Below are 82,180 nucleotides of genomic sequence, written 5' to 3'. Positions count from 1 at the left end.
GCTCGCGCGTCTGCGGCATCGGGCCGTCCGCCGCGTTCACCACAAGGATCGCGCCGTCCATCTGCGCCGCGCCCGTGATCATGTTCTTCACGTAGTCGGCGTGGCCGGGGCAGTCCACGTGCGCGTAGTGCCGCGCGTCGGTCTCGTATTCAACATGCGCCGTCGAGATCGTGATCCCGCGCGCCTTCTCCTCGGGCGCGCCGTCGATCTGGTCATACGCCCGGAAATCCCCGAAATACTTCGTGATCGCCGCCGTCAGCGTCGTCTTGCCGTGGTCAACATGGCCGATCGTGCCGATGTTCACGTGCGGTTTGTTACGCTCAAACTTTTCCTTAGCCATGATCCAGGCGCCTCATTGATTAGGGGGCCCGGCCGGGCCCGATTCAACATCGCGCGCTCTTTATTGGCTGGTGGGGCAGAAATCAAGCGTCAGTTGGCGCTTTCGCGGGGCCCCGCCGAAGCGGTTTCTCCGAACCATTCCGAGCGGTTCTCCAGCAGCCATCGCTCCATCTGAAGGGCCGCATTGCGCGCCAAAGCGCGCATCTGTTCCTCGCGCGTCCGGGTCAGTCCGCTACCGATCACCGTATCGCCGTCCAGCTCTTCGAAGACGGTCAGCCGTTTGGGCTTGGCGTGCAGCTTGGCGGCCTGGGCGTCGTCCCAGATATTGGCTGACAGCACGAGCACCGATTTCGGCGCCAGCACCACCGGCACTCCGGGCACCGCCAGCGCGTAGCCATCCACGTTCAGTCCGAAATGATAGAGCTTGTCGCCCTGGTAGCGGTCGAAGCGGCGGGCGATCTCTTCCTTGAGGACCGCCTCCCATTCGGCGGCACTGGCCTCGCGGCTGGGCGGGATCTGCTGGGCGTTCCCGGCCACGACGATGTTATGGCCCAGCCGGAAATCGCCCAGCTCGACCATCGGCGGCAGATCGTCCGAGGGTGCGGCGCAGCCGGCAAGGGCTGCCAGAGCAACCATCGCCGCGGCCTGCCGGGTGCGCATCGGACGGTCGCCGTGCCTCGGGAAGGTTCGAAAATTCCTGGCAAGGGTCTTCCAAGAAGTCCGCGCGCGCATGTCCTGCCCCCTGTGCTACCCGGTAAACCGGTTGTCCCGCGGAAAGCCGCGCGGCGCCATGCGGCCCGCGCCCGCGCGTTTGCCCAGCCATTCGGCAAGGTCGGTCTCGGTGCGCGTGCGCCCCGCCGGGTCGCGCCAGATCAACCCCTCGGCCAGGGTGAAGGTGGTGGCGTCCGACAGCCCGCCATCCTTGTATTTCTGCAGGCGTACGCCCTTGCCGCGGGTCATCTCGGGCAATTCCTCCAGCGCAAAGACCAGCACCTTGCGGTTTTCGCCCACGCAGGCCACGTGATCGCCCGCCACCGGCCGGCACACCCGCGCCACCACATCGCCCTTCACGTTCAACACCTGCTTGCCCGCCCGCGTCTGGGCCAGCACCTCGTCGGCGGCCACGACAAAGCCATCCCCGGCCGAGGATGCCAGCAACAGCCGCATCCCGGGCCGGTGGATGAAGAGCGCCACGATCTCTCGGTCATTGGGCAGATCGACCATCAGGCGCACCGGCTCTCCCATCCCGCGCCCGCCGGGCAACTGGGCGACGGGCAGGGTGTAAAACCGCCCGTTCGCGCCGAACAGCACCAGCTTGTCCGTGGTCTCGGCATGGATCAGGAACCGGCCCTCGTCGCCATCCTTGAACTTCAGCGCCGTATCCGGGGCGACATGGCCCTTCATCGCCCGGACCCAGCCCATTTTCGAACAGACCACGGTGACCGGTTCGCGCTCGATCATGGCCTCGAGCGGCACCTCCTCGGCCTCCGCGGCCTCGGCGAACCGGGTACGGCGCGCGCCGCCGGGGGCCTTCTTGCCGAACTTTGCGCGCACCTCGCGCAACTCGTCCCCGATCCTGTCCCACTGAACGGTCTCGTTCTCCAGCAAATCCTCCAGCGTCGCGCGCTCTTCCATCAGCTTGTCGCGCTCGGCGCTCAGCTCCATCTCTTCGAGGCGCCGCAACGAGCGCAGCCGCATGTTGAGAATCGCCTCGGCCTGCACGTCGGTCAGCTCGCCTTCGCCCGACGCGGGCAGGGGCGAGACGTAATCCCTTTCCGATGCCGCGCGCACATGGTCCTTGCCCCAATCCTCGGCCATCAGCGCGGCCTTGGGGTCGTCGTCATAGCGGATGATGTCGATCACCCGGTCGAGGTTGAGAAATGCGACCAGGAGCCCTTCCAGCACCTCCAGCCGGTGGTCGATCTTGGCCATCCGGTGCTGGCTGCGCCGCACCAGCACAGCGCGCCGGTGGTCGAGAAACGCGCGCAGCACCTCTTTCAGCGAACAGACCTTGGGCGTGCGCCCGTCGATCAGCACGTTCATGTTGAGGCTGAACCGGACCTCCAGATCGGACTGGCGGAACAGCGTGTTCATCAAAACGTCCGCATCCACGTTTTTCGAACGCGGCTCGAGGACCAGGCGGATATCCTCGGCGCTTTCGTCGCGCACATCGGCCAGGATCGGCAGCTTCTTGCCCTGGATCAGGTCTGCGATCTTCTCGATCAGTTTGGATTTTTGCACCTGGTAGGGGATCTCGGTGACGACGATCTGCCACTGGCCGCGGCCCAGGTCCTCGACCTGCCACGCGGCGCGCAGGCGCAACGACCCACGACCGGTGCGATAGGCCTGGGCGATGTTCTCGGCCGGCTCTACGACCACGCCGCCGGTGGGAAAGTCCGGGCCGGGGATGTAGTTCAAAAGCGTGTCGTCGCGCGCGTCGGGCGTCTTGATCAGGTGCAGGCAGGCGCCCACCAGCTCGTCTATGTTGTGGGGCGGGATGTTGGTGGCCATGCCCACCGCGATGCCGCTCGACCCGTTGGCCAGAAGGTTCGGAAACGCGGCCGGCAGCACCACCGGCTCTTCCAGCGTGCCGTCGTAATTGGGGCGGAAATCGACGGCGTTCTCGGCCAGCCCCTCCATCAGCGCCTCGGCGGCGGCGGTCAGGCGGGCCTCGGTGTAGCGGCTGGCGGCGGGGTTGTCGCCGTCGATATTGCCGAAATTGCCCTGCCCGTCGACCAGCGGGTAGCGCACGTTGAAATCCTGCGCGAGCCGCGCCATCGCATCGTAGATCGCGGCGTCGCCATGGGGGTGGTAATTGCCCATCACGTCGCCCGAGATCTTGGCCGATTTGCGAAAGCCCCCCGCCGATGCAAGCCGCAGCTCGCGCATGGCATAGAGGATGCGCCGATGCACGGGTTTCAGCCCGTCGCGCGCATCCGGCAGCGCCCGATCCATGATCGTCGACAGCGCGTAGGTCAGATACCGCTCGCCGATGGCGCGGCGCAGGGGCTCGGCCAAAAGTGGGTGCATCTTGGGGTCGTCGGTGGCATCGGTCATGGATATTGTGTATAGCGCCGACAAATCACGGTCCAGAGTCGATTGGGCGGCAGGCAGTCATGGCGCAGAAATCCATCCTGATCACCGGGTGCTCCTCGGGCATCGGCCACGACGCGGCCCATGGTCTGGCCGCCCGCGGCTGGCGCGTCTTCGCCACCTGCCGGCAAGAGGCCGATTGCGAAAGGCTGCGCGCGGCGGGGCTGGAAAGCTTTGCGCTCGACTACGCCGACGAGGCCAGCATCGGCGCCGCGGTCGACGAGGCGCTGTCGCGCACCGGCGGGACGCTGGACGCGCTTTACAACAACGGCGCCTTCGGCTGCCCCGGCGCGGTCGAGGATCTGCCCCGCGGCGCGCTGCGCGAGATCTTCGAGACCAACTTCTTCGGCGTCCACGATCTGACCAACAGGGTAATCCCCGTCATGCGCGCCCAGGGGCACGGGCGCATCGTCAACTGCTCGTCGGTGCTGGGGCTGGTGCCGATGAAATGGCGCGCGGCCTATGTCTCCACGAAATATGCGCTGGAGGGGCTGACCGACACGCTGCGCCTGGAAATGCGCGACACGCCGATCAAGGTGATCCTGATCGAGCCCGGCCCCGTCACCTCGAAGATCAGGGTCAATTCCATCCCGCATTTCGAGAAATGGATCGACTGGCAGGCCTCGCCCCGCGCCCAGCAATACCGCGACAGCCTGCTCAAGCGGCTCTACGAAAGCCGCGGCCCCGACGCGTTCGAGCTGCCGCCATCGGCGGTGACGAAAAAACTGGCCCACGCGCTGGACTCTCCCCGCCCCCGCGCCCGCTATTACGTCACCACGCCCACCTACGTCATGGGCGCGCTGAGGCGGCTCTTGCCGACCTCGGCTCTCGACTGGGTGATCGCAAAGGGCTGATTTCAGGTTCGCAAAGCGCGCCATTCCCGCTATGTCGGCGGGAACGGGAAAGGAAAGGCCATGCTGAACGATCCGCTTTTCATCGTTGTCGCGCTGGCCGCCCTCGCGGTGCTCGCCATCCTGATGATCGGCATCCTGAGCTTCGCCAAGGGCGGCGATTTCAACAAGAAGCACGCCAACCGCATCATGCGATACCGCATCGCGGCCCAGGCGCTGGCTGTGGCGCTGATTCTGCTCTTCGTGGCGCTGCGACGGATGGGAGGCTGAGAATGGTCGTCCTAAACAAGATCTACACCAAGACCGGCGACCACGGCGAAACCGCGCTGGGCGACGGCAGCCGCGTGGCCAAGCACGGCATGCGCGTCACCTCTTACGGCACGGTTGACGAGTTGAACGCGACCGTGGGCGTCGCCCGGCAGCACGCCGATGGCGAGACCGACGCGCGCCTGTCGGCGATCCAGAACGATCTTTTTGACCTCGGCGCCGATCTGTGCCGGCCGGATCTGCACAAGGACGAAGCGGCCGAATATCCGCCGCTGCGCGTGATCGATGCGCAGGTGCTCAGGCTGGAACGCGAGATCGACGCAATGAACGAGGCGCTCGAACCGCTGCGCAGCTTTATCCTGCCCGGCGGCTCGGCGCTGGCCGCGCATCTGCACGTGTGCCGCACGGTCGCGCGCCGGGCCGAGCGCGAGACGGTGGAACTGGCCACCATGGAATCGGTCAACCCCGCGGTGGTGAAATACCTCAACCGCCTGTCCGACTGGTTTTTCGTCGCCGCCCGCATCGCCAACGATGGCGGCAAGGCCGACGTCTTGTGGGTTCCGGGCGCGAACCGCTGAGCTTGAGGTCAGTCGGCGAGCGCATCGCATGAGGCGCAGGGACGCGCCCGCGGCCAGGCTCCATGCCCCGAACCGCCGCGCAACAATCAAAAAGTATCGAGTGGCGGTGTCGAAACATAGTGTCCGGTCGATTTTTGTCTGTTGTCCGGTTTCGAGACTCGCTAACACGTGCCGGAACGACCGACCCGCCCCGCCCGACCGGGGCCGAGACCAAGGAGACACACGCCGATGAAGGTACTTGTGCCTGTAAAGCGCGTGATCGACTACAACGTGAAGGTCCGCGTCAAGGCGGACGGCACGGGCGTCGATCTCGCCAACGTCAAGATGTCGATGAACCCTTTCGACGAGATCGCCGTGGAAGAGGCGATCCGGCTCAAGGAGGCCGGCAAGGCCGAGGAAATCGTCGCCGTGTCGATCGGCGTCAAGCAGGCGCAGGAAACCCTGCGCACGGCGCTGGCGATGGGGGCGGACCGCGCGATCCTGGTCGTCGCCGCCGAGGACGTGCATGACGACATCGAACCGCTGGCGGTGGCAAAGATCCTAAAGGCCGTCATCGAAGAAGAGCAGCCCGGCCTCGTGCTGGCCGGCAAGCAGGCGATCGACAACGACATGAACGCGACCGGCCAGATGCTGTCGGCGCTGCTGGGCTGGTCGCAGGCCACCTTCGCCTCGGGGCTCGAGATCGATGGCGACAGCGCCCAGGTCACGCGCGAGGTCGATGGCGGGCTTCAGACCATCAAGGTGAAGATGCCCGCCATCATCACTGTCGATCTGCGCCTCAACGAGCCGCGCTATGCCTCGCTCCCGAACATCATGAAGGCGAAGAAAAAGCCGATGGACGAAAAGACGCCGGCCGATTACGGCGTCGACGTCACACCGCGGCTCGAGGTGCTGAAGACCGCCGAGCCGCGCGAGCGTCAGGCGGGCGTCAAGGTCGGCTCGGTCGACGAGTTGATCGCGAAACTCAAAGACGAAGCGGGGGTGCTGTAACATGGCCGTTCTTCTTCTTGCCGAAGTCTCGGGCGGCGAATTGCAGCTCGACTCGACCGCCAAGGCCGTGACCGCCCTCAAGGATCTGGGCGAGATCACCGCGCTCTGCGTCGGCAGTTCCGCGAAAGAGGCGGGCGACGCCGCCGCCAAGATCGACGGCGTGGCACGCGTTCTGGTCGCCGAAGACCCGATCTACGGCCATCGCCTGGCCGAGCCCACCGCGGCGCTGATCGCCGGCCTCGCGGGCGATTACGAACACATCGCGGCGCCGGCCACGACCGACGCCAAGAACATCATGCCCCGCGTCGCCGCCCTGCTGGACGTGATGGTCCTGTCCGACATCGTCGGCGCCGTATCGGCCGACACGTTCGAGCGGCCGATCTACGCCGGCAACGCGATCCAGACGGTCAAGACCTCGGACGCCAAGAAGGTGCTGACCGTGCGCACCTCGACCTTCGACGCCGCCGGCGAAGGCGGCCCGGCCCCGGTCGAGGCGATCGCCACCGCCGAGAACCCGGGCCTCTCGGAATGGGTCGCCGACACCGCCGCCGAAAGCGATCGGCCGGAACTGACCTCGGCCGAGGTGATCGTCTCGGGCGGTCGCGGCGTCGGTTCCGAAGACGACTTCGCCCTGATCGAGAAACTGGCCGACAAGCTGGGCGCCGCCGTCGGCGCCTCGCGCGCGGCGGTTGATTCGGGCTACGCCCCCAACGACTGGCAGGTGGGCCAGACCGGCAAGGTGGTCGCGCCCGAACTTTACATCGCCGTCGGCATCTCCGGCGCGATCCAGCACCTGGCGGGGATGAAGGACAGCAAGGTCATCGTCGCCATCAACAAGGACGAAGAGGCGCCGATCTTCCAGGTCGCCGATTACGGCCTCGTGGCCGATCTCTTCGACGCCGTGCCGGAGCTGATCGAAAAGCTCTGAGCGCGATCCACGGACAGCGCGGGCGGCCCGGGCGGAACCGACCGGGCCGTTTCGCGCCCCGCCTCACCCCATCAGCCGGCGGACCGCCGGCGCCAGCGCCAGCGCCGTCTCGGCATGAATCGCGGGCCCCGGCAGCGCCTCGGCCGCCGCCTCCGACATCCGCGGATAGACCATCCCGCAGGTGCCCTCGCCCCGCGCCGCCGCGCTGGGCCGGACGACGACGATATCGGCGAAATGCGGCCGCAGGCTGTCGAGCATCCCGTCATCGACCAAGAGCGGCGCGCCGCACAACTCGCGCCCCTGCCCCGCGTCTTCCGGCGCGCGCTCGCCCAACCATAACAGAACCGTCGGCGCGGCCATCCGTTCGCCCAGCCGGCGCATCCGTGCCGTCCACGCGGTCTTGAGCTCGGCCAGAACGATCCCGAACCGGTCGGGGCAATGGCGCCTGAGCACCGTCAGCAGATGCCCGGTGAAATGAAACTCGGTGAAATCCACCTCGGGGTAGATCGCCGCGAGCAAGGGCGAGGCACGCACGAACCTGTCATTGCGGCGCGGATGCACCGAGTAGAACCGGTTCGACATGTTCTGCGCCCCGAGCACCTGCAAGACCCGCACCGCGGCCTCGTCGGCCAACGCCAGCACGGCGGAATCCTCGATGAAGGAATCGAGCCCGGCATTGACGCTGCCCAGATTGACGACATCCGCCCCGATCTCCTGTTCCAAAAGGGCCGGAAACGGCAGCGCGACGAACTTGCCAAATGTCTCCGTCCCGCCCAGCGCCGCGACGAAGCGCTCAGCGGGCGCGCGCGCCGGCCCGCGGAACTCCAGTTTGGACTGCCCGTACCGGCACGGCGCATAGTCGAGCTTTCCCAGAATCGGGACATCATAGGTCATGGTCCACCCCGTTTTCGCATGTCGAGTCACCCGCGCTCAGCCTCGCGCCCAAGGCGTTGCCAGAGGGTGAAGGGTTGGATTTGAACGGATTGGGCCACGCCCGGCCTTCGGGGTTGCACCTGCAGCAAAGCCGGGCGTATGGTCGGCCCGTCAGGCGCGGGCCGCAGGGATTTCACCAATGGATATCAAAACGGTCGGCATCGTCGGCGCGGGCCAGATGGGCAACGGTATCGCCCATGTGTTCGCGCTTGCGGGCTACGATGTGACGCTCAACGACATCGCCGAGGAAAACCTCTCCAAGGCGCTGACCATCATCGAAAAGAACCTCGACCGACAGCTTAGCCGCGAAAAGATCACGGCCGAGCAGAAGGATGCGGCGCTCGCGCGCATCTCCACCACCACGCGCCTGGCCGATCTCGGCGCCTCGGATCTGATCATCGAGGCCGCGACCGAGCGCGAGACCGTCAAGAACGCGATCTTCGAGGACCTCCAGCCGCATCTGAAACCCGAGACGATCCTGACCTCGAACACCTCGTCGATCTCGATCACCCGCCTCGCCAGCCGCACCGACCGCCCGGAAAAATTCATGGGCTTCCACTTCATGAACCCGGTCCCGGTGATGCAACTGGTGGAACTCATCCGCGGCATCGCCACCGACGAGCCCACCTACAAGGCCCTGCTCGCGGTCGTCGAAACCATCGGCAAGACCGCCGCCTCGGCCGAGGATTTCCCGGCCTTCATCGTCAACCGCATCCTGATGCCGATGATCAACGAGGCAGTCTACACGCTTTATGAAGGCGTCGGAAACGTCCGCTCCATCGACGAGTCGATGAAGCTCGGCGCCAACCACCCGATGGGCCCGCTGGAACTGGCCGATTTCATCGGCCTCGATACCTGCCTGGCCATCATGAACGTGCTGCACGAAGGGCTGGCCGACACCAAGTACCGGCCCTGCCCGCTTCTGACGAAATACGTCGAGGCCGGCTGGCTCGGACGCAAGACAGACCGCGGCTTTTATGATTACCGCGGCGACACGCCGGTCCCCACGCGCTGACCCCCGGCCGCGCGCTGGGCGGCATCGTGTCTGAACTGGGTATTTTTTCCAAGAAGAAGACCATGCTCGCTTCTTCTTGGCACAAATACCCGATACCGCCCGAAGGGCCAAAAGCCGTGCGCCGCAGGCGCTCTATTTGACAGCCGGTCAGGCCAGCGCCAGCGTGCGCTCCTTGAGCCACGCGACGAAGCCGCGCGGGTTGTCCGCCCAGCGTTCGATCTCGGCGCGACCGATGGGGTGGCCGACGATCGGCGCCTGGGGCCGGTTCAGGGAATGCGCCACCTCGTAAAGCAACAGCCCCTGGCGCAGGGTGGCCGAGACGCGGTTGGCCATCTGGTACCAGCGCGAGTTCTGACCGGTAAACCGGACCGGCACCACCTGCGCGCCCGAGCGCTGGATCATCTTGGCGGTGAACGGGTTCCACGCAGCCTCGATGGCCGGGCCGAACATCGTCTCCGAGGCCGCTACCACGCCAGAGGGGAACAACACGATCGTCCCGCCCCCATCGAGGTGCAGCATCGCCTGGCGGCGCATCTCGAGATTTTGCTGCAGCGCGTCCTGCTCGTGCAGAAAGGGCACGGGGATCATGAACTCGTCGATCTCGGCCACGCCGGTCAGCAGCGACCGGGCCAGGATCTTGTAATCGGTGCGCACCCGGCCCACCAGCTCTGCCAGGACCATGCCGTCGACCAGCCCGTGCGGATGGTTGGCGACGACCACCAGCGGCCCTTCGGCGGGGATCCGCGCGATCTGCTCGGGCGGTGTGACCAGGGCGATGCCCATCACGTCGAGGGCCTGGCGCCAGAAGGCCTGGCCGTGGGGCGCGCCCATCCGTTCGAACTGGCGGATCAGGCGCAGCAGCGTCACCTTTCCGGTGGTCCATTCCATCGTGCGGATGATGTTGGCCTTGACCGGGTTGGTAAACGTCCCCGCATAGGACAGGCGGCGGCGGTCGTAGGGGTTTTCGGCCAGCGCGCTGCCGTCGCCCTGGCCGTGCAGATGCGACTGGCGATGGAACAGGATCGGCCTGGGCTGGCTACTTTCCACCAAAGCTGCAAGGCCTCCTTGCCGCGGCTGTCACATCCCTTCTCCGAAGAGGTCGGCGATCAGCTTCTCCAGCGCCTGGGCCAGCGCCTCGGCGTCGGGCCCCTCTATCTGGACCTCAATAAAGCTTCCTTTTGAGGCTGCCAACATCAAAAGCCCCATGATCGAGTCGCCCGACGCGCTCATCCCGTCCTTCGAAACCTCGGCGCGCGCGTCGAAGCCCTCGACCGTTTCGACGAATTTCGCCGAGGCCCGCGCATGCAGGCCCTTTTCGTTGACGATCTCGAAGGTTCTGACGACGGCGCCGCTCATCTTTGTCCTTTCATGCCGCGCCGCCGTCGAAGCAGTCGATATATTTACGGCCCGCGCTGAGCGCGTTCGCCGCGGCCTGTTTGAGAGGAAGGCGGCGCGATTTGGCGAGCTTGATCAGCATCGGCAGGTTGGCGCCGTAAAGGATCACACGGTCCTCGGGCACGCAGGCCAGGATCGACAGGTTCGAGGGCGATCCGCCGAACATGTCGGTCACCACCACCACGCCGTCGCCCGCATCCACCGCATCGGCCGCGCCGCAGATCTCGGCCTGTTTCGCCGCCCGGTCGTCGTCGGGTTCGATCGACACGGCGCGCATGCCCGCCTGTTTGCCGACCACATGTTCGACCGCGGCTAGATATTCCCGGGCAAGCCCGCCATGGGCGACGATGACGATACCGATCACGCGCCCTTCCTCGTAAACCTCACTGGCGCTGCCCGCGCCCGGCGCTCCAATTCTCTGTGCCTTATAGACACCTGCCATCCGGCCTCTGCAAGGGCCTTCCGCAGCCGCTCGGCCACCGCGACCGACCGATGCTGGCCGCCGGTACAGCCCAGCCCGATCGACAGGTGGGTGCGGCCTTCGTCGATATAGGCGGGCAAGAGGAACTGGGTGAGGTCCTGGATACGCTCGAAGAACGGGGCAAAGCGCGGGTCGGCGGCGATATAGTCGGCCACCTCGGGACTTTGGCCGTTGAGCGGGCGGAGCGCCTCGTCCCAGTAAGGGTTCCGCAGAAAGCGGCAGTCGAACACCATGTCCAGACCGTGCGGCATGCCGCGCTTGTACGAGAACGAGTGCAGCGACACGGCAAGCCGCCCCTCGCGGTGCCCGCCGAAGAGCTGGGCGATTTCCGCGCGCAGGTCGTGCAGCGTCAGATCCGAGGTGTCGATCATCAGGTCTGCGAGGTCGCGGATGCGCCCCAGCACGTCCTGTTCGCGCGCCACGCCCTCGGCGGGGCTTTCGGCCGGCGCCATCGGGTGGCGGCGGCGGGTTTCGGAATACCGCCTGAGCAAAACATCGTCGCGGCAGTCGAGATAGAGCAGCTCGGCCTGAACGTCGGGCTCGGCCTTGAGCTGGCGGATCAGGTCGGCCAGGGCGTTGGCGCTGAAATCGCGGTTGCGGGTGTCAACGCCCAGCGCGAGCGGCGGCTCGGAGGCGGGCCCCTCCAGCAGGCGCGGGATCAGCGAGAGCGGCAGGTTGTCGATCACCTCGAAGCGCAGATCCTCAAGCGCGTTGAGCGCGGTCGACCGTCCCGCACCGGACGGCCCGGTCACCAGGACGAGCCGGTGCAGGGGCGGCGGGGGCGTAGGGGCGAAATCTGGCGGCATCACTCGGCGCGTCCGGCGGTCAGGTATTGCACGATGGCTGCTGGGAAATATGGCTGGGCAACGCGCCGAAGCAAGGGCACGCTCCGGCCGCAGAGCGTGAGGCTTCGTCGCGGCGGCAGGCGCTCGGTCTCGTCGCGGGACAGGTCGATCGCCAGCGCCACCGGCGCCGGAGGGGCCGCATCGGCGTTGAGCAACCCCACGAAGCGGGCCTCGATCAGCCCGGCAAGGCGCGGCGGGGCCGAGGCGATCACCCCTGGTCCGTCCGGGCGCAGCAGGGTGCGGTCATCGGCGACGAGCCCTGCTCCCAGCGCCATCAGCTCAAGCGCAAGCGCAGATTTGCCGCTGCCCGAGGCCCCCATGATCAGGACCGCGCGGCCGCCCAGGGATACGGCGCTGGCATGGATGACGGTTTCGGGGCCTGTCTCGGACTGCGCGGTCGGGCCGGCCACGCGCCCCGCCCCTCAGACCGGCAGGCCGACCACGAAACGCGCGCCAAGCGGCTCGGAGGTCACGTCGGCATCGGTGGGGCGGATGTTTTCGGCCCAGATCACGCCGCCATGCGCCTCGACGATCTGCTTGGAGATTGCGAGCCCGAGGCCGGAATGGTCGCCGAACTGGCCGGCGGGGCGTTCCGAGTAAAACCGGTTGAAGATCTTGGTCAGCGCCTGTTCGGGAATGCCGGGGCCGGTATCCTCGACCACGACCAGAACGCGGTTTTCCCGGGTGCGCGCCCAGACCCGCACCGCGTCGCCCGGCTCGCAGAACGAAATGGCGTTGGTGATGAGGTTGACGAACACCTGCGCCAGCCGCGCCTCGAGCCCTTGCAGCAGGATCGGCTCGGCCGGCAGGTCCGAGATGAACTCGACCCCCTTGCCGCGGGCATCCTCGCCCAGGTGTTCGGACAGGTTGCTCAGCAGATTGGAGAGGTTGAACTCTTCCTCCTCCTCGCGCACCAACTCGCTGTCCAGCCGCGAGGCGTTGGAGATATCGCTGACCAGCCGGTCGAGGCGGCGCACATCGTGGTCGATCACGTCCAGCAGCTTTTCGCGCTGGTCGTCGCGTTTGGCCACCCGCAGCGTGCCGGTGGCCGAGCGCAGGCTGGCCAGCGGGTTCTTGATCTCGTGCGCCACGTCGGCGGCGAACTGTTCGTTGGCGTCGATCCGGTCGTAAAGCGCGGCCACCATGCCGCGCAGCGCGCCGGACAGCCGGCCGATCTCGTCGGGCCGGGCGGTCAGGTCGGGGATGCGCACCCGCGCCGGGCTGACCTTGCGGCGGTTCTTGTCGCGGCCGATCTCGGCCGCCGCGGCGAGGTCGGACAGCGGGTTGGCGATGGTCGAGGCCAGCACCAGGCTGAGCCCGATCGACACCAGGATCGCGATCACGAAGAGTTGCAGCACCTGTTCGCGCTCGGTGCGCACCAGCCAGTCGATCTCGCCCGCCGCGCTGGTGATCGTGACCACCCCGGCCACGCGGTCGCCGTCGCGCACCGGGGTCGCCACGGTAAAGAGCGTGTTTCCAAGGGCGTCGAAACCGGTTTCCACCTGGGTACCGTCGCTGACCGTATCAGGCACAAGCGCGCGGCCCAGATCGACGGGCGCCGTGGCCTCGTTGGGCGTTTCGGGCGGCGAGACGATGCTCGACAGCCCGTCCCAGACGAAATTCAGAAGGCTGGTGATCAGGGTCGACTGGCCCTCAACCGCGCCGTTGTCTTCGGGCGCGGTTGGCGGGCGCGGCATGTCCTCGGTGCTGGCCACCACGTTCTGCGCGGCATCGAAAAGGAAGATTTCCACGCCCTCGGCCCGGTCGATGCCGGCCAGCGTGCGCATCGGGTCCACCCCGCCCGAGCCGTCAAGGTTCAGCGGCAGACCCGAGGTCAGTTGTGCCTCGAAGATGTCGGCCACCAGTTCGGCCTGCGACACGAAGCTCGACTCGCGCTGGCTGACCAGCCGGTCGCGCGAAGGATTGAGGTAGAGCACGCCCGCGACCAGGATCAGCAGGCCGAGAACGTTGAAGGTGATGATCTTGCGGGCCAGCGGCGAACGGTTGAGCGAGATGTAGCTGCGCATCTTGCGCCGTTCGCGCATCTCGCTGTCGACGCTGGCCTGGGGCCCCGTCCAATCCTCTCCTAAGACGACACTAGCGTCCCTGGGTTCCTTGGTGTCGCGCACGCGAACCCCCGTCGACCGAAGTTACGAAATCACTCTTCGTTATATCTGTATCCTATCCCATATAACGTCTCGATCGCGGCAAAATCGGGGTCACTCTGGCGCATCTTTTTGCGCAGGCGCTTGATGTGGCTGTCGATGGTCCGGTCGTCCACGTAGACCTGATCGTCATAGGCGACGTCCATCAACTGGTCGCGGCTCTTGACGAAGCCGGGACGCTGGGCCAGCGCCTGCAACAGCAGGAACTCGGTGACGGTCAGGGACACGTCCTTGCCCTTCCAGTTCACCGCGTGGCGCAGCGGGTCCATCGTCAGGTTTCCCCGCACCATGACCTTGCTTTCTTCCGGGTTCGGCCCGTCGTCGGAGGCGATCGCCTCCTGCCGGCGCAGAAGGGCGCGGATCCGCTCCACCAGCAGCCGCTGCGAAAAGGGTTTCTTCACATAATCGTCAGCGCCCATGCGCAGGCCCAGCACCTCGTCGATCTCGTCGTCCTTCGAGGTGAGAAAGATCACCGGCATGTTCGTCTTCTGCCGCACCCTCTGCAACAGGTCCATGCCGTCCATCCGGGGCATCTTGATGTCGAGAACGGCCATGTCCGGCAGGCGCTTGTTGAAGGCTTCCAGAGCCGACTGGCCGTCATTGTAGGTTTCCACCTCGAAACCCTCGGCTTCGAGGGTCATGGAAACCGAGGTCAGGATGTTTCTGTCGTCGTCAACGAGCGCAATCCTAGACATGCGGAATTCCTTGTACTGCTCTTGGTTTTTTGGCAATCTTTGTCCCATTTCGCGCGTTCCGGATCAACACTTATTCACGAATCGCCCATTGCGACCGGTCACGGGGCAGCACAAAATAGCGAATACATTGCCAAATTGCATCACATGCCGGCGTCAGGTTCTTTCGTATGGACGGCCGTTTCGGCAATTTGGTTGCGCTAACGGGCTGAATTCGCCTGTTCTTTCGTCAAACCGTCATGATATAGGGTCGCCACCCTTGGCGCGCGGGACCTCTTGGCATCCCACTTCGGCCACCCGGCGCGGCTACGACACTTGAAAAACGCATCAGGACAGGACGCAAGGAGCTTTCGGATGGAGATCGGACGGGTAAACCCGGCACAGCGCCTGGAGGATCAGGGCATCACCGGGCTGAACAAGGTCTATTACAACCTGATGGAGCCCGCCCTGATCGAAGAGGCGCTGAAGCGTGGCGAAGGGCGCCTGGGCAATGGCGGCGCCTTCCTTGTGGCCACCGGCGTGCATACCGGCCGCTCGCCCAAGGACAAGCACGTCGTGCGCACCCCCGATGTCGAAGACACCATATGGTGGGAAAACAACCGCCCGATGGATCCCGAAGCGTTCGACCGCCTGCATGCCGACATGCTGGCGCATCTCGAGGGCCGCGAGGTCTTCGTCGAAGACCTGTTCGCGGGCGCCGACCCGGCCAACCGTCTGGACGTGCGCGTCGTCACCGAGATGGCCTGGCACGGGCTCTTCTCGCGGCACATGCTGCGCCGTCCGAACCGCGAGGAACTCGACAGTTTCGCGCCCGAATTCACCGTCATCAACTGCCCCTCGTTCAAGGCCGACCCCGAGCGTCACGGCTGCCGCTCGAAAACGGTGGTGGCGATGAACTTCGCCAAGAAGCTGATCCTGATCGGCGACACCGAATATGCTGGCGAGATCAAGAAATCCGTCTTTACGCTGATGAATTACATTCTGCCGGGCAAGGGCATCATGGCGATGCACTGCTCGGCCAACCACGCGTCCGGCAACCCGGTCGACACTGCTGTCTTCTTCGGCCTGTCGGGCACGGGCAAGACCACGCTCTCGGCCGACCCCGCGCGCACCCTGATCGGCGATGACGAGCATGGCTGGTCGGACCGCGGCACCTTCAACTTCGAGGGCGGGTGCTACGCCAAGACGATCAACCTCAGCGCCGAGGCCGAGCCGGAGATCTACGCGACCACGGGCAAGTTCGGCACGGTGATCGAGAACATGGTTTATGACGAAGAGACCAAGGAACTCGATTTCGAGGATGACAGCCTGACGGCGAACATGCGCTGCGCCTACCCGCTGCACTACATCTCGAACGCCTCCGACACTGCACTGGGCGGGCATCCCAAGAACATCATCATGCTCACCTGCGACGCCTTCGGCGTGCTGCCGCCCATCGCGCGGCTGACACCGGCGCAGGCGATGTATCACTTCCTTTCGGGCTTCACCTCCAAGGTCGCTGGCACCGAAAAGGGCGTGACCGAGCCCGAGCCCACCTTTTCGACCTGCTTCGGCGCACCGTTCATGCCGCGCCGCCCCGAAGTCTACGGCAACCTGCTGCGCGAGAAGATCGCCAAGCACGGAGCGACCTGCTGGCTGGTCAATACCGGCTGGACCGGCGGCGCCTATGGCACGGGGTCGCGGATGCCGATCCGCGACACGCGGCTTTTGCTGACCGCCGCGCTCGACGGGTCGCTGAACGACGCCGAGTTCCGCAAGGATCCGAATTTCGGCTTCGAGGTGCCGGTGCGTGTGGACGGCGTGGCCGATGTGCTGCTCGACCCGCGCAAAACCTGGAGCGCGAACGACGAATACGACGCCCAGGCGCAAAAGCTTGTGGGGATGTTCGCCGAAAACTTCGCGCAATACGTGCCCTTCATCGACGATGACGTGAAGGCCGCGGCACTGGGCTGACACCCAGCCACCTTTCGCTACCCTGGCAAGGCCCGGCCCGCGCGCCGGGCCTTTTCCGTGCGCCTACCCGAACAGCCCGCGCCGCACGAGGTTGGCCGCGGCCAGCGCCAGCACTGCCAGCGTCGCCTTGCGGAACCTCTCGGGGTTCAGCCGGTCCTGCACCGCGACGCCCAGGGCCATGCCCAGCGCCGCCGGCACCACCAGCACCGCCGACAGCACCAGCCGATCGCCCGCCAGCACGCCAGAGCCCAGGTGCGCCGCCAGCAAGATCACCGAGCCCACGAGGAACACCACGCCTAGCACGCGCACCATCTCGGCCTTGGGTGTTGCAACGCTCAGCAGATAGGCGATGACCGGCGGGCCCCAGACCCCGGAGATACCCCCGAAAAACCCGCCCAGCAGCCCCATCGCCACCTCGGCCCGGCCACGGTGATGAAGCGGCACGATCAGCTGCCGGCCGAGGAGCTGCGACAGGGTAAAGGCCAGGATCGGCAGCCCAAGCAGCAAAAGCATCGCCCGCCCCGGCAGTACCGTCACAAGAGGCGCGCTGAGGATGATCGCCACCACCATCGCGCCGATCAGCCGGCCATAGCGGCGCAGCATCTTTACCGCCGCGGCCACACCGTGTCTGAACGCCTGCGCCACGTTGGTCGACACCGTCGCCAGGATCAGCCCTGCCAGCGCCGTTTCCGCGGGCAGAAAGCTGGACAGCCCCGAGATCATGATCATCGGCATGGCAAAGCCCACCGCGCCCTTCACGAAACCGGCAAACAACGCCACGCCGAACGCGGCGGCGAAAACGATCGGGTCCAGTCCGGCAATCTGCATTGGGTGCCCCTGTGTTGCATGCCCGCCGGCGCTATATCGCGCTTGCGGTCCCGCTGCATTGCAAAAATTCAGAGCGACATTTTGCTTCAAAATGCCAATAGCAATTGAATTTTTGTTGCGCTGCACCTGCGAACGCCCTATGTCACCCCAAGCCCGAGACAAGGAGACGATTCATGCCCCATGACGGCCAGGACATGCCCGGCGCCGACAGCGCCCTCCTCCCCGATCTGCTGACGCTGACCAAGGCCGCGCTCGGCCCGGTCGAGACCGTACTCGGCGCCGCCCGCGACGCGATCAAGGCCAAGGTGACCGAGGGCGACCGGGTTTCGGGCCGGCTGATCGAGGCGCACCAGACCGCCACCCACGGGCTTGCGTGGCTGGCCACCTACGCCCAGGCGCTGCAACAGATGCAGGGCTGGGCCGAGCGGCTGAGCGCCGAGGGAAAGTTCGGCGAGATCGAGCAGTTGATCCACCAGATCGCCTTCGGCGAATACCTCTGGCAGATCTACGGCGGCATCCCGATGAGCCAGGGCGAGATCGTGCGCCTGCAGGATATCGGCCTTTCCCAGGATGACCAGCGCGCCCTCATGGCCCGCGAGGTGATGACCCTGACCCAGGGCGGCAACACGCCCGCGGCCCGCGCCCGCCTGGTCGAGCTGATGCAGCAGCAGGCCGCCAACGTCACCGTCGGCGCCACCGGCCTCGACGACGAGCTGGAGATGATCCGCGAGCAGTTCCGCCGCTTTGCCGTCGACCGGGTCGTGCCCAACGCCCACGACTGGCACCTCAAGGACGAGCTGATCCCGATGGAGATCATCGAGGAGATGGCCGAACTGGGCGTCTTCGGCCTGACCATCCCCGAAGAGTACGGCGGGTTCGGCCTGTCCAAGGCCTCGATGTGCGTGGTCTCCGAAGAGCTTTCGCGCGGTTATATCGGCGTGGGCAGCCTCGGCACGCGGTCCGAAATCGCGGCAGAGCTGATCCTGTGCGGCGGCACCGAGGAACAGAAGAGCCACTGGCTGCCCAAGATCGCCGCGGCCGAGATCCTGCCGACCGCCGTCTTCACCGAGCCCAACACCGGCTCCGACCTCGGGTCCTTGCGCACCCGCGCGGTCAAGACGGGCGACGACTACGAGGTAACCGGCAACAAGACCTGGATCACCCACGCCGCGCGCACCCATGTGATGACGCTGCTGGCGCGCACCGACCCCGAGACCACCGACTACAAGGGCCTGTCGATGTTCCTGGCCGAAAAGACGCCGGGCACCGACGAAGATCCGTTCCCGACGCCGGGCATGACCGGCGGCGAGATCGAGGTGCTGGGCTACCGCGGCATGAAGGAATACGAGCTCGGCTTCGACAGGTTCACGGTCAAGGGCGACAACCTGCTCGGCGGGATCGAGGGCCAGGGCTTCAAGCAGCTCATGCAGACCTTCGAAAGCGCGCGCATCCAGACCGCCGCCCGCGCCATCGGCGTGGCCCAGTCGGCGCTCGACGTGGCGATGCAATACGCGCAGGACCGCAAGCAGTTCGGCAAGGCGCTGATCGCCTTCCCCCGCGTCGCCGACAAGCTGGCGATGATGGCGGTTGAAATCATGCTGGCCCGGCAACTGACCTATTTCGCGGCCTGGGAAAAAGACCACGACCAGCGCTGCGACCTCGAGGCCGGCATGGCGAAACTGCTGGGCGCCCGCGTCGCCTGGGCCGCGGCCGACAACGGGTTGCAGATCCACGGCGGCAACGGCTTCGCGCTGGAATACAGCATCAGCCGCATCCTCTGCGACGCGCGCATCCTGAACATCTTCGAGGGCGCGGCCGAGATCCAGGCCCAGGTGATCGCAAGGCGGCTCCTCGGCTGACCATTGGCAAGCGGCGTCCGGTGGACGCCGCCCTCGGCCGCACGCCGAGATTCAGGGTCGGGTGATTGCGCGGCGGCGGCCGGGCTGACCCCGCGCCGCCGCGCTCAGCCCGGCCAGTTGGTCAGCCGGATATCCACCTCGGCCCAGTCCAGCCCCCCGTCCGGGGCCTGGCGCATCGGCTGCGACAGGATCTTCAGCTCTGATATCCCCAGCGCCGGCAGGTCATGGCCCATGGAATGGGCCAGGGGCACCCGCAGCCCCGGCCGCGGGTTTTGCCCCGGCCCAATGTCCGACCGCCCCATCTTCAGGTGATGGGCGATGTCCCATTCCTGCACGGCGCCCTCGTGCCGCGTGACAACCCAGCAATGCATGTCCTCGCAGGTGCCGCGTTTCTCGGCCGGAAAGAAATACCCGGTGACATAGCCCGCCTCATAGCCCGCCGCCCGGAGCGCAGCCACGAGATAGGTGTTGATATCGACGCAAGACCCCTCGGTCAGCCCGCAGAGCGCCGGGATCTCGTCATGCCCGTCATAGAACCGCTCTTCCGGGTGGCCATAGCTGAACTGATCCGCGACATGGGTCACGATGGCCGCCAGCCCCGCGGCGCCGCCCCCGGCGGCCGCCTTGATCCCCTCGGCCGCCGCCCCCAGCGCCTCGGCCGCGGTGGTGAAACGGTTCGGCCGATGGGTGAACAACGCCTCTGGGTAGCCCGGCCCGCCCTCGGCAAAGCGCGTGCGAAAGGTCACCGGCCCTGCGGCCCCCTCGGCCACCGCAACCCATTGCCCGGTCGCCGCCTCCGCCGCCAGGGTGGCCTCCGCCCCGACCAGCGCAAAATCCACCGGGCTGTGATGGGGCGTGACCATCCCCATCGGCGCGAAGACGCGCCCCGCGCCGCCCGAAACCGTGACCTCGAGTGTGACCGTCATCGCCGCTCTCCCTTTCGTCGCCCGGCCAGTCTAGCGGCTCCAAGGCACAGAACCGCGACACTCACAGGCTTTGCGCCAGAACCTGCACCAGCCGCCCGCGCGCCGCAGGCACGGGCCGGTCGCCCAGCGCCGGCGCCAGCCAGCTTTCCAGGAAATATCCCGTGGTCTGCAGCCCCTCGACGATCTCCTCGGCCCTGACCGGCCCCTGCCCCAGCAGGCAGGGCGGCAACGGCAGCAGCCGGTCGACCCAGTCGCCGGCCCCCTCCACGCTGACCGCCCGGCCGGTGCGTGGCGAGACATAGGCCAGGTCGTCGCGGCTGCCGGTCACCGCGCAGGCCGACAAATCCAGCCCGAACCCCATCTCCTCCAACAGCGCCATTTCCCACCGCAGATAGGCCAGCGGCCAGGCGTCGGAAAAGGCCAGCAGGTCCAAAAGCGTGATCGACCGGGCATAGAGCGCCGGGTGCGGCTCGCGCTCCGGCAGGCTGAACGCCAGAAGTGCTGTCACCGCGTTCAGCCCCGCCAGTGCCGCCCGGTCGCCCAGCAACGCCCCGGCCCGCCCGCGCAAGGGCTCTACCGTGTAGGCCCCCAGATGCTCTTCCAGCCGCGCCCGCCAGGTCAGGTCGAGCTGCGCACCGGGCTGCAGCACCGCGGCCAGCTTGCGCCCGGCCCCGCCGCGCACCAAGCCCGCATGGCGCCCGTGCTCGGCGGTAAAGACATCGACGATGGCCGCGCTCTCGCCATGGCGCCGCACGCTCAACACCGCTCCCTCGTCGCGCCACTCGATCACACCTGCGCCCCGCCCCTGCTTCTTCTTGGCGAAAATACCCAAAACCGGCGGCAAAAGTCACGCAAGGCCGGGCTCGTCGAGCAGATGCCGCCCGGCGCGGTCCTCGACCTCGACCACCCAGAGATCGGGGTCGAAGCCGCGCTGGCGCGCGATGGCGGCGTCCACGTCGGCCTCGTCTCCCGCGGCCAGTTCCAGCCACACCCTTTCGCCGCTGGCCAGGTCGAAACTGCGCGAATAGGCCCGCGCCCTGCCGTCCAGCGTGTTGAGCTTGACCAGAACCGCGCCGGCGGTGTCGTCGCCATGGGCGACGACGAAGGCCGGGATATCGGCCAGGCGCAGACGCGCCAGATAGGCCTTGACCCAGAACTCGGCGGTCAGCCGCATTGCCGCTCTCCCCGCTGGCCGCCGCCGCTGAGCGTGTTACATTGCCAAGATGAGACCAGCGCGAAAGGCCCGCAGATGACCGACGACACCGCCCCCAAGGCCGATAAAAGCCGCCCCCTGCTGCCACCCTTTTCCATGCCCGTGATCATCGCCGCCATCCTGCTGGACATCATCGTCTATGCCGGTTTTTCGCGGAACGGGTTTTTCGTCACGCTGATGCTGATCACCAATATCGGGGTCTGCGCGATCGCCTATTTTGCGATCCTGCGTTATTTCGAAAACCGGATACTCCCCGATCAGGATCAGTCACCCTCGCGGAAATCCAGCCCCATTTCCGAGTAACGCTCGGCCTCGTCCAGCCAGCCCGGCCGCACCTTGACCTGCAGGAACAGGTGCACCGGGCGGCCCAGAAACTCGGCGATCTCGGCGCGTGCCGCCTGGCTGATGGCCTTGATCGTCTCGCCCTTGTGGCCCAGCACGATGCCCTTGTGCCCGTCGCGGGCGACATAGATCATCTGGTCGATGCGGGTCGAGCCGTCCTTGCGGTCGTCCCAGCCTTCGGTCTCGACGGTCAGCTGGTAGGGCAGTTCCTGATGCAGCCGCAGCGTCAGTTTCTCCCGCGTGATCTCGGCCGCGATCATCCGCATCGGCAGGTCCGCGATCTGGTCCTCGGGGTAGAGCCAGGGCCCCTCGGGCAGGGTCTCGGCCAGCCACCCGCGCAGGTCGTCCACCCCGTGCCCCTTTTCGGCAGAGATCATGAAGGTCTTCGCAAACGGGTAGGCCTCGTTCAACTCCGCCGACAGCGCCAGCAGCGTCTCGGCCTTGACCCGGTCGATCTTGTTGATCGCCAGCGCCACGGTCCGGCCCTCGGCCACCCGCTCTTTCAGCGCGTCCAGGATCGCGCCCACCCCCTCGGTCAGCCCGCGATGCGCCTCGACCAGCAGCACCACGATATCGGCATCCGCCGCGCCCCCCCAGGCCGCGGCGACCATCGCCCGGTCAAGCCTGCGGCGCGGGCGAAAGAGCCCCGGCGTGTCGACGAAGACGATTTGCGCGTCGCCCTCCATCGCCACGCCGCGAATGCGGGCGCGCGTGGTCTGAACCTTGTGCGTGACGATCGAGACCTTCGCCCCGACCATCCGGTTCAGAAGCGTGGACTTGCCCGCGTTGGGCTCTCCGATCAGGGCAACGAAACCGGCGCGTGTGGTCATGGCCTATCCCAAGCATGCAACAGAGCGCAGGTAATGCATTCCGCAACGCTTGGCCAGCCTTGATCGCGCCGCGCCGGTGCCCGTTGCGGCGCGCAGCGCTCCTGGATCGCCATGAGCCCGGTTTCCGCAGATGCCGCCCAGGATGCCGGCCGCCTCGGCCTCGGTCACGCCGTCTGCGGTAAAGCGGCTGGACCAGGTCACGGTAGAGCCCGCGCCGGACTCCGCCACGGCAAAGGTCGCTTCGTAGTCGGCCACCGGCAGCGGGCTTTCGACGATCTCGTAGCGATAGCCGGTCGCGCCGCCCTTATCGGCGTAAAGCTCAAGAATTTCCGCGCCGTCATCTGCCATGAGACGGCGGTGGCGCGCGCCCTCGATCTCCTCTTCCTCACAGCTTGCCAGCCGAAGATAACGGTCCGCGATGGCGCAGAACCCACCGATCTCTTCCCAAAGGGCCGCGGGGGCCATGCCCGAAAGGGTCCCTGCACGGGATGCGTATTGCACAGCTCGGCGATGACTGCGCCGGTGCCGCCGCTCAGCCCAAAAGCCGCGCCAGAAGCGCGCGCGCCGCCGCCTGCTCGGCCTGCCGCTTCGACCCGGCGGTGGCGCATTCCTCCTCGCCGTTGTCCAACCGCGCCGTGATGGTAAAGACCGGGGCATGGTCGGGCCCCTCGCGGGACGTCTCGGTATAGCTGGGCGGCGGCAGGCCGCGCGCCTGGGCCCATTCCTGCAGCGCCGTCTTGGCGTCGCGCGCATCCGCCTCGACCGCGTCGATGCGCGTGCCCCAGAGGCGCAGAACCATGTCGCGCGCCGTCTCGAACCCGGCATCCAGATAGACCGCGGCGATCACCGCCTCCATCGCATCGGCCAAGAGCGCGGCCTTGCGCCGCCCGCCAGATTTCATCTCCGACCGGCCGAGTTTCAGCACCTCGCCGAGGCCGATCTCGGTCGCCACGTCGGCACAGGCCTCGCGGCGGACCAGCGCGTTGAACCGCGGGGCAAGCTGCCCCTCGGCGGCGGCCGTATCGGCGACCAGCAGCGCCTCGGCCATCACAAGGCCGAGCACCCGGTCGCCGAGAAACTCCAGCCGCTGGTTGTCGGAACGCGACGGGGCGGAAAAGGAGGGATGGGTCAGCGCCTCGACCAGAAGTTCCGGCCGGCTGAAGCTGTGCCCCAGCCGCGCGGAAAACCGGGTCAGCTCGGCCGAAAGCTTCACTCGACCGCCTTGAAGAAGCGGTCCGCCCGCCATGTCCAGAGGAAGAACAGCGACCGCCCGCCGGACGAGAACATGATCCGGTCGGCGCGCCCGATCAGGTTTTCCGCCGGCACGAACCCGACGCCGCCATTGGCGCGCGAATAGCGGCTGTCCTGGCTGTTGTCGCGGTTGTCGCCCATGAAGAAGTAATGCCCCTCGGGCACTGAAAAGACCGGCGTGTTGTCGGAAAAGAACCCGTCGCGGATGTTCAGCACGCTGTGGCTGACGCCGTTGGGCAGCGTCTCGATAGAGCGCGGCTTGGTGCAGGTGCCGCCCTCGCCCACAGGCGCGTTCTCGCATTGCGGGAAATAGCCGACCGGGCCCTGCTTGCGGTACTCTTCTTCGAAATCGCCCGCGGGCGTGATCTCGACCGGTTCGCCGTTGATATGCAGCACCCCGTCCTTCATCTGGATGCTGTCACCCGGCAGGCCGATCAGCCGCTTGATGAAATCGGTGCCGTTGACCGGATGGCGGAACACCACGACATCGCCCCGCTCGGGGTCGGAGGCAAGGATGCGCCCGTCGAAGGGGCACAGGCCAAACGGGCAGGAATAGCGCGAATAGCCGTAGGCCATCTTGTTGACGAACAGGAAGTCGCCGATCAGCAGCGTGTCCTTCATGCTGCCCGAGGGGATCCAGAACGGCTGAAAGAACAGCGAGCGGAAGATGCCCGCGATCAGCAGCGCGTAGACCACCGTCTTGATCGTCTCGACGATGCCGTTTTCCTTTTCGCGCTTGGCTGTCATGGGGCCCGATCCTGCCTGTTATTGCCCTCGCTTCATGATCGGGCGGAAAGGGGCTGTCAAGGCACGCGCCTCAGCCGCCCTGTCGCGCCACCGGCCGCGCCTCGATCACCACGAAGGCCTGCGCCCAGGGGTGGTCGTCGGTCAGCGAGACATGGACGATGGCCTCGTGTCCCGGCGGCGTCATCGCCGCCAGCCGCTCGGCGGCCCAGCCGGTCAGATGCATCACCGGCTGGCCGGTTGCTAGGTTCGCCACCGCCATGTCCTTCCAGGCGATGCCCATCCTCAGTCCGGTGCCCAGCGCCTTGGAACACGCCTCCTTGGCCGCCCAGCGCTTGGCATAGGTCCCCGCCACGTCGGCCCGGCGCTCGGCCTTTCGCTGTTCGACCTCGGTGAAGACGCGATTGCGAAACCGGTCTCCGAACCGCTCCAGCGTGCGGCCGACCCGCTCGATATTGGCCAGGTCGGTGCCGATCCCCAGGATCATGGCTCAGACCTCCAGCACCACGGTGCCCAGCTTCTGCCCGGCCTCGACGGTCTCGTGGGCGCGTGCCGCGTCCGACAGCCCGCCGCCCGGCACCACCGCGTGCGACAGGCGCCCCGCCGCCAGCCAATCGGCCAATTGCGCCGCGCCGGTTGCGTGGGTCTCGGGGTCCAGCTGATAGACGATCAGCATGTGCAGCGTCACGTTCTTGAACATGAACGGGTAGAATTGCAGCACGGGCGCCATGGTCGAGGCCGAGGCGTAGGACGCGATGGTGCCCCCCGGCTTGATCAGCGCAAGGCTGTCATCCTGGTTCGCCGCGAAATCGACCTCGACGATGCGGTCGACGCCGGCACCGCCGGTCTTGTCCATCACCGCCTCGGCGACATCGGTCTCGCGGTAGTTCACCCACTCTTCGGCGCCGGAATGGGCGGCCTTCTCGGCCGAGCTGACGGTGGTGATCACCCTTGCGCGGCCCAGCGCGGCCATCTGGCAGGCGTAGCGCCCGACGCTGCCCGCACCGCCGGTGACAAGCACCGTCTTGCCCGCGATCGGCCCGTCACGGAACAGCGCATACCAAGCGGTCATCGCCGGGATGCCAAGGCAGGCCCCCTCGGCGAAAGACGTGCCGTCGGGCAGGTCGACGGCCTGGTGCGCCGGCAGCGCCACAAGCTCGGCCGCGGTGCCATGCGCGCGCTGCCACGCCGCGTTCCATAGCCACACCCGGCGGCCCAGCCGGGCGGGGTCGACGCCCTCGCCCACAGCCTCGATCACGCCGGCCCCGTCGGAATGCGGAACGATCCGCTTGTATTGCATCTTGGCGCCGGGCCGCAGGCCGGCGCGCAGCTTGACGTCCGAGGGGTTGATGCCCGTGGCGCGCAGGCGCACCAGCACCTCGCCGGGGCCGGGCTGCGGGTCGGGCATCTCGCCATGGACCAGAACGTCGCGCGCAGGGCCGAAGCCCTCGTACCAGACCGCTTTCATCGGAATGCCCCTTCGCTGATCGGCGCGCCGGTTGGCGCGGTCATGGTCGCTTGGCCGGCACAGCGCGCCCCAACAGGCGGACTGCGCGCCGTCGCGGCCCCTCGTTTCGCATCGTCCCGCCAGCCTTTATGCCAGATTCCCGGGCCGGGCAAACCCGGCCCCGCCCGACGGATGGGCAGATCGCGGCGACCTGGGCGGTCAACGGGTCCTTGCGGCATGGCGGGCATTGCACCGTCGGCGCGTCTGCTCTTTGCTGGGCGGCATCGGGAAAGGAACCAAAGATGCCGCTCGAAGACATGGCGAATGCCGCGCTGGAAATGCTGGCCAACGCCCCGGGCGCAAGGAGTGACCCCGAGGGAACCGCCCGCGCGGTCGAGGCCGCGCTGGCCGCCGCGCCCCATGACCTCGACGTGCGGCTCGGCGCCTACCGCTTTTATTTCTACACCCACCGATTCGCCGAGGCCGTGCCGCAGGCCGAAACCATCCTGCGCATCGCCGCGCAACGGCTGAACGTCGCCGCCGACTGGCGCGAGGTCGGGCCTGACGACGCCGAATTCACCGCGGCAAAGACCGCCCCCGGCCTCTACCTTCAGGCGCTGATCGCGCTTGCCTACTGTTACATGCGCCTCGGTGATTTCGAGCGCGGGCAACCCTATCTCGACAAGGCGTTCGAGCTGGACCCGACGGATCGGTTCGCGGCCATCCGGCTGGTCCGCGCGGCGGCCGCGGCCGACGAAGACGACTAGATGCGTCGGCGTCAGGCCCCCGCTTGCCGCGACGACGCCGGTCTCACCCCCGCGCCGCGTCCATCAGCCGGCGCATTTCGGCGATTGCCGGGCCCAGGCCGCGAAAGATCGCCTCGCCGATCAGGAAATGCCCGATATTGAGCTCCATCACCTCGGGGAAGGCCGCGACCGGGACGACGGTGTCGTAAGTCAGCCCGTGGCCGGCATGCACCTCCAGCCCCAGCCCGTGGGCATGGGCCGACATCGCGCGCAGCCGCTCCAGCTCGGCGTCGCGTTCGTCGAACCGGCCCTCGGCATGGAAATCGCAATAGGCGCCCGTGTGCAGTTCGACCACCGCCGCGCCGATCCGGGCGCTGGCCTCGACCTGCGACCGCTCGGCGCCGATGAACAGCGACACCCGGCAGCCGGCCTCGCGCAGGGGCGCGATGAAATCGCCCAGCCGGTTTTCGTCCTGCGCCACGTCGAGCCCGCCCTCGGTGGTGCGCTCTTCGCGCTTTTCGGGCACGATGCAGACCGCGTGGGGCCGGTGCCGAAGGGCGATCGCCTGCATCTCGGCCGTTGCCGCCATTTCGAGGTTGAGAGGTACGGAAAGCCCGCCCATCAGCCCCTCGATATCGGCATCCGAGATATGCCTGCGGTCCTCGCGCAGATGTGCCGTGATGCCGTGGGCGCCCGCCTGCTCGGCCAGCTTCGCCGCGCGCAGCGGGTCGGGATAGGCCGAGCCGCGAGCGTTGCGCACCGTCGCCACGTGGTCGATGTTCACGCCCAGCCGCAGCCCGTCGATCCGTTCCATATCTGCCTGCCCCCTTGGCTTGGTCTTGCCCGGCAAACCTAGGGCGTCCCGGTGGTTTCGTCAGCCTTGGCGACGCCGGTTTTTCCCAGGCGCGCCAGTTTTTGCTTCAACCGCCCGCGCCGGCGGTTCTGGTACGCCTTGATCAATGGCAAGGTGATGTAATAGGCGGCCGTGGCCGTCACCAGGCCGGGCAGGATGCCGCCGATCAGGTAGGGCAGGAACACCTCGTGATAGAACTGCTCCAGCCCCGACCAGTCGGCCGTGGCATCGGTGAAGAGCGCGATGAAGCTGTCCTTGAAATCGCCCGCCGCCCCGGCGAACTTGCCCACCAGAGAGGTGTGCATTTCGGCATCGAACTCGGTGCCCAGCAGGAAATGGCCGGTCTTCAGCGACACCACGCCGATCGGGACATAGGTCAGCGGGTTGCCGAACAGCGTGCCCAGCAGCGCGGCCAGCATGTTGGCGCGCAGCATCCTGGCGACGACCGCGGCAAGGATGAAATGCAGCCCGTAAAATGGCGTGAAGGTCGTCAGAACGCCGGCAAAAACACCGCGGGCGATCTTGTGCGGGGTGTCCGGCAGGCGCCGCACCCGGTGCGTGATGTAGTACAGAGCACGCCCCCATCCGCCACGCGGATAGAGGCTGTGCTGCACGATCTGCACCATGCTGCGCTTGTCGCGGCGCTTGAAAACCACGCCTTGCCAATCCTTCCTTCGGGCCGGTCAGCCGCCGTCGCGGTCCGGGTCCCTGAAACGTTCGATCTCGGCGACGTCGCTTTCCGCCTCCAGAGCCGTCATCACGGTATGGAGATGTTCCACGTCGCGCAGGTCAACGTCGATCAAAAGACGATAGAAATCGGGCTTTTTGTCGACGAAAACCAAGTCCGAGATATTCGCCTTCTGCTCGCCTATCAATGTGCACATGCGCCCTAATACACCCGCATCGTTGCGAATGGTCACAACCAGTCCCACCGTGTGCACCGCCGGGTGCTTGCCCGAATGCCAGTGCAGGTCGATCCACCGATCCGGCTGGTCTTCATATCGCGCCAGCGCGGCGCAGTCGATGGCATGAACGACCACCCCGCGGCCGCGATAGGTTATCCCCACGATCCGTTCCCCCGGCACCGGCTGACAGCAGCGCGCCCGAGAGAAAGACTGGTCCGGCGACAGGCCCACCACCGCGCGGTCGAGGTCGATCTCGTCGCCGCTGCTGCTGGCCAGTTCGGGGTAGAGCGTCTCGACCACGTCCGAGGCGCGCAACTCGGCGCTGCCGAGCCGTGCCAGCACTTCCGAGGCGTCGGTCAGGCCCAGCGTCTTCGCCGCGGTCTTGAGCGCCTTGTCGGTGGCCTTCTTGCCCAGATGCTCGAAGGCCACACGGGCCAGTTCGCGGCCAAGCTTGATATAGCGTTCGCGGTCCTCTTCGCGCAGCGACTTGCGGATCGCGGCCTTGGCCCGGCCGGTGACGACGATGTCGATCCAGGTCGCCTGGGGGCGCTGCCCCTCTGCGGTGATGATCTCGACCGATTGCCCGTTCTTCAGCCGCGTCCACAGCGGCACGCGTATGCCGTCGACCTTTGCGCCGACGCAGCTGTCGCCGATCCGGGTGTGGATGGCATAGGCATAATCCAGTGGCGTCGCGCCCCGGGGCAGCTTGACCACGTCGCCCTTGGGCGTGAAGCAGAACACCTGGTCGGAATACATCTCCAGCTTGACGTGCTCGAGAAACTCGTCGTGGTCGTCAGCGCTCTCGAAACGTTCGGTGAGCGAGGCCAGCCACTTGGCCGGGTCCACGGCGAACGGGTTTCCCGCGCGCACGCCGTCGCGGTACGACCAGTGGGCGGCAACCCCGGACTCGGCCACCTCGTGCATCTCGCGGGTGCGGATCTGCACCTCGACGCGCTTGCCGTCGCGGCCCGACACGGTGGTCTGGATCGACCGGTAGCCGTTCGATTTCGGCTGGCTGATATAATCCTTGAACCGGCCCGGCACCGCGCGCCAGCGGCGGTGGATCGCGCCCAGCACCCGGTAACAGTCACTCTCGCTCAAGGTGATGACGCGAAAGCCGTAGATGTCCGACAGCCGGGAAAAGCCCTGCTGCTTTTCCTCCATCTTGCGCCAGATGGAATAGGGCTTCTTGGCGCGGCCGAACACCTCGGCCTCGACACCCTCGCGTTGCAGTTCGGTGCGGATGTCATGGGTGATCTGGTGCACCACATCGCCGGTTTCGCGCTGCAACGTGATGAACCGGCGGATGATCGAGCTGCGCGCCTCGGGGTTCAGAACGCGGAAGGCCAGGTCCTCCAGCTCTTCACGCATCCACTGCATACCCATGCGGCCGGCAAGCGGCGCGTAGATGTCCATCGTCTCGTGGCTCTTGCGTACCTGTTTCTCATGCGGCAGCGAGCGGATCGTGCGCATGTTGTGCAGCCGGTCGGCGAGTTTCACCAGGATCACCCGCAGATCCTTGGACATCGCCATGAAGAGCTTGCGAAAGTTTTCGGCCTGTTTGGTTTCCGACGAGGCCAGCTCGAGATTGGTCAGCTTGGTCACCCCGTCGACCAGCTCGGCGATCTCCTCGCCGAACTCGCAGGCGACCTCGCCATAGGTCGACTTGGTGTCCTCGATCGTGTCGTGCAGCAGCGCGGTGATGATGGTCGCATCGTCGAGCCGCTGCTCGGTCAGCAGGGCGGCGACGGCGACGGGATGGGTGAAATAGGGCTCTCCCGAGCGGCGGAACTGCCCCCGGTGCATCGCGTGCCCGTAATCGTAGGCACGGCGGATCAGGTCTGCATCTGTCCGGGGGTTGTAGTTGCGGACCAGCGCGATCAGGTCTTCGACGTCGATCATCCGCTCCGCATTTCCCCCGACTCAGCCGCTCAGCGTTGGCCCTGCGCTTCCATAAGGGCGCGCAGCAGTTTCTCTTCGGACATGTCCTCTTCGGCCGGCTTGTCGACCTCGCCGCCCATCAGAAGCGCCATAGAGTCCTCTTCGGGCTCGTCCACCTCGATCTGGGTCTGGTTCGCCTCGATCATCCGCTCGCGCAGATCGTCGGCCAGTTGGGTTTCCTCGGCGATCTCGCGCAGCGCCACGACGGGGTTCTTGTCGTTGTCGCGGTCCACGGTCAGCGGTGCCCCGGAGGTCACCTCGCGGGCCCGATGGGCGGCAAGCATCACCAGCTCGAACCTGTTGGGAACCTTGTCAACGCAATCTTCTACCGTCACGCGGGCCATGGGACACTCCAATCCATTGGGAAGAAGGAACCCTTGTTTTAAGAACGCGCAAGCCTATTGACAAGGGCGAAAACCGGTCAAAGGCGCATCATAGCGGGCGAATTGCCGCCTTTTCCGCCTCAGGAAGCGCATCGCGCAGCTCGGCGGCGCTGCGGCCCAGCAGCGGATGGCGCCAATCGGGGGCGATCTCGGCCAGGGGCACCAGCACGAAGGCGCGATCCTGCAACCTGGGATGGGGCAGAATCAGCTCGTCCGGCGCCAGGCGGCGCTGATCTTCCGGCGGCAAGGACCGCCAGCGCGCCTGGGTTTCGGGGGCGGGATGCACCTGCCCGCCGAAATCGAGCAGGTCCAGATCGAGACTCCGCGGCGCCCAGCGCGTCCGGCGGGCGCGACCGAACGACGCTTCAACCGCATGCAAATGCTGGAGAAGCGCCTCCGCCGACAGCGTGGTGACCAGCTGCGCACAGGCATTTACGAAATCCGGCCCGGTCCCGGGCGGATGGCACGGGGTCAGGAAAAGTTGGCTTTTTCGCACCACACGAACCGATTCGGTTTCCAGCGCAGCCAGAGCCGCGCCAATTGTTTTTCGTGGCGTTCCGGCGTGTGAAGCCACATTCGATCCAAGGGCGATAAATGAAATTGTGTCTCTTTCGTGACATTTGGCCTCTTGCGGCATATTCTTATTTCTCTACATTTCGAGGGGTTTCGCAGCGTTTTTCTCAGTAGCGATCACTCAGCTGCATTTACACACTCACGGACGACAGGCTGCGAAGCGCATTACCGAAGGGAAATTAGATGTTCTACAGAGACGAACGGCTGGCGCTGTTCATCGACGGATCGAATCTCTATGCGGCGGCCAAGGCGCTTGGGTTCGACATCGACTATAAACTCTTGCGCCAGGAATTCATGAGGCGCGGCAAACTGTTGCGCGCCTTCTACTACACGGCCCTGCTGGAAAACGACGACTACTCGCCGATCCGTCCGCTGGTCGACTGGCTGCACTATAACGGGTTCTCCATGGTCACCAAACCGGCCAAGGAATACACCGACAGCCAGGGCAGGCGTAAGGTCAAGGGCAACATGGATATCGAGCTGACGGTCGATGCCATGGAGCTTGCGCCGCGGATCGATCATATCGTGCTGTTCTCCGGCGACGGCGACTTTCGTCCGTTGGTTGAGAGCCTGCAGCGCCAGGGCGTGCGAGTCTCGGTGGTTTCGACGATCCGCAGTCAGCCCCCGATGATCGCCGACGAGCTGCGCCGCCAGGCCGATAATTTCATCGAGCTCGACGAGCTGAAAGAGGTGATCGGACGCCCGCCGCGCGAACCGCGGCCGGAGCCGCGGCACGAGCCGCAGGCCGAATACGCCGACGAATGATCATCGCACCAGCCGGGGCGCGCGGCGCCCCGGCAAACGCTTGCCGCGCGCCGCGCCGGCACCAGATCAGCAGGGCAGATGCCCCCGCTTGCCGAAATCGCCCAGCTCGTCACGCTCTTCGCCGCCGCCTTTGGCGCGGCGACCTTCCTGCCGTTCCAGTCGGAAGTGGTCTTCGTCGCGCTGCAACTGGCGGGCGAGATCGGCCTGCCCGCGCTGATCGTCGTGGCCAGCATCGGCAACACGCTGGGCGCGGTGGTCAATTACGTCATGGGCCGCTGGATCGAGCATTTTCGCCATCGCCGCTGGTTTCCCGCCACCGAGGCGCAGCTCGAACGCGCCCAGCGCTGGTACGGCCGCTGGGGCGTCTGGACGCTGTTGCTCAGCTGGGCGCCCTTCGGCGACCCGATCACGCTGGTCGCCGGGCTGATGCGCACGCGGTTCGCACTGTTTCTCGCGCTTGTCACGCTGGCCAAGACCGGCCGATTTGTCGCGCTCGCCTGGATCACATCGCAGGCCGGGGGCTAGACGCGACAGGCGCTTGGGCGTAGCTCTAGGCCAACCGGAGGTGTGACATGACCAAGCCCCCCCTGACCCTTTACCTCGCCGCGCCGCGCGGCTTTTGCGCGGGCGTCGACCGTGCGATCAAGATCGTCGAGATGGCTCTGCAAAAGTGGGGCCCGCCGGTCTATGTGCGCCATGAAATCGTGCACAACAAATTCGTTGTGGACGGCCTGCGCGAGAAGGGCGCGGTCTTCGTCGAAGAGCTGGACGAGTGCCCGCTGGACCGGCCGGTGATCTTTTCCGCCCATGGCGTGCCGAAATCGGTGCCGGCCGAGGCCGAGCGGCGTCACATGGTCTATGTCGACGCCACCTGCCCGCTGGTGTCCAAGGTCCATCTCGAGGCCGCGCGCCACAACGAGAACGGCAAGCAGATGGTGATGATCGGCCACAAGGGCCACCCCGAGACCATCGGCACCATGGGCCAGCTGCCCGAGGGCGAGGTCCTGCTGGTCGAAACCCCCGCCGACGTGGCCCATCTCGAGGTGCGCGACCCCGACAAGCTGGCCTATATCACCCAGACCACCCTGTCGATCGACGACACGGCCGAAGTGGTCAGGGCGCTGCAGGCGCGGTTCCCGGCGATCGAGGGCCCGCACAAGGAAGACATCTGCTACGCCACCACCAACCGCCAGGGCGCGGTCAAGACGGTGGCGCCCAAGGTGCAGGCGCTCTTGGTGATCGGCGCACCGAACTCGTCGAACTCGCGCCGGCTGGTCGAGGTCGGCGCCAATGCCGGCTGCGAATACGCCCAGCTCATCCAGCGCGCCGACGATATCGACTGGCGCGCGCTGGAAGGCGTCTCGGCCATCGGCCTGACCGCCGGGGCCTCGGCGCCCGACGTGCTGGTCGAGGAGGTCGTGCAGGCCTTCCGCGACCGGTTCGACCTGACGCTGGAAGAGGTGGTAACCGCCGACGAAACGATCCAGTTCCGCCTGCCGCGCATCGTGCGCGAGCCCGCCTGATGATCTCGGCCCAGTTCCTGCTGACCGCCTTGGTCGTGGTGCTGGCCCCGGGAACAGGCGTTGTCTACACGCTGATGCTGTCGCTGGGTCAGGGCCGGCGCGCGGCGCTGCCCGCGGCCCTGGGATGCACCCTCGGCATCGTGCCGCACCTGGCCGCGGCGATCCTGGGGCTGGCGGCGCTGCTGCACAGCTCGGCCTTGCTGTTCCAGATCGTGAAGTTCGCGGGCGTAGCCTACCTGATGTATCTCGCCTGGCAGGCGCTGCGCCATGGCGGCGCGCTGGCCATCGGCGCGCGCAAGGGGCGTGACGGGTTCTGGCGCATCGCCACGCGCGGCGCGCTGATCAACATCCTCAACCCCAAGCTCTCGCTGTTTTTCCTGGCGCTGTTGCCGCCGTTCCTGTCGGGCGACCCGGCCCGCGCGACGGCCGAGATGGTGTTGCTGGGCGCAGTGTTCATGGGCCTCACCCTGGTCATCTTCCTGCTTTATGGCCTCTTCGCCGCCAGCGCCCGCGACCGGTTGCTCGCCAGCGCGCGGGCCATGGCCTGGCTCAACCGCGGCTTTGCCGCGGTTTTCGCCGGCCTCGGGCTGCGCCTCGCGATGGAGAGGGCATGACGCGCGTCCCCCGATCCGCCCTCGTCCTCGGTCTCGCAGGGCTGATCCCCTTCGTCTGGGGCGCGGCCACGATCGCCCTGCCCAGGCTCGCCGATTTCGGCACCGAGACGCTGGGCCCGCGATTCGCCGGGATCTACGTGCTCAATTTCTATGGTGCGGTGATCCTGTCGTTCATGTCCGGCGTTCTCTGGGGCTTTTCCACGCGGGCCGAGGGGGCCAAGGCCGGCGCGGGCTATGCGCTGTCGGTGATCCCGGCGCTTTGGGCGTTTTTCATGGTTGGCGGCGGGGCCGAAAGCTCGATCAAGGCGCTGATTGCGGGCTATCTGGGGCTTTTGGCGCTCGATATTCTTTTCTGGGCGATGCGGCTCGCGCCGCGCTGGTGGCTGGCCCTGCGCCTGCCGCTGACCGCCATCGTGGTCGCCTCGCTGGCGGTCGCTCTGCTGTGAGCGGGCCGGACCGCGAAACGCTCGCCATCTACGGCGCGCGGGCGGCGGAGTATGCCACCCATGACCGCGGCGCCGGGACCGCCGGGCGTCTCGCGCGTTTCATCGCAGCCCTGCCCGAGGGCGGCACCGCGCTCGACCTGGGCTGCGGGCCGGGCTGGGCCGCGGCAGAGATGGTCCGCGCCGGGCTGGACGTGACCGCGATGGATGCAAGCCCCGCGATGGCAGCCCAGGCACAGGCCCAGTACGGGCTGGAGGTGCGCGTGGCGCCCTTCGAGGCGCTGGACGAGGAGGCCGCCTATGACGGCGTCTGGGCCCATTTCAGCCTGTTGCACGCCCCCCGCGCCGCCTTTGCGGGGCACCTTGCCGCGCTGCGCCGCGCATTGCGCCCGGGCGGCACGCTGGTGATCGCGATGAAGCTGGGCGAGGGCGAAGGGCGTGACCGGCTGGGGCGGTTTTACACCTACTATTCCCGCGACGCGCTGGAGCGGCACCTGAGCGAGGCGGGCTTTGACGTGGACACGGTCGAGGTCGCGCCCAGCGTGGGCTTTGACGGCACGCCGGGCGAGGTGGCGGTGATCTTCGCCCATGGCTGAGCTTTTCGCCTATACAGACGGCGCGTGCAGCGGCAACCCGGGCCCCGGCGGCTGGGGCGTGCTGCTGCAGGCGAAGGAGGGCGAGAGCGTGGTCAAGGAACGCACGCTGAACGGCGGCGAGGCGCAGACCACCAACAATCGTATGGAACTGCTGGCCGCGATCAACGCGCTGGAGAGCCTGAGCCGGCCCTCGGCGATCACCGTGGTCACCGACAGCGCCTACGTGAAGAACGGCGTGACCGGCTGGATTCACGGCTGGAAGCGCAACGGCTGGAAGACCTCGACCAAGAAGCCGGTGAAAAATGCCGAGTTGTGGCGCCGGCTGGACGCGGCCCAGGCCCGCCACCGGGTAAGCTGGGAATGGGTCAAGGGCCATGCCGGCCACCCCGAAAACGAGCGCGCCGACGAATTGGCCCGCGAGGGGATGGCGCCCTACAAGGCGGGCTGAGCGCCGGGAGGCACCGCTGGGGGTTTTCCACCCCCAGACCCCCGGAGGATATTTTTGGCCAGAAGAAACGGGCGGCTCAGCGCCGGGCGATAAAGCTTTGGTAGAGCCAGATCAGCAGCATCGCGCCGAGAACCGCACCGACAAAGCCCGCAGCGATACCCGTGAGCACCAGCAGGAAACGCAGCACCAGCCCGCCGATCAGCGCGCCGACCACGCCGATGGCCACCGTGGTGACGATATCGGTCTCGATCCTCATGAGGCGTGTGGCGAGAAAGCCCGCGGCGGCGCCGATGATGATGAGAAAGACCACGCTCATGGGGCGAGTATGGCGCGGGGCCGGGGATTCGGCCAGCAGGTCAATCGACGTGGGCGGGCATCGTGAGGCCGCGCAGGATCTCGCCGGCGGGCATGGCGCGTTTTCCCTGGCGCTGCGCCTGGAGCACCTCGACGGCGCCGCTGCCGCAGGCGATGGTGAAACCGTGCAGGACCGCGCCGGGGGCGCCCGTGCCTGGCGCCGGACGCGCGCGCAGGAGTTTCACCCTTTCGCCCGCGATGGCGCACCATGCGCCGGGAAACGGGGAGAGACCGTTGATCTGGCGTGCGACCGTCCGGGCCGGGCGGGTCCAGTCGATGCGGCCCTCGGACTTGTCGATCTTGTCGGCGTAGGTCACGCCACTCTCGGGCTGGGGGCTGGGCGGCAACTCGGGCAGGCGGGCGAGCGCCTCGACGATGAGGCGGGCGCCCATCGCCGACAGGCGGTCGTGCAAATCGCCAGTGGTGTCGGTGGCGCCGATCGGGATGGCCTCGGAGAGCAGCACGGGACCGGTGTCGAGCCCGGCCTCCATCCGCATGATGCAGATGCCGGTTTCCGGATCGCCCGCAAGGACCGCCCGGTGGATCGGCGCTGCACCGCGCCAGCGGGGCAGGAGCGAGGCGTGGATGTTGAGACAGCCCAGCCTCGGCGCGTCGAGCACGGCCTGTGGCAGGATCAGCCCGTAGGCCACCACGACCGCGATGTCGGCCTCGAGCGCGGCGAAAGCGGCCTGTTCGTCGGGTTTCTTCAGCGATACGGGATGGCGGACCGGCAGGCCCAGCGCCTCGGCCCGTGCTTGCACCGGGCTGGGGCGGTCTTTCTTGCCGCGGCCCGCGGGGCGGGGCGGCTGGCAATAGACCGCGGCGATCTCGTGCCCGGCCTCGACCAGCGCGTCGAGGACCGGGACCGAGAACTCGGGCGTGCCCATGAACACAACGCGCATCTCACCGCCCCCTTTTCTTTTGCGCCTTCTTAAGCAAACGGTCGCGTTTCAGCCGCGAGAGGTTGTCGAAGAACATCCGGCCGTCCAGGTGGTCGATCTGGTGCTGGACGGAGGTCGCCCAGAGGCCGCTGAAGGCGCGTTCCTCGCTCTCGCCCCCGGCATTGAGAAACCGCACGGTCACCTCGGCGGGGCGCAGGATCTCGGCCCAGGCCTCGGGCAGGCAGGGGCTGGCCTCGGTATGGGCGTTGATCGCGTCCGAGGCGGCGACGATCTCGGGGTTGGCCATGCGCACGGCCCGGCCCCGTTCGTCGGAGCAATCGACCACGACAAGGCGCTGCAGAACGCCGATCTGGTTGGCGGCGAGGCCGACGCCCTGGCCCGGCATCGCCTCCATGGTGTCGATCATGTCGTCCCATGTGGCACGGATCTCGTCGTCGATCGCGGCCACGGGCTCGGCCTTGGTTTTCAGGCGCGGGTCGGGCCAGATGAGGATGTCGCGGATCATGCGGCGTACTCCGCTTCGAGAGCGGCGCGGGCTTCGGCCGCCAGGCGGTCGAAGGTCACGATACCGTCCAGATGGTCGATCTCGTGCTGGGCACAGATCGCGGCAAAGCCGGTGAGGGTTTCGCGGCGCTCTGCCCCGTCGAGGTCGCGCCATGCGACGGTGATCTCGGTGGCGCGCGCGACCTCGGCCACGATGCCGGGGATCGAAAGGCAGCCCTCGGGGCCGGTGGCGGTCTCTGGGCCGCGCGCCTCGATCACCGGGTCGACGAAGACGCGCGGATCGCGCGGGCCGTCCTTGCCGTTCACGTCCATCACGAAGAGGCGGACCATCTCACCCACCTGCGGCGCGGCGAGGCCGCGGCCGGGGGCGGCGTACATGGTTTCCAGCATGTCGGCGGCGAGGCGCGCGATCTCCGGGGTCACGGACCCGACGGGCGCGCAGGCCTGCGCGAGCCGCGGGTCGGGCCAGCGCAGGATCGGCCGCACGGTCACGAGGCCGCCCGGGCCCGCTCGCGCTTGAGTTTCTGCATCTTGCGGGTGATGAGCTGGCGCTTGAGCGGCTTGAGGTAGTCGATGAAGAGCTTGCCCTCGAGATGGTCGATCTCGTGCTGGACGCAAGTGGCCCACAGCCCCTTGAACCGGTCTTCCATCGCTTCGCCCGAGGGATCGGTCCAGCGCACGACGACCTCGGCAGGGCGCGTGACCTCGGCAAAGGTTTCGGGGATCGACAGGCACCCCTCTTCGTGGACGTTGATGTCGTCGGACTGCCACACCACCTCGGGATTGAACATCGCGTAGGGGTGCGGGCGCGCGCCCTCGTCCTTGGCGCAATCCATCACGAGCAGCCGTGTCGACAAGCCCAGCTGCGGCGCGGCCAGCCCGATGCCCGGCGCGTCGTACATGGTTTCCAGCATGTCCTCGGCCAGGCGTTGCAGCGCCTCGTCGATCTCGGCGACGGGCTCTGCCACCTTTTTCAGGCGCGGGTCGGGATGGATCAGGATCGGCTTGATGGTCATGAAAAGGGGATTTAGGCGAATCCGCCGCGTTTCGCAATGCACGGCAGGCCTTGCGCGCGGTGCGCCAAAATGTAGCTTGGCGCGGCATGTGAAGGAGCCCCCATGAACTTCGACGAGATCATCGACCGCCGCGGCACCCATTCGCAGAAATGGGACATGATGGAGAGCTATTACGGCGTCTCCCCCGAGGACGGTATCCCGATGTGGGTGGCCGATATGGATTTCCGCCCGCCCCAAGCGGTGACGGACGCGTTGGCGGCCATGGTCGATCATGGCATCTACGGATATTTCGGCGACGACCGCGCATACAAGGACGCCATCCTGTGGTGGATGGCCAACCGGCATGGCTGGCAGGTCGACCCCGACTGGATCTTTACCACCCATGGGCTCGTCAACGGTACGGCGCTGTGCATCGAGGCGTATACAGAGCCGGGCGACGGCGTGGTGCTGTTCACGCCCGTCTACCACGCCTTTGCGCGGGTCATCAAAGCGGCGGGACGGCGGGTGGTGGAATGCCCGCTGGCGAACGATGCCGGCCGCTACGAGATGGATTTCGACGCCTATGACGCCCAGATGACCGGCGACGAGCGCATGGTCATCCTGTGTTCGCCGCACAATCCCGGCGGGCGGGTCTGGACCCGCGCCGAGCTGGAGGCGGTGGGCGAATTCGCCCGGCGCCACGATCTGATCCTGGTGTCCGACGAGATCCACCACGACCTCGTCTATCCCGGACAGAGCCATATCGTGATGGACAAGATCGACCCCAGCCTGCGCGAGCGCCTGGTCCTGATGAGCGCGACCACCAAGACCTTCAACATCGCAGGCGCCCATCTGGGCAACGTGATCGTGCCCGACGCCGGACTGCGCGCACGCTTTGCCGCACGGATGTCAGCGCTGGCGATTTCGCCCAACGCCTTCGGGGTGCATATGGCAACCGCTGCCTATTCGGCCGAGGGGGCGGAATGGGTGGAGGCGCTCATGGCCTATCTCGACGGCAACCGGGCAGTGTTCGACCGGGCCATTGCCGGGATCCCCGGCCTGGCCTCGATGCCGCTTGAGGCGACCTACCTCGCCTGGGTCGATTTCGCCGACACCGGCATGGCGCGCGAGGAACTTCTCGCCCGCGTCGAGCGCGACGCGCGGATCGCGGTCAACCACGGTGCAAGCTTCGGGGCGGGCGGCGAGACCTTCCTGCGGTTCAATATCGCCACGCCACGCGCCCGCGTCGAAGAGGCGGCCAAGCGGCTGCGCGACGCGTTCCGCGACCTGCAATAGTGCGCTGACGCAGAGGCGCTGCGCATGTGCGCCGGCTGACCGCCCGGCGATCGGGCCCTACATCTGACCCTCGACAAGGAGGATGACATGGGCCAACTGATTGAGGGTGTCTGGCACGATACCTGGTACGACACCAAGAAGAGCGGCGGGCGGTTCGTGCGCTCGACCGCCGGGTTTCGCAACTGGATCACACCCGACGGGCGGCCCGGCCCGACCGGCGAAGCTGGGTTTGCCGCCGAGAGCGGACGATATCACCTTTATGTCTCGCTCGCCTGCCCCTGGGCGCACCGCACACTGATCTTTCGCAAGCTCAAGGGCCTGGACGAGCATATCGGCGTGTCGGTCGTGCATCCCGACATGCTGTCGGACGGCTGGACCTTCGACGCCGGTTTTCCCGGCGCAACCGGGGATGATCTCTACGCCCTGCCCTTTTTGCGCGACGTCTACACCAGGGCCAAGCCCGACGTTTCGGGCCGGGTCACGGTACCGGTGCTTTGGGACAAGCAGGGCGAAACCATCGTGTCGAACGAATCCGCGGAAATCATCCGCATGTTCAACTCGGCGTTCGACGGGCTGACGGGCAACCGCGACGACTATTGGCCCGAGGCGTTGAGAAACGAGATCGAAGAGGTCAACGCGCGGGTCTACGACACCGTCAACAACGGCGTTTACAAGGCCGGTTTCGCCACCACGCAAGAGGCCTACGACGAGGCCGCCTACGCGCTGTTCGACAGTCTCGACTGGCTGGAAAAACGGCTGGCCACGCGCCGCTACCTGGCTGGCGACCAAGTGACCGAGGCAGACTGGCGGCTGTTTACCACGCTGGTGCGCTTCGATGCGGTCTACCACTTGCATTTCAAGTGCAACCGCAACCGGCTGATCGACATGCCCAACCTCTGGTCCTATGCGCGCGAGCTTTACCAATGGCCCGGCGTGGCCGAGACCGTGGCCTTCGACCATATCGTGCGCCACTACCATTACAGCCACGACACCATCAATCCGAACCGGATCATTCCGATCAACCCGCGCATTGACTGGTGGCAGCCGCATGGGCGCGCGGCCCTCAAGGCCGCCTGAGCGGTTGTCTGGTCGCCCCGGGCTGGTAAGCTTCTGCCGAGCCAGCCGGAGATTGCCATGAAATTCGCCCTGTCCACCTGCCTGTGCCTCGCCCTCGCGCTGCCCGCCGCAGCGCAGGTGCCCTGCGGCGGCAGCTTTTCCAGCTTCGTCGGCGGGCTGAAATCCGAGGCCGCGCGGCGCGGCTATGACCGCACGACCATCGACCGGTTCTTCGCATCGGCCCGGCAGGACCCCGCGGTGATCAGGGCCGACCGCGCCCAGGGTATCTTTCAGCGCGATTTCATCGATTTCTCCCGCCGCCTTATCAGCCAGAGCCGCATCGACAACGGCCGCCGCAACGCCCAGAAATGGGACAGCGTCTTTGACGCCATCGAACGCGGCTACGGCGTCTCGCGCGGGGTATTGCTGGCGTTCTGGGCGCTCGAGACCGATTACGGCGCGGTGCAGGGCAATTTCAACACGCTCAACGCGCTGGTCACGCTGTCGCACGACTGCCGCCGGCCGCATCTCTTCCGTCCGCAGATCTTTGCCGCGCTCGAACTTTTCCACCGCGGCGATTTCGACCCGGCGCGCACCACCGGCGCCTGGGCGGGCGAGATCGGCATGGTGCAGATGCTGCCCGAGGACATCCTGACCAACGGGGTGGACGGCGACGGCGACGGGCATGTCCGGTTGAAGACCTCGCCGCCCGACGCGCTGATGTCGGGCGCCAAGATGCTGCGCGATCTCGGCTGGCGCCCGAACGAACCGTGGTTGCAGGAAATCGTGGTGCCCGCCAACCTGAACTGGTCGGAAACCGGGCTCGACCATCGCAAGCGCGTCAATGACTGGGCGCGGCTTGGCGTGCGGCCGCGCCAGGGTAACCTGGGGCCGGGCAACCTGCCGGCCTCGGTGCTGCTGCCGATGGGGCGCAACGGGCCGGCATTTCTCGCCTACCCGAATTTCAACGTCTATTTCGAATGGAACAAGAGCTTCGTCTACGTCACCACCGCCGCCTATTTCGCCACGCGGCTGGAGGGCGCGCCGATCTATGACGCTGGCAACCCCGATCCGGGGCTGTCGGGCAACGAGATGAGGCTCTTGCAGCGGAAGCTGGCCGCGCGCGGCCACGATGTGGGGGGCATAGACGGCATCCTCGGTGCCAAGACACGCGCCGCCGTCCAGGCCGAACAGCAGCGCCTGGGCCTGCCGGCAGACGCCTGGCCCACCAAGGCGCTGCTGGGCGCCCTTTGACGGATTATCCGATCTCGGCCCGAATCCCGACGAACGTCTTGGGTCAAAGCCCCCCGGCGATGGCCATGATCATGTAAAACAGGCTGAGCAGCACAAATTCCTGCATCGAATCGCGAACCTCTGAATGAAATGTCCCCTCAGCTTGCATCGCCCATCGGCATTAACAAACTGCCACTTTGGGGCAGGTCTCCATCCGGGCCCTAGGCGACCATCTGCTCGGCCTTCTTCAGATCGACCGACACCAGCTGGCTGACCCCCTGTTCGGCCATGGTGACGCCGAACAGGCGGTCCATCCGGCTCATGGTTACCGCGTGGTGGGTGATGATCAGGAAGCGGGTATCGGTGCGCCGGGTCATCTCGTCCAGCAGGTCGCAGAACCGGGTGACATTCGCGTCGTCCAGCGGCGCGTCCACCTCGTCGAGCACGCAGATCGGCGCAGGGTTGGCCAGAAACACGGCAAAAATCAGCGCCAGCGCCGTCAGCGACTGCTCGCCGCCCGACAGCAGCGAGAGCGTCGACAGGTTCTTGCCCGGCGGCTGGCACATGATCTCGAGCCCCGCCTCCAGCGGATCGTCGGATTCGACCAGCACCAGCTTTGCCTGACCGCCGCCGAAAAGATGGGTGAAAAGCGCCGAGAAACTGCCGTTGACCTGCTCGAACGCGGTCAAGAGGCGCTCGCGCCCCTCCCGGTTGAGGCTGGCGATGCCCGTGCGCAGGGCGGCGATGGCGGCCTCGAGGTCCTGCTTTTCAGAGGTCAGCGTGTCATGCTCTTGCTGCACCTCCTTAGCGTCCTCCTCGGCGCGCAGGTTGACCGCGCCCAGCGCGTCGCGCTGGCGTTTCAGGCGCGTCACGTCATGTTCCAGCGCCTCGGCTGCCGGCGTGGCATCCGGGTCGGCCTCCAGCTTGCCCAGCAGGCCGGCGGGCGTCGTCTCCATTTCTTCGGCGATGCGTGCGGCGGCTTGATCGGCGCCTGCGCGCGCGGCCTCGGCGCGGGCCTCGGCGGCGGCACGGCCTTCGCGGGCGGCGCCCGCGGCGCGCTCGGCCCCGCGGGCAGCGATATCGGCCTCGCCCAGCGCGGTTTCGGCGGCGGCCAGCGCCTGCGACGCCGCGCTCTGCCGTTCCTCGCCCTTGGCCAGAGCCGCCTCCAGCTCGGCGCGCTCGGCCGACAGCGCCGCCGGTGCCGCCTCGGCCTCGGCCAGGTCGCCCTCGGCGGCGGCGCGGCGTGCCTCGACCTCGCCCACGCGCTTTCCGGCGGTCTCCAGCCGGTCGCGCCAACGCTTCAGGTCGCGGTCGATCTCTTGCCGGCGCTTGACGCGCGCCTCGCCCTCCCGGCGCAGCTCGTCCAGCGCCGAGCGCCGCGCCAGCATCGTCATCCGCGCCGCCTCGACCGTCATCTTGACGTCGTCGGCCTCGGCCCTTGCCGTGTCGAGATCGTCCAGCGCCGCCAGCGCCGCCTCGGCATCTTGCAGCCGCGTGCGCGCGGCCAGCGCCTCGTCGGAATGGCGCGACACGGCCAGGCGCAGCGACTCGAGCTTGCTCTCGGCGATCGAACGGTCGCCCTCGGCCCGCGACAGGGCCCGCCCGGCCTCGGCGACGGCCCGGTCGGCGGCGCGGCGGGCCTCGCGCGCGGCGTGGTCCTCTTCGGTGGCGCGCGCCAGCCGGTCCTTCAGCGCCGCATGGGCCTGGCCCGCGCCCGCCGCGGTGGCCGCGGCCTCTTCGAGGTCGCGCTTGAGCTCGACAAGACGGTTGAGCTGTTGCAGACGCAGCGCCGCGGCAGAGGGCGCATCGGTCGCGCCCACGCGAAACCCGTCCCAGCGCCACAGATCGCCATCGAGGCTGACCAGCCGCTGGCCGGGCAAGAGCCGCGCCTGAAGCCGCGCGCCCTCTTCCGGCGCCACGATGCCGATCTGGCCGATGCGCCGGTCCAGCACGCCGGGCACGGTGACATGGGCCGACAGCGGCGCGACGCCGTCGGGCAGCGGCTGCGGCGTGGCATAGGCCGGCAGGGGCGCCCAGCCCGACATCGCGTCGGGCCCCACGGCGGGCACGCGCAGATCGTCGGCCAGGGCCGCGCCCAACGCCTGTTCATAGCCCGGCGCCACCGTGAGATCGTCGAGGATCTGCCCGCGTTCGGCGGTATCGCGCGCCACCAGCCGGCCCAGCGCGGCCACCTCGGCCTTCAGCGCGCTCGCCTCGCCCTCGGCCTCGGAATGGGCGGCGCGGGCCGCGGCCTCGCGCGACTGGGCCTCGCCGCGGGCCGTATCGGCGGCCACCAGCGCCGTCTCGGCGGCCTCGGCGGCGGCCGCGGCGTCGGCCTCGGCGGCCGTGGCGCCGGTCACCGCCTCGGCGGCCGCGGCCAGGGCCTGCTCGGCCTCTTCGGCGGCGGCGCGGGCGCGGGCGGCCTCGGCCTCGTTATGGCTCAGCGTCTTGGCGGCGTCGTCGCGCAGGCGCAGGGCCGACTGGTGCCGGGCGGCCAGCCGTGCGACATCCTCTGTCAGCGTGGACAGCGCCGCCTCGCGCGCGTCCAGAACCGACGCGGCCTCTTTGGCCACCGCCTCGGCCTCGTCGATCGCGGCTTCGTGCCCCTCGTCTGCGGTGTCCAGTTCCGCCGCCTCCCGTTCAAGCCGGGCGATGGTGTCGCCCGCGTCGCGGTTGAGCCCGCTCTCGCGCTCGATATCCAGCGAGAGCTGGGCGATGCGCGCGCGCAGGGTCTCGATCGCGGCGCGGGCCTGGGCCTCGCGCGCCTCCAAACTGTCGCGCTGCACGGTCAGGCGCTGGACCACGGCGCCGGCGATGGCTTCTTCCTCGCGCAGGGGCGGCAGGGCGGCCTCGCGCTCGGCCCTTGCGCGGGCGGCCTCGCGCGCGGCGGTCTCGGCCCGCGCGGTGGCGGTGGTCGCCTCTCGCAGCGCGGCCTCGGTCTCGGCGCGGGCGGCGTCGGCCTCTTGCCAGCGGCGGTAAAGCAGCAGCCCCTCGGCCTGGCGCAGCTGCGCCCCGATCTCGCGGTAGCGCGCCGCCTGGCGGGCCTGGCGCGCGAGCTGTGCCAACTGCCCGGCCAGTTGTTCGATCACGTCGTCCACGCGGGCGAGATTGGTCTCGGCGCCCCTGAGCTTCAGCTCGGCCTCGTGGCGGCGCTGGTAGAGCCCGGAAATGCCCGCCGCCTCTTCCAGGATGCGCCGCCGCGCCTTGGGCTTGGCGTTGATCAGCTCCGAAATCTGGCCCTGCCGCACCAGCGCCGGCGACTGCGCCCCGGTCGAGGCGTCGGCAAACAGCATCTGCACGTCGCGGGCGCGCACGTCCTTGGAATTGACCTTGTAGGCGCTGCCGGCATCACGGGTGATCCGGCGCACGATGTCCAGCATGTCGGCATCGTTGAACCCGGCAGGCGCCAGCCGCTCGGTATTGTCGATCTGCAGCACGACCTCGGCAAAGTTGCGCGCCGGCCGCGTGGCGGCCCCGGCAAAGATCACGTCTTCCATGCCGCCACCGCGCATCGCGGTCGGGCGGTTTTCGCCCATCACCCAGCGCAGCGCCTCGAGCAGGTTGGACTTGCCGCACCCGTTGGGCCCGACAACACCGGTCAGCCCGTCGGCAATCACCAGATCGGTGGGGTCGACGAAACTCTTGAAGCCGTTCAGCCGAATCCGGGTAAAGCGCACCGATGACCGCTCTTCTTGATTCCTCTTGAGAGGGCTATCCTTTGCCCTGCCCGGCCCCGAGTCAAGCATACACCCCATCATCTGCGGCAGCGGGCAGACTTATCCACAACATCTTGGGAAAAACCTCCATGCTGCACCGCGGCAAAACGTAACGTCAGCTTCTTGGAATCAGTCTTGACCGCTCGTGGAAAAACGTCATGAAATCGTTAACGTTTTGGCGCGAGGTGCGCCGTCCGTCCGCAAGAGGTCATAGGGGCATGGCCATGAATATCCGTACCGAACCCCCGCTTTCGGCCGACGGCCGCCGCCTGGTCGAGAGAAGCGAGGCCGCGCTGCTCGCGGTCTATCCGCCCGAGGAATGTTTCAGCTTTACCGCCGAGGAACTGGCGGAAAAGGGCACGCAATTCCTGGTCGCCCGCAACGATGGCGAGGCGATCGGCTGCATCGCGCTGGTGGACCAGGGCGCCTATGGCGAGATCAAGCGGCTTTACGTGGCCGAGACCGCCCGCGGCAGCGGCGTCGCCCGCGCGCTGATCGAGGCGGCCGAAGCCGCGGCGCGAGACATCGGCCTGGGTCTGTTGAAGCTGGAAACCGGGCACGCGCTGCACGAGGCCGTATCGCTTTACCGTGCGATGGGCTATCGCGAGACAGAGGCCTTCGGCGGCTACCCCGACATCACTTCGAACCTGTTCATGGAAAAGGAAATCGGCGTCCGCGTGCGGCTTTCGGGCTAGGCCGCCACGGCATTCGCACGGGCGGTTTCCCGGGGCTTTGTCGCCCTGTTGCCGACAAAACGCGGCATCGGCCGTCTTTGGCCGGCCGGTTTTGCATTTGGCTTGCACTATGCCGCAGTTGCACGATATGGCGCCCGCGATACCGGCCCCTCCGGGCCTGTAAAGCTTTCCTAAGGCCAAATATCCGGGTTCCCCAATGTCGAATTCCAACCTCGCCAATCTCGCGCCGATTTCCGAACTCTACGTCTCGTACGACAGCGCCCAGAAACTGAAGGTCGAGGCCGGCGAATTGCCGAGTTGGGACCTGACTGCGCGACAGATCTGCGACCTTGAGTTGTTGATGAACGGCGGGTTCAACCCGCTCAAGGGGTTCCTCGGGCAAGAGGATTACGAGAGCGTCGTCGAGACGATGCGGCTGGCCGACGGGACGCTCTGGCCGATGCCGATCACGCTGGACGTGTCCGAGGATTTCGCCAAAGGGCTGGAGATCGGGCAGGATATCGCGTTGCGCGACCAGGAAGGCGTGATCCTCGCCACGCTGTCGATCACCGACCGCTGGACCCCGAACAAGGCACGCGAGGCGGAAAAGGTGTTCGGCGCCGACGACCTGGCCCACCCGGCGGTGAACTACCTGCATAACGTGGCCGGCCCAGTTTACCTGGGCGGCGCGATCACCGGCATCCAGCAGCCCGTGCATTACGATTTCCGCGGCCGCCGCGACACCCCCAACGAACTGCGCGCCTATTTCCGCAAGCTGGGCTGGCGCCGCATCGTCGCGTTCCAGACCCGCAACCCGCTGCACCGCGCGCACCAGGAGCTGACCTTCCGCGCCGCGAAAGAGGCCCAGGCCAACCTGCTGATCCACCCCGTGGTGGGCATGACCAAGCCGGGCGATGTCGACCATTTCACCCGCGTGCGCTGTTACGAGGCGGTGCTGGACAAGTACCCGCAGGCCACCACCACGATGAGCCTCTTGAACCTCGCCATGCGCATGGCCGGCCCGCGCGAGGCCGTCTGGCACGGGCTGATCCGCCGCAACCACGGCTGCACACATTTCATCGTCGGCCGCGACCACGCCGGCCCCGGCAAGAACTCGGCCGGCGAAGATTTCTATGGGCCCTACGACGCGCAGGAGATGTTCAAGGAATACGAGCCCGAGATCGGGCTGGAAATGGTGCCGTTCAAGCACATGGTCTACGTGCAGGAGCGTGCCCAGTACGAGCCCGCAGACGAGATCGAAGAGGGCGTGACCGTGCTCAACATCTCGGGCACCGAACTGCGCCGCCGCCTGTCCGAGGGCCTGGAAATCCCCGAGTGGTTCTCGTTCCCCGAGGTGGTGACCGAGCTGCGCCGGACCAAGCCGCCGCGCGCCCAGCAGGGGTTTACCGTGTTCTTCACCGGGCTGTCGGGCTCGGGCAAATCGACCATCGCCAACGCGCTGATGGTCAAGCTGATGGAAATGGGCGGCCGCCCGGTGACGTTGCTGGACGGCGACGTGGTGCGCAAACACCTGTCCTCCGAGCTCGGCTTTTCCAAGGAACACCGCGACATCAACATCCGCCGCATCGGGTATGTCGCCAGCGAGATCACCAAGAACGGCGGCATCGCGCTCTGCGCCCCGATCGCGCCCTACACCTCTACCCGCCGCGCGGTGCGCGAGATGATCGAGGCCTACGGCGCCTTTTGCGAGGTGCATGTCGCCACGCCGCTGGAAGAATGCGAAAAGCGTGACCGCAAGGGCCTCTACAAGCTGGCGCGCGAGGGCAAGATCAAGGAGTTCACCGGCATCTCGGACCCCTACGAGGCGCCCGAGTCCCCCGAGTTGAGCGTCGACACCACCGGCGTCGATGTCGACAACTGCGCGCATCAGGTGCTCTTGAAGCTCGAACAGCTCGGCCTGATCTCGGGCAGCTGGGGCCCCAACCTGAACTGAGCCCGGGCGGGCCGCACCTGCGCGGCCCGCGCGTTGCACTCGTGCTGGCCGTTAGCCTTACCTCGATACCGCCCCGCTTTGCCGGGCTTGGGCCCGTTCTGGAAACCCTGCTCGGCCAGCGGCCCAGGCCCGACCGGGTGATCCTTGCCCTGCCCCGCGCCTATCGCCGCTTTCCCGGCCCGGTGACACCCCCGGCCCTACCCGCCGGCATCGAACTGCTCTGGGTCGACGCGGATCTCGGACCGGCCACCAAGGTGCTGCCCGCCGCCAGCGCCCTGGCCGGGCAGGGCGCGCAACTGATCTATTGCGATGACGATTGCCTTTACGGCCCGTGCTGGGCTGCCGCCCTGCTGGCGGCGCGGCAGGGCCGCGAGGTCGTGGCCGCCTCGGGGTTTTCGGTCGAGCTCATGCGCCGCAGCTCTGCGCCGCTGGGCGAGACCGACATCGCCCAAGGCTTCTCGGGTGTGCTGGTCTCGCCGGACACGATCCCGCCCGCGGCGTGGGACATCCCCCCACCCGCGTGGAGCGTCGACGATATCTGGTTATCGGGGCAGTACGCCCATGCCGGGCTGGCGATCCGCCTGGCGCCGGCGGCGCGGGCGATGGTCACGCCGCTCGACCGGCCCGGCGCGCTTCAGGATGCCAGCGTCGGGGGGATGGGCCGGGCCGCGGCCAACGCCGCCTGCGCGGCGCTGATCCACCGTCGATTCGGACTTTGGCCACCCTCTTAGTGTACGCTGACCGGCGCGAAGTCGTTCTGACGTGCGAGGATAAACGCCAGCTGCCGGTTGCTTACCAGCGCCAGCCGCTCGCCGTCGGAATCGTGCACCGCGTAAAGCGCCTCTTGCCCCTGCACCTGCTCGCGCAGCTCGTCGGGCAGGTCCGCCACCTTGACGGGCCGGATATAGACGATCTTGTCGCTGCCCTCGGGCAGGAAATCGTATTCGGTATCCATTGCGTTCCCCTCTCGCTCAGGCCCGGTCGATGCGGATCGTCTGCACCACGCTGTCCGGCGCGGCGCGTTCCAGATCCACATGCAAAAGGCCATTTTCCATTGTCGCACCCGCCACCTCGACGCCGTCGGCCAGCACAAAGCTGCGCTGGAACTGGCGCGCGGCGATGCCCCGGTGAAGGAACACCCGGCCGGTGTCGTCCTCGTCGTGACGCCCACGGATCGTCAGTTGCCGGTCTTCCAGAGTGATCGACAGATCGCCGTCGCGGAATCCCGCCACGGCCAGCGTGATGCGATAGCTGTTCTCGGACGTTTGTTCGATATTATAGGGCGGATAGCTCTCGTTGCCGGATTTGGCGGTCCGCTCCACGAGGCGTTCGAGCTGGTCGAACCCCAGCAGGAAAGGGTGCGAGCCGAGGGTCAGTTTCGTCATATCTGGCAAGTCCTTGGGTAAGCGACCTGAATGTGAGGCGGGCCCCTAAGTCCGGCGACCCTTGACCCGATATGGGCGCGCTGCCGCAGCCGCGCAAGACCGCCTTCCCGCAAACCCCGAAAAACGTTATCTTAAGTTCCTCGGTACAGCGCCGACTCACGGGAACAACCATATGAACATTGCCAGCGAGATGAATTCCGAAGAGGTGCTCCGCGTCAAACTCGAGGTGCTCCGGCGCGAGCATCGCGACCTTGACGATGCGATCCACGCGCTGCAAGGCAAGGGCACGGGCGACCCGTTCACGCTGAAGCGGCTGAAAAAGCAGAAGCTTGCGCTGAAGGACCAGATCGCCCAGATCGAGGATCAGCTTACCCCCGATATCATTGCGTAGCCCGTGCGCACCACTATAGTGCGCCCTCGCAATGAACGGGGGCACTATGACGGACGTGAATGTGGGCATCATCATGGGCAGCCAGTCGGACTGGCCCACGATGCAGGAGGCCGCGCGCCTCCTCGACGCGCTGGAGGTGCCTTACGAGGCGCGCATCGTCTCGGCCCACCGCACCCCGGACCGCCTGTGGGAGTACGGCAAGACCGCCGTTCCGCGCGGCCTCAAGGTGATCATCGCGGGGGCGGGCGGCGCCGCCCACCTGCCGGGGATGATGGCCAGCAAGACCCGCCTGCCGGTGATCGGCGTGCCGGTGCAGACGCGGGCGCTGTCGGGCGTCGACAGCCTCTATTCCATCGTGCAGATGCCGCGCGGCTTTCCGGTGGCGACCATGGCCATCGGCGCGGCGGGTGCGGCCAATGCCGGGCTGATGGCGGCCGAGATCCTGGCGATCTCCGACCCCGCGCTCGCCGAGCGGCTGGACCGCTGGCGCGCCGATCTCTCGGCGTCGATCCCGGAGGTGCCGAAGGATGACTGAACCGCTTGCCCCCGGCGCGACGATCGGCATCCTGGGCGGCGGACAACTGGGCCGGATGCTGTCGGTCGCCGCGGCGCGGCTGGGCTTCAGGACGCATATCTTCGAGCCCGGCGCCGAGCCCCCCGCGGGCCATGTCGCGCATCGCGTGACCACGGCGTCTTACGAAGACGCCGCCGCGCTGGCCGCCTTTGCCGAGGCGGTGGACGTGGTGAGCTACGAATTCGAAAACATCCCCACCACCGCGCTGGACGCGATCGAGGCGATACGCCCGATCCGCCCCGGCCGGCGGGCGCTCGCCGTCAGCCAGGACCGGCTGATCGAAAAGGCGTTCCTGACCGATCTCGGGCTTGCCACCGCCCCCTTCGCCGCCGTCGATGACGAGGTTGACCTCGCCGAGGCCATCGCCGAGATCGGCACGCCCGCCATCCTCAAGACCCGCCGCTTCGGATATGACGGCAAGGGGCAGGAACGCCTGCTGGTTCCCGAACACGGGGCCCGCGCGCTGAACGCCATGGACGGCGCGCCGGCGATCCTGGAAGGGGTCGTGGAGTTCGGCCAGGAAATCTCGGTCATCGCCGCACGGGGATTGACGGGCGAGGTCGCCTGCTACGACCCCGGCACCAACGTCCACCGCGAGGGCATCCTGCGGTCCACCACCGTGCCCGCGCCGCTGACCGCCGCCCAGCGCACCGACGCGGTGATCCTTGCGGGCCGCATCCTCAACGCGCTGCACTATGTCGGCGTGATGGGGGTAGAGCTGTTCGTGACCGAAAGCGGCCTCGTGGTGAACGAGATCGCGCCGCGGGTGCACAATTCCGGGCACTGGACGCAGGATGGCTGTGTCATCGACCAGTTCGAACAGCATATCCGCGCCATTGCCGGGTGGCCGATGGGCGACGGCACCCGGCATTCCGACATCGAGATGGAAAACCTGATCGGCGACGACATGGACCGGGTGCCCGACCTCGCCGCGCGCCCCGATTGCGCGCTGCACATATATGGCAAGGCCGAGGTCAAGCCCGGCCGCAAGATGGGCCATGTAAACCGCCGGCTGGGCCCGGCCGGCTGACCCCCGGCCGCCCGTGGCCGCGACGGGCTAGCGCAGCAACCCGATCGCGTAGGGCGGCGACATCTGCGCCTGGCCGAGGAAGGCCTCCAGCGCCGCCGGGTCGGGCTGGCGCCGGGTTTTCGTCTCTTCCGCGGCCAACCCGCCGGTGATGAAGAGCGAATCGAGATCTTCGCCCATGGCGCCGGCAATGTCGGTGGCGATACCGTCGCCGATGCACAGGATCGACTGGTCGGGCACATCGCCGAATTGCGCCAGCCGCCGCCGGGCAAGATCGTAGATCGGCGGGTGGGGCTTGCCGAAATAGAGGCTCTGACCGCCCATTTCGGTATAGAGCCGCGCCACCGCGCCGGCGCACCATTCCCGCGTCTCGCCCCGGTCGACCACGATATCGGGATTGGCGCAGAGCAGCTTCATCCCCTCCTGCTTGGCGTAAAGCAATTCGGGACGCAGCACCGCCGGGTCGGCGTGCACGTCGAAGGGGCCGGTGCAGACGATGCCCTCGGCCTGCTGCAGCGGCACCCGGCTGATCGCCACCGGGTCTTTCACGATCTTGAGCGGATCAAAGAAGGTCAGGTCGTGATCGGCGCCCATGAAGAACACCTTTTCACCCACCGCGCCGCGGAACATCGCCGCCCGCGCGCTGTCGCCCGAGGTGGCGATGCTGTCCCAGCAGTCGCGGGCGACGCCCAGGTCGGCCAGCTGCGCCTCGACGCTGGTGCGGTGGCGCGGCGCGTTGGTCAGCAGAATCACGATGCCGCCCTTTGCGCGGTAGCGTTGCAGCGCCGCGACGGCCTCGGGGTAGGGCGCGCGCCCGTTATGCACGCATCCCCACAGATCGACGAACATCGCGTCGTAGCGGGCGGATATCTCGTCGAGGCTGTCGATGATCTGGGTCATGGGGCGCGCGGTCCTGAAACGTGGAGGGGGCGCCGCCGGCGCCCCCCTGCCAATCGGAAGCTCCGATCAGAGCTGGAGGTTCGGGACGATCTGCTTTTTCCGGCTGACGATCCCGGGCAACACCACCATGTCGCCATCGACCTTGGCGGCAAAGCTCTTTTCGGCGACGGTCTTGACCAGATCGTTGGGCACCAGCAGCGTCGCCTCTTCGTTCAGGATGTCGATGACGAAGAGCAGCACCTGGTCGACACCGTCCTCTGCGGCGACGGTGGTCATCGTCTCGATCAGGCTGTCCTTGCGGGCCAGCACGGTGGCCGGCGAGGTCGTTTCCAGAACCGAAACGCGGAATTTCTTGTCCGCGACCTCGTATTCCTTCGAATCCATCCGCAGAAGTTCGGCATCGGAAAAGGCCGAGACATCGGATTTGGCCGCGAACATCTCGGCGGCGTAATCGGAGATCGACACGCCCAGATCGGCGGCCAGCGCCTCGGCCAGCGCCTTGTCCACCTCGGTGGTGGTGGGCGAGCGGAATTCCAGCGTGTCGCTGAGAATGCAGGACAGCATCGCGCCCTTGACGTTTTCCGGCATCTTCGCGGCGTCGTCGCCCATCAGCTGGTGCATGACGGTGGCGGTGCAGGCCAGCGGGCGCACGGTGATCTCGATCGGCGCGCGGGTTTTCAGGCCGCCCTGCAGCAGGTGATGGTCGATCACCGCCACGACGTTGGCGTCGTTGATATGGGCCGGCAGCTCGGCCACGTTGTTGGTGTCGACAACGACAACGTCCTCGCCCGGGGCGACGTCGGCAATGATCTCGGGCTGGTCGAAACCCCAGCGTTCCAGCACGAACTTGGCCTCGGTATTGGGCTCGCCCAACAGCTTTGCCTCGGCGGGGGTGCCTTTCACGTCAGAAAGGTACCACGCCCAGATCAGCGGCGCGCCGGTGGAGTCGGTGTCGGGGGCCTTGTGGCCGAAAACTTTGATGGTCATGCGATTTTGCCCGCTTGATGTGTCGGAATTCGGCGCCCTTATAGAAGGGGCGGCGGGGCTTGTCACCCATGGCGATCGGTGTTTTTCTGCGCTGCGGCATCGCGGACGGTGGCTTTCCGCTCCGCCGCGTCACGGGCGGTCTGTGGGCCCCGGATCGCCGGGTCGGGCGCCATCGGAACAGGCTCGGTCAGCGCGCGCCGCCCCGCCGTGCGGGCGCCCCGCGCCCAGGGCGCTGCCTGCGGCGCGTCTTTCCCGCGAACGAGGTGTTGACAGCGCCGTGAGGTCTCCTTATTTCCGGCTCGTTAGCACTCACCGGGCGCGAGTGCCAACACCGCGCCCGCGAAACCTGAACCAAGGAGCGTTCGAAGATGGCATTCAAACCGTTGCATGACCGTGTGCTGGTCCGCCGCGTCGAGAGCGACGATAAGACCAAGGGCGGTCTGATCATCCCCGACAGCGCGAAAGAAAAGCCCGCCGAAGGCGAAGTGATCGCCTGCGGCGAAGGTGCCCGCAAGGATTCGGGCGAACTGATCGAGATGGGCGTCAAGAAAGGCGACAAGATCCTCTTCGGCAAATGGTCGGGCACGGAAGTGACGATCGAAGGCGAAGAGCTGCTGATCATGAAGGAAAGCGACATCCTCGGCATCATCGCCTGAGCCGTCGCCTGACAGACACCGAAATTCTAGGAGCAAGCAATCATGGCTGCTAAGGACGTCAAATTCGATACCGATGCCCGCAACCGCATGCTGAAGGGCGTGAATATTCTCGCCGACGCGGTCAAGGTCACCCTCGGCCCCAAGGGCCGCAACGTCGTGCTGGAAAAATCCTTCGGCTCGCCGCGCATCACCAAGGACGGCGTGACCGTCGCCAAGGAAATCGAGCTGGAAGACAAGTTCGAGAACATGGGCGCGCAGATGGTGAAAGAGGTCGCCTCTCGCACCAATGACGAGGCCGGCGACGGCACCACCACCGCCACCGTCCTGGCCCAGGCCATCGTCAAGGAAGGCATGAAGGCGGTCGCCGCCGGCATGAACCCGATGGACCTCAAGCGCGGCATCGACATCGCCACCGCCAAGGTCGTCGAGGCGATCAAGGCCGCCGCGCGTCCCGTCGAGAACTCCGACGAGGTCGCTCAGGTCGGCACCATCTCGGCCAACGGCGAGGCCAATATCGGCCGCTTCATCGCCGACGCGATGCAGAAGGTCGGCAATGACGGCGTCATCACCGTCGAAGAGAACAAGGGCATGGAGACCGAGGTCGAGGTCGTCGAGGGCATGCAGTTCGACCGCGGCTACCTCAGCCCCTACTTCGTGACCAACCCCGACAAGATGGTCGCCGAGCTGGAAGACTGCCTGATCCTGCTGCACGAGAAAAAGCTCTCGTCACTGCAGCCGATGGTGCCGCTGCTCGAGCAGGTCATCCAGTCGCAAAAGCCGCTGCTGATCATCGCCGAGGACGTCGAGGGCGAGGCCCTGGCCACCCTCGTGGTCAACAAGCTGCGCGGCGGCCTCAAGATCGCTGCCGTCAAGGCCCCGGGCTTCGGCGACCGCCGCAAGGCCATGCTGCAGGACATCGCGATCCTGACCGGCGGCCAGGTGATCTCGGAAGATCTGGGCATGAAGCTCGAAAGCGTGACGATGGACATGCTGGGCTCGGCCAAGAAAGTGTCGATCACCAAGGACGAGACCACCATCGTCGACGGTGCCGGCGAAAAGGCCGAAATCGAGGCGCGCGTTTCGCAGATCCGTCAGCAGATCGAGGAAACCACCTCGGACTACGACCGTGAGAAGCTGCAAGAGCGTGTGGCCAAGCTGGCCGGCGGCGTTGCCGTCATCCGCGTCGGCGGCATGACCGAGGTCGAGGTGAAAGAGCGCAAGGACCGCGTCGACGACGCGCTGAACGCCACCCGTGCCGCGGTGCAGGAAGGCGTGATCGTGGGCGGCGGCGTTGCCCTGGTGCAGGGCGCCAAGGCGATCGAGGGCCTGGCCGGCGACAACGAAGACCAGAACGCGGGCATCGCGATGCTGCGCCGCGCACTGGAATCGCCGCTGCGCCAGATCGCCGAAAACGCCGGTGTCGACGGCGCTGTCGTGGCCGGCAAGGTCCGCGAGAGCGACGATCTTCACTTCGGCTTCAACGCCCAGACCGAACAGTACGGCGACATGTTCGCCTTCGGCGTGATCGACCCGGCCAAGGTTGTCCGCACCGCGCTGGAAGACGCGGCCTCGGTCGCCGGCCTGCTGATCACCACCGAAGCGATGGTGGCCGACAAGCCCGAGCCGAAGGGCCAGGGCGGCGCCGGTGGCGGCATGCCCGACATGGGCGGCATGGGCGGCATGATGTAATCTGCCCTGCGGCAACATGGACTTTGGAAGGGGCCTTCGCGGGCCCCTTTCTTTTTGCGTATCTTAACGAAATGAATCTGCGGCAGGCCCAACCGGACGACCAACCGGCCATTGCGCTCTTGCTGACAGCCGCCTTCGGCCAACCCGCCGAGGCGCTGCTGGTCGAATCCCTGCGCGCAGAGGGCGCGATGGCGCTGGAACTGGTGGTCGAGCGCAGGGGGAACGGCCTGTGGGGCTATCTGGCCCTGTCGCAGATGCGATCGCCCGTAGGCTGGCTGGCGCTGGCGCCCGTGGCCGTGGCACCGTCGCAACAGCGCCAGGGGGTGGGCAGCGCCCTCATTCTCGGCGCGCTCGAGATGACCGACGCCCCCGTCGTGGTCGTGGGCGAACCCGGCTATTACGCGCGCTTCGGCTTTTCGGTCGACCGCGCGGCGCGGTTGACATCGCCCTACCCGCCAGAGTTCACCGCCCTGCACCAAAGGGCGCCCGAAGGCGACGCGCCGGCAGAGGTGCTGGTCTACGCCACGGCCTTCGGCAGCTAGGCAGGCCGCGGACCGGGCCGTCCGGCGCGATCACCCGCCCGGTACCGTCACGCAACAAAATTGCGTCATTTCGCTCTTAATGGTGTCAAAGTTTCTTTCGCGATTGCAGCATTCGCGCCGTAACGCTATGGTCTGGCGCAAACAAGGAATCCGGGAGCCGGGGAATGCTCGACAACATGCCACGCGGGACGATTTGCATCGAGGACATCGAAATCGGGATGTGCCGCCACCTGCGCAAGGAGGTGACCGACCGCGATATCGAGCTTTTCGCCGAGGTCTCGACCGACCGCAACCCGGTGCATCTCGACGACGAGTATGCCCATCAGACCATCTTCGAGGGCCGCATCGCCCACGGCATGCTGACCGCAGGTCTGATCTCGGCGGTGATCGGCGAACAGCTTCCGGGCCACGGCACGATCTACATGGGCCAGACGCTGAAATTCCTCGCCCCGGTCCGGCCGGGCGACGTGGTGGTGGCCGAAGTCGAGGTAACCGCCATCGACTATTCCAGACGCCGGGTGACCCTTGATTGCCGCTGCCTCGTGGACGATAAGCCCGTCCTGAAGGGCGAGGCTACAGTGCTGGCGCCCACCAAGAAATTCGATTGACGGCGCCGGGCCTCCGGTGCAATCGGGGGCCGATGCAGACCTTCACCACCTGGAAAGGGCTCGACGAGCGCACGCGCGGCGCAGTTGCGGCCATCGGCAATTTCGACGGCGTGCATCTGGGCCACCGCGAGGTGATCGAGATCGCCCGCGCCGAGGCCACCCGCCGCGGCGCCCCCTTGGGCATCCTGACCTTCGAGCCGCACCCGCGCGAATACTTCGCCCCCGACGCCCCGCCCTTTCGGCTGATGAACGCCGAGGCCAAGGCCAACCGGCTGGCCAAGCTGGGGGTCGACCAGCTTTACCAGCTGCCCTTCGACGCGCAGCTCGCCGGGCTTTCGGCCGAGGCCTTCGCGCGCGAGGTCGTGGACGACGGGCTGGGGCTGTCGCACGTCGTCGTCGGCGTCGATTTCTGCTTTGGCAAGGGCCGCAAGGGCAACGTGGACGACCTGCAGCGCTTTGGCGCGGCGATGGATTTCGGCGTCACGGCGGCCGAGCTGTTGGCAAACGACGCCGGCGCCGTCTCCTCTACCTCGATCCGCACCGCGCTGAGCGAGGGCCGCCCGCGCGATGCGCAGGCCATGCTGGGCCACTGGCACCGGATCGAGGGCGAGGTGCTGCACGGCGACGCGCGCGGCCGGGCGCTGGGATTTCCCACCGCAAACATGTCGATCATCGGGCTGCACCGGCCGCGCTTTGGCGTTTACGCGGTCAAGGTCGACGTGCTGTCAGGCCCGCACAAGGGCACCTATGACGGCGCCGCCTCGATCGGTGTGCGCCCGATGTTCGGCGAGAACGTCCCCAATTGCGAAAGCTACCTGTTCGATTTCGTTGGCGATCTCTACGGCACCCACCTGTCGGTGGCGCTGATCGAGTTTCTGCGCGACGAGGCCCGGTTCGACAATCTCAACGCGCTGGTCGAACAGATGCACGCCGACTGCGACCGGGCGCGCGCGATCCTGGCCGATCTCTGACCCCTTCCCTTTCGCGCCCCAAACGCTAGGCTCCGCCCGATGAAAGACCCGATCGACCGCACCGGCCTGCGCCCCCGTTTCTGGGAAAGGGTGCCGCTCAAGCAAATGAACCCCCGCGAATGGGAGGCGCTCTGCGACGGCTGCGGCAAATGCTGCCTGAACAAGCTGGAAGACGCCGACACCGGCGAAGTGGTGTTCACCCGCGTGGCCTGCCGCCTTCTGGACGACGACACCTGCCGCTGTGCGCATTACGACGTGCGCAAGACCATCGTGCCCGAATGCGTCGTCCTCAAGCCCGGCAATATCGAGGAAATCGCCTACTGGATGCCGGCCTCCTGCGCCTATCGCCTGCTTTGGGAGGGGAAGGCCCTGCGCGACTGGCACCCGCTGGTCTCGGGCGATCCCGACAGCGTGCACCGGGCGGGCGTGTCGGTGCGGGGCTGGACAGTGCCCGAGTTCGACGTGCCCGTGGAAGAGTGGGAAGACCACCTGATCGAAGAGGAGCTCTAAGCCCCATGCATTTCGCCTCGGACAACACCTCGCCCGTGCCCCCGCAAGTGCTGGAGGCGGTGATCGAGGCCAACCACGGCTACGCCATGCCCTATGGTGCCGACGCGATCTTTGCCGAGGTGCAGGACCGGCTGCGCCGGATCTTCGAGGCGCCCGGCGCCGCGGTCTATCTGGTGGCGACGGGCACGGCGGCCAATGCGTTGGCGCTGGCCTGCCTCTGCCCGCCCTGGGCCACGGTGTTTTGCCACCGCAACGCCCATGTGGAAGAAGATGAATGCGGCGCGCCCGAATTCTATACCGGGGGCTCGAAACTGACGCTCATCGACGGTGCCCACGCCAAGATGACCGCCGCCGCCCTGGAACAGGCCATCGGCTTTGCCGCGCGCGCGGGCGTGCACAACGTCCAGCCCGGCGCGGTGTCGCTGACCAACGCCACCGAGGCGGGCACGGTCTATTCCTCGGCCGAGGTGGCCGAGATCTGCGCGGTGGCCCGGGGCGCCGGGCTGCCGGTGCATCTGGACGGGGCGCGCTTTGCCAATGCGCTGGCGGCCACCGCGGCCAGCCCGGCCGAGCTGACCTGGAAGGCCGGCGTCGACATCCTCTGCTTCGGCGGCACGAAGAACGGGCTGATGGGTGCCGAGGCGGTGATCATCTTCGACCCCGAGAAAGCCTGGGAATTCGAACTCAGGCGCAAGCGCGGCGGGCACCTGTTTTCCAAGCACCGCTACCTCTCGGCCCAGATGGCGGCCTATCTCGACGACGACCTATGGCTGAAGCTCGCCGCGCGGGCCAACGCCGCGGCCGCGCGCCTTTCGGCCGGCATAGCGGCGCTGGAGGGCGCGCGCCTGCTGCATCCGACCGAGGCCAACGCGGTCTTCGCCGCCTGGCCGCGCAAAGGCCACGCGGCGGCCCAGGCGGCCGGCGCGCAATACTACCTCTGGCCGATGGACCAGTCGATGGAGGGGCCCGATGACGAGCCGCTCTCGGCGCGGCTGGTCTGCTCCTGGTCGACCACCGACGAGGATGTGGACCGGTTCCTGAACGTCGTGGCGGGCTGAGCCCGGCGCAAAACCCGTCGAACCATTTCGCCGCGGATTTTCGAAAACCCTTGGCGCCCCTGTCCCCGCTTGGACCTAGAGCTTGCCCGCCAGGTGCAAGTCCAGATCGTCCAGACGGTCCTGCCCCCAGAACCGCTCGTCCCCGACGATGTAAAAGGGCGAGCCGAACACGCCCCGCGCCACCGCCTCTTCGAGGTTGGCCGCATAGGTCTCTGCCCCGGCCAGAAGCCCGCTATCGGCAAGCCCCGGGTCGAATCCCGCCGCCTTTAGGCAGTCTCGGATCACCGCATCGTCGGCCACGTCGCGGTCCTCGGCCCAGCAGGCCCGCAAAAGGCTGTGCACCAGCCCGCCCAGATCGCCCCCGCCCGCGGCCTGCGCGGCGATGATCGCATAGGAGGACGGCGCCATATTGGCAGGAAAGAACGCCGGCTTGGGGTTGATCGGCATCCCCAGCTTCGCCGACTGCCGGCGGATTTCCTGCGCGCGGTAGGTCTGCCGGCATTCGGGCCGCGCGCCGGCGGGCTGGCCGCCGGTGCGCGGGAAAAGCGCCATGATGTCCAAGGGCTTGTAGGTGATCGTCGCGTCGTGGCGGCCCGCGATCTCTTCCAGCCGGGTGCCGGCAAGGTAGGTGAAAGGCGAAATCGTCGTAAAGAAATAGTCGATATGAGCCATCTTGACCCTCCGGAGCCGCGCAAGGTTTGCAAGACCGTAGCCGGGTGATAAGCGGTGTCAAAGTCACGATTCCGTTGCACGAAACGCCGCCCGGGGACCCTGCCAGATGCCGAACGCCAATGAACCGAAACTGATTTCCGGTAACGCGAACCGACCGCTTGCCGCCGCCATCGCCCGGCGCATGTCAATGCATCGCGGGCTGAATGTCGATCTGGTCGATGCCAGGGTGGAACGTTTCAACGACGGCGAAATATTCGTCGAAGTGTTCGAGAACGTCCGCGGCGAGGATATGTTCGTGATCCAGCCCACCTCGAACCCGGCCAACGACAACCTGATGGAACTGATGATCATCTCCGACGCGCTGCGCCGATCGTCGGCGGCGCGGATCACGGCGGTGATCCCCTATTTCGGCTATGCAAGGCAGGACCGCCGCACCAAGGCGCGCACCCCGATCTCGGCCAAGCTGGCGGCCAACCTGCTGACCGAGGCCGGGATCGAGCGCATCCTGACGATGGACCTGCACGCCGCGCAGATTCAGGGCTTTTTCGATATCCCCGTCGACAACCTCTATGCCGCGCCGATCTTTGCGCTGGATATCGAGCATCATTTCCGCGGTGAGCTCGGCCAAATCACCGTGGTTTCGCCCGATGTGGGCGGCGTTGCCCGCGCGCGCGAACTGGCGCAGCGGATCGGCTCGGGCCTGGCCATCGTCGACAAGCGCCGGGTGCGTCCGGGCGAGGTGGCCGAGATGACGGTGATCGGCGATGTCGAGGGGCAGACCTGCGTCATCGTCGACGACCTCTGCGATACCGCCGGAACGCTTTGCAAGGCCGCCGAGGTACTGACCGAGAACGGCGCCAACGAGGTGCACGCCTATATCAGCCACGGCGTTTTTTCGGGCCCGGCGATCGAGCGGATCAGCAATTCGCGGCTGAAGACCGTCGTCATCACCGACTCGATCCAGCCCACCCAAGCGGTTCAGGCCACGCAAAACATTCGCATCGTGCCCACCGCGCCGCTTTTCGCCCAGGCGATCATGAATATCTGGCAGGGCACGTCGGTCTCGTCGCTTTTCGCGCACGAGACACTGGCGCCGATCTACGAGGGCATGTACGCGCTCAACGGCTAGGCGCCCCGGCGCACGGCCCGGTCAGGTTACGTCCCAGTCATCCTCGTGCCTGGCCGCGCCGATGGCCATCCAGTCGGCGCGGATGCGCGCGACACGGGTGTCGGCCCAGGTCTTGAACACCACGTCGAACCCGTCCTCGGTGACGTTTTCGGCCGAGATGTCGGCCCGCTGGTTCGTCTTCTGGTCGAGGTCCCACATCGAGATCCCGACATAGACCACGGGCGGCGCGCGGAAGCTTTGGGAAAAGCGCACGGGCGTGCGGCTGGCACGCGGGCCGGTGCCCGTCCACATCACGCCGTCATGCTCGAAATCGGAAAACAGCACGACGGAACCGCGGTCGACCCCGATCATCCGGCCGTCGAATGTCTGCATCGCGTGACACCTCCTCTGGCGCGTCAGGGTGCCCGGTGAACCGGGCGAAACTTCGGCGCCGGCATGAAAAAGGCCCCGCAAAACGGGGCCTTTTCGAATTCAAGGCACGCGCGGTCAGTCGTTCGGCACACTGGGGTTGAGACCCAGATGGGTGCCCATCGCAACCATGTCGGCCAGCAGGTGCTGGGTGTTGTCGACGAGGTCGTGATGTTCTTCTTCGCGGGCCTCCTTGTGGGCCTTGTGGGCCTCGGCCACCATTTCGTCGATCATCTCCTGGGTGACCTCCGAAACCGGGTGCGCCCGCTCGGCCAGCACCGTGGCGCGGTCGCCGACCACCTCGGCAAAGCCGCCGGTGACGATGAATTGCTCACTGCCCTTCTCGCCGACCACCTCGACGATGCCGGGGCGCAGCGTGGTCATGACCGGCGCGTGGTCCGGCAGGACCGTCATGTTCCCGTCGGCGCCGGGCAGCATCACCTGCTTCGCGTCGAGCGAGGCAAGCTTGCGCTCCGGCGCAACGAGGTCGAATTGCATCGTGTCGGCCATAATGCCCCCTTATGCAGCGTCCGCCGCCATCTTTTCGGCCTTCGCCACCACGTCTTCGATGCCGCCGACCATGTAGAAGGCCGCTTCGGGCAGGTGGTCGTATTCACCGGCCACGACCGCCTTGAACGAGGAAATGGTCTCTTCGATCGGCACCTGGATGCCGTCCGAACCGGTGAACACCTTGGCCACGTCGAAGGGCTGGCTGAGGAAGCGCTGGATCTTGCGCGCGCGCGACACGGTCAGCTTGTCCTCTTCGCTCAGTTCGTCCATGCCGAGGATCGCGATGATGTCCTGCAGCGACTTGTAGCGCTGCAGGATGCCCTGCACGTCGCGCGCCACCTGGTAATGCTCTTCGCCGACCACGCCCGGATCGAGAATCCGCGAGGTCGAGTCGAGCGGGTCCACCGCCGGGTAGATGCCGAGCTCGGAAATCGCGCGCGACAGCACGGTGGTGGCGTCGAGGTGGGCAAACGAGGTGGCCGGCGCGGGGTCGGTCAGGTCGTCCGCGGGCACGTAGATCGCCTGCACCGAGGTGATCGAGCCAGCCCGTGTCGAGGTGATGCGTTCCTGCAGCGCGCCCATGTCGGTGGCCAGCGTCGGCTGGTAGCCCACCGCCGAGGGGATACGGCCCAGAAGCGCCGACACCTCGGAGCCTGCCTGGGTAAAGCGGAAGATGTTGTCGACGAAGAACAGCACGTCGGTGCCCGACTGGTCGCGGAACTGTTCGGCCAGGGTCAGGCCGCTCAGCGCGACACGGGCACGCGCCCCCGGAGGTTCGTTCATCTGGCCGTAGACCAGCGCAACCTTGGACTCCGACAGGTTGTCGATCTTGATGACCTCGGATTCCATCATCTCGTGATAGAGGTCGTTGCCCTCGCGGGTCCGTTCCCCCACACCGGCGAACACCGAGTAGCCCGAGTGCACCTTGGCGATGTTGTTGATCAGCTCCATGATGAGCACGGTCTTGCCCACACCGGCGCCGCCGAACAGGCCCACCTTGCCGCCCTTGGAGTAAGGCGCAAGCAGGTCGATGACCTTGATCCCCGTCACCAGGATTTCCGACGATGTTGCCTGTTCGTCGAAGGTCGGGGCGGGCTGGTGGATCGGGCGGGTTTCCTTGGCGTCGATCGGGCCCTTTTCGTCGATCGGCTCGCCGATCACATTCAGAATTCGGCCCAGCGTGGCGTCGCCCACCGGCACCGAGATCGGCGTGCCGGTGTCGGACACTTTCGCGCCGCGCACCAGACCCTCGGTCGCGTCCATGGCGATGGTGCGCACGGTGCTTTCGCCCAGGTGCTGGGCCACTTCCAGCACCAGCCGCTTGCCGTTGTTTTCGGTTTCCAGAGCGTTCAGAATTTCGGGCAGATGTTCGTCGAACTGAACGTCGACGACGGCGCCGATCACCTGGGTAACTTTGCCAGTAGCAGTTGCCATCTCGTTTCTCCGGTTCCTTTAGAGCGCCTCGGCGCCCGAAATGATTTCGATGAGTTCCTTGGTGATCGCGGCCTGACGCGAGCGGTTGTACTCGATGGTCAGCTTTTCGATCATGTCGCCCGCGTTGCGCGTGGCGTTGTCCATTGCCGACATCCGCGCGCCCTGCTCGGACGCGCCATTTTCCAGCAACGCCGCCAGGATTTGCGTGGCCACCCCACGCGGCAGAAGATCGCGCAGGATTTCGTCTTCCGACGGCTCGTATTCGTAGAACCGGCTCGTGTCGGCCTCGTCCTCGACCGGACGGGGAATGATCTGCTGGGCGGTCGGCACCTGGCTGATCACCGACTGGAAGCGGTTGAAGTACAGCGTGGCGATGTCGAACTCGCCGGCATTGAACCGCGAGATCACGTCCTGCGCGATGCTGTTGGCATCGTCATACCGGATGCGCTTGACCTCGCTGAGATCCACATGGCCGACGAAGTGATCGGAGTAGTCGCGCTTGAGCTGCTCGCGGCCCTTCTTGCCGACGGTCAGGATCTTGACGGTCTTGCCCGCGGCGAGCAACTCGTTGATGCGGATGCGGGCCAGCCGCACGATCGTCGAGTTGAAGCCGCCGCACAGGCCGCGCTCGGCGGTCATGACCACCAGCAGGTGCACCTGGTCGTCGCCGGTCCCGGCCAACAGCGGGGGCGCGTCGCCGCGGTCGGCGACCGAGGCCGCCAATCCGCTCAGCACCGTCTCCATGCGCTCGGCATAGGGGCGGGCGTTTTCCGCTGCATCCTGGGCACGCCGCAGCTTGGCTGCGGCGACCATCTGCATCGCCTTCGTGATCTTTCGCGTCGACTTGACGCTATCGATCCGGTTTTTCAGGTCCTTGAGGCTTGGCATCTATCCGATCCTCTCGCGCCGCCCTCAGGCGAAGCCCTTGGCGTACTCGTCCAGCGCGGCCCTGATCTTGTCTTCCAGCTCGCCCTTGACCTTGCGGTCGTTGTTGGTGATGTCGTCCAGCAGGTCCTGGTGCTTGCTGCGCAGATGGCTCAGCAGGCCGGCCTCGAAGCGGGTGACATCCTTGACCGCGATCTTGTCCAGATAGCCCTTGGTGCCGGCGAAGATGACGCAGACGATCTCGGCGTTGGTCAGCGGCGCGTATTGCGGCTGCTTCATCAGCTCGGTCAGGCGCGCGCCGCGGTTCAGCAGTCTCTGCGTGGACGCGTCGAGGTCCGACCCGAACTGGGCGAAGGCCGCCATCTCGCGGTACTGGGCCAGTTCCAGCTTGACCGGGCCGGCGACCGATTTCATCGCGTCGGTCTGGGCCGAAGAGCCCACGCGCGACACCGACAGGCCGGTGTTCACCGCCGGGCGGATGCCCTGGTAGAACAGCTCGGTCTCGAGGAAGATCTGGCCGTCGGTGATCGAGATCACGTTGGTCGGAATAAAGGCCGACACGTCACCGCCCTGGGTTTCGATGATCGGCAGCGCGGTCAGCGACCCGGCGCCGTGATCCTCGTTCAGCTTCGCCGAACGTTCCAGCAGGCGAGAGTGCAGGTAGAACACGTCGCCCGGGTAGGCCTCGCGCCCCGGCGGGCGGCGCAGCAGCAGCGACATCTGGCGGTAGGCGACGGCCTGCTTGGACAGGTCATCGTAGACCATCAGCGCGTGGCGACCGTTGTCGCGGAAATATTCGCCCATCGCCGTGGCGGCGTAGGGGGCGAGGAACTGCATCGGCGCCGGGTCCGAGGCGGTGGCGGCCACGATGATCGAGTAGTCGATGGCGCCCGTTTCCTCAAGCTTCTTCACCAGCTGGGCCACGGTCGACCGCTTCTGGCCGATGGCGACGTAGACGCAGTAGAGCTTCTTGCTCTCGTCGTCGCCGGCGGCCTTGTTATAGCTCTTCTGGTTCAGGATCGTGTCGAGCGCGACGGCGGTCTTGCCGGTCTGGCGGTCGCCGATGATCAACTCGCGCTGGCCGCGGCCGATCGGGATCATGGCGTCGACCGACTTGATGCCGGTGGCCATCGGTTCATGCACCGATTTACGCGGGATGATGCCCGGCGCCTTGACGTCGGCGACGCGGCGCTCGCTGGCCTTGATCGGGCCCTTGCCGTCGATCGGGTTGCCCAGGCCATCGACCACGCGACCCAGAAGCGCATCGCCCACCGGAACGTCCACGATGGAGTTGGTGCGCTTGACGGTGTCGCCTTCCTTGATCTGCTGGTCCGAGCCGAAGATCACGACGCCGACATTGTCGACTTCGAGGTTCAGCGCCATGCCGCGGATGCCGCCGGGGAACTCGACCATCTCGCCGGCCTGCACGTTGTCGAGGCCATGGACACGGGCGATGCCGTCCCCGACCGAGAGCACGCGCCCCACTTCGGCGACTTCGGCTTCCTGGCCGAAGTTCTTGATCTGCTCCTTGAGGATCGCAGAGATCTCTGCAGCTTGGACACCCATTTATCCGACCTCTTTCATAATGTTCTGGAGTGCATTGAGCTTCGAGCGGATCGAGGTGTCGACCATCTTCGAGCCCAGTTTTACGACCAGACCGCCGATGAGGCGCTCATCGACGGTCGCGTTGATCTTGACATCCTTGCCGGCGTTGGCCTTGAGCGTCTTGGCCAGTGCGGCGGTCTGCGCGTCGTTCAGCGGCCGGGCCGAGACGACATCGGCGGTGACCTCGCCCTTCTCTTCCGCGATCAGCGCGGAGAGTACCTTGTTAAGCTGCGGCAGCACGAAGAGGCGGCGCTTGGAGGCCATCAGTTGCAGCGCGTTGGCCATCATCTTGTCGAGGCCCATCTTGGGCGCGAGCGCACCGATCGCCTTGGCCTGTTGGTCGCGGCTGTAGAGCGGCGATGAGATAAGGCTGCGAAAATCCTCGCTCTCGACCAGCGCCGCGTCGAGCGCGGCCACGTCGGTTTCGAGTTTTTCGAGGGCTTTTTCTTCCTTGGCCAATTCAAAGATGGCCGTGGCATAGCGCGTAGCAATGCCGGTCGAAATCGAAGCTGGTTCGGACACGTCCACCCTTCCGATATCTGAAGCCCCGTTCTGCACCGGGAACCCGGCACGAGGCAAATCAAGCTACGCGCCCGGGCGGGCACGCTTCCGAAATCGGCGTGGGTGTAGCAGAGGCAGTCCCGCCTCGCAACAGCCAAGCGCAGCATTCTGTGACGGGCCGCGCAGGGGCGAAAATCGCTGCGTGTCGGCCACTTCGGGCCGCACCCGGCCCCAGCCTTGTTTTCTTGGCTCGCCGGGCCTTCAGGCCGGTTCTGCCCCCGGCGCGGGCAACCCTTCAAGCACCCGCAGCGGGCGCGCCATGGTGTCCTTTACCACGCTGCCGGTCGGCCGGTATACCCGTTTTGTCGCCTCCACAATCAGCACCCCGCCCGCGTAATAGGCAGACGCGCGCTGGCCCGCGCGTTCCCACATCGCGGCGCTGCGCAGCCAGAATCGCCGCTCGCTGGGCGGCGCGAAGAGGGCGGCACCGCTGTGCTGCGGCTCGAAGCCGTGGTTGCGAAGCTGCGCGTCGAGCTGTCCAGGCGTGTAGGGCCGGCCAAAGCCGAACGGTGTCTTGTCGCGCCGCGCCCACAGGCCCGACCGGTTGGGCACGATGACCAGCATCCGCCCGCCCGGCCCCAGCACGCGCGACGCTTCTTCCAGAACCGCGCTCGGGTTCTCGCTGGTTTCCAGCCCATGAAGCAGCATCAGCTTATCGACCAGCCCGTCGGGCAGCGGCCAGGCCGTCTCCTCGACCAGGGCAGTGACATTGGGCTTGCCCGCCGGCCAGGGCATCACCCCCTGCTGGCCCGGCATCAGCCCGACCACCCGCCGCGCGTCGGGCAGGAAAGGGCGCAAGAGCGGCACGGCAAATCCGAACCCGGCGACGGTCTGCCCCTTGGCTTCGGGCCACAGCGCCACCACCTGATCGCGTATGGCCCTTTGCGCCACGCGCCCCAGATTGGTGCGGTAGTAGAAATTCCTCAGGTCCAGCACGTCCAGGTGCATTGCGGTCCACCTCGGGATCGGCAACTCTCGGGGTAAAGATAGAGATACGGAGCGGATTTGCCATGCCTCTTGAGATCGTCACCGTCCCCTGCCTGTCCGACAACTACGCCTATCTGCTGCATGATCCGGCCAGCGGGACGACCGCGGTTGTCGACGCGCCCGAATCCGGCCCCATCGAACTGGCCCTCGCAGAGCGGCGCTGGGGTCTCGACAGCATTCTCATCACGCACCACCACCACGACCATGTCGGCGGTGTCGAGGCGCTGCGCAGCGCCCATGGCGCGCAGGTCATCGGGGCGGCCGCGGATTCAGGCCGCCTGCCCCGGCTCGACAAGGCCGTGGCCGAGGGCGACCGCGTCGAGGTCGGATCGCAAACCGCCCATGTGCTGGATGTCTCGGGTCATACCGTGGGACATATCGCGTTCCACTTCCCCGACAGCGCGGCGGTCTTCACCGCCGACAGCCTGATGGCGCTGGGATGCGGACGGGTGTTCGAGGGCACGCCCGAGATGATGTGGCAGAGCCTGTCGAAGCTCGCGGCCCTGCCGCCCGAGACACTGGTCTATTCCGGGCACGAATACGCCACCGCCAATGCCCGCTTTGCCAAGACGATCGAACCCGATAATCCCGATCTGGCCGCCCGGGCCGATCGCATCGCCGAAACCCGCGCGGCGGGCCGGCCCACGGTGCCGGTGCCGCTGTCCGAGGAACTGGCGACCAACCCCTTCCTGCGCGCCCGGCTGCCCGAGGTGAAAGCCACACTGGGCATGGCCGAGGCGCCCGATGCCGCCGTCTTCGCCGAGATCCGCGCGCGGAAAGACCGGTTCTAACCCGCCAAACAGCGCCTTTTTTTAGGGCGTTTCCAAGAGTGAGGTACAGATGTGAACAGAAAATACTTGAAGCGGGCCTGCAAACACCGAAGTCTGTTATCATGAGGCCACGGTCGGGACGGGGCCACGCCCCCCTCGACCCCAGGAAAGGAGCACTCCACGTGCCTTCGTTTTCGAATACACTCGAGCAAGCCATCCATGCCGCGCTCGCGCTGGCCAACGCCCGGCGCCACGAGCTGGCCACGCTGGAGCATCTGCTTCTGGCGCTGATCGACGAACCCGACGCCGCCAAGGTGATGAAGGCGTGTTCGGTCGACCTGGAAAAGCTGCGCTCGACACTCGTGGAGTTCATCGATGACGAGTTGTCCACTTTGGTCACCGATATCGAGGGCTCCGAGGCGGTTCCGACGGCGGCCTTCCAAAGGGTGATCCAGCGCGCCGCGATCCATGTCCAAAGCTCGGGCCGCACCGAGGTGACCGGGGCCAACGTGTTGGTCGCGATCTTTGCCGAACGTGAATCGAACGCCGCCTATTTCCTGCAAGAGCAGGACATGACGCGCTACGACGCGGTCAACTTCATCGCCCATGGCGTGGCCAAGGATCCCACCTTCGGCGAAACCCGCCCAGTCTCGGGGGCAAGCGAGTTCGAAGAGGAAAGCCAGGCCGGCGCCAACCCGGCCGAAGAGGCCGAAAACCGCGAATCCGCGCTGGCCAAGTATTGCGTCGATCTCAACGCCAAGGCCCAGAAAGGCGATGTCGACCCGCTGATCGGGCGCGAGCACGAGGTCGAGCGCTGCATCCAGGTGCTATGCCGGCGGCGCAAGAACAACCCGCTGCTGGTGGGCGACCCCGGCGTCGGCAAGACCGCCATCGCCGAGGGGCTGGCCCGCAAGATCGTGTCGGGCGAAACCCCGGAGGTGCTGGCCAACTCCACGATCTACTCGCTCGACATGGGCGCGCTCTTGGCCGGCACGCGCTACCGCGGCGATTTCGAAGAGCGGCTGAAGGCCGTGGTGAACGAGTTGGAAGAGCATCCCGACGCGATCCTCTTCATCGACGAGATCCACACGGTGATCGGCGCCGGCGCCACCTCGGGCGGCGCGATGGATGCGTCCAACCTGCTCAAGCCCGCGCTGCAGGGCGGCAAGCTGCGCTGCATGGGCTCGACCACCTACAAGGAGTTCCGCCAGCATTTCGAAAAGGACCGCGCACTGTCCCGCCGGTTCCAGAAGATCGACGTCAACGAGCCGTCGGTGGATGACGCGGTCAAGATCCTCGAAGGGATCAAGCCGTATTTCGAAAAGCACCACGATGTCAGCTACACCCCCGAGGCGATCAAGTCGGCGGTCGAACTGTCGGCGCGCTACATCCACGACCGCAAGCTGCCCGACAAGGCCATCGACGTGATCGACGAGGCCGGCGCGGCGCAGCACCTGCTGGCCGAGGATGACCGGGCCAAGACGATCGACTCGCCCCAGATCGAAACCGTGGTCGCCAAGATCGCGCGCATCCCGCCCAAGAGCGTCTCCAAGGACGACGCCGAGGTGCTCAAGGATCTGGAAAAGTCGCTCAAGCGCGTGGTGTTCGGACAGGACAACGCGATCGAGGCGCTGTCCTCGGCGATCAAGCTGGCCCGCGCCGGCCTGCGCGAACCCGAAAAGCCGATCGGCAACTACCTCTTCGCCGGCCCCACGGGCGTCGGCAAGACCGAGGTGGCCAAGCAACTGGCCAGCACCCTGGGGGTCGAGCTGCTGCGCTTCGACATGTCGGAATACATGGAGAAACATGCGGTCAGCCGCCTGATCGGCGCACCGCCGGGCTATGTCGGCTTCGACCAGGGCGGCCTTCTGACCGACGGGGTCGACCAGCACCCGCACTGCGTGCTGCTGCTCGACGAGATCGAAAAGGCGCACCCGGATGTCTACAACATCCTGTTGCAGGTGATGGACCACGGCAAGCTGACCGACCATAACGGCCGGACCGTCGACTTCCGCAACGTGATCCTGATCATGACTTCCAACGCGGGCGCGTCCGAGCAGGCCAAGGCCGCCGTGGGCTTTGGCCGCGAGCGGCGCGAGGGCGAGGATACCGCCGCGATCGAGCGCACCTTCACGCCCGAGTTCCGCAACCGGCTGGACGCGGTGATCTCGTTCGCGCCGCTGCCGAAAGAGGTCATCATGCAGGTGGTCGAGAAATTCGTCCTCCAGCTCGAGGCCCAGTTGCTGGACCGCTCGGTCACGATCGAACTGACCCGGCCCGCCGCCGAATGGCTGGCCGACAAGGGCTACGACGACCGCATGGGCGCACGCCCGCTGGGCCGCGTCATCCAGGAGCACATCAAGAAGCCGCTCGCCGAAGAGTTGCTGTTCGGCAAGCTCGCCGAGGGTGGCGTGGTCAAGGTGGGCGTCAAGGACGGCAAGATCGACCTGCGCATCGCCGAACCCGAAAAGCGGCGCATCGGCTCGAAGAAACCGCCGCTTCTCACCGCGGAGTGATCCGCGCCAAAACGATACTCGCCCTATTGTCCCTCGCCGCGCCCGCCGTGGCGGGGGACATTCCTTTGGCGCCGCCCATCGACTGCACCCTGGGCGAAACCTGTTTCATCCAGAACTACGTCGACCGCGACCCGGGCCCCGGCGCGGCCGATTTCGCCTGCGGGGGGCTCACCTATGACGGCCACAAGGGCACCGATTTCGCGCTGCCAACCGAGGCCGACATGGCGCGCGGGGTAAGCGTGCTGTCCGTCGCGCCCGGCACGGTCAAGGCCACCCGCGACGGGATGCCCGACATCGCCATGGACCGGCCCGGCGCCCCGGCGCTGGACGGGCGCGATTGCGGCAACGGCGTCGTGGTCAGCCACGGCGAGGGCTGGGAAACCCAATACTGCCATCTGCGCGAAGGCAGCGTCGCCGTGCGCAAGGGGATGCGCGTTGCAAAAGGGACAGTTCTGGGACAGGTCGGCCTGTCCGGGCGCACCGAATTTCCCCACGTCCACCTTTCGGTCCGCCGCGACGGCCGCGTGGTCGATCCGTTCGACCCGGCATCGGGCCCCGCCACCTGCGGCCGCGCCGCCGCAGCGCCGCTTTGGCAAAACCCGTTGCCCTATGCGCCCGGCGGGCTGGTCGGCGCGGGGTTTTCCACCACCGTGCCGGGCTTTGACGCGGTCAAGGCGGGCCTTGCCTCGCCGGCCACCCTGCCCGCCGGCGCGCCGGCGCTGGTGCTCTGGGCCCATGCCTTTGGCGGGCGCGCGGGCGACGCGGTGGCGTTTGAAATCGACGGTCCCGGCGGCGCACGGATTTTCGAACACCGTGCCACGCTCGACCGGGCGCAGGTGCGCTTTTTCCGCGCTGCCGGGCGACGTCCGCCCGCCGGGGGCTGGCCCGACGGGGCCTATCGCGGCACGGCTCAGCTGATGCGCGGCGATGAGGTGCTGGGCCAACGCACGGTTACGCTGCGCATCGGCGGCTAGCTCACCGCTCGGTCAGTTTCAGTTCGATCCGCCGGTTCTGGGCCCGGGCCTCGGGCGTGTCGGCGGGGTCGACCGGGCGGTATTCGCCAAAGCCCGTGGCAGCCAGCCGCCGGGGCGGAAAGCCCAGATCGTCGATCATGTAGCGCACCACCGACAGCGCGCGGGCCTGGCTGAGCTCCCAGTTGTCCGCGTATTCCGCGCCCTCGATCAGCGGCACATCGTCGGTGTGCCCGTCGACCCGCAGAATCCAGTCGATATCGGGCGGGATCTGGTCGGACACCTCGCGCAGGATCTCCACCACATTGGCAATCTGCGCGCGCCCTTCGTCGGCCAACTGGGCCGAGGCGGGCTGAAAAAGCACCTCGGACGAAAACGCGAAACGGTCGCCGACAATGCGCACCCCTTCGCGCCCGGCCAGAAGGCTGCGCAACTGCCCGAAGAATTCCGAGCGGTAGTTCTCCAGCTTTCTGGCCTCGGCGGCGAGGCGCTTTGCCTCTTCCTCCAGCCGTTTGCGTTCGGCCTCTTCCAGCTCGGCCCGCGCGCGCTGTTCCGAGGCGACCTGCGCCAGCGCGGCGTTCAGCCGGTTACCCAGGCTCTCGATCTGCACCTTGGCCTGGGCATCACGGCCCTCGGCCTCGTCGAGCAGCGACTGAAGACTGCCCAGCTGGGCGCGCAGCGCGGCGATCTGCTGGTTCAGCAAGGTCACCTTGCGCTGGCTCTCGGCCGATTTCGCCTCTTCCGCATCAAGCGCCCGGTTGGCCTGGGCCAAGAGCGCGGCGCGGCGCTCGGCCTCGGTCAGACGCTGGGCGGCCCGTTCTTCGGCGGCGACCTTTGCGGCCAGCGCGGCGGCGAGTTGACGCTCGACATCCTCGGTCTCGGAACTGGCCGCGCGCAACGCGGCCAGTTCCGCCTCGGCGGACTTGCGCGCCGCTATGGCCTCTTGCAGCGCCGCCTCGGTCGCGCGGCGCCCCTCTTGGGCATTTGCAACGGCCTCGGCCCGCTCGGCCGCGGTGGCCTCGGCCGCCTCCAGATCTTGGCGCAGCGCCTCGCGGGCCGACACCGCAAGCGCCAGACGCTGGGCCAGGTCGTCGCGGTCGGCCTCGATTGCGGCGATGCGCTCGGCCATTTCGGCGCGCCTGTTCTCGACCCCGGCGAGGTCTTGCTCCAGCCCCTCGCGGGCCAACAGCGCCTGCGCCAGTTGCGCGTCGAGATCGTCGCGCGCGGCCTCGGCGGCGGCCAGCATGGTCAGCGTTTCCTCGGCGCGCCTGCGCTGTTCTTCCAGCGCCAGCGTCATCGCCGTCAACTCGTCCTCGGCGCCCTTCAGCTCTTCGCGCAGCGCCTGGGCGGCGGCGGCTTCGGCCAGGCGCGCGGCCTCTTCCTCCGACAGGTCCGCCTGCAACGTGTCGACCCGCGCGGTCAGCGCTTCGTTCGCCTGCCCGGCCTCGGCCTGCCGCCGCCTGAGATCGGCCACCAACGCCTCCAGCGCCTCGCGCCGGGCCGCGGCCAGCCGCGCCGCCTCGGCCTCGGCGTCGAGCTCGGAGCGCACCGAGGCCAGCGCCTGTTCCAAATCGGCCCGCTCGCCGACGAGACGCGCGCGCGTCTCTTCCAGCTCGGCCACCTGCCCTTGCAGTTCCGCGCCCTCGCTGATCGCTGCGTCGCGCTCGGAAATCAGCCGCGCCACCTGGGCCTCGAAATCGGAAATCCGCGCCTCGGCGCCTTGCAGGTCAGCAGCCTGCGCGTCGAGCTGGGCGTTGAGCGAGGTGATCAGCGCGGCCTGCGCCGCAGCCTCTTGCTGCGTGTCGGACAGCGCCGCGCCAAGCCGGCCCACCTCGGTCCGCAACCGGGCGCCGCGCTCCTCCTCGACGCCCAGCGCCTCGGCCAGGGCGGCCAGTTCGGCGTTGAGCTGGCTTAGCTCGCTTTGCTGGCCCGAGATCGTCTCGCGCAGCATGAACTGCACGATCATGAAGATCGACAGCACGAACATCAGCACCAGCAGCAGCGCGGTCATCGCATCGACGAAACCCGGCCAGATCGAGGCCTGAAAGCGGTTGCCGGTGCGACGGGTCAGCGGCATGGGGTCAGCTCCACCGGTCGTCCTCGCGGGCCAGCTGGCGGATGGCCCGGTTCAGCGCCGCGATATCGCCCCTGAGTTCGGTGATCGCCTCCTGCCGGCCGGCCGACAATTCTTCGAGGATGCGCAAGAGCTGCACATCGATCGAGCGCAGGCGCATACGCGCCTCGGCATCCACATGCGCGCCGCCGGCGGATGCGGCCTCGGCGGCCTGCTCCTCGATCAGGCCGATCAGCCGCTCTTGACCGTGGGCAACGCGGTCCAGCGCGGCCACAGCGCCCGCGCCCTGCCCCTCTTCCATCTGCGTGGCCATCCGCTCGATCGCGCCGTGCAGCGCCGTCATCCGGTCCAGCGTGCGGCCGCGCGTTTCCTCGGCACGGGCCAGCGCGATCTGCAAGGCCTCGGTCTGGGCGTCCATCTGCTCCAGCACCGCCTCGGCAAAGGCCGCCTCGGCCCCCGTCTCGCCGACCTCGCCATCGCCAGAGGAAAAGCCCAGCCGGGTGATGGTCGAGAGCCATTCCTCCAGTTCGCGGTAAAACCGGTTCTGCCCGTGCCCGGCGAAAAGCTCCAGCAGGCCGACCACCAACGAACCCGCAAGGCCCAGAAGCGACGAGGAAAACGCCGTTCCCATGCCGCCGAGCTGCGCCTCCAGCCCGGTCATCAGGCGGGAAAACACCTCGACCCCGCCCTCGCCCTCTTGCGGCGCGAGCGAGCGGATCGTCTCGACCACAGCCGGAACGGTGGTGGCCAGCCCGTAGAACGTGCCCAGAAGCCCCAGAAAGATCAGTAGGTTGACGATATAGCGCGTGATATCGCGCGCCTCTTCGATCCGGGTTGCGACGGATTCGAGGATCGACCGCGCCGAAGTGGCGTTGATCTGCATCCGCGCGCCGCGCCGACGCAAGAGCGCCGCCAGGGGCGCCAGCAGGCGCGGCGCGCGCACGATGCCGTGGCCGGGACTGCGCCGGGTAAAGCCCTCGATCCAGTTCACCGACGAGATCAGCTGAAACACCTGCAGGAAACAGGCCAGCACCCCGATCAGGAAAACCACCAGGATGGCGCCGTTCAGGTAGAGATTGGCCAGAAAGACCGGCGCGACCTTGGGAAACGCTATATAGGCCCCGAAGGAAAACAGCCCCACCGCCAGAAGCATCAGTACGATCTGGCGCAGCGGCTGTGTAAACTGCGGCTCGGCCTCGCGGTCGGTCATGTCCATAAAAATGGTCCCGGCCCTTTGATTTTCGCTTGCACAGTAGGCAACTCGGCAAGGGCTCACAACACGCAATGACCCTATGCGTGCGGCGCCGTGATCTGGGCGACACGGGCCGCCAGCCAGGCCAGTTCGGCATCGGCGATGCCCAACTCGTCGAGATGGGCGACGGTATTGAACAGGTATTCGCGGTTGGGCCCGCGCCCGCCGATCGCCCGGGCGATGATCTCGGCCTGTTCCTCCAGCGGCAGGCCGCCGCAATACTGCTCGTGCACCGGGTCGATCACGTAGGTCACCGCCTCGACCACCGGCCCCCCCGCCAACTCAACGCTCTGCCGCGTTTCGAGATAGGCCGACGAGATCAACTCGCGCTCGCGCAGATAGGCGAGGCTTTCGTCCTCGGCGCCGGCGGTCACTCGGAACGCCAGCCCGTGGCAGGCCCCGCCCGGCGCCGCGTCCAGCGCCAGAACCAGCCCGGGCGCCTCGACCGTGCCGCGATGGTGGATCGAGCGCATGCAGAAACTGCGATGCCAATCGTCGAGCCGCGCCAGCCGCCGCTCGGCCACCGCAAAGCCCGGGTGCCACATCAGCGAGCCATAGCCAAAGACCCACATCGCGTCGTCCATCTTACTGGTCCTCCGTTGCGGCCCCCTGTAAACACGAACCCGGTACGGGGCGAAAGGGGGGCAGTCATGCGCACGCTTCTGACGGTGGTCATCGCGGCGGCGCTGATCTGGTCTGGCTTCTGGGTGGTCAGCGCCCAGCGGCGCGAGGCCGGGCTGGCCGACTGGATCGAGGCGCGCCGGGCCGAGGGCTGGGTGGCCGATTACGCCGACCTCGACGTCCGGGGCTTTCCCAACCGGCTGGACACAACCTTTACCGATCTCGCGCTTGCCGACCCAGAGACCGGCCTCGCCTGGCAGATGCCGCAGTTCCAGATCCTCGCACTGATCTACAAGCGCGACCACCTCATCGCCGCCTGGCCATCCGAACAGCGCCTCGCAACGCCGCGGCAGAAAATCGACGTGACCAGCGACCGGTTGCGCGGCAGCTTCGTCTTCGTCCCCGACACCGACTGGCGGCTCGACCGGACCTCGATCGTCGGCGAAGGGCTGCGCCTTGAGTCCGACGCGGGCTGGGGCATGACCGCCGAGCGCGCGCTTCTGGCCAGCCGCCCGGCCCCAGGGCTGGAAAACGGACGCGCCCTCGGGGCCGAGGCCACCTCGCTGCGTCTCTCGGCCGACCTGATGCAGCTTATCGAGGCCGCGGGCGTCCTGCCCGAGGTGATCGACCGGATCACGATCGACGCCGAGATCGACTATGACGCCCCCTGGGACCGGCAGGCCATCGAGGACCGGCGCCCGCAGATCACCACGATCACGCTCAAACGCGCCGAGGCCCGTTGGGCCGACCTGGCCTTCGACGCGGCGGGGTCGGTTTCCGTCGATGCCGAAGGCCGCGCCAGCGGCGAGATCGCGCTGAGGGCCGAGAACTGGCGCGAGATGCTGCGCCTCGCGGTGGCAGCGGGCAGCCTGCCCCAGGGCGTGGCCGACCAGCTGGAAATCGCGTTGAGGCTTCTGGCCGGTCTGTCCGGCCGCGACGACACGCTGGACGCGACGCTGGTCCTGCGTGACGGGCGGATGCGCCTGGGGCCGGTCCCGCTGGGCGAGGCGCCGCGCCTGAGGCTGCGCTAGGGCGACAGCGCAGGCGTCGGCCCTGGCGTGGCGGCGACCGCCTCGGCCACACTACCGGTGCCGGTAGACAAGAAAATGATCGGTCGTCTTCTCAAGCGTGTAGTTGCTGTCGATGAACTCGACGATCTCGGGAAGCGATCGCAAGGATCGGTCCGACGCCCAGGGCTCTACCGGGTTGGCATCGTTGCGGGCAACGACGAAGACCGCCGGGGGCGTGCGCGTCAGGGCGGCAAAGAAGTTCGCGCGCTGGGTTTGAAAATACGCCGGGTTCCGGGGGGCGAGTTGCGGGTGCCAGATCGGAGCGTCGGCAAAACTGGGGCCCACGAACATGCGGTTCGAATAGACGTAAAGCTGGCTTTCCATGCCCCAGACGAAGATGCGGTCGGTCGGTTCCGTCGCCTGTCTTATCCAGGCCGCGACCTCCCGCGACTCGGCGGGGCCGGCAAAATCCGGGGCGTCGAACATCGGGTCGATGGCCTCTTGCGGGACGATCCCCGCCAAACGCTTGGCGTAGGGCACCCATCGCTCGCCGTATCGGGCCCAGGATGCGGTCAGGCTCAGCACGACGAGCACCAGCGCCATAACCGATCTCATGCGACTGGCATTGGCCAGAAGCAGGCCCAGACCTGCGCCCAGTGCCAGCGCGACCGAGGCCGTGACCGGCACGCTGTGATAGGTCCAGCCACGCCCCTGCAGGACGAAGCCGAGCACCGCAACCACGACCATCAGCCCAAGCGGCAGGACGCGGGCGGCATTCCGAATGCCGGCGCCCAACGACAGGACGGGCAGCAACAGCGTAAAGCCCAGCGCCCGCCCGAGTAGGATCGACAGCCGTACCAGCATCACCGCCACGGAATACCGCGCGAACCCTCCATAAGCGGAGGCGCGCCCAAAAAGCGACATGTAGGCCGCCTGCCAGGCGGAATGCCACGTGAGATACGCCGCGGCGAGCGCAAGAACGGCCAGCCCGCCCGCCACGCACCAGAGCGCGCGCACGACAAACTGGCGCGTGCTGCCGCTGGAAAAGTAAAGCTGGACGCCGAGGGGCAGCGCGTAAAGCACCCCGGTCGTCTTGGTCAAGACGGCGGCGGCCATCAACGCCCCCGCCCCGATGGCCCAGCCCCTGCGAGGCGGAGCGATCGCCAGAAACGCCAGGCCCATCAGCGCGAAGGCGAAGGTCACGCCATCCTTTTGCGCGATGTTCCACCAATCCATGGTTTGCGGCCAGAGCACCGCACAGAGCAGGGCCGCGCCCATCGCCGCCGCCCGGCCGAGCGCATGGTAGGCCCACAGGTAGCCGGCGGTGATCGTCGCCAGGACCGCGGCAAGATGCACGATCCAGGGGGTCAGTGGCGGATCTCCGAAAAGCGCGTTGACCGCCACGAACAGAACGCCGAGGCCCGGCGTGTTCACGACCGCGACATCGCGGTACATGACGCTGCCATTCTCCAACGCCATTGCGACCGTCAGCCAGTTGGCCTGGTCGCGCCCAAGCTCGACGACCGAGAACGGCAGCAGTATCGCCGTCGCCAGGGCGAGGGCCAGGAAAAGACCCCAATGTCGCCGGACCATGCTCACTGGTCTTTCTTCGTTCGCCTGAGGTCCTGGATCATTCTGTGCTGCGAGGCCAGCATGTCCGCCAGCACGCCGCTCATGAACAGCTGCACGCTGAGCGTGATCAGCATCGCGCCGATGACGATGGCGGCCACGTGTTGCTGAAAGGTGTTCCCGGACAGCTTGCTGATCAGCACGTAGAGTTCGAGCGACACCCCGATCACCGCAAACGCCGCACCTAGGGTGGCGAAAAAGTGCAGCGGCTTTTTGACGTAAAGCCCCAGGAAGGCCACCGTGACCAGATCGAGAAGCCCGGTCCAGAAGCGCGAGACACCGTATTTGCTCTTGCCGAAGGTCCGCTTGCGGTGGATCACGCCGCATTCGGTGACGAGAAACCCGTTCATGTGCGAAATCTGCGGAATGAACCGGTAGAGATCGCCATAGAGTTCAAGCGATTTGGCAACCTCCCGGCGCATCACGCGAAACCCGCTGTTGGTGTCGCGAAGCTGCAACCCGAACAGCACGCGAAGCATCAGGTTGAAGGGGTAGGAGACAAGCTTTTTCCGAGGCTCGTTTCCCATCCGGCCCAGCTTGCGCCCGACGACGAGATCGAAGCCCTCCTCCATCACCGCCAGCAGTTTCGGAAGCTCCGCCGGATCGTCCTGAAGATCGGCATCGAGGGTTACCACCCGCCGCCCGGCGGCGCGGGCAAATCCCCGCGTGTAGGCCTCGGATTTTCCCATGTTGCGGCCGAGGCGCACGATATGGACGTTCTCGGCCTGCTCTGCCGTGCGCTTCATCGCGGCGGTGGTTCCGTCGGACGATCCGTCATCGACCCAGACGATTTCGTACGTGCCGCCGATCGTCTCCATCGCCGCGTGGATTTCGCCGGCCAGGATCTCGATAGACGCCTCTTCGTTGTAGGCCGGGACGACGAAACTGAAATCTGGTGCATCGGGCATGGGCTGTTAATTCTCTGTTGGTTTCGGTGATGTCCGGGCGAACAGCAAAAGGCCGGCGGCAGCCCAGAGAAGCTCTCCCAAGGTCATGGTGACACGCAGCGCGATGACGATGGCGATCGCCACCACGGGATCGACCCCGACAGCGGTCAGCCAGATCGCGATGGTGGATTCGCGCACGCCCGCCCCGGAGGGCGCGATGAGCACCAGAAACCCCGCGATCAGCCCGCCCAGGGTGGCGGCGGCACTCTGGCCCCAGGTCCCGTTCCAGTCGGGCGCAAAGCCGGTGACGATGAGATGCCCGCAGCTCGACAGCAGCAGCCAGACCACCGCCAGCAGGGTCAGGTTCATCGCCAGCGCATCGAAGGGCTGATGCAGCGCGCCGCGCAGGCGCGCGCGCAGGGCGGCCGGAAGGCGCTTGAATATCTGGTCGCTGAAGACATGGTAAAACGCCGCCAAAGCAATGCCGATGACCGGGGCGCTGGCCACACAGGGGATCCAGCCCCACCGGTAGTCCTGCAAAAGATAGCTCAACAGCAGCAACAGCGCGCCGACGACCTGAAAGGCGATCAGGAAGGCCAGCGAATACCCTGCGATCTGCATCGGGTCCGCGCCGCGGCCGCGCGCCAGGTAAGACAGCCCGCCGACCTGCCAGATCTTGCCGGGCAGGTAGCGGCCAAGAAACGAGACGCTGTAGGCGGCGACGCCTTCGGTCCAGCCCAGCTGCGGCGCGATCTTTCGCGCGCCCAGCGCCCAGGCCACCCCGTGCAGCCCGTGTGCGAGCAACACCAGGACCGAGGCGACGGCTAGCTCGGCCAGCGGCAGCGGCGGCCAGTCGACCGACTGCGTCTTGGCAAATGCATCGGCGACGATCCAACCGAACAGCCCGAGCCCGAGAAACAGGCCGATCAGTTTCAGGATCGGGCCCGGCTTAGCCATCTGTCCCGCTCGTCTCTGCCTCGGGCTGGAGGAACGCATCCAGCCACTCGAATTGAACGGCGGCGAGCGCGCGCACCTCGTCGCCATGCTGCGCAAGCTCTTGTCGAATGGCGTCCTTGCCCGACAGCAGCTCTTCGACGGCCGCGGCAATCGCCGCTTCGGTCATCTCGCCGGCAGCCAGGAAACGCCCCTCGGTGCCGAACATCTTCATGACCTCCTGGTATTTGTGGCTCCACCCCAACACCAAGGTCGGCACGGCCAGGCTGAGACCGGCAACCATGGCGTGGAAACGGCTGGTGATCAGGCAATCGCAGGCCGACAGCAATTTGCGAATGGCCACCGTGTTGATCGCATGATCGACGAGGTAAAGCCCGTCCCTGTCTCCCAGTCGCTCCGCGAGGGCATGAATAAGGGGAATATCGTTATTGTGGGTCGAGTCCGTGCCTTCGCGGCAGGCGTTCGGAAAGACCACCACCTCATGGCCGTTTTCCAAAAGCCGCTCGATGGTCCGGCTTACGAGGTCGACGTAATCCTGCCCTGTCCCCTTCACCAGCCGTGCGACGACCGTGCTGACGGAAATCGCAATGGTCGTGCCGTGCTTGCGTGAAATCGTCGATGCCAGCTCGTCGAGCTTGTCGGACCATTGCGGGACCAGGGCGTACTCGCTTGCGTAGAGAAACGCGATATCGGCCGCAATCGCGCGCTTTTCTTCGGCGACCAGCGGCGCGATCAGGTCCATCGTCGTCTCGCCACGGGCGAAGTTCATCTGCATACGGTTCAACAGGAAACGCGCGAAGAGCCTGGTCAGCGGACGTTTCGCCGGCCCCATCGCCTGCGACAGCTTCACGACCGGCGTCCCGGTCAGCACGGCCGGCCACGTGCAGAGCAGATTGAACGGCAGGAACTTTTCCCGCCCGTCGGCCAGCGAAATGCCGGAAATGTCGACCAACACCGACGAGTTTCGGATTTCCCTCAGGCTATCGGTCAGCAGGACATTGGGCACCCTGAGACCGACATGCCGGATAACACCGTCGATCATGGCGGGCAGGGCCGACAGAACCAGGGCCTTTGGCCTGGCGTCGACGATCCTGACATGGCTTGCGGTGCAGGCCGCGCGGTCGGCGTCGGGAAAATAGGAATGGACGACGAAACGCGCCTCGGGAAAGCGTTTGGATATCTCGCCGATGCTGGTCTCCAGCATCGCGGCAGCGCCCTGGTTGCCCGTCAGCGTTGCGCCGATCAGTGAAATCTGCCGGTTGTCGGGGTAACGGCGCCACGCGTAGGAATTCAATTCCTGCAGCGCCTTGAAGGCATAGATCTGCGCCTTGACCGCCCAGAAAGGCCGGCGTTCGAGTTTCCGCCGCGCATCTGCATCGCGCCACGACCAGAGCGCGTTACCGACGCCCATCCGCGCGATGATGCGGTCCAGAAATGACGTCGGCAGGTGCAGCCGGTCATTGATCGTGTGCCCCATCCCCCCGGCGGCACGGGATCGGGCGCTGACATTGTAGTGGTAAAGCAGCCCCCGGCTGTTTCCCGAAAGAACATGCTCGGGCGCGATCTCT

General features: G+C 66.9%; 89 protein-coding genes (1 of these 89 cut by a window edge). 38 read left to right on the top strand and 51 right to left on the bottom strand.

What is annotated here, in order from left to right; translation table 11 throughout:
- The 3 genes from Ga0609869_RS09075 to Ga0609869_RS09065 all read right to left on the bottom strand — a co-directional run.
- Nucleotides 1–340, bottom strand: a 340-nt coding sequence (locus Ga0609869_RS09075) for a GTP-binding protein (protein WP_369022845.1), incomplete at its 3' end; no start/stop codon positions are given.
- An 89-nt stretch (nucleotides 341–429) separates the two neighbouring features.
- Nucleotides 430–999, bottom strand: a complete 570-nt coding sequence (locus Ga0609869_RS09070; RefSeq protein ID WP_125403093.1) for a hypothetical protein — start codon at nucleotides 997–999, stop codon at nucleotides 430–432.
- Nucleotides 1,000–1,086: 87 nt separating this feature from the next.
- Entirely contained in the window at nucleotides 1,087–3,396 is a 2,310-nt protein-coding gene (locus Ga0609869_RS09065; RefSeq protein WP_125403092.1) for a DNA topoisomerase IV subunit A, read from the bottom strand.
- Nucleotides 3,397–3,455: 59 nt separating this feature from the next.
- On the opposite strand from Ga0609869_RS09065, the gene Ga0609869_RS09060 reads away from it, so the two are divergent.
- From Ga0609869_RS09060 to Ga0609869_RS09040, 5 genes are all read left to right on the top strand, one after another.
- Nucleotides 3,456–4,286, top strand: a complete 831-nt coding sequence (locus tag Ga0609869_RS09060) for an SDR family NAD(P)-dependent oxidoreductase (protein ID WP_125403091.1) — start codon at nucleotides 3,456–3,458, stop codon at nucleotides 4,284–4,286.
- A 60-nt stretch (nucleotides 4,287–4,346) separates the two neighbouring features.
- On the top strand, nucleotides 4,347–4,553 hold the full coding sequence (locus Ga0609869_RS09055) for a twin transmembrane helix small protein (RefSeq protein WP_125403090.1): 207 nt from the start codon (nucleotides 4,347–4,349) through the stop codon (nucleotides 4,551–4,553).
- A 2-nt stretch (nucleotides 4,554–4,555) separates the two neighbouring features.
- On the top strand, nucleotides 4,556–5,128 hold the full coding sequence (locus Ga0609869_RS09050) for a cob(I)yrinic acid a,c-diamide adenosyltransferase (RefSeq protein ID WP_125403089.1): 573 nt from the start codon (nucleotides 4,556–4,558) through the stop codon (nucleotides 5,126–5,128).
- A 228-nt stretch (nucleotides 5,129–5,356) separates the two neighbouring features.
- Nucleotides 5,357–6,118, top strand: a complete 762-nt coding sequence (locus Ga0609869_RS09045) for an electron transfer flavoprotein subunit beta/FixA family protein (protein ID WP_125403088.1) — start codon at nucleotides 5,357–5,359, stop codon at nucleotides 6,116–6,118.
- A gap of 1 nt (nucleotide 6,119) precedes the next feature.
- The gene (locus Ga0609869_RS09040; protein ID WP_125403087.1) at nucleotides 6,120–7,046 is read left to right on the top strand and encodes an electron transfer flavoprotein subunit alpha/FixB family protein; all 927 of its coding nucleotides are present in this window, start codon (nucleotides 6,120–6,122) and stop codon (nucleotides 7,044–7,046) included.
- Nucleotides 7,047–7,109: 63 nt separating this feature from the next.
- Here Ga0609869_RS09040 and Ga0609869_RS09035 read toward each other — a convergent pair whose 3' ends face one another.
- Nucleotides 7,110–7,940, bottom strand: coding sequence for a DUF6473 family protein (locus Ga0609869_RS09035; protein ID WP_125403086.1), 831 nt, complete (start codon nucleotides 7,938–7,940; stop codon nucleotides 7,110–7,112).
- 178 nt (nucleotides 7,941–8,118) lie between these two features.
- Here Ga0609869_RS09035 and Ga0609869_RS09030 point away from each other — a divergent pair, with 178 nt between their 5' ends.
- Nucleotides 8,119–8,994 carry a 3-hydroxybutyryl-CoA dehydrogenase gene (locus Ga0609869_RS09030; RefSeq protein WP_125403085.1) on the top strand — a complete coding sequence of 292 codons (876 nt, stop codon included), beginning with the start codon at nucleotides 8,119–8,121 and terminating at the stop codon, nucleotides 8,992–8,994.
- 147 nt (nucleotides 8,995–9,141) lie between these two features.
- On the opposite strand, the gene Ga0609869_RS09025 is transcribed toward Ga0609869_RS09030, so the two are convergent.
- From Ga0609869_RS09025 to Ga0609869_RS08995, 7 genes are all read right to left on the bottom strand, one after another.
- Nucleotides 9,142–10,044: a lysophospholipid acyltransferase family protein gene (locus tag Ga0609869_RS09025; protein ID WP_438826869.1), complete on the bottom strand. Its 903-nt coding sequence runs from the start codon at nucleotides 10,042–10,044 to the stop codon at nucleotides 9,142–9,144.
- 27 nt (nucleotides 10,045–10,071) lie between these two features.
- The gene (locus tag Ga0609869_RS09020; protein ID WP_125403084.1) at nucleotides 10,072–10,350 is read right to left on the bottom strand and encodes an HPr family phosphocarrier protein; all 279 of its coding nucleotides are present in this window, start codon (nucleotides 10,348–10,350) and stop codon (nucleotides 10,072–10,074) included.
- Nucleotides 10,351–10,360: 10 nt separating this feature from the next.
- A complete protein-coding gene (locus Ga0609869_RS09015; protein WP_125403083.1) occupies nucleotides 10,361–10,753 on the bottom strand; it encodes a PTS sugar transporter subunit IIA in 393 nt (130 codons plus the stop codon).
- Nucleotides 10,750–11,676, bottom strand: a complete 927-nt coding sequence (gene rapZ, locus Ga0609869_RS09010; RefSeq protein WP_125403082.1) for an RNase adapter RapZ — start codon at nucleotides 11,674–11,676, stop codon at nucleotides 10,750–10,752. Before rapZ ends, Ga0609869_RS09015 begins: the two co-directional genes overlap by 4 nt.
- Entirely contained in the window at nucleotides 11,676–12,125 is a 450-nt protein-coding gene (locus tag Ga0609869_RS09005; RefSeq protein ID WP_125403081.1) for an HPr kinase/phosphorylase, read from the bottom strand. Before Ga0609869_RS09005 ends, rapZ begins: the two co-directional genes overlap by 1 nt.
- 12 nt (nucleotides 12,126–12,137) lie before the next feature.
- Nucleotides 12,138–13,760 carry a sensor histidine kinase gene (locus Ga0609869_RS09000; protein ID WP_125403095.1) on the bottom strand — a complete coding sequence of 541 codons (1,623 nt, stop codon included), beginning with the start codon at nucleotides 13,758–13,760 and terminating at the stop codon, nucleotides 12,138–12,140.
- Between the two features lie 113 nt (nucleotides 13,761–13,873).
- Nucleotides 13,874–14,575, bottom strand: a complete 702-nt coding sequence (locus Ga0609869_RS08995) for a response regulator transcription factor (RefSeq protein WP_125403080.1) — start codon at nucleotides 14,573–14,575, stop codon at nucleotides 13,874–13,876.
- A gap of 351 nt (nucleotides 14,576–14,926) precedes the next feature.
- On the opposite strand from Ga0609869_RS08995, the gene Ga0609869_RS08990 reads away from it, so the two are divergent.
- Nucleotides 14,927–16,525: a phosphoenolpyruvate carboxykinase gene (locus Ga0609869_RS08990; RefSeq protein ID WP_125403079.1), complete on the top strand. Its 1,599-nt coding sequence runs from the start codon at nucleotides 14,927–14,929 to the stop codon at nucleotides 16,523–16,525.
- A gap of 63 nt (nucleotides 16,526–16,588) precedes the next feature.
- Here the strand turns inward: Ga0609869_RS08990 and Ga0609869_RS08985 are convergent, their stop codons facing one another.
- On the bottom strand, nucleotides 16,589–17,353 hold the full coding sequence (locus tag Ga0609869_RS08985) for a sulfite exporter TauE/SafE family protein (RefSeq protein ID WP_125403078.1): 765 nt from the start codon (nucleotides 17,351–17,353) through the stop codon (nucleotides 16,589–16,591).
- A 173-nt stretch (nucleotides 17,354–17,526) separates the two neighbouring features.
- Between Ga0609869_RS08985 and Ga0609869_RS08980 the strand changes: the two genes are divergently transcribed.
- Entirely contained in the window at nucleotides 17,527–19,212 is a 1,686-nt protein-coding gene (locus Ga0609869_RS08980) for an acyl-CoA dehydrogenase family protein (protein WP_125403077.1), read from the top strand.
- A gap of 104 nt (nucleotides 19,213–19,316) precedes the next feature.
- Here the strand turns inward: Ga0609869_RS08980 and Ga0609869_RS08975 are convergent, their stop codons facing one another.
- The 3 genes from Ga0609869_RS08975 to Ga0609869_RS08965 all read right to left on the bottom strand — a co-directional run bounded on the left by Ga0609869_RS08975 (nucleotide 19,317) and on the right by Ga0609869_RS08965 (nucleotide 21,312).
- Nucleotides 19,317–20,138: a transglutaminase-like domain-containing protein gene (locus Ga0609869_RS08975; RefSeq protein ID WP_125403076.1), complete on the bottom strand. Its 822-nt coding sequence runs from the start codon at nucleotides 20,136–20,138 to the stop codon at nucleotides 19,317–19,319.
- A gap of 61 nt (nucleotides 20,139–20,199) precedes the next feature.
- Nucleotides 20,200–20,925: a DNA repair protein RecO gene (gene recO, locus Ga0609869_RS08970; RefSeq protein ID WP_125403094.1), complete on the bottom strand. Its 726-nt coding sequence runs from the start codon at nucleotides 20,923–20,925 to the stop codon at nucleotides 20,200–20,202.
- A 60-nt stretch (nucleotides 20,926–20,985) separates the two neighbouring features.
- Complete coding sequence (locus Ga0609869_RS08965; protein WP_125403075.1) at nucleotides 20,986–21,312, bottom strand: DUF1491 family protein; 327 nt, start codon at nucleotides 21,310–21,312, stop codon at nucleotides 20,986–20,988.
- A 75-nt stretch (nucleotides 21,313–21,387) separates the two neighbouring features.
- On the opposite strand from Ga0609869_RS08965, the gene Ga0609869_RS08960 reads away from it, so the two are divergent.
- A complete protein-coding gene (locus Ga0609869_RS08960; RefSeq protein ID WP_125403074.1) occupies nucleotides 21,388–21,654 on the top strand; it encodes a hypothetical protein in 267 nt (88 codons plus the stop codon).
- On the opposite strand, the gene era is transcribed toward Ga0609869_RS08960, so the two are convergent.
- From era to Ga0609869_RS08930, 6 genes are all read right to left on the bottom strand, one after another.
- A complete protein-coding gene (gene era, locus Ga0609869_RS08955; protein WP_125403073.1) occupies nucleotides 21,615–22,523 on the bottom strand; it encodes a GTPase Era in 909 nt (302 codons plus the stop codon). The genes Ga0609869_RS08960 and era overlap by 40 nt on opposite strands.
- A 3-nt stretch (nucleotides 22,524–22,526) precedes the next feature.
- On the bottom strand, nucleotides 22,527–22,988 hold the full coding sequence (locus Ga0609869_RS08950) for an SRPBCC family protein (RefSeq protein ID WP_125403072.1): 462 nt from the start codon (nucleotides 22,986–22,988) through the stop codon (nucleotides 22,527–22,529).
- 67 nt (nucleotides 22,989–23,055) lie between these two features.
- Nucleotides 23,056–23,736: a ribonuclease III gene (gene rnc / locus Ga0609869_RS08945; RefSeq protein ID WP_125403071.1), complete on the bottom strand. Its 681-nt coding sequence runs from the start codon at nucleotides 23,734–23,736 to the stop codon at nucleotides 23,056–23,058.
- Nucleotides 23,733–24,521, bottom strand: coding sequence for a signal peptidase I (gene lepB, locus Ga0609869_RS08940; protein WP_125403070.1), 789 nt, complete (start codon nucleotides 24,519–24,521; stop codon nucleotides 23,733–23,735). The genes rnc and lepB overlap by 4 nt, the downstream gene beginning before the upstream one ends.
- Nucleotides 24,522–24,591: 70 nt before the next feature.
- Nucleotides 24,592–25,005 (bottom strand): holo-ACP synthase, encoded by a 414-nt coding sequence (gene acpS, locus Ga0609869_RS08935; protein ID WP_125403069.1) that lies wholly within the window; start codon nucleotides 25,003–25,005, stop codon nucleotides 24,592–24,594.
- A gap of 3 nt (nucleotides 25,006–25,008) precedes the next feature.
- Nucleotides 25,009–25,986, bottom strand: coding sequence for an NADPH:quinone reductase (locus tag Ga0609869_RS08930; protein ID WP_125403068.1), 978 nt, complete (start codon nucleotides 25,984–25,986; stop codon nucleotides 25,009–25,011).
- Between the two features lie 281 nt (nucleotides 25,987–26,267).
- Between Ga0609869_RS08930 and Ga0609869_RS08925 the strand changes: the two genes are divergently transcribed.
- Nucleotides 26,268–26,732 carry a tetratricopeptide repeat protein gene (locus tag Ga0609869_RS08925; protein WP_170168733.1) on the top strand — a complete coding sequence of 155 codons (465 nt, stop codon included), beginning with the start codon at nucleotides 26,268–26,270 and terminating at the stop codon, nucleotides 26,730–26,732.
- A 43-nt stretch (nucleotides 26,733–26,775) separates the two neighbouring features.
- Here Ga0609869_RS08925 and Ga0609869_RS08920 read toward each other — a convergent pair whose 3' ends face one another.
- The 5 genes from Ga0609869_RS08920 to folK all read right to left on the bottom strand — a co-directional run bounded on the left by Ga0609869_RS08920 (nucleotide 26,776) and on the right by folK (nucleotide 31,430).
- Nucleotides 26,776–27,525 (bottom strand): pyridoxine 5'-phosphate synthase, encoded by a 750-nt coding sequence (locus tag Ga0609869_RS08920; protein WP_125403066.1) that lies wholly within the window; start codon nucleotides 27,523–27,525, stop codon nucleotides 26,776–26,778.
- A 38-nt stretch (nucleotides 27,526–27,563) separates the two neighbouring features.
- Nucleotides 27,564–28,220, bottom strand: coding sequence for a DUF2062 domain-containing protein (locus Ga0609869_RS08915; RefSeq protein WP_125403065.1), 657 nt, complete (start codon nucleotides 28,218–28,220; stop codon nucleotides 27,564–27,566).
- A gap of 27 nt (nucleotides 28,221–28,247) precedes the next feature.
- On the bottom strand, nucleotides 28,248–30,371 hold the full coding sequence (locus Ga0609869_RS08910; RefSeq protein ID WP_125403064.1) for a RelA/SpoT family protein: 2,124 nt from the start codon (nucleotides 30,369–30,371) through the stop codon (nucleotides 28,248–28,250).
- Nucleotides 30,372–30,400: 29 nt separating this feature from the next.
- Complete coding sequence (rpoZ, locus tag Ga0609869_RS08905; protein ID WP_125403063.1) at nucleotides 30,401–30,754, bottom strand: DNA-directed RNA polymerase subunit omega; 354 nt, start codon at nucleotides 30,752–30,754, stop codon at nucleotides 30,401–30,403.
- Nucleotides 30,755–30,842: 88 nt separating this feature from the next.
- Nucleotides 30,843–31,430, bottom strand: coding sequence for a 2-amino-4-hydroxy-6-hydroxymethyldihydropteridine diphosphokinase (gene folK, locus Ga0609869_RS08900; protein WP_125403062.1), 588 nt, complete (start codon nucleotides 31,428–31,430; stop codon nucleotides 30,843–30,845).
- Between the two features lie 119 nt (nucleotides 31,431–31,549).
- Here folK and Ga0609869_RS08895 point away from each other — a divergent pair, with 119 nt between their 5' ends.
- The 7 genes from Ga0609869_RS08895 to rnhA all read left to right on the top strand — a co-directional run bounded on the left by Ga0609869_RS08895 (nucleotide 31,550) and on the right by rnhA (nucleotide 35,755).
- Complete coding sequence (locus Ga0609869_RS08895; RefSeq protein ID WP_125403061.1) at nucleotides 31,550–32,131, top strand: LabA-like NYN domain-containing protein; 582 nt, start codon at nucleotides 31,550–31,552, stop codon at nucleotides 32,129–32,131.
- A 78-nt stretch (nucleotides 32,132–32,209) separates the two neighbouring features.
- Nucleotides 32,210–32,656, top strand: coding sequence for a YqaA family protein (locus tag Ga0609869_RS08890; RefSeq protein ID WP_125403060.1), 447 nt, complete (start codon nucleotides 32,210–32,212; stop codon nucleotides 32,654–32,656).
- A 47-nt stretch (nucleotides 32,657–32,703) separates the two neighbouring features.
- Nucleotides 32,704–33,654 (top strand): 4-hydroxy-3-methylbut-2-enyl diphosphate reductase, encoded by a 951-nt coding sequence (gene ispH / locus Ga0609869_RS08885; RefSeq protein WP_125403059.1) that lies wholly within the window; start codon nucleotides 32,704–32,706, stop codon nucleotides 33,652–33,654.
- Nucleotides 33,654–34,268 carry a LysE family translocator gene (locus Ga0609869_RS08880; RefSeq protein ID WP_125403058.1) on the top strand — a complete coding sequence of 205 codons (615 nt, stop codon included), beginning with the start codon at nucleotides 33,654–33,656 and terminating at the stop codon, nucleotides 34,266–34,268. The genes ispH and Ga0609869_RS08880 overlap by 1 nt, the downstream gene beginning before the upstream one ends.
- Complete coding sequence (locus tag Ga0609869_RS08875) at nucleotides 34,265–34,714, top strand: DUF3429 domain-containing protein (RefSeq protein ID WP_125403057.1); 450 nt, start codon at nucleotides 34,265–34,267, stop codon at nucleotides 34,712–34,714. Before Ga0609869_RS08880 ends, Ga0609869_RS08875 begins: the two co-directional genes overlap by 4 nt.
- A complete protein-coding gene (locus Ga0609869_RS08870) occupies nucleotides 34,711–35,307 on the top strand; it encodes a class I SAM-dependent methyltransferase (protein WP_125403056.1) in 597 nt (198 codons plus the stop codon). Before Ga0609869_RS08875 ends, Ga0609869_RS08870 begins: the two co-directional genes overlap by 4 nt.
- Nucleotides 35,300–35,755, top strand: a complete 456-nt coding sequence (gene rnhA, locus Ga0609869_RS08865) for a ribonuclease HI (protein ID WP_125403055.1) — start codon at nucleotides 35,300–35,302, stop codon at nucleotides 35,753–35,755. Before Ga0609869_RS08870 ends, rnhA begins: the two co-directional genes overlap by 8 nt.
- A gap of 76 nt (nucleotides 35,756–35,831) precedes the next feature.
- On the opposite strand, the gene Ga0609869_RS08860 is transcribed toward rnhA, so the two are convergent.
- The 5 genes from Ga0609869_RS08860 to def (Ga0609869_RS08840) are packed head-to-tail and all read right to left on the bottom strand — an operon-like array spanning nucleotide 35,832 to nucleotide 38,531.
- Complete coding sequence (locus Ga0609869_RS08860) at nucleotides 35,832–36,071, bottom strand: GlsB/YeaQ/YmgE family stress response membrane protein (protein ID WP_125403054.1); 240 nt, start codon at nucleotides 36,069–36,071, stop codon at nucleotides 35,832–35,834.
- A 40-nt stretch (nucleotides 36,072–36,111) separates the two neighbouring features.
- Nucleotides 36,112–37,011 (bottom strand): methionyl-tRNA formyltransferase, encoded by a 900-nt coding sequence (gene fmt, locus Ga0609869_RS08855; protein WP_125403053.1) that lies wholly within the window; start codon nucleotides 37,009–37,011, stop codon nucleotides 36,112–36,114.
- 1 nt (nucleotide 37,012) lies between these two features.
- Nucleotides 37,013–37,516, bottom strand: coding sequence for a peptide deformylase (def, locus tag Ga0609869_RS08850; protein WP_125403052.1), 504 nt, complete (start codon nucleotides 37,514–37,516; stop codon nucleotides 37,013–37,015).
- Nucleotides 37,513–38,007: a peptide deformylase gene (gene def / locus Ga0609869_RS08845; protein ID WP_125403051.1), complete on the bottom strand. Its 495-nt coding sequence runs from the start codon at nucleotides 38,005–38,007 to the stop codon at nucleotides 37,513–37,515. The genes def (Ga0609869_RS08850) and def (Ga0609869_RS08845) overlap by 4 nt, the downstream gene beginning before the upstream one ends.
- Nucleotides 38,004–38,531, bottom strand: a complete 528-nt coding sequence (def, locus tag Ga0609869_RS08840) for a peptide deformylase (protein WP_125403050.1) — start codon at nucleotides 38,529–38,531, stop codon at nucleotides 38,004–38,006. The genes def (Ga0609869_RS08845) and def (Ga0609869_RS08840) overlap by 4 nt, the downstream gene beginning before the upstream one ends.
- A 102-nt stretch (nucleotides 38,532–38,633) precedes the next feature.
- Here def (Ga0609869_RS08840) and Ga0609869_RS08835 point away from each other — a divergent pair, with 102 nt between their 5' ends.
- From Ga0609869_RS08835 to Ga0609869_RS08825, 3 genes are all read left to right on the top strand, one after another.
- Nucleotides 38,634–39,806 (top strand): MalY/PatB family protein, encoded by a 1,173-nt coding sequence (locus Ga0609869_RS08835; protein ID WP_125403049.1) that lies wholly within the window; start codon nucleotides 38,634–38,636, stop codon nucleotides 39,804–39,806.
- 87 nt (nucleotides 39,807–39,893) lie between these two features.
- Nucleotides 39,894–40,883, top strand: a complete 990-nt coding sequence (locus Ga0609869_RS08830; RefSeq protein WP_125403048.1) for a glutathione S-transferase family protein — start codon at nucleotides 39,894–39,896, stop codon at nucleotides 40,881–40,883.
- Nucleotides 40,884–40,940: 57 nt separating this feature from the next.
- The gene (locus tag Ga0609869_RS08825; RefSeq protein WP_125403047.1) at nucleotides 40,941–42,116 is read left to right on the top strand and encodes a lytic murein transglycosylase; all 1,176 of its coding nucleotides are present in this window, start codon (nucleotides 40,941–40,943) and stop codon (nucleotides 42,114–42,116) included.
- A 200-nt stretch (nucleotides 42,117–42,316) separates the two neighbouring features.
- On the opposite strand, the gene smc is transcribed toward Ga0609869_RS08825, so the two are convergent.
- The gene (smc, locus tag Ga0609869_RS08820) at nucleotides 42,317–45,772 is read right to left on the bottom strand and encodes a chromosome segregation protein SMC (RefSeq protein ID WP_369022844.1); all 3,456 of its coding nucleotides are present in this window, start codon (nucleotides 45,770–45,772) and stop codon (nucleotides 42,317–42,319) included.
- Nucleotides 45,773–46,035: 263 nt separating this feature from the next.
- On the opposite strand from smc, the gene Ga0609869_RS08815 reads away from it, so the two are divergent.
- The 3 genes from Ga0609869_RS08815 (at nucleotide 46,036) to Ga0609869_RS08805 (ending at nucleotide 49,170) form a co-directional block, all read left to right on the top strand.
- Complete coding sequence (locus Ga0609869_RS08815; RefSeq protein WP_170168885.1) at nucleotides 46,036–46,506, top strand: GNAT family N-acetyltransferase; 471 nt, start codon at nucleotides 46,036–46,038, stop codon at nucleotides 46,504–46,506.
- 196 nt (nucleotides 46,507–46,702) lie between these two features.
- Nucleotides 46,703–48,439: a bifunctional sulfate adenylyltransferase/adenylylsulfate kinase gene (locus Ga0609869_RS08810; protein WP_125408724.1), complete on the top strand. Its 1,737-nt coding sequence runs from the start codon at nucleotides 46,703–46,705 to the stop codon at nucleotides 48,437–48,439.
- A gap of 41 nt (nucleotides 48,440–48,480) precedes the next feature.
- On the top strand, nucleotides 48,481–49,170 hold the full coding sequence (locus tag Ga0609869_RS08805) for a hypothetical protein (RefSeq protein ID WP_125408723.1): 690 nt from the start codon (nucleotides 48,481–48,483) through the stop codon (nucleotides 49,168–49,170).
- On the opposite strand, the gene Ga0609869_RS08800 is transcribed toward Ga0609869_RS08805, so the two are convergent.
- Both Ga0609869_RS08800 and Ga0609869_RS08795 read right to left on the bottom strand, forming a co-directional pair.
- Nucleotides 49,167–49,394, bottom strand: a complete 228-nt coding sequence (locus Ga0609869_RS08800) for a DUF1150 family protein (protein ID WP_125408722.1) — start codon at nucleotides 49,392–49,394, stop codon at nucleotides 49,167–49,169. The two genes, Ga0609869_RS08805 and Ga0609869_RS08800, sit on opposite strands and share 4 nt — an antisense overlap.
- A 16-nt stretch (nucleotides 49,395–49,410) precedes the next feature.
- Entirely contained in the window at nucleotides 49,411–49,824 is a 414-nt protein-coding gene (locus Ga0609869_RS08795) for an Hsp20 family protein (protein WP_125408721.1), read from the bottom strand.
- A 172-nt stretch (nucleotides 49,825–49,996) separates the two neighbouring features.
- Here Ga0609869_RS08795 and Ga0609869_RS08790 point away from each other — a divergent pair, with 172 nt between their 5' ends.
- Genes Ga0609869_RS08790 through Ga0609869_RS08780 form a run of 3 tightly spaced genes read left to right on the top strand, consistent with a single transcriptional unit; the run spans nucleotide 49,997 to nucleotide 51,819 of the window.
- The gene (locus tag Ga0609869_RS08790; RefSeq protein WP_125408720.1) at nucleotides 49,997–50,215 is read left to right on the top strand and encodes a YdcH family protein; all 219 of its coding nucleotides are present in this window, start codon (nucleotides 49,997–49,999) and stop codon (nucleotides 50,213–50,215) included.
- A 46-nt stretch (nucleotides 50,216–50,261) separates the two neighbouring features.
- Entirely contained in the window at nucleotides 50,262–50,750 is a 489-nt protein-coding gene (purE, locus tag Ga0609869_RS08785; RefSeq protein ID WP_125408719.1) for a 5-(carboxyamino)imidazole ribonucleotide mutase, read from the top strand.
- Nucleotides 50,743–51,819 carry a 5-(carboxyamino)imidazole ribonucleotide synthase gene (locus Ga0609869_RS08780; protein WP_125408718.1) on the top strand — a complete coding sequence of 359 codons (1,077 nt, stop codon included), beginning with the start codon at nucleotides 50,743–50,745 and terminating at the stop codon, nucleotides 51,817–51,819. The genes purE and Ga0609869_RS08780 overlap by 8 nt, the downstream gene beginning before the upstream one ends.
- 27 nt (nucleotides 51,820–51,846) lie before the next feature.
- On the opposite strand, the gene Ga0609869_RS08775 is transcribed toward Ga0609869_RS08780, so the two are convergent.
- Together Ga0609869_RS08775 and Ga0609869_RS08770 are read right to left on the bottom strand one after the other, a co-directional pair.
- The gene (locus tag Ga0609869_RS08775; RefSeq protein ID WP_125408717.1) at nucleotides 51,847–52,716 is read right to left on the bottom strand and encodes a TIGR01459 family HAD-type hydrolase; all 870 of its coding nucleotides are present in this window, start codon (nucleotides 52,714–52,716) and stop codon (nucleotides 51,847–51,849) included.
- A gap of 66 nt (nucleotides 52,717–52,782) precedes the next feature.
- Nucleotides 52,783–53,703 (bottom strand): manganese-dependent inorganic pyrophosphatase, encoded by a 921-nt coding sequence (locus Ga0609869_RS08770; RefSeq protein ID WP_125408716.1) that lies wholly within the window; start codon nucleotides 53,701–53,703, stop codon nucleotides 52,783–52,785.
- Nucleotides 53,704–54,071: 368 nt separating this feature from the next.
- Here Ga0609869_RS08770 and Ga0609869_RS08765 point away from each other — a divergent pair, with 368 nt between their 5' ends.
- The 7 genes from Ga0609869_RS08765 to Ga0609869_RS08735 all read left to right on the top strand — a co-directional run bounded on the left by Ga0609869_RS08765 (nucleotide 54,072) and on the right by Ga0609869_RS08735 (nucleotide 59,737).
- Nucleotides 54,072–54,359, top strand: coding sequence for a co-chaperone GroES (locus tag Ga0609869_RS08765; RefSeq protein ID WP_125408715.1), 288 nt, complete (start codon nucleotides 54,072–54,074; stop codon nucleotides 54,357–54,359).
- 42 nt (nucleotides 54,360–54,401) lie between these two features.
- On the top strand, nucleotides 54,402–56,048 hold the full coding sequence (gene groL / locus Ga0609869_RS08760) for a chaperonin GroEL (protein WP_125408714.1): 1,647 nt from the start codon (nucleotides 54,402–54,404) through the stop codon (nucleotides 56,046–56,048).
- 71 nt (nucleotides 56,049–56,119) lie between these two features.
- Nucleotides 56,120–56,590, top strand: coding sequence for a GNAT family N-acetyltransferase (locus tag Ga0609869_RS08755; RefSeq protein ID WP_125408713.1), 471 nt, complete (start codon nucleotides 56,120–56,122; stop codon nucleotides 56,588–56,590).
- 164 nt (nucleotides 56,591–56,754) lie between these two features.
- The gene (locus tag Ga0609869_RS08750; protein ID WP_125408712.1) at nucleotides 56,755–57,198 is read left to right on the top strand and encodes a MaoC family dehydratase; all 444 of its coding nucleotides are present in this window, start codon (nucleotides 56,755–56,757) and stop codon (nucleotides 57,196–57,198) included.
- A gap of 32 nt (nucleotides 57,199–57,230) precedes the next feature.
- Entirely contained in the window at nucleotides 57,231–58,169 is a 939-nt protein-coding gene (locus Ga0609869_RS08745) for a bifunctional riboflavin kinase/FAD synthetase (RefSeq protein WP_125408711.1), read from the top strand.
- Nucleotides 58,170–58,208: 39 nt separating this feature from the next.
- A complete protein-coding gene (locus Ga0609869_RS08740; protein ID WP_125408710.1) occupies nucleotides 58,209–58,679 on the top strand; it encodes a YcgN family cysteine cluster protein in 471 nt (156 codons plus the stop codon).
- Between the two features lie 5 nt (nucleotides 58,680–58,684).
- Complete coding sequence (locus tag Ga0609869_RS08735; protein ID WP_125408709.1) at nucleotides 58,685–59,737, top strand: threonine aldolase family protein; 1,053 nt, start codon at nucleotides 58,685–58,687, stop codon at nucleotides 59,735–59,737.
- A gap of 75 nt (nucleotides 59,738–59,812) precedes the next feature.
- Here Ga0609869_RS08735 and Ga0609869_RS08730 read toward each other — a convergent pair whose 3' ends face one another.
- On the bottom strand, nucleotides 59,813–60,409 hold the full coding sequence (locus Ga0609869_RS08730) for a 2-hydroxychromene-2-carboxylate isomerase (RefSeq protein ID WP_125408708.1): 597 nt from the start codon (nucleotides 60,407–60,409) through the stop codon (nucleotides 59,813–59,815).
- Nucleotides 60,410–60,515: 106 nt separating this feature from the next.
- On the opposite strand from Ga0609869_RS08730, the gene Ga0609869_RS08725 reads away from it, so the two are divergent.
- A complete protein-coding gene (locus tag Ga0609869_RS08725; RefSeq protein WP_125408707.1) occupies nucleotides 60,516–61,538 on the top strand; it encodes a ribose-phosphate pyrophosphokinase in 1,023 nt (340 codons plus the stop codon).
- Between the two features lie 21 nt (nucleotides 61,539–61,559).
- Here Ga0609869_RS08725 and Ga0609869_RS08720 read toward each other — a convergent pair whose 3' ends face one another.
- The 7 genes from Ga0609869_RS08720 to Ga0609869_RS08690 form a co-directional block, all read right to left on the bottom strand.
- Nucleotides 61,560–61,910: an H-type lectin domain-containing protein gene (locus Ga0609869_RS08720; RefSeq protein WP_125408706.1), complete on the bottom strand. Its 351-nt coding sequence runs from the start codon at nucleotides 61,908–61,910 to the stop codon at nucleotides 61,560–61,562.
- A gap of 114 nt (nucleotides 61,911–62,024) precedes the next feature.
- Nucleotides 62,025–62,456: a F0F1 ATP synthase subunit epsilon gene (locus Ga0609869_RS08715; protein ID WP_125408705.1), complete on the bottom strand. Its 432-nt coding sequence runs from the start codon at nucleotides 62,454–62,456 to the stop codon at nucleotides 62,025–62,027.
- Nucleotides 62,457–62,465: 9 nt separating this feature from the next.
- Complete coding sequence (gene atpD / locus Ga0609869_RS08710) at nucleotides 62,466–63,890, bottom strand: F0F1 ATP synthase subunit beta (RefSeq protein ID WP_125408704.1); 1,425 nt, start codon at nucleotides 63,888–63,890, stop codon at nucleotides 62,466–62,468.
- 18 nt (nucleotides 63,891–63,908) lie between these two features.
- Nucleotides 63,909–64,778 (bottom strand): F0F1 ATP synthase subunit gamma, encoded by an 870-nt coding sequence (locus Ga0609869_RS08705; protein ID WP_125408703.1) that lies wholly within the window; start codon nucleotides 64,776–64,778, stop codon nucleotides 63,909–63,911.
- A 24-nt stretch (nucleotides 64,779–64,802) separates the two neighbouring features.
- Nucleotides 64,803–66,341 (bottom strand): F0F1 ATP synthase subunit alpha, encoded by a 1,539-nt coding sequence (gene atpA, locus Ga0609869_RS08700; protein WP_125408702.1) that lies wholly within the window; start codon nucleotides 66,339–66,341, stop codon nucleotides 64,803–64,805.
- The gene (locus Ga0609869_RS08695) at nucleotides 66,342–66,908 is read right to left on the bottom strand and encodes a F0F1 ATP synthase subunit delta (protein ID WP_125408701.1); all 567 of its coding nucleotides are present in this window, start codon (nucleotides 66,906–66,908) and stop codon (nucleotides 66,342–66,344) included.
- Nucleotides 66,909–67,142: 234 nt separating this feature from the next.
- Nucleotides 67,143–67,889, bottom strand: a complete 747-nt coding sequence (locus Ga0609869_RS08690) for a class I SAM-dependent methyltransferase (RefSeq protein WP_125408700.1) — start codon at nucleotides 67,887–67,889, stop codon at nucleotides 67,143–67,145.
- Nucleotides 67,890–67,951: 62 nt separating this feature from the next.
- On the opposite strand from Ga0609869_RS08690, the gene gloB reads away from it, so the two are divergent.
- The 3 genes from gloB to Ga0609869_RS08675 all read left to right on the top strand — a co-directional run bounded on the left by gloB (nucleotide 67,952) and on the right by Ga0609869_RS08675 (nucleotide 72,188).
- Complete coding sequence (gloB, locus tag Ga0609869_RS08685) at nucleotides 67,952–68,719, top strand: hydroxyacylglutathione hydrolase (RefSeq protein WP_125408699.1); 768 nt, start codon at nucleotides 67,952–67,954, stop codon at nucleotides 68,717–68,719.
- Nucleotides 68,720–68,880: 161 nt separating this feature from the next.
- Nucleotides 68,881–71,214, top strand: coding sequence for an ATP-dependent Clp protease ATP-binding subunit ClpA (clpA, locus tag Ga0609869_RS08680; RefSeq protein ID WP_125408698.1), 2,334 nt, complete (start codon nucleotides 68,881–68,883; stop codon nucleotides 71,212–71,214).
- Nucleotides 71,211–72,188 carry a M23 family metallopeptidase gene (locus Ga0609869_RS08675; protein ID WP_342772259.1) on the top strand — a complete coding sequence of 326 codons (978 nt, stop codon included), beginning with the start codon at nucleotides 71,211–71,213 and terminating at the stop codon, nucleotides 72,186–72,188. The genes clpA and Ga0609869_RS08675 overlap by 4 nt, the downstream gene beginning before the upstream one ends.
- 1 nt (nucleotide 72,189) lies before the next feature.
- Here the strand turns inward: Ga0609869_RS08675 and Ga0609869_RS08670 are convergent, their stop codons facing one another.
- The 3 genes from Ga0609869_RS08670 to Ga0609869_RS08660 all read right to left on the bottom strand — a co-directional run bounded on the left by Ga0609869_RS08670 (nucleotide 72,190) and on the right by Ga0609869_RS08660 (nucleotide 76,095).
- Nucleotides 72,190–74,262 (bottom strand): peptidoglycan -binding protein, encoded by a 2,073-nt coding sequence (locus Ga0609869_RS08670; RefSeq protein WP_125408697.1) that lies wholly within the window; start codon nucleotides 74,260–74,262, stop codon nucleotides 72,190–72,192.
- A gap of 4 nt (nucleotides 74,263–74,266) precedes the next feature.
- On the bottom strand, nucleotides 74,267–75,475 hold the full coding sequence (locus Ga0609869_RS08665) for a biopolymer transporter ExbB (protein ID WP_125408696.1): 1,209 nt from the start codon (nucleotides 75,473–75,475) through the stop codon (nucleotides 74,267–74,269).
- 74 nt (nucleotides 75,476–75,549) lie between these two features.
- Nucleotides 75,550–76,095 (bottom strand): gamma-glutamylcyclotransferase, encoded by a 546-nt coding sequence (locus Ga0609869_RS08660; protein ID WP_125408695.1) that lies wholly within the window; start codon nucleotides 76,093–76,095, stop codon nucleotides 75,550–75,552.
- A gap of 66 nt (nucleotides 76,096–76,161) precedes the next feature.
- Here Ga0609869_RS08660 and Ga0609869_RS08655 point away from each other — a divergent pair, with 66 nt between their 5' ends.
- Nucleotides 76,162–77,163 carry a DUF2125 domain-containing protein gene (locus Ga0609869_RS08655; RefSeq protein WP_125408694.1) on the top strand — a complete coding sequence of 334 codons (1,002 nt, stop codon included), beginning with the start codon at nucleotides 76,162–76,164 and terminating at the stop codon, nucleotides 77,161–77,163.
- A gap of 51 nt (nucleotides 77,164–77,214) precedes the next feature.
- Here the strand turns inward: Ga0609869_RS08655 and Ga0609869_RS08650 are convergent, their stop codons facing one another.
- The 4 genes in view from Ga0609869_RS08650 to Ga0609869_RS08635 are tightly spaced (at most 6 nt apart) and all read right to left on the bottom strand, a layout consistent with a single transcriptional unit that may run on beyond the window.
- Nucleotides 77,215–78,735 (bottom strand): glycosyltransferase family protein, encoded by a 1,521-nt coding sequence (locus Ga0609869_RS08650; RefSeq protein ID WP_170168884.1) that lies wholly within the window; start codon nucleotides 78,733–78,735, stop codon nucleotides 77,215–77,217.
- Nucleotides 78,736–78,737: 2 nt separating this feature from the next.
- Nucleotides 78,738–79,679: a glycosyltransferase family 2 protein gene (locus Ga0609869_RS08645; protein ID WP_125408692.1), complete on the bottom strand. Its 942-nt coding sequence runs from the start codon at nucleotides 79,677–79,679 to the stop codon at nucleotides 78,738–78,740.
- A gap of 6 nt (nucleotides 79,680–79,685) precedes the next feature.
- Entirely contained in the window at nucleotides 79,686–80,615 is a 930-nt protein-coding gene (locus Ga0609869_RS08640; protein ID WP_170168883.1) for a lysylphosphatidylglycerol synthase domain-containing protein, read from the bottom strand.
- Nucleotides 80,608–82,180, bottom strand: partial view of a polysaccharide pyruvyl transferase family protein gene (locus tag Ga0609869_RS08635; RefSeq protein ID WP_125408690.1) — the 3' portion only. Its footprint extends 794 nt past the window's final position; only the last 1,573 of its 2,367 coding nucleotides appear in the window; its start codon lies off the right edge, out of view; the stop codon is at nucleotides 80,608–80,610. Before Ga0609869_RS08635 ends, Ga0609869_RS08640 begins: the two co-directional genes overlap by 8 nt.

Origin of the sequence: Rhodovulum iodosum (genome assembly GCF_041020385.1) — a bacterium.
GTDB lineage: Bacteria > Pseudomonadota > Alphaproteobacteria > Rhodobacterales > Rhodobacteraceae > Rhodovulum > Rhodovulum iodosum.
The sequence above is the reverse complement of the archived record's forward strand: the minus strand, read 5'-3'. Positions and strand labels throughout refer to the sequence as shown.

Bases quoted from the DNA above. Each gene is read 5' to 3' on its own strand.
- Ga0609869_RS09070 (WP_125403093.1), bottom strand. From the start codon at position 999: ATGCGCACCCGGCAGGCCGCGGCGATGGTTGCTCTGGCAGCCCTTGCC.
- Ga0609869_RS09065 (WP_125403092.1), bottom strand. From the start codon at position 3,396: ATGACCGATGCCACCGACGACCCCAAGATGCACCCACTTTTGGCCGAG.
- Ga0609869_RS09060 (WP_125403091.1), top strand. From the start codon at position 3,456: ATGGCGCAGAAATCCATCCTGATCACCGGGTGCTCCTCGGGCATCGGC.
- Ga0609869_RS09055 (WP_125403090.1), top strand. From the start codon at position 4,347: ATGCTGAACGATCCGCTTTTCATCGTTGTCGCGCTGGCCGCCCTCGCG.
- Ga0609869_RS09050 (WP_125403089.1), top strand. From the start codon at position 4,556: ATGGTCGTCCTAAACAAGATCTACACCAAGACCGGCGACCACGGCGAA.
- Ga0609869_RS09045 (WP_125403088.1), top strand. From the start codon at position 5,357: ATGAAGGTACTTGTGCCTGTAAAGCGCGTGATCGACTACAACGTGAAG.
- Ga0609869_RS09040 (WP_125403087.1), top strand. From the start codon at position 6,120: ATGGCCGTTCTTCTTCTTGCCGAAGTCTCGGGCGGCGAATTGCAGCTC.
- Ga0609869_RS09035 (WP_125403086.1), bottom strand. From the start codon at position 7,940: ATGACCTATGATGTCCCGATTCTGGGAAAGCTCGACTATGCGCCGTGC.
- Ga0609869_RS09030 (WP_125403085.1), top strand. From the start codon at position 8,119: ATGGATATCAAAACGGTCGGCATCGTCGGCGCGGGCCAGATGGGCAAC.
- Ga0609869_RS09020 (WP_125403084.1), bottom strand. From the start codon at position 10,350: ATGAGCGGCGCCGTCGTCAGAACCTTCGAGATCGTCAACGAAAAGGGC.
- rapZ (WP_125403082.1), bottom strand. From the start codon at position 11,676: ATGCCGCCAGATTTCGCCCCTACGCCCCCGCCGCCCCTGCACCGGCTC.
- Ga0609869_RS09000 (WP_125403095.1), bottom strand. From the start codon at position 13,760: ATGCGCGAACGGCGCAAGATGCGCAGCTACATCTCGCTCAACCGTTCG.
- Ga0609869_RS08995 (WP_125403080.1), bottom strand. From the start codon at position 14,575: ATGTCTAGGATTGCGCTCGTTGACGACGACAGAAACATCCTGACCTCG.
- Ga0609869_RS08990 (WP_125403079.1), top strand. From the start codon at position 14,927: ATGGAGATCGGACGGGTAAACCCGGCACAGCGCCTGGAGGATCAGGGC.
- Ga0609869_RS08985 (WP_125403078.1), bottom strand. From the start codon at position 17,353: ATGCAGATTGCCGGACTGGACCCGATCGTTTTCGCCGCCGCGTTCGGC.
- Ga0609869_RS08980 (WP_125403077.1), top strand. From the start codon at position 17,527: ATGCCCCATGACGGCCAGGACATGCCCGGCGCCGACAGCGCCCTCCTC.
- Ga0609869_RS08975 (WP_125403076.1), bottom strand. From the start codon at position 20,138: ATGACGGTCACACTCGAGGTCACGGTTTCGGGCGGCGCGGGGCGCGTC.
- Ga0609869_RS08965 (WP_125403075.1), bottom strand. From the start codon at position 21,312: ATGCGGCTGACCGCCGAGTTCTGGGTCAAGGCCTATCTGGCGCGTCTG.
- Ga0609869_RS08960 (WP_125403074.1), top strand. From the start codon at position 21,388: ATGACCGACGACACCGCCCCCAAGGCCGATAAAAGCCGCCCCCTGCTG.
- era (WP_125403073.1), bottom strand. From the start codon at position 22,523: ATGACCACACGCGCCGGTTTCGTTGCCCTGATCGGAGAGCCCAACGCG.
- Ga0609869_RS08950 (WP_125403072.1), bottom strand. From the start codon at position 22,988: ATGGCCCCCGCGGCCCTTTGGGAAGAGATCGGTGGGTTCTGCGCCATC.
- lepB (WP_125403070.1), bottom strand. From the start codon at position 24,521: ATGACAGCCAAGCGCGAAAAGGAAAACGGCATCGTCGAGACGATCAAG.
- acpS (WP_125403069.1), bottom strand. From the start codon at position 25,005: ATGATCCTGGGGATCGGCACCGACCTGGCCAATATCGAGCGGGTCGGC.
- Ga0609869_RS08930 (WP_125403068.1), bottom strand. From the start codon at position 25,986: ATGAAAGCGGTCTGGTACGAGGGCTTCGGCCCTGCGCGCGACGTTCTG.
- Ga0609869_RS08925 (WP_170168733.1), top strand. From the start codon at position 26,268: ATGCCGCTCGAAGACATGGCGAATGCCGCGCTGGAAATGCTGGCCAAC.
- Ga0609869_RS08920 (WP_125403066.1), bottom strand. From the start codon at position 27,525: ATGGAACGGATCGACGGGCTGCGGCTGGGCGTGAACATCGACCACGTG.
- Ga0609869_RS08910 (WP_125403064.1), bottom strand. From the start codon at position 30,371: ATGATCGACGTCGAAGACCTGATCGCGCTGGTCCGCAACTACAACCCC.
- rpoZ (WP_125403063.1), bottom strand. From the start codon at position 30,754: ATGGCCCGCGTGACGGTAGAAGATTGCGTTGACAAGGTTCCCAACAGG.
- folK (WP_125403062.1), bottom strand. From the start codon at position 31,430: ATGCCGCAAGAGGCCAAATGTCACGAAAGAGACACAATTTCATTTATC.
- Ga0609869_RS08895 (WP_125403061.1), top strand. From the start codon at position 31,550: ATGTTCTACAGAGACGAACGGCTGGCGCTGTTCATCGACGGATCGAAT.
- Ga0609869_RS08890 (WP_125403060.1), top strand. From the start codon at position 32,210: ATGCCCCCGCTTGCCGAAATCGCCCAGCTCGTCACGCTCTTCGCCGCC.
- ispH (WP_125403059.1), top strand. From the start codon at position 32,704: ATGACCAAGCCCCCCCTGACCCTTTACCTCGCCGCGCCGCGCGGCTTT.
- Ga0609869_RS08880 (WP_125403058.1), top strand. From the start codon at position 33,654: ATGATCTCGGCCCAGTTCCTGCTGACCGCCTTGGTCGTGGTGCTGGCC.
- Ga0609869_RS08875 (WP_125403057.1), top strand. From the start codon at position 34,265: ATGACGCGCGTCCCCCGATCCGCCCTCGTCCTCGGTCTCGCAGGGCTG.
- rnhA (WP_125403055.1), top strand. From the start codon at position 35,300: ATGGCTGAGCTTTTCGCCTATACAGACGGCGCGTGCAGCGGCAACCCG.
- Ga0609869_RS08860 (WP_125403054.1), bottom strand. From the start codon at position 36,071: ATGAGCGTGGTCTTTCTCATCATCATCGGCGCCGCCGCGGGCTTTCTC.
- fmt (WP_125403053.1), bottom strand. From the start codon at position 37,011: ATGCGCGTTGTGTTCATGGGCACGCCCGAGTTCTCGGTCCCGGTCCTC.
- def (WP_125403052.1), bottom strand. From the start codon at position 37,516: ATGATCCGCGACATCCTCATCTGGCCCGACCCGCGCCTGAAAACCAAG.
- def (WP_125403050.1), bottom strand. From the start codon at position 38,531: ATGACCATCAAGCCGATCCTGATCCATCCCGACCCGCGCCTGAAAAAG.
- Ga0609869_RS08835 (WP_125403049.1), top strand. From the start codon at position 38,634: ATGAACTTCGACGAGATCATCGACCGCCGCGGCACCCATTCGCAGAAA.
- Ga0609869_RS08830 (WP_125403048.1), top strand. From the start codon at position 39,894: ATGGGCCAACTGATTGAGGGTGTCTGGCACGATACCTGGTACGACACC.
- Ga0609869_RS08825 (WP_125403047.1), top strand. From the start codon at position 40,941: ATGAAATTCGCCCTGTCCACCTGCCTGTGCCTCGCCCTCGCGCTGCCC.
- Ga0609869_RS08815 (WP_170168885.1), top strand. From the start codon at position 46,036: ATGAATATCCGTACCGAACCCCCGCTTTCGGCCGACGGCCGCCGCCTG.
- Ga0609869_RS08810 (WP_125408724.1), top strand. From the start codon at position 46,703: ATGTCGAATTCCAACCTCGCCAATCTCGCGCCGATTTCCGAACTCTAC.
- Ga0609869_RS08800 (WP_125408722.1), bottom strand. From the start codon at position 49,394: ATGGATACCGAATACGATTTCCTGCCCGAGGGCAGCGACAAGATCGTC.
- Ga0609869_RS08795 (WP_125408721.1), bottom strand. From the start codon at position 49,824: ATGACGAAACTGACCCTCGGCTCGCACCCTTTCCTGCTGGGGTTCGAC.
- Ga0609869_RS08790 (WP_125408720.1), top strand. From the start codon at position 49,997: ATGAACATTGCCAGCGAGATGAATTCCGAAGAGGTGCTCCGCGTCAAA.
- purE (WP_125408719.1), top strand. From the start codon at position 50,262: ATGACGGACGTGAATGTGGGCATCATCATGGGCAGCCAGTCGGACTGG.
- Ga0609869_RS08780 (WP_125408718.1), top strand. From the start codon at position 50,743: ATGACTGAACCGCTTGCCCCCGGCGCGACGATCGGCATCCTGGGCGGC.
- Ga0609869_RS08775 (WP_125408717.1), bottom strand. From the start codon at position 52,716: ATGACCCAGATCATCGACAGCCTCGACGAGATATCCGCCCGCTACGAC.
- Ga0609869_RS08770 (WP_125408716.1), bottom strand. From the start codon at position 53,703: ATGACCATCAAAGTTTTCGGCCACAAGGCCCCCGACACCGACTCCACC.
- Ga0609869_RS08765 (WP_125408715.1), top strand. From the start codon at position 54,072: ATGGCATTCAAACCGTTGCATGACCGTGTGCTGGTCCGCCGCGTCGAG.
- groL (WP_125408714.1), top strand. From the start codon at position 54,402: ATGGCTGCTAAGGACGTCAAATTCGATACCGATGCCCGCAACCGCATG.
- Ga0609869_RS08755 (WP_125408713.1), top strand. From the start codon at position 56,120: ATGAATCTGCGGCAGGCCCAACCGGACGACCAACCGGCCATTGCGCTC.
- Ga0609869_RS08750 (WP_125408712.1), top strand. From the start codon at position 56,755: ATGCTCGACAACATGCCACGCGGGACGATTTGCATCGAGGACATCGAA.
- Ga0609869_RS08745 (WP_125408711.1), top strand. From the start codon at position 57,231: ATGCAGACCTTCACCACCTGGAAAGGGCTCGACGAGCGCACGCGCGGC.
- Ga0609869_RS08740 (WP_125408710.1), top strand. From the start codon at position 58,209: ATGAAAGACCCGATCGACCGCACCGGCCTGCGCCCCCGTTTCTGGGAA.
- Ga0609869_RS08735 (WP_125408709.1), top strand. From the start codon at position 58,685: ATGCATTTCGCCTCGGACAACACCTCGCCCGTGCCCCCGCAAGTGCTG.
- Ga0609869_RS08730 (WP_125408708.1), bottom strand. From the start codon at position 60,409: ATGGCTCATATCGACTATTTCTTTACGACGATTTCGCCTTTCACCTAC.
- Ga0609869_RS08725 (WP_125408707.1), top strand. From the start codon at position 60,516: ATGCCGAACGCCAATGAACCGAAACTGATTTCCGGTAACGCGAACCGA.
- Ga0609869_RS08720 (WP_125408706.1), bottom strand. From the start codon at position 61,910: ATGCAGACATTCGACGGCCGGATGATCGGGGTCGACCGCGGTTCCGTC.
- Ga0609869_RS08715 (WP_125408705.1), bottom strand. From the start codon at position 62,456: ATGGCCGACACGATGCAATTCGACCTCGTTGCGCCGGAGCGCAAGCTT.
- atpD (WP_125408704.1), bottom strand. From the start codon at position 63,890: ATGGCAACTGCTACTGGCAAAGTTACCCAGGTGATCGGCGCCGTCGTC.
- Ga0609869_RS08705 (WP_125408703.1), bottom strand. From the start codon at position 64,778: ATGCCAAGCCTCAAGGACCTGAAAAACCGGATCGATAGCGTCAAGTCG.
- atpA (WP_125408702.1), bottom strand. From the start codon at position 66,341: ATGGGTGTCCAAGCTGCAGAGATCTCTGCGATCCTCAAGGAGCAGATC.
- Ga0609869_RS08690 (WP_125408700.1), bottom strand. From the start codon at position 67,889: ATGCACCTGGACGTGCTGGACCTGAGGAATTTCTACTACCGCACCAAT.
- gloB (WP_125408699.1), top strand. From the start codon at position 67,952: ATGCCTCTTGAGATCGTCACCGTCCCCTGCCTGTCCGACAACTACGCC.
- Ga0609869_RS08670 (WP_125408697.1), bottom strand. From the start codon at position 74,262: ATGCCGCTGACCCGTCGCACCGGCAACCGCTTTCAGGCCTCGATCTGG.
- Ga0609869_RS08665 (WP_125408696.1), bottom strand. From the start codon at position 75,475: ATGGACATGACCGACCGCGAGGCCGAGCCGCAGTTTACACAGCCGCTG.
- Ga0609869_RS08660 (WP_125408695.1), bottom strand. From the start codon at position 76,095: ATGGACGACGCGATGTGGGTCTTTGGCTATGGCTCGCTGATGTGGCAC.
- Ga0609869_RS08655 (WP_125408694.1), top strand. From the start codon at position 76,162: ATGCGCACGCTTCTGACGGTGGTCATCGCGGCGGCGCTGATCTGGTCT.
- Ga0609869_RS08650 (WP_170168884.1), bottom strand. From the start codon at position 78,735: ATGGTCCGGCGACATTGGGGTCTTTTCCTGGCCCTCGCCCTGGCGACG.
- Ga0609869_RS08645 (WP_125408692.1), bottom strand. From the start codon at position 79,679: ATGCCCGATGCACCAGATTTCAGTTTCGTCGTCCCGGCCTACAACGAA.
- Ga0609869_RS08640 (WP_170168883.1), bottom strand. From the start codon at position 80,615: ATGGCTAAGCCGGGCCCGATCCTGAAACTGATCGGCCTGTTTCTCGGG.